This window comes from Pedobacter cryoconitis (assembly GCF_014207135.1).
In the GTDB taxonomy this organism is placed as follows: domain Bacteria; phylum Bacteroidota; class Bacteroidia; order Sphingobacteriales; family Sphingobacteriaceae; genus Pedobacter; species Pedobacter cryoconitis_D.
Genome location: NZ_JACHCC010000006.1, coordinates 155,062 through 270,404, shown reverse-complemented (window position 1 = coordinate 270,404; position 115,343 = coordinate 155,062). Strand labels below are relative to the sequence as shown.

The window sequence follows — 115,343 nt, the reverse complement described above, 5'->3', positions numbered from 1 at the left end:
TTCATGTTATATTTTCTTCTAAAATGCAAAGGTATTAAATAATTCCCTCATCTACCAGACTGCAAAACGCTGTGTTTGTAATAATGAGATGATCCAGTACGTTAAGATCGAGTAACATTCCTGCCTGAACCAGTTTTTGGGTGACTATAATATCTTCTTTGCTTGGCTGGCAATTACCCGAAGGATGGTTATGGGCAAGAATAATATAAGCCGCTTTCATTTCCATTGCCTTTCCAAAGATGATTTTGGGATCAACGACAGTACTGGCCTGCCCGCCCTTGCTGATCATATATTTGCAGATCAGGAGATTGGCCCTATTTAAAATCAGCATCCAGAATTCTTCATGATCCAGATCTGATAAAATGGGATGTAATAAGTCAAAGACGTCTCTTGATGAAGTAATCCGGGGCAATACTTCATGTGGACGGTCTTTTCTCCGCCGGCCAAGCTCAAGTGCAGCTACAATAGACAATGCCTTAGCTATTCCTATTCCTTTAAATGAAGTCAGATCGCTGACGGAAACTCTGCCAACCTTGTCCAGATCATGGTTATAGCTGGCCAGAATCCGCTGCCCCAGCACTACGGATGTTTCATTTTTACTGCCGGAACCAATCAGGATAGCAATGAGTTCTGCATCAGACAGATCTCTTCTGCCATTGAGTAATAGTTTTTCACGGGGACGGTCGAATGGGGAAAGGGATTTAATCCCTGGTTTTTGTTCATTTTTTAGCATAAACAAAAAAACGGGATAAGCCAAAGCCTATCCCGTTTACAATATTGTAAAGCTATATCTATTTTAAGCCATTAACAAATTTAGTCAGTTTTGACTTGTTGTTTGCAGCTTTGTTTTTGTGAATAACATTCTTTTTAGCCAAACGATCTAACATAGAAATTACTTTCGGCAATAACTCCTGACCTGATTTTTTATCTACAGAAGCACGTAATCTTTTAACAAAAGTACGAGTAGTTTTTGCCTGGTACCTGTTACGTAAACGTTTAGTTGCGTTTGCTCTTATTCTTTTTAAAGATGATTTATGATTTGCCATTTTCTAGTATAATAATATTTTTATATGTAAAGGTCTGGTGATATCACTCAAACCCTGTTTATCCTTTTTTTCGGACTGCAAATATAGAACTTATGTTTTTAATATGCAAAACGATATCATAAATATTTTAAATAATCTCGAATATATTCTAAATAATTTTAAGATTCTTAAATATTGATTCCCACCATTTTAGCCCGGAGATGCAATTATATGCAAAATGAACCGCTTCAGACGCATTTATGGTTTATTCTTTTTAGCCAGACTATTAATCCACTCCCTGATCAGTTTAACCCCTTCTTTATGGATAACTGTACGCGCAAGCTCGGGCATAGCTGTTCCCGGCTCGGCACTATTCATCCTGTAAAGCAGAATAGAATGCCCTGCATCTCCGGGAATAACATCATAATCCAGCCCCCCTGCCCCACCTCCGGCAGAAACAGGAGCTTTCGCCATACCCAGATGATCCGGATTAGTTTGTTCGTACTCCAGGAAAAGCCCTGTATTATAAGCATCCCCTCCCTTGGTATGGCAATGTGCACAATTCACATCCAGATAAGCTCTTGCCCTTTGGGTCAGACTATAATGTCTGGCATCTGTCCAGTCAGGAAGCCGTTCAACGGCACCAATAGCCGGCAGTCCTGTCAACACTCCTTTTTTAGCCCATAACACCAGCTGATTTTCTTTTTGCCCGGCGACAGTCAGGTTCAGGTTCCTTGCTTTAGGGCCGATAGGAATCAGGACATCATTTTTAATATGACATCTTTTACAGTCATTTGTATTGGGTACCTGATAATTGGTAAATACCTTCTGATTATCATTATCGAGTAGGGTAACCGGAATTTTAGCACCGGTTATATGCCTGACAGCATCTGTCTGCTCCTTATTCCACAGATAGTTCATCACTTTCCAGCTTTTCGTTACAGGGTCTCTGACCAGCAGCCTGGTTTCTATCAGCACATTTTCATGTGTAGTATTGACATAAGCAAAGTTCTTAATCAGAATAGTAGAATCCGGAAACCCCAGCGCCCCCTCAGTAGTATAGCTGATCTTAGCGCCTTTGGGCAATACAATAAACCGCTTCTTCACGGCATAATCAGTAAATAGTGGTGTATTCAATTCATAGCTCAAAACACCATCGCGAGGCTGAAGCTGACGAAGCGGACCTTTAAAGAAACCGTATCCGGATAACTTTTCTTTAAATTGAAACCCTTCCCCGCCGGATTTCTGTACTGCTTTACGCTGGCATCCCTGTTCACCTGCCAGAACCAGTAAGATTACAAAAAACAATAAACTACTGAAAATATAAGATTTACGCATTTGATAATATCTGATTAGATTTCTTTCTCAAACTATTTAACTGAAGATTTACAGTTATAAGCTCCGCCATTGGTATCAGGCTTCCAGTTGGCCGGGCTACTGATATGCAGAAAATCAGCATTCACAAACACATTATCACCATTCTGCCTGATACAGATAGAATCAGGATTTATGCCTGTGCCCTTTGTCAATATATTACTGGAAATCCCGTCATACATAATAAATGGTATCCTTTTATTTTTTCTGGTGGGCTCTAATTTGTTTAATTGCTGTTCAACTGCCACCAGTATCTTTCCGATCCGGTGGGCATAAGCCGGTTCAGGAAATGAAGGCCCCATTTTGATCGTATTATCATGGATACTGATGTTTTTAGAGATAGGGAAATAATTTGCGTTTATTTTCTCTCCGGCTTTAGCGTCCACAGCAAAACCGGAGGCAATAGTAATTGCTGAAGTATTATTATTGAGGATACGGTTATTATTAATTTCAATATCAGAAGCTGCCAGTATGATAATTCCTGAACCAGGGGAAGCATTTCCTACTCCCCAGGTAGTTCCAAAACTTCCCGATTTTGCGAAATTCCTGAAATTATTATCATGGATATAATTATTATAGGCTTTTACATGCCCACCTCTCTTGGACAGGTCTGGTAAATCAAAGACGAGGAACCCCGCTGTATTGTTATAAAATTCATTATCATAAACCTGTGCATGTGACGTGTTTTCAATTTCACAACCGGCCACATTTTTCGCGGCTTTACACATCCTTACGATAGCACTGTCGGTCTGACCAACATAAATCCCTGCATCGGATGAACCTTCTGTATAACAATTTTCGATTAATACATTTTTACACATAACCGGGTAAATTGCATAGCCCCCGCTTGTAGAGTCTGCTTTACTCCATACCGCATGAAGATTAGTAATTTTCACGTCCCGGCTTTTATTAATTTTAAGCAGGTCTCCTTTTGAATCCCGGATAGTCATCGCGTCAATCTTAAAATCTCTGACATCAGTTACTCTTATGCCCTCCCCCCCCTGGCTCTGTTGTGTAAAATCAAGTATAGTCCGGTCATGTCCTTCACCCTGTATCAAAATATGACTAACCTGGGCAATACTTAAATTATCAAATTTATAAAGCCCTTGTTTTAACAGAATACGTGTGCTATCCTTAATAGATAAAAAGGCCTCCACGATCTTAGCTTCTTCGCCCGGCTTAAAACTAAGGGTAACTTTGTATGGCTGTTCCGTATCAGATTTACTGGTACAGGAAAACTGCCAGATGGTGACCAGCAGCAAAAGGGATAATACTATCGGAAATAAAGGTTTCATATCAGCGGATTTTAATTGTATTTAATTATAAGACGTTATAGGCATAAGTGATGTAATACACTCCTCCGATATCCGGATTTGCAATTCCGGTAGAGTAGTACTTGTTGGTAATGTTTGTCGCACCCAGTTTGATGGAAGAATGAACCTTGACAAGTTTATAGCTTACCTGGGCATCAATCACCGCCGAGGATGGTACCTGTCCCTGGGCCAGTCCGCCGGTCACAACATAGAAGTACCCCGGTTTATAACGCAGTGTAGTCCCAAATGACCATAACTGTTTTTTACCGAAACCCGTGTTACCAAACTCCATATTTACATGATAGTGCGGAGTATTGAAATTGTTTACCTGACTATCATTTCTGTTTTTGAGAAAATCGGAGAAGTAATTGATCTTGGCCAGATAATTATGGGATAAATCAAAACTCACACTTGCTGCATAACCATAAGTATTTACAGTCTGACCTCCGTTAAAGGCAATATTGTACTGAACATAAGTGCTGTGATCCTTGAAAGCACTTACATCGTTGGTCCCTGGTGTATTAGCCACATTTGCATAACCGATGAAGTTCTTCCAGGTTGAGAAATAACCTAATACATCGAACAAAATCCTTTTTCCTATTAAAGCTGCATACCCCAGCTCAAAGGCATTGACAGACTGAGGTTTGATATCACTGTATTCAAATTTCTTCAATACCGATGCATCACCTGACTGCTGATAAGCAGTTACGCTTTCGAGTGTGTAAGGTGGATTTTTATCAAAATGATAAGTATCATTTAATAAAAAAGAAGACCCCCCTGAAGCATAGCTGTTGTACCCGTTCAGTGTATTCTGCAAAGCCTGGATATTGGAAGGAAAACTGTAAGCATTCTGATAAGAGAAACGGATAAAATTCTCTTTTGCCACCTCATAAACCACAGATGCCCTGGAAGTTACTTTAGGAGAAGAAAACAGGGTGTTTTTATCGTATCTGAAAGAAGTACTCAGGCTCAGCTTATCATCATCGAGCTTTTTAGCCAGCTGTACATAGGCACTGTACTCTTTCACGTTAATAGGTTTATCTTTATCCGGGAAGAGCGTGTTTTTACTATTTAAACTGTAGAGCCTCCAGTTGACCCCGGCAATCACACTCATAAATTTAACCAGGTCAGAAAAATTATATTGTCCTTCTGCATTGTATAATTTACTTCTGTCCAGAAACAGGGTGCCTCCTTCAGAAATCGGAGTATTGGTAATCTTGTCTTTCAAAGCATTAAACTGAGGGCTGCCCGGCAATACGCGCCCCTGATCAGCAAATGTCCTTGCAGCCAGGTTCGCATCATTCAGACTGGCCCCACCCGCAAGGGCAGTAACCAGCGCTGAAGTGTATTCAGGATACCAGCCGCCTGTTGCACCGTCATAACTTGTCTTCCATGCTTCATTGATGTACTGGGCAGTCGGTCCGGCTATAATTGTATGTCCTGAATTCTCCTGGGTAGTATACCCACGGACAAACCATCTGTTACTCTTCAGTTCGAGCCGGTATTGCCCAACTTTAAAATCTTTGAGTTGATATCGCGTATCATTTGTATAAACGACATTACCAGTGCCATAGGTACCAGAGGCAATTGCTTCCAGTTGCGGGTTGATCTTATACCTGATTTCGGCATTGAACTTAAACATCCTGGCTTTATTATCGAGATAGCCATATTCAGGATAACCTGTCCTTGCCACATAATTAGGTTTACCGAGCAACGGCTGTATAATCGGGGCCAATGCCGGGTTCGCCGCCAGTGCCCCCTGCAAAAATGGATTGATATCTGTAGACGTTGCACCACCATAATAATTCACCCCGTTATAATTGGGGTCTGTCAACCTTGTTCCCGGCCCATTTTTATTGGTAGAATCGGTCGCTACCCAGTCTTTAGCCTGAGTATACTGGGTATTGATTTTGAAAGCCAGCTTTTCATTTATCTTTTTCGCGTAACGGATAGTCCAGTCATAATAAGGTGATGGTCCTACCGGATCATTGCTCTGGCTATTTTTTATATGGTTAACCCCCTGGGTAACCAGAACACTCAATCCCTGATATTTAAATGGGTTTTTCCCGGACATAACCATTGTCCCGTTCAACCCTCTGGATCCATATAATGCTGAAGAAGCACCGGAGAGAATTTCAATATTATCTACATCCAGCTGTGTTAAGCTGATTGCCGAACCTAATGGAAAATTGAGGCCCGGGGCCTGGTTATCCATTCCATCTACAATCTGGGTGAAATTTGTATTCCCGCTGGTATTAAATCCTCTGGTCGAGATACTCGTAAAACCGATACCGGATACAGTCACATCCACTCCTTTCAGTCCCTGTATCATATCCATATAGTTGAGCTGGGGAGAACCAGTAATCTCTTTACTGTTAATCTGCTCGATCGTTACCGGGGATGACAATTTCTTTTGTACTACCCGGCTGGCCGACACGACAACTTCCTGTCCTAATATAGAAGCAGGATTGAGCAACAGCTCTACGGGAACCGCAAAACTTTCAACCACCACTTCTTTTGTCTCAAAACCGACGGAAGAGATAATCAGCGTAAGGGGAAGTTTCTTTTTGGTACTCAACTGGAACCTTCCGCGGTCATCAGAATAAGTCCCTTCTGTCGAATTCTTCACGTGGACAGAAACTGCATAAGCAGGCTCTTTGGTAACCTCATTTTTAAGCGTCCCTTTAATGACCTGCGCTTTTAAATTACTGGCAATAAATAGGGAGAACAGCAGAAAACATAGTAAGTTTTTTTTCATGCCCGGTTAGTTTAGGATTAGATTTGGTTCGGTGCAATATAGATTACAGCACCTCCAATATCCTAGCCTAAAGACTGTTTTGGGACGAAAGACCGCTATAATGGGGTGAATGGAAAAGCTGAAATCTGTTTTTGATAAGAAGCTGATACCGGGATTTGTAAATCCGGTAAAAGATCGAATTGCAACAGGTACCCTTTAGGCGTTTTCCTGGAGGAAGAAACATGTTTAACATTAATCGCATAGGAACGGTGAACTCTGACCAGCCCCGGATAGGTGCACTTTTCTTCAATTTTCTTGAGTGTAGTCCGGATCAGTTCTTTTCTGACTTCTCCACCCAGTAAATAATATACATCTACATAATTATCTTCTGATTTCAAAAACAGCAGATGATCAGGGTGCAAAATGAGAATCACTTTTCCTTTTTCATCTTCAATAGGAAAATTAGCCGTAACCAGCCTGGTATCTTTCATACGGGAAAGCAGCCGGGCAAGCTGATGTTTTTGCAGGGCAAACAAAATGAGTAAAGAAATAACATAGGGAATGATTGCAATCAGCAGGGTATATTTAAAGGTAAGCAGGTAATAATCTATCGTTAATGCCGGATGTTTATTTAATACCCAGTCAATCGCAAGCATTACCGCAGACAAAAGTATAATCTCACCGATCACCCATATCAGATACTGGATACAGCTGAGAGCCTCCAGGTGCAGCCATTTTCGTAAGCCAAATTGGGTAAACACCAGGGTTAAAGCACCAAAGAAAGAAAATACACTGATAATCTGCAGTAACGACAAATCAGTTAAATCATACCATTTATTGATGTTAAAAGGAATAAAAACATCCATAAAAAGCAAACTAAAAACCAGCGTAACCAGAATAAAGATACATTTATCACGAACAGTATTCAATAAGGTAAAATGGCTTTCCAGTACCGTTTTAAAGACAGAATTAGCAGTAAATGTCGTAATTACGGGCATGAGAATATTTGAAATTTGGCTATTCAATCTACTCATTTTTTAATGAATTTACAACCCCTCCTCTGAACTTATCACTCTTTTCGTATCTTGTATATCGCCTGCAATAATTATTTGATAAATAACACCTGATAAACAACGCCTCCGGACAATGACACAGACCATCAACACTGTTTTTGAAGCTCAGCAAAAAAACAAATACCTCCTCAGAATGAGCACGGCCACTGAACGTATCGATAAACTTCATTTATTGAAATCTACAATTGAAGAACACGAAGAGGAAATCTACGCTGCTTTACATCATGATCTGAGAAAAAGCAAATTTGAATCAGCGGTAACAGAACTGATCTTTACTTATAGCGAAATAGACTTTGCTATCAAAAATCTCAGAAGCTGGATGAAGCCCGGGTATGCAGGCAAAAGTATAGCCAGCCTAATGGCCAGAAACAGGATTCTCTATGAACCAAAAGGTGTCTGCCTGATTATCTCCCCCTGGAATTATCCGTTTCAGCTTCTGATGAGCCCCTTGGCTTCTGCGATTGCAGCTGGCAATTGTGTGATGGTAAAACCTTCAGAATTCAGCACTGCAACCAGCGTTGTGATCACCAAAATCATTGGTCAGGCCTTTAAAAAGAATGAGGTTGCCTGTTTTGAAGGGGATCAATCTGTTTCAGCTGCTCTCCTGGAACTTCCTTTTGATCATATTTTTTTCACGGGTAGTACTGCAGTAGGAAAAATAGTTATGGAAGCTGCCTCAAGGCACCTGACCTCGGTCACTCTTGAACTGGGTGGAAAATCTCCTGTATTGATTGAGGAATCTGCTGATCTGAAAAATGCGGCAACCAAGGTTGCCTGGGGCAAATTGGTTAACGCAGGGCAAACCTGCATTGCTCCGGATTATGTATTAATCCATCAGGACAAACTGGAAGAATTTATCAGGCACTATCAAGCTGCAGCACAACGGATGTTTATGACCGGGCAGGGAACAGCAGATTTATCTTCTTATGCCAAAATCATCAACCGGAAACATTATGACAGATTAAATAATTTAGTCGAAGATGCGGTAGCTCAGGGGGCCATCATCACCTGGGGTGAAAAGCCTGTTCCTGAAGAACAGACTATTTATCCGACTATACTCACCAATGTATCTTTTGATAGTAGAATAATGAAGGAAGAGATCTTCGGCCCTGTTCTGCCCATAATTCCTTATACAGATATCGAATCAGCTATTGGAATCATTAACGCCAAAAGCAAACCGCTGGCGCTGTATATTTTCAGCGGTAATCAGCAGCGTATCAAACATATCTTAAAAAGCACAAGTTCGGGAGGGGTTTGCATTAATGATGTGCTGATCCATATCTCTAATTCAAATCTGCCGTTCGGCGGCGTAAATGAAAGTGGCATAGGGAGTTGCCATGGGCTGTTTGGTTTCAAGACTTTCTCCCATGAAAGAGCTGTTGTCTTTCAGTCTTCTATGAATATGTCAGGAATAATCTATCCGCCTTATGACAAAAAAGGATGGGTTTTAAAAATGTTGGAGAAATTAATGTAAAAATTATCCTTTTAGGTTTAAAATGCTATTTTTGGCAAGCCTCATTTTATTGAGAACCGGCAAAGCCAGCTGAAATTTCAATGAAGAGCGATACACAAAATGAAAAAACGTATAGCAATTTTCGCCTCCGGTTCGGGTTCTAATGCCCAGAAAATAATGGAATTGTTCAAACACAGTTCTGAAGTAGAAATCGCACTGGTACTGACTAATAATCCCGATGCATACGTTTTACAACGGGCGGATAATTTCGAAATCCCTTCTCATATCTTTGACAGAAAAGAATTTTACCACACCAGCTCTATCATTGACCTGCTGAAAAATCTGGATATTGATCTGATTGTCCTTGCAGGTTTCTTATGGCTGATCCCTAAAAATCTGATTGCGGAATATCCAGGTCGTATAATCAATATACATCCGGCAATACTTCCTAAATTTGGCGGGAAGGGCATGTATGGCGATCACGTACATCAGGCAGTCCTGGCGGCAGGGGAAACAGAAGGTGGTATCACAATTCATTATGTAAATGAAAATTATGATGAAGGTGAATATATCTACCAGGCGAAATATAAAATTGATAAAGGTGACAATTTGGAAATGGTAAAATTCAAAGGACAACAGCTTGAACACCAGCACTATCCAAGGATTGTAGAAAGCATTTTGAAAAAGATAAAAAAATAAGATGTTTTTTATCTTTATACGCTAAAATTTATCAGTGAAAAATCATAATTTTGCGGCTCAAAAATCACACCCAATGAGTCAACAAATAAAGATCAAAAACGCTTTAATCTCAGTATATTACAAAGACGGTCTGGAACCTCTTGTCCGCTTGCTTTCACAGCAAGGTGTTCAGTTGTTTTCTACAGGTGGAACAGAACAGTTCATTAAAGACCTGAATTTACCTGTTACAGCTGTTGAAGATCTTACTGGTTATCCCTCAATTTTAGGTGGAAGGGTTAAAACTCTTCATCCGAAAGTTTTCGGTGGTATTTTAAACCGCAGAAACCTGAAGGAAGACAAAGCACAGATTGAAGAATATGAAATCCCTGAAATAGACCTGGTTATCGTTGATCTTTATCCATTTGAAGAGACGCTGAAAGCTGGTGGTTCTGAAGAGGAAATCATTGAAAAAATTGACATCGGCGGAATCTCCCTGATCAGGGCAGCAGCAAAAAACTTTAACGATGTGGTTATCCTTGCTTCAAAAGATGACTATGCCACTCTACAGCAACAACTGGAAGAACAAAACGGAGAAACTTCTCTGGCACAACGTAAAGCTTATGCTAAAAAAGCATTCCATACTTCTTCTCATTACGATACAGCAATTTTCAATTACTTCAATACAGAAGAACCACTTACTTTATTTAAACAAAGTATCAATTCTTCAAAAACTCTCCGTTACGGAGAAAATCCTCATCAGCAAGGTGTTTTTTATGGGGACCTGGACGAAATGTTCACCAAATTAAACGGGAAAGAACTTTCTTATAACAATCTTGTAGATGTTGATGCGGCGGTAAGCCTGATCGACGAATTTATTGAACCTACATTTGCGATTCTGAAACACACCAATGCCTGCGGTATTGCTTCGAGAGAAACGATTGCCCAGGCATGGGACGATGCACTGGCCTGTGATCCGGTTTCTGCCTTTGGTGGTGTACTGATTGCAAACCGTGAAATTGACCTGGCTACAGCTACTGAAATCAATAAGTTATTCTTTGAAGTGCTGATTGCCCCTTCTTATCATCCGGAGGCAATTGAATTGTTCAAAACAAAGAAAAACAGAGTAATCCTGCAGCGTAATCACCTTGAATTAAGTCCTAAACAATTCAAAACTTTATTAAACGGAGTTATTGAACAGGATAAAGATTTAATTATTGAAGGAACTGATCAGATGGTTACTGTAACTGAAAAATCTCCTTCAGCTGCCGAGCTAAAAGATCTTTTCTTTGCAAATAAAATTGTGAAACATACTAAATCGAACACAATTGTGTTTGTTAAGGACAACACTTTGCTGGCAAGCGGTGTCGGACAGACTTCAAGAGTGGATGCATTGAAGCAGGCTATTGTAAAAGCTGCTGCCTTTAATTTCAGTTTAATCGGATCGGTAATGGCATCGGATGCTTTCTTCCCTTTCCCTGACTGCGTCGAAATTGCTGCTGAAGCTGGTATTACAGCAGTACTTCAGCCAGGAGGTTCAATTAAAGATGCTGATTCCATTAACATGGCGAACGAAAAAGGTATCGCTATGGTAACCACTGGTATCAGACATTTTAAGCACTAATTTTTTAGCTGCGAATACAATAAAAAGACGTAGTTTTACATTTACTAGTATACAGAATTTTTAATACTTAACTTATCACCTATAAATGGGTTTATTTAACTGGTTCACACAAGAGGTTGCCATCGATTTAGGCACCGCCAACACCCTGATAATACACAATGATAAAGTGGTTGTTGATGAGCCTTCAATAGTTGCTTTTGACAGACAAACAAATAAAATTATCGCAATAGGCCGTCAGGCAATGCAGATGGAGGGTAAAACCCATGATAACATCCGTACAGTCAGACCGTTGAAAGATGGTGTAATAGCTGATTTCAATGCTGCTGAAGCTATGATTAAAGGGATGATCCGGATGCTGAACGGCGGAAAAGGATGGATGTTTCCTTCTTTAAGAATGGTTATCTGTATTCCTTCAGGAATTACTGAGGTGGAAAAACGTGCGGTAAGAGACTCGGCAGAAATTGCTGGGGCGAAAGAGGTTTACCTGATCCATGAGCCAATGGCAGCTGCCGTAGGTATCGGTATCGACGTAGAAGAACCGATGGGAAACATGATCATCGATATCGGTGGTGGTACAACTGAAATTGCTGTAATTGCACTTTCTGGTATAGTATGCGACCAGTCTATCCGTGTTGCGGGAGATAACTTTGATTCGGATATCGTAAATTATATCCGTCGTCAGCACAATATTATGATTGGTGACCGTACTGCGGAGAAAATCAAAATTGAAGTTGGCGCTGCTTTACCTGAATTAACAGATCCTCCTGCTGATTTTGCAGTACAGGGAAGAGACCTGATGACAGGTGTACCTAAGCAGATTACAGTTTCTTACACTGAAATTGCACACTGCCTGGATAAGTCTATTTCTAAAATTGAAGAGGCGATCCTGAAAGCTCTGGAGATTACACCACCAGAACTTTCTGCTGATATTTACCAGACTGGTATTTATCTTACAGGTGGCGGGGCTTTATTACGCGGACTGGATAAACGTGTAGCGGCTAAAACGAAACTTCCTGTACACGTTGCGGAAGATCCTTTACGTGCAGTTGTCCGTGGAACGGGGATTGCACTGAAGAATATCGGTGGCTATAAGTTTTTAATGCAATAAATTAATCATTACATACAGCATCATAAAATGTGAGCAAACCCAAATTGCTCACATTTTATCATTAAAAATGAGTTTGCTGTATCTCAATACAGAATGAAGAAATATGCGTAACCTTTGGATTTTCATTAACAGATACAACGCATTTTTCCTGTTTGTCATTTTTTTTACCATTGGCATCGTACTCACGGTTAAAAACAATGCTTATCAAAGGAGTGTGACTTTTAACTCTACCAATGAGGTTGTAGGCCATGCCTACGAAAAACTGAATGTATTTAAAAGATACATGAACCTCGGTTCGGTCAATGACAGTCTTGCACTGGAAAATGCTAAACTAAATACCGCCCTTTTAGCCATCAAAGGGATCGACAGTGCTAAAAAAACACTGATCAAAGACACGACTAACCACGTTCAGTATACTTATCTGGCTGCCCGGGTAATCAAAAACTCTATCACTTTAAGAAATAACATCATCACCATTAATAAGGGTGCTCTGGATGGTATACAAAGCGGAATGGCTGTAATTTCTGCCGGTAAAGGTGTCGTTGGCATTATCCGCGATGTATCTCCTCATCTGGCTACCATAGAATCTCTACTGAATAAGGATGCTAAAATCAGTGTAAGTATCAGTTCGACAAAAGCACTGGGTTCACTGGTTTGGGGAGACCGGAATTCGGACTATAGAAAAGCGTATATCAAGGATATACCCAATCATTTCAAAGTCAAACTGAAAGATACAGTAATTACCTCAGGTTTTGGCTCATTTCCTCCTGGAATCCCGGTAGGAAGGATCAGCAACAGAGGAATATCTACAGGGGATAATTTCCTGACTATCCAGATCGATCTTTTTAATGATTTCAGCACGTTACAATACGTATATGTGATCCAGGACAAACTTTCAGATGAACAAAAAGCACTAGAATCAAAATTGCCGAATGAACAGTAAAATCATATTAATCAATATCCTCAGGTGGTTCATTCTACTTTCTATACAGGTTCTCTTGTTAAGGAATCTGGCTTTTTATGATCTGGCTACTCCATTCACTTATATTTTATTTTTACTACTGCTTCCCTTCGGCACCCCTAACCTGATCTTATATCTAATCGCCTTTGGCACGGGTTTAACGCTGGATGCTTTCTATGATACATTGGGTGTACATACAGCAGCTTGTGTAATGCTGGTTTTTGTAAGAATCTTATTTATCTCAGTTACAGTAAGCCGCGATAATTTTGATGAACCTGAGCCTACATTGGGGAATATGGGTTTTAAATGGTTTGCTTTATATGCCTTGCTATGTACCTTTTCGCACCATCTCGTACTTTTCTTATTAGAAGCATTTAAATTAACAGAGCTGTCCTACACTTTGTTAAGATGCTTGCTTAGCGGTATCTTTACGCTATTCACCGTTATATTGATAGAATTTATCTTCTATAATAGAAAAATGCGCTAATGGAGAATCTTTTCAATAGAAAATATATTATACAGGGCTTGTTTATAGTCGTATCGCTGATCCTGATAGGCCAGCTTTTCTATATCCAGGTGGCCAGTGACCGCTACTTTTTATCGGCCAACAGTAATGTACTGCGTAAAAAATATACATTTCCGGCGCGTGGTGTAATCATTGACAGAAACAATAAGGTACTGGTACAGAATGAACCGGTATATGACCTGATGGTCACCCCTAACCTGGTCAAACCATTTGATACACTTGCTTTATGCAAAATCATTGGTATTGATATGGCCGGTTTTCATAAACGTTTTAATAAAGCCAGAAGCCAGTCGAGATACCAGCGCTCTGTATTCGAGAAACAATTATCGGTACAGACTTATGCTGCCTTACAGGAAAGACTCTCCCGGTTTATCGGTTTTGAAACTCAGAACCGAACGGTAAGACATTATCCTGATAGTGTGGCAGGTCAGTTTTTTGGTTATGTAAAAGAGGTTTCAGACAAAGATATAGAAGAGAGTAATGGATACTACCGCCCCGGGGATTACATCGGGAAATCGGGCGTGGAACGTCAGTATAATGACGTACTGCGTGGAGAGCGTGGCGTAGAAAACACCATCTATAACGCCAGGAACGTGCCTCAGGGCAGTTATCTGAATGGAAAATTTGATACGCTGGCCACCTCAGGGGAAACACTGGTTTCTTCACTGGATATTAACATTCAGAAATTAGGAGAACAGCTGCTGAAAAATAAAGTGGGAAGTATTGTAGCTATAGAACCCAGTACGGGAGAAGTGCTTGCTTTTGTCAGCAGTCCTTCTTATGATCCTAACCTGATGGTCGGAAGACAACAGGGGAATAATTACATGGATATTTTCCGTTCTCCCAACAGACCGTTTAACGTAAGGCCACTGTCGGGATATTACTCTCCGGGATCTTCCTTCAAACCTCTGGACGATCTTATCGCTTTACAGGAAGGTGTCATCGACCCCAATACGACCTTTAATTGCCCGGGTGGATACTGGGCAGGTAATCACTTTGTAAGTTGTGAACACGTTGACGGAAATATCTCCTTACGTAAAGGACTGGCCAGATCATGTAATACCTATGCCTGTTATGTCTTTCAGAAGCTGATGACCCAGAAGAAGTTCAAGAACAAGATTGAGGCGTATGATTCGTGGGAAGCCAAAGTACGAAAATTCGGACTGGGCTCTAAACTCGATCTGGATATGCCTTTTGAGCGGAAAGGAAGATTATTTACTTCGGAGGAATACACCAAAAGATTTGGCAAAAGCTGGGGTTATACGACTATAATTTCACTGGCAATCGGTCAGGGAGAGATGAGTGCCACCCCTTTACAAATGGCTAACATCATGGCAATTATTGCCAACCGGGGATACTATATCAAACCTCACCTGATCAAAGCTATCGGCGAAAAGAAAGCTGTCAAAAAAGAATATCTGGTTAAGAACTCAGTGGATATTGACCTCAGCCATTTTGAGCCTGTCATCGACGGGATGCAGGATGCAGTGAATGCACCATATGGTACAGCAAGGGCATCTGCGATTCCCAATATCCTGCTTTGCGGAAAAACAGGAACGGTACAGAATCCCCATGGGAAAAACCACTCGGTATTTATAGGCTTTGCTCCCCGTGATAATCCTAAAATCGCAATTGCTGTAATTGTTGAAAATGCAGGTTATGGTGGTGCCTATGCTGCGCCTATAGCAAGTTACATCACTGAACAATATTTAACAGGGAAGATCTCTGGCGGACGGCTTGCCCAGGCAGAAGCTATGAAAAAGCTTGTAGTTTTACCTGATGTTCCAAAACCTAAAATAAAATGGGCACCTAAAGGCACTGACAGTACTAAAATTCCAGTGACTCTACCTGCTTCACCCGAGAATAAAATAGTAAATACTAAAACAACACCTACTCCCTTAACCCAATGAGTACGCAACAAGGCAGCCGTTTCTTCTTCAATGTAGACTGGATCACTATTTTGATCTACACTCTGTTATGTACTATTGGTTTTATAAACATCTATGCCTCATTGTATAACCCGGATACCTCCGCACTTTTTGATTTTAGCAGCAGGTACGGTAAACAAATGATTTATGTCGTAGTAGCCCTGATGATGGGGTTTTCTATTCTATTGCTTGACGCTAAATTTTTCAGCATCTTCTCCCCCATAGTTTATGGTGGTACGATGCTCCTGTTGATGGTCGTACTCGTTGTTGGTCGTAGAGTTGCGGGTAACCAGGCCTGGATTCCGCTGGGAACCTTCCGTTTACAGCCCTCAGAGCTGGCTAAATTTGGTACTGCATTATTGCTGGCCAGATATGTAGGGACTTTCAATCCCAAGTTCAGGGATATTAAATCTATTGGAATTGCGGCATTGATCGTAGGTTTTCCATTATTTCTGATCATGCTTCAACCAGATACCGGATCCGCACTGGTATATATTGCCTTTATGTTCCCCATGTACCGCGAAGGTTTATCAGGTTATTTTCTGCTCATTTTCCTGGGTATGATTGTATTATTTATCGCAGACTTTCTGGTACCTGTTTATATCCTGATTCCTATCATTGCAGCGATAGGCGGATTCTTCATCTATCATAACAGAAGAAAACAGAAAATGATGTTTTCAATGATTATGGCAACTGTTATTGCAATAGCCTATTTATTTATAGTGAAGGTCGGTTATGAGAAAGTACTGGAACCCCATCAGCGTACGCGTATCGAAATCATGCTGGGCCTGAAAACTGATCCTAAGGGAGCCGGTTATAATGTAATCCAGTCAAAAATCGCTATTGGCGCAGGGCAGTTAACCGGAAGAGGCTTCCTGCAGGGAACACAAACAAAATACGGTTATGTTCCGGAACAAAGTACAGACTTTATCTTTTCTACCATTGGCGAGGAATGGGGATTCCTGGGTTGCTCAGTGGTCATCGGTCTGTATATTTTTTTACTGCTCAGGGTCATTAACCTGGCGGAGAGACAACGATCTTCCTTTTCCAGGGTTTATGGATATTGTGTGGCCAGTATTATCTTTTTCCACGTCTTTATTAATATAGGGATGACAATAGGTATCATCCCGGTAATCGGTATCCCCTTACCCTTTATCAGCTACGGGGGCTCTTCTTTGTGGAGTTTTACGGTACTGCTGTTTATCTTCCTTAAACTGGATTCAAACAGAATGGGCTTTATTTAACACTAAAGCGCTGGTTTAATAACTCATAAAACTGATCTGCCGTGTCCTGTTTTGCGGCCCAGTTATTCTTTTGTGCATAGTTCCGCTGTAAGAATTCATCAGCACTTTTAAAATCAGGCATTTTATTAACCAGGTCAATTGCTTCTGCATATGCCAGGTTATAACCATTGAAAAGGTCTTTAATATAACGCATTTTATCGTTCAGGCTAATGGCCTGTTTTAAGTCTTTGACCTGAACTCTGCTGCTTCCGGAATTAAGTGTACTTTGAGTTCCACCGGAAAGGATTTCATTGAGGGTTTTTGGTTTTGCCGCATCAATCTCAGCAGGCACCTCATTTTCTATAGCTACTTCCTCCTGTACCACCGCTTTTACCGGCGCAAACAGTTCTTCCTGAACCACTGATTTAGTTTCAGGGATATATTCTTCAACAGGTTGAGTTTCCAGCTTAACAGGTTCTGCTGCAGGAACCGGATCAGCAACTTCATGATGTATTTCATGAACAGGCTCATCTTCCACTAAAAAAGGTTCCGGACCAATCTCATCTTCTTCAGGCAATACAATCCCCAGGCTATCCTTTTCTCTCAGTTTCTGTTTCTGTGCAATAATCAGTTCTTCTTCTTTACTCAGTGGTCTGTCAAAAATCTCATCTACCGATTTCTCTTCAAACTCAAACTTATCTGAAGCTGGCTTCTCATTTAAAATAAACTCAAAAGTAGAATGTTCCTTATCCAGCTTAAACATCTCTTCATCAAGTTTGGGTTTGGCAGGAAGTATTTCATGCACATACAAATCATCCTCTGCCAGGACAGGTACGGGTGTTTCTTCGGTATGTTCCGGCAAAATGTGCTGGGTATGACCATTGTTTAGCTTCTGAATAATGTGGACATGATCAGATAAAAAGCTGGCATTTGCCAGGAAAAGTTCGAGCTCCAGTTCGTTGAGTTCACGAGGATTCTGAGCTAAATATTGATACTGATCATTCAACTCACTGAGTATCTGTCCTATCTTTTTAAATATATCCTCCTGGTTCATCATAGTAGTATAACGTAAAAATTGGTGGTTTATGTTGATAACTAAACACTCAAAAGTACTACAAAATTTCGATATTCGCCGGGCATTACACCCCAGAATACAGCATGTTATTTAGTGAACAAAATTACAGCAGAGGAGAATACGGCAGCATTGAAGTAATTTGCGGCTCCATGTTTTCAGGCAAAACAGAAGAACTGATCAGAAGATTGAAACGCGCAGAGATTGCGAGGTTAAAAGTAGAAATTTATAAACCTGCAACAGATACCCGTTATGACGAATCAGCAGTTGTTTCCCATAACTATAATTCTATTGAGGCGACTCCTGTAACGCACTCATCTGCTATCCTTTTACTGAAAGCCGATACACAGGTAGTTGGTATTGATGAAGCTCAGTTCTTCGATGATGAATTACCCGAAGTATGTAATAAACTGGCTAATAAAGGTGTCAGGGTTATCATTGCCGGTCTGGATATGGATTTCAGCGGAAAACCATTTGGTCCTGTCCCTGCGCTGATGGCTATAGCGGAACTGGTTACTAAAGTGAATGCTGTTTGCGTAAGATGCGGAAGTCCGGCGATGTATTCTTTCAGGAGGGTATCCAGCGAAGCTAAAATCCTGCTCGGAGAGAAAGAAAGTTACGAACCCAGGTGCAGAGCCTGTTTTCACGCAAAAGATTAAGGGAGCTGCTTAGAATTAGGTTCTATAAGATAAATATCCCCATCCTTAAAACTATACTGCTTAGTGACGGCGGCGCGCTGGTGAAGGAGTGCCATACTGATCTGATCGGTGTCATTAATTTCTCTGAACCAGATCAGGTACAGGTGTTTTTCTTTAAAGAGTTTCTCAATGTCATTTGGGTCAACCCAGTGCGGCAGTGAAGTAGTATGCGTATTTCCATTAAAATAAGTTGCCTCTGCTGCATTAGAATACAGCACATAGCCAGGCTTAAAAGCACTGTTGTGTTTCCTGAGGAATTCGGCCGTCGGAGAATTGCGCCACGAATCATCCGTGTATCCGGCTATCCCATAATCTCTCGCTTCCTGGTACATCCCATATACTTTTTTGATTTGACTAAACTGAAAAATCAGGATCACAGCACTAACTGTAATCAACGCTATTCTTTTGGATGAGCCACTTAACCGTACCAGATATCCTGGAACACGATAGGTTAAAGTGACCAGCAGCGGAATAAATAAAGGAGCGATAAATCTGTTATTGATCTGTTCAAAGCGGGAAAGCGTAGAAACACCTATGATAAACACCGTATAAACAATGAAAAATGCAGCAAAATAATTTTCCGTACTCAGATAGGCCTTTACTGACCAGATATGTTTGGTAAATAGCACGCAAACAACCAGAAAAATAAATATGGAAAGACCACAGACAAACACTTTAGCGTGATCCGGAACAGACAACCACCAGCAGATAACCTTTCCGTAATAATAAATATTATCACTTAAGCCAGTCGTCCCGGCTTCGCGGGGGCCTGTCAATGAGTCTGATATGAGCGTATTGCGAACCAGGTTCATCAGTAACAATGAAATGGAACAGCTTCCAAACAGGAACAGATGAACCATTTTTTTACGCCAGAGTAACGTACGGTCAAACAACAACAACATTAACCCGGTTGCCACAAAGGTAATTCCGGCATAACGTGTTATAAAAGCTATCGCAGCAATCATTGCACATAATAATAAACTGGAAACCGAACAGAGCAGAATATACCTTCTGAAGGTCAGGACAAATAAGACTGACAACAGAATAAACAATGTTTCGGACCATAACATTGAATAAACATCGAACAATGACGGACTCAATGCGATAAAAAACAATACAATTATTTTATAGAGCCTGTTACTATCTTTAAATGACCCGATCGCACAGCCACAACAAAAAATAAGACAGGCGAAGAGCAAACCATTGATATAAGGTCCTGCAGCAACCGGATCAATCTGCGAGACAAAAGATATTACCCCTAAAAATAGCGGATAAAAAACAGGGAAATCAACGAAGGACCTCAGATTGTAATCCAGTAACGCGCCATGACTGTTCATATTCCTGGCCGCACTCACGTACATAATAGAGTCCGGGGAGATCCCAACCCCTGAGTGCCTGGTGTAAATCAGTATCAGGACGAAGCCAATTATGGAAAAAATAAGGCTATCCATATTCCTGAAGGCCAATAAACCAGTGATGGTCTTATTCATTTAGATTTAAAAATCAAAGGTAATGTAACAAATATGTAATGTAACAAATATAATGAATGAACGGCATTAAGAGGTTTGTATTACATTAAAGTTTTTTTTGTACCTTAAGACAACAATATGTGGTAACATCTGTAATCTGGAAATAGAAAAGAATAAAATAAAAAACCACTGGTACATACTAAAACTTAAGGTTTTACCGTAATTAAAAACAGATTTAATTCGCAATATTATATTGTCATATTTCAATAATTTAACTCAAATACTATAAATCAGCCACATTTACACTTATATATGTAAATTATAAGAGGGAATATAAATTACTTAGTCGCAAAATGGAAGGAAAGGTAAAACTTGATCTTATTGAACAACATGTCATTGATTTCATCAGAAAACTAAGAGCTGATAAGAAATTGAGACAGGAAGATATTGCCTATATTATTGGTGTAAAAGCTTCTTTCATAGGTAATGTAGAGAATATAAGCAATCCGGCAAAATATAATTTAAAACATATTAATGTATTTGCCGACCATTTTGGCTTATCCCCAAAAGATTTTCTTCCACCTACGGCACTGATCGAAAAAAAGAATAAAAACACCTGATTTCTCAGGGGCTAGTTTATATTTTTCCTAAGTGCATTATACCATTCTGTATAAAATGTACGGTACACCAATATTCTTTTCTCCAGGTTAATTTCTTCCTTTAGCCTTTCATCGAGTAGATTCAGCTTCTCAGCATACCATTTATGGATTTCCAGATGAATAGGAATTTTATTCTTTTTAGCGGTGAGACTCAGTTTCATCATACCGAAAAGGGACATACAGGAGTTAGTTTCCACAAATTCAAGCAGATTTAATGCTCTCTCCCGGGCTAATGAAATTTTACTAACAAAATACTGTAGGATCTGGAATGGAGTTACTCCGTTCATTCTGCATAAAAGATTAAAATCAAACGTCAGTACCAGTGACCGGTATTCATCCAGCTGAAAACTTACCGGATAATTCACTATAGGAGCTATATTGGTCTCCCATTCTTTCATCAGCACAATACTTTCCTTCATTTTATCAATTGTAGAGAGATAAGGGTTATCATTCAGATCGCCCAGTAACAAGATATACTTCAGAGATATCCGCTGTACTTTTTTATCTGTCACAGCCTCTACGACAGCACCAGTTTCCTTTTTACAGTCGACTATAATACTTGTAGCCCATAAAGATACGGCCTCCATTTCACCGCCATTAAACGCATAAAAAGAAACCCTGTTAATGAAATATTGAAGCACCTCTTCATGTTTCAGGTTGCTGATTGTACAGGCCACCCTGAAATCTTCCGTAAGGGCTAATTGATCTCGTCCTTTCGAGTCCATAACATTTATTTTAATTTACTCACGGTTGTAACCAGGTCCGTAACTCAGGAACATCTTTGTGTATTTGTTGCATTAGACAGGTATTCCGGACAAACCTACCTTGCTAATTACTAATTCTATTCAATGCACTAAACCATTCCTGATAAAAAGCATCATAATTTTTCATCCTGTTTTCAAAATTATCTTCTTCATTTTGTTCATCATCCAGTTCCAGTAGCCGGAGTCCATATTTCTTATACATCTCCTGCTGGGGCAGTACCCGGTCTCTAACTGATTCATCATGACCAACCAGAAGTAACAGGAAAGCTGTACTGGGATCGGTTTTCACAAAATGATGAAAATTCGTGGCTCTTTCCCTGGCAAGAGAGACTTTATCAATGAAATACTGAAGAAGCTCCTCTATTCCACTGCCATTCATTCTGCAGATTAAATTAAAATCAAATGTCAGTTTAAGCAACTCTCCGTTAAATATCATTATTTCAGGTTCATAATCGGTAAAGGGAAGCATTTCCGAAGACCACTCATCCATGATTAAAATACTCTGGAAGGCCGCCGTACTCGAAAGAAACGGTTCATTCAGGTTCAGGGATGTCAGCTTTTTAATATACTTTAGGGAAATTTCCTGTATTTCAGGAATAGTTACCTGGATAATCTCTCCACCATATTCTTCCTTAAAATCTATACAAACTGTGGTTGCCCAAAGATAGGTTACATCAATTTTACCACCAATAAATGCATAAAATGAAACATGGTTAATAAAATATTGCAGCAATTCTATGGGCTTCAGATTATTGATTTTACAAGCAATAGTAAATTCCCGGGTATAATTGAGTTTAATTTGTCTTTTTGTCTCCATCTTATATTCTTCATTATGATTTAAACATAAAAACAGGTTTCTTTCTCTTGAAAAGATGAAACTTTATTCGGTCTGCAAAAACCTCAGAAATAGCCATATTCAGTTCAGTAAAGAACTTAGTCCTCTAAAATAATAGTTTTGATTAAAAACACAGAAACATAGGGTATATTTTTTCTAAATCAAAATAAATTTAACTCCGTAATTAATCCAAAGCACCCATTTAACAACACTGATACACAATAAATTGAGATTAAAACAAACAAATTAAATCTCTAAAAAAAAATTCTAAACAACGATTATAAGGTAAACAAATTAACTTTATTGAATGCACTGTACAAACATGGCTTCAATGGCTGCCTATAATAAAAAACAACTATAATCATGGAAAATCCGGCAGTTTCTAACTATAAATAAGTATAAAAAAAATATTTGATGAATTTTAAACAGGCTCTTACTGAATTAATTACTAACTTAAGGGCTTAGTTTCCTGATAAGATCTGATAATTACACAAACAGACGTTAATAAACTAAAATTACATAGCTAAATTTTATTGCCAGATATAAATTGAATGAAATACAACGGTCTCCCCGATAATTTGTTGGTAGATTTACTAAAAGCTAGTGATGAACTGGCATTTAAAGAGATTTACACCCGTTATTGGAAGGGGATTTACAAAGCCGCATATGCAAAAGTATATCACAAAGAGCTGGCAGAAGAAATAACCCAGAATTTATTTGTTGATCTCTGGAAAAGAAGGGAGACAATCGCCATAAACTCCCTGGATAATTATTTATTCGGAAGCCTGAAGTATAGTATCATTAATCATTATAAATCTCAACTGGTTAAAGAAAAATATCAAATCCATCTCGACAATCAGCAACCACCCGTTACTAATAATACTGATGATTTAGCTATCCTGAATGATCTGTCTAAAGCCTTTAATGAAGGGATCTCACTTCTTCCAAAAAAAACCGGGGAAGTATTCCGGTTAAGCCGTATTGATAACCGCTCTACGAAAGAAATTTCACAGGAATTGAATATATCGGAAAAGGCCGTTGAATACCATATTACGCAGTCTATAAAAAGTATGCGGTTCCACTTAAAAGAATACCTCTTTTTGCTTCTCTCTTTATTTTTCTTTCACTAAGAGCCTGTTTAATTTTAAAAATATACTGATTCGTTTTAGGGATAAAGCCGGTTAAACTTACATATAGTTTAAAGGCATAACCAGATGAAAAGAAAAGCCCTTCATTCCTTATTAGAGAGATATCTGCAGAATCAATGTTCTGCAGAGGAACTGATTGTGGTGGAGAGATTATATGCTATGCTGGATAAGGACGATCTTGAGGAGATCTATCCCAATGAGTTTCCGACGCTCGAGCAAAAATTATGGGATAGGATCAACCACGAAATCTATCTCACTGATGAAGATCAACCGGTGATCAATACACTAAAACCGACTAAACGCCTGTCATTAAAGATCTGGTTTACTGCCGCTGCCATTTCAGCAATTGCATTGTTTACAGGATATCTGTTCCTGACCAGCCATCAGAGCCCTCAGTTTCTGAAATTTCAGGCACAGGCTGGTATATTGGAAAAGAAAAATGAGACCGCCCTGCCACTTCAGCTGGACCTGGAAGATGGTAGTATAGTTGTGCTTCAACCTCATTCATCCCTATCCTACCCACAGCATTTCTGTGCTAAAATGCGCGAGGTATCACTACAGGGAGAGGCCTATTTTTTGATCAGTAAGAACCCGAAAAGACCATTTTTCGTTTATAACAAGAAGGTGATTACACGGGTAGTAGGGACCAGTTTTGTGATTAAAACCAATCTGGATTCGGATCAGACACAAGTAATTGTAAAAACCGGAAAAGTGGTTGTATCACTGAATGAAGACAGGCATTTAAATCTTAAACATTTATTTGCTAAAGAGAAGAAGGTCGTGCTTACGCCCAATCAAAAAACAACTTATTCGGCTGGTGCTGATGATTTCCAGACGACCCTGGTAGCAGATCCTGTTCCACTAATTCCGGTCTATACCCACACCGTGAAAAACATTTATTTATTTGATGACACCCCATTGTCAGCTGTACTGAACACACTACAGTCTGCCTATGGAATAGATATTATAATTGAAAACCAGGAACTCTATAATAACACATTTACCGGAGATATTTCCAAACAGAGTTTATACAAGAAGCTAGATCTGCTCTGTCATTCCCTAAAGGCACATTATGAAATATCAGGTACTAAAATAATTATTAAAACTAAACCCTGATTGCCTATGGCCTGACAAAATTACTAACCAAAAATCTTCAAAAAAAAGGCTGACAAGTTCCCCAACATTGTCAGCCAATAATCTCTGTACGAAATTTTCACATTAACGAACAAAAACTTCTAAAGGTATGAAAAAAAAGCGATTTGTTGCTTTAATCAAAACAGCAATGCGGATATCCATGACTCAAATCTTTCTTGGCATTTTATTTACATGCGCCTCATTCGCCAGGAATGCCAGTGGGCAGGAAATATTAAATAAAGAAATTTCTATCCATATAAACCACGGCCAGATTAAACAGATTCTGGCAGAAATACAAAGCCAGACCAACGTAAACTTTATCTATAGCTCGACTATGATTAAAGCACAGCGTAAAATAAGTATTAAAGTGGTCAATAAGCGCTTGGGACAGGTTCTGGATGAGGCTCTAAATCCTTTAAACATTTATTATAAAGTAGAGGATAATCAGATTTTGCTTTATGAAAAAGAGGTTCCGGGATTGAATCCTGCACAGACTTCAAAACAAGATCAGGTTACCCTGAAAGGTAAAGTAACTTCCGATAAAGGAGAACCATTACCAGGTGTGAGTGTAAGTATAAAAGGGACAAAAAACGGAACAACAACTGATTCAAATGGAAATTATGCAATTATTTCAACCAGCGCTGAATCAGTATTGATATTCTCCTATATCGGCTTCAGGACAAAAGAAGTTCCGGTAAATGGACGGACAGTAGTCAATGTCCAGTTAACTGAAGAACTCACTTCATTGGGAGAGGTAGTTGTCGTAGGCTACGGCACACAAAGAAAAAAAGACCTGACAAGTGCCGTTTCGGTAGTCAATGTCAGCGAGATGGTCAAACAACCGACAGCTTCGGTAAACAATCTTTTACAAGGTCAGGCTTCAGGTGTTACCGTTCTGGGATCGGGCCAGCCCGGAGAAGAGCCTCAGGTGAGGATCAGAGGTGTAAATACATTTGGAAACAATAATCCTTTGTATGTAGTTGATGGTATACCTACACAAAGCATTGCTGATCTTAATCCAAATGATGTAGAGACCATGCAGGTATTAAAAGATGCAGGCTCAGCTTCAATCTATGGTTCAAGGGCCGCCAATGGAGTGATTGTGATTACCACCAAAAAAGGCAAAGGTAAAGTAACTGTATCATATGATGCTTACTATGGGACACAACGTCCAAAAGGTGGTAATGTATGGAATGTACTAAACCCTCAGGAGATGGCAGACCTTAAACACCAGGCCATGGTCAATTCGGGAGCAACTGATTTCAGAGATTCTCTGTATGGAAATGGGCCGACCTATATACTGCCAGATTACATCCTGCCAGCAGGCGCAAAGGAAGGTGATCCAAGAGCCAATCCCGCGTTGTATAAACTAAAACCATTTTACACTTCTGCCAACGAATACAACAGTTTTTACAGAATTACAAAGGCCAATAAGCAGGGAACAGACTGGTATCATGAAATTTTCAAGCCTGCTGCAATTACCAGTCAGAACGTCGCCATCACAGGCGGATCGGATCAGGGTAATTATCTCTTCTCTGCCAATTATTTTAATCAGCAGGGAACATTGATAGATACCTATCTCAAAAGATATACAATTCGCTCAAACAGCCAGTTTAATGTAGGTAAACATGTAAGGGTAGGTGAAAATCTGGCTTATTCGATTACAAACAATCCTCAGATCGCTGGTTTAAGCGGAGACAACGCAATTGGTCATGCTTTCAGGGAACAACCTATCATCCCGGTAAAAGATATCAATGGGAATTATGCAGGATCTTACGGTGGTAACCTTGGAGATGCTTATAATCCGGTCGCCATGCTCGAGCGAACCAAGAACAACAAATCACAACAGAACCGCCTTTTTGGAAATGTATTTGCCGAAGCCGATCTGACTGACTTTCTGACTTTACGGACACAGTTTGGCGGTGAAAATTACTCGGGTGCTACACGGGCTTTTGTATATCCGATGTATGAGAATGCAGAGAACTCTACAATTAATTCTTATTCAGAATCTGCTTTAAGCGGTTATAATTATAGCTGGACAAATACATTATCATTTAATAAGGTTTTTGATAAACATCGTATTAAAGCATTGGTTGGAACGGAATACTATAAGGAATACACCAGTGTTTCGACAGGTTCGAACCAGGGTTATTTTTCTTTTGATCCAAACTATACCACACTGAGCACAGGTAGTGGTCCAATGAAAACAACAAGTGACCGGACGGCGAGTGCCTTATTCTCCCTGATTGGAAGAGTAGATTATAGTTATAATGATAAATATCTGCTGGGGGCGACCATCAGACGCGATGGTTCATCAAAATTTTTGGAACATGTCTACGGATGGTTTCCTGCAGTCAGTGCAGGATGGAGGCTTTCACAAGAAGATTTTCTACACCAGGTAAAATGGATTACTGATCTGAAAATCAGAGGTGGTTATGGAATCATGGGAAATCAGTTGAATGTAAGTGGCGGAAACTCATTCACTACTTTTGGAAGTGCTATAGGCACCTCTTATTACGCTATCGGTGGCGGGAATAGTATTGTATCTGGTTTTTATCAGAATCAAACGGGTAACCCTGGAGCAAAATGGGAGAAAAACATCAATTCAAATTTTGGTTTTGACGCCAGTCTGTTTGGTGGACATATAGATATTTCAGCCGATTATTATCGTAAGGATATCCGGGATCTTTTATATAATCCCGAGACCATCGGTACCGGCGGAGCATCAAAACCTCCTTTTGTGAATATCGCAAAGATGAAAAACAATGGCTTTGATCTCTCAGTCTCCGGTAATACACAGGTTAATACCAGCCTGAAACTGAATGCAACTGCTACAATCACAACCTACCACAATGAAATTCAAAAAATCTCTAACGGCGCAGATTATTATGATGTGGATTCCCGCCGTTTCGACGGAAGTAATATCATCCGCAATGCAGTCGGACATTCTATCAGTCAGTTTTTCGGCTATAAAGTAGATGGTTTCTGGAATTCACAGGCCGAAGTAGATGCTGCCAATAAAAAAGCACAGGCCGCTACAGGGGACCCGAATGCAGTTTACCAGACCGATATCGGTGTCGGGCGTTTCAAATATGCAGACGTCAACGGAGATGGCCGTGTCACAGCAGATGACCGTACGTTTTTAGGAAATGCGAACCCCAATTTCAGCTACGGGATAAATCTGGGTGCAACTTACAAGAACTGGGACTTCAGTGTATTCTTTTATGGCGTTCAGGGAAATTCTATCTGGAACCAGGTTAAATGGTGGACAGACTTTTCCCCTTCTTTTGGCGGGGCTAAAAGTAAAACAGCCTTATACGATTCATGGACTCCGCAGAATCATAATGCTAAGGCCCCTATTCAGGAAACAGCAAACTCATTCAGCACTAATGCTGTCCCAAATTCTTATTTCGTAGAAGATGGTTCTTATCTGAGATTAAAGAATGTTCAGATCGGCTACACATTTAACACCGTGAAATTGCAGAAAGCAGGAATAAGTAAGTTAAGGGTCTATTTATCGGGAGCCAATCTGTTTACCATCACTAAATATTCGGGTGCAGATCCTGAGATCGGGACTTCGAGCGAAACCGGAAAATCAACGGCTTACGGCGTAGATGATGGTTCCTACCCTAGTCAGCGGACTTTCTTATTAGGCTTAAACTTATCCTTTTAATCACCCCCGGGTTTAAAAATATTAAAGATGAAGAAATCTACATTTATTTTGTTAACTGTACTGGTCTTTACAGGGCAATTATTTTATTCATGTAAAAAAGCATTAGTCCAGCCTCCTTTAGGTTCTGTAACTGAAGAATTGGTGGCCAATAAAAATGGAGTAAATTCACTGCTGATAGGCGCGTATGCTGCACTATATGGAATGCAGGGTAATAATCAGGGGCTTGGTGGCGGAGATGCCTGGCAGGCTTCACCCAGTAACTGGGTTTTTGGTTCAATAGCGGGAGGTGACGCTTCAAAGGGTAGTAATGGTGGTGATCAGCCTGCTATTGATCCTATTGCTAATTTCTACTCTGACCCTAATAATGCTTTCTACAATGGAAAGTGGAAAGCATTGTATGAAGGTGTCTCCCGTACTAATAACGTATTGAAATTTTTAGCGAGAGCAACCGATATCAGTGCGGAAGAGGGAAAATCTATAGCTGGTCAGGCCAGGTTTCTAAGAGCACATTATTATTTTGAGCTCAAAAAACTATGGAATACAATCCCATGGATAGATGAGACTACTATTGATTTTAACCAGCCGAATAATACCGATCTATGGGATAAAATCAATAGTGACTTCAAATTTGCCTATGAAAACCTGCCAGCTACCCAGCCCGAAATCGGGAGAGCTAATAAATGGGCAGCAGGAGCTTATCTGGCAAAATCCTATTTATATCAGCATAAATACGCAGAGGCTAAAGCCCTGTTTGATGTGGTTATACCTTCGGGAGCAACCAGCAGCGGTAAAAAATATGATTTAAACGCTTCCTTTGAGGATAACTTTCTGCCAGGCAAAGAGAACAACCCTGAGGAAGTATTTACAATTCAAATGGCAGCCAATACTGACCCTTCAGGACCTTCAAGTGGCAATAACGGTGATATGCTCAACTTTCCATACGGAGGTAGCCCTTTTGGCTGTTGCGGATTTTTCCAGCCATCTATAGATCTGGTAAACCGCTTCAGAACCGATGAGGTAACAGGTTTGCCCTATCTGACCAATTACAATGATTTCGCTGTTAAAAATGACATGGGTATACCAGGAGGTTCTGATTTTACAGCAGATACCGGAACACTCGATCCCAGGATAGACTGGACAGCCGGAAGACGTGGCATCCCTTATCTGGACTGGGGAAATTATCCAGGCGCAGCATGGATCAGAGATCAGTCTTATGGTGGACCTTATGGACCAAAGAAAAATATATACTGGCAAAAAAATGCTGCCACAGATGCTGATATGACCTCATGGGCTCCAGGATCAGCAATCAATTACCTGGTGATCCGTTTTGCGGATGTATTGTTAATGGCTGCCGAATGTGAAGCGCAGATTGGAAGCCTGGCCACAGCGCAGTTATATGTAAACAGAGTAAGAGCCAGGGCCGCAAACAAAGACGGCTGGGTATATAAATACAAGGATGATTCTAAACCTATGGACGGATTCTCTGCTATTCCCGCTGCAAATTATAAGATCAGTGAATATCCTGCCGGAGATTTTGCAAATAAAGGCAAAGATTATGCACTAAGTGCTGTTTATTATGAGCGTAAAATAGAATTGGCTATGGAAGGTCACCGCTTTTTTGACCTCGTGCGCTGGGGGCTTGCGGAAAAAGAATTAAATGCTTATTTCAACTACCAGGGTAAATTAACGTCAGATGTGAGAAGAGGAAAATTCACTACCGGTAGAAATGAATACTATCCTATTCCTCAACGCCAGATTGACCTGAGTGTTTCTGGAGGAACGACAATACTGAAACAAAATCCTGGATATAATTAATCAAAAAATCAACAAGCAACCTCTTTTGTTAATATCTTTAAAAGAGGTTGCTAATCAACCTGATAAACCAAATCAAATATGAAACCACTCGCAGAGCGCTTTCTTTCCTTAGATGTATTTCGTGGCATGACTTTATGTTTCATGATCATTGTCAATACACCAGGAAGAGGAGCAAATCCTTTTGGCATGCTATTGCATGCATCGTGGCACGGATTTACCCCCACAGATCTGGTTTTCCCTTCTTTTCTTTTTGCAGTAGGGAATGCCATGAGCTTTTCTATGAAAAGATTTAGTCAGATGGATAATGCACAGGTACTCCTGAAAATATTTAAGCGTACTATTTTAATCTTCCTGATCGGTTATCTGATGTACTGGTTCCCTTTCTTTAAATATGACAAACAAGGCCATGCCTTTTTTGCGGTAATTGAGAACACGCGTATTATGGGTGTTTTACAAAGAATAGCGTTGTGTTTTTGTATTGCTTCGCTGATGATCCACTACTTATCAGGAAAAACGGTCATCTGGCTGAGCGTTCTTTTCCTGGTAGGCTACTGGATTATTTTACAGGTTTTTGGAGACGCAGGGGCTCAGTTTACCATGATGGGAAACATTGGTTCTTACATTGATAAATCTGTATTGGGTGAATCTCATTTATATCACGGAGATTTTTTCCATGGTAAACATGTTGCTTTTGATCCTGAAGGGATATTAAGCACAATCCCGGCAATAGTGAATGTGGTTATCGGCTATTTCGCCGGCAAATTTATTCAGGAAAAGGGAAAGGGATATGAGAGTATTGCAAGACTCTTTCTGGTCGGGAGCTTACTGGTTTTAATTGCCATATGCTGGAATACAGTATTCCCTGTGAACAAAAAATTGTGGACAAGTTCATTTGTTCTGTTAACCTGCGGACTAGATCTGATGATTATTGGCGCACTGTTATATATCATAGAGGTTAAACAGTCTACGCAATGGACAAAGTTTTTTGTAGTTTTCGGAAAAAATCCATTGTTCATTTACATTGTTTCGGAGGTTTTGCTGACCGCAGCGGATCTGATTAATCCAAAATTTCCCTTCACCAAATGGATCAATTTAAATTTTTTCCAGGTAGTAGCCCCAGGACCGGTAGGCTCCTTATTATTTGCCCTTTGCTTTATGCTGGTTTGCTGGCTGGTAGGTTATATCCTTGACAGACGCAAAATATACATCCGTGTATAATTCTTAATTCACAAGTTATCCACATAAAATGTGGATAACTTGTGAATTAAGAACATCCTGTTTTCTGGTTATCCTAAAGCCACGTTTTTCTCAAAAAACGCAACCAGTTATCTCTCATCAGGTTTTTCACATCCTGTTCCGTGTACCCTCTTTTGTGTAAAAGGGCAGGAATCTTTTGCAAGTCCGAAATGTTTTCCACATCGTAAGGGCACTGCTCTCTGCCAAATGCACCATCCAGATCTGAACCTATACCAATATGAAGGGTATTCCCTGCCAGCTGACAGATATGGTCTAAATGATCAATCATCACCTCCAGGTTACAGTTCGTACTTACCGGTGAAGATGTCCCGCGAACCCAGCCAGGAACCATCATCCAGGCATCTAATGCCAGTCCGATAACTGCTCCCCGCTCTATCAGTGCTTTAATTTGTTCATCGCTGTATTGCCTGTTATGGTTAACTAATGCCCTGCAATTATTATGTGAAGCCCAAACTGCTCCGTTAAAATGAGCTAAGGCTTCCCAGAAACTATCATCGCATAGATGTGTAGCATCCAGAATAATATTTAAGCGCTCCATTTCCCTCAGCAGTTCGTGCCCCCTGGGGCCCATCAAACCTGTAGCATCTGTTCCTTGCGCATACCGGCCCGGACCATAATGCGCAGGCCCTACAGCCCGTAATCCATAAGCATAAGCACGTTCCAGGTGTTCAATAGTAACGATAGAGTCCGCTCCTTCCAGACTTAAAATATAACCAACGGGTTTCTTCACATCTGGTAAATCACTTTCCCATAATAAAACATGTTTTTCCAGGCTTTCGCGATCATTGATCTGTATCATCTCACCAGCTTCTTCCATTGCTTTATACCAGGCCACCTGCCCCTGAGTCTGAGCCCAGGCCTGTTCAGGAGAATGCCATCCGGGTAAATTGTTTCCTGGAGCCACATAACGGGCAATCTGGGTAGCCACCACCAGACCGATTTTCCCTTTTCTCAGTTCGGGTAGGGAAACTACAGCCTTAGCTCTGTCTGGTTTATCTGTTAATCCTTGTTCTCTTTCGTTAATAGTTGAAACTGGCAGACGTAGATCACGATTCCATTCCAGCGCATTCATACTTAAATCAAGATGTGCATCTATGGTAAACATTGGCTCAAATTTAAATTGTAATTTTTCTTTCTCTTGAAATGATCTTCCATTGAGCGGTCACCTGATGCTGATCTACTATACTCGCGGATCCATAAAGTGCTACTGTAGGACAAATATGTACAGGTAAACCATACAGCACATCCCCTATCCTGAAACCGTGCCCTGCCTCCAGCTCCAGGACCAGATGTTCCTCGCTCTGGCTAATCATTTTGGCAAAAGGTGCATTTAAGAAATAGACTCTTTTCTGAAGTACATTTTCGGCAGCAACTGATTTATGTCCAAGATCAACAGTGATTTTTGTAGCATCTGTCAATGAAATTACACGCGTCAGTACAAGTGCCGCAGGCAGGTATTGCTGTTCTGCGAAAGCATCCTGATAACCTTTATCCCAAAAGATAAAGGTCCCAGGACTGCATTCCAGATCTTCCATTTCAGCATAAACTGGAAAAGTTGGTGTCCCTCCGGCTATAATCACAGGCTGGGGGAGCCCGTTTTCCACAATCTGTCTGGAGAGTTCCCGAACCGGGACCAGTACCGCGGCTGCTTTTTCTTTCCTGATGGAAAGATCAGCATCATGAATATGACCATCATAGACATGTAAACCCCGCATTTCAACACCTTTTTCAAGATCTGCCTGCAAATAGAGTTTTAAAGCATCTTCACCGGCAAGAATCCCTGTACGGTTCATTCCTCCATTAAGATCAAGAAAAAGCCCCACCTTTACGCCTGCTGACAATGCCGCAAGCGCAATCGCCTGTAACGAAAATGTATTATCTATGACACAGGAAAAAAAAGTCTCCGGATAGCTCCTAATCAACTGAATAAACCTGTCAATTTTAGGACCTACGGGCTGATAAGCAAGTAATACATCCGGCACTCCGCAAATACCAAGCATTTCGGCCTCAGCAATAGTGGCACATTTAAACTTAGTGATTCCGGCTTCCAGCAGTAGTCTGGTAATTTCAGCATTTTTATGGGTCTTCACATGTGGCCTTAACCTGCTGAGTGAACTAATACTTTTTGTCAGGATAGCTATATTCTCTGTTATTCTTTCCTTGTAAAATACCAGTGCGGGCGAATCAAGCTGTTCTACCTCATTGATCAGATACCATTCCTTATGAACCATACTATTCATGCAATTCAAATAAAGCTTCAATTTCTACCGGAATATTATCAGGAAGTGATCCGAAACCTACCGCACTACGCGTTCCAATTCCGTTTTCCTGTCCCCAAACCTGAGCAAAAAGCTCACTGCAACCGTTGATAATAAACGGGTGTTTTTCAAAATCAGAAGTACAATTAACCATCCCCAAAACTTTAATGACTCTTTTCACCCGGTTTAATGTCCCGAGATTAGCCTTTATAGTGGATAACATAGTTAAACCAACTTGTCTTGCTGCCAGTTTTCCCTGCTCCTGATCTAAATCTGCGCCGATACGACCAATAATTAAGCTTTTATCATCATTTACCGGACCATGACCTGACAGGTAAAGATATTTGCCATCGATTAAAAATGGCTTATAAACCCCAAGAGGTGTTGGAGCCGGGGGCAAGGTTAATCCTAGTTTTGCAAATTCTGCTTCTGCGCTTAAATGTTCCATTATATATTTTTCTTTAGATAATTTGATTTAGTAAAAGTACACCTATCAGGCCGACTGTACCCACAATGGATTCCATCAATGCCCATGATTTAAACGTATTTTTCAGACTGAGATTGAAATATTCTTTAAACATCCAGAATCCGGAGTCATTGACATGAGAGAACATTAGACTTCCTGCTCCGATAGCAAGCACCATTAAATTAGGATTGGTCCCAGTAGCCATCATTAATGGCTGTATAATACCTGCTGTGGTTAAGCCCGCTACAGTAGCCGAACCCACACAGAACCGGATGACAGCTGCAATCAGCCATCCCAAAAACAAAGGCTGCATATGCAGGTCCTTTAACATTTCCGCGATCTGCCCACTCACACCACTATCTACCAGTATCTGTTTCAGTGCACCGGAACCACCGATAATCAATAAGATGATAGCTACATCCTTAACGGCTTCTCCGTAGATATTCATAATATAAGACATCTTTTTACCCTGAAATATCCCCAGGGTCAGTGTCGCGGTAAAAAGGGCAATCAGCATGACCACATTAGGCTGCCCAACCAGAGCGACAACATCTTTCAAAGCGGGTATGTGATTTGCATATAAGGAAAATACTGTGGCCAGAACCAGTAATAAAACTGGCAGCAGTGCTGTAAAGAAACTATTAAATGTACCCGGTAGTTCATTGGTTGACTTTTCTACAGGAATAAAGGTTTGCAAAGGAGTCGAGGGGATGTTTTTTAAAGTCCTGGAGAAAAGAGGTCCGCCGATAACAATGGCAGGAATCGCTATGAGTAAACCATATAAAAGGGTAAGCCCCATATTCGCATTAAATTGTATAACCAAAGCCGAGGGCGAAGGATGTGGCGGAAGAAATCCATGAGTCACGGATAAGGCAGCCAACATGGGCAAACCAATATAAATTGCCGGCAGTTTGTATTTATAGACTATAGAGAAGATCAAAGGGATCATCAGTACAAAGCCAATTCCGTAAAAAAGAGGGATACCAATTAAGAAGCCAGTAACGACAACTCCCCACTGAATATATTTCTCGCCAAAGATGTTCATCATCACAGCGGCTATTTTTTGAGCTGCTCCACTGTCTGCTACCAGTTTCCCCAGCATCGCACCAACAGTAATGATAATGACAAGGGATCCCAGTATATCGCCCATCCCTTTTTCCATCGATCCGGCAATTTTATTCAGTGGAATACCAAGTGTTATACCGGCTACAATAGAAACAACAAGAAAGGCTAAAAAAGCATTGATCCGGAGCGCAGAAATCAATATAATAAGTAGCAGAATACATAACAGTACGATGATCAGGGTCATTGAGCTTTATTTATCGGATTAATATATAAAACTGCCATATACCCTCTTCCACAAAACTGACAATCACCGGCAGCTACTTTTTTTTTATAAGTTACAAAGTTTAAGGACAGCAGGAAAGAAAAACAACTAAATATCCGTTTTTCAGCTAAAATGATAAATTATCATCCTGACGAAGAAAAATTACGCTTATACAGCATTTTCAAGGTTGTCAGTACTGAAGTACCATAGAAAAATTAAGGCCTGCATTTTAGCAGGCCAGATGTATAAATATTTAGACGTTTTCCATACCGTATTGTTTTAATACATCGGCTGGCACCCCTGTCCATTTATTAGGAACATTTCCCACATATCCCAGGTCATCTATACCCATTTTGGTTGTAAAAAATCCTGAAGCAGTCAGATCCCTCATCAGACTAAAAAAAGCTGCCCCTTGCTGCATCCCGGGTTTAACTTTCTTAGGGTAGGCAATCTCTTCTACCATCTCAATCTGCTGCGACTGAGATGCCTCTTTAAAGGTTTTCTGGTAACGGTTTAAACACTGAATATCTAACCATTTTAATCCGCCGCGCATCGGAATCTGGTGCTCGGGTATATCTTTAACAATAAATTCTATAAAATCGGGCACTTTAGCATCCGATGCACTTCCCGACTTGGCATCTTTGGGAATGATGATATCTGCAAGAATGGTAATCGTAGCCATTTCATGGGCATCAAAAAACTTTGCTGCATTTAATGCTTTATCTCTTTCTACCTCAAATGCTTCCCTGCCCGGTTCGGCAGCACCTTTGCCTTCTGCTTTATCCCCGGCCGGAACTGCGCCTGGTTTACAAGCCTCCAGTAATACTGCTGAACTTATAGCCGTTAAGCCTATCGCTTTTAGTGATTCACGTCTGTTCATGTCTGTTATTTAGCTTAGATTCAGTTTTTTCTTTTGTGAAAGGATATATTCTGCAGTACGCATAGATAAAGCCAGAATAGTCCATGTTGCATTTTTATCTCCCTGCTGAACAAATGGGGCTGCATCTACAACAAATAGATTTTTACAGTCATGCGCCTGGCACCATTTATTTAAAGCTGATTTTTTCGGATCATCGCCCATTCTGACCGTACCTACTTCATGAATAATTTTGCCCGGAGCCTCTAATCCGTAATTATCTTCCGGACCATGTATTTTTGAAGTAACGATCGCCCCCATAGCATGCATCATCTCCTGGAAAGTTTCCTGCATGTGTTTAGCCTGTTTAACTTCTTCATTAGCCCATTTATAATTGAAACGAAGTACAGGAATTCCGTATTTATCCACAACTTTAGGATCTATCTCACAGTAATTAGATTCTCTGGCTATCGCTGTACCACGCCCGGCCATACCAACCTGTGTACCGAAAAAACGTCTGTAGTCATCTTTCAGTCCTGCGCCATATCCGCCAGCTTCTTTCATCTTCCCATCTTTTCCTGGAACGGCACCATTCATATTTTCAATACCTCCGCCAAAACCATAACCCGGCATATGTAAACCACCCCCGTATTCAATATGGTAACCACGTGGAAAATCAAGTTTCTTATTATCAAGCCACCATGGTGAATAAATATGCACACTACCTACACCATCCTCGTTATAACGTTTACGATCTAATAGCTGCGGCAGGAAACCACCTAAACTGGCACCGGTTGAATCATGCAGGTATTTACCTACGACATTGCTGTTATTGGCCAGTCCATTAGGATGAGCAGACGATTTTGAGTTGAGTAATAAACGGGCAGATTCACAGGCACTGGCTCCAAGGATCACTACTTTTCCTCTGACCTGATGTTCTTCAAGCGTAGTTTTATCTACATATGAAACACCCGTTGCCAGTCCGGCTTTATCGGTAAGGACTTCGCGTACCATTGCATTGGTGATGACGGTTAAATTTCCTGTTTTAACTGCCGGAATTACCAGACAGGAAGAAGAAGAAAAATCTCCATATACTTTACAACTCCTGCCGCATTGTCCGCAATAAAAACAAGGAGCACGATCTTTATTATTGGGCAAGGCTTCAGTTAATACCGATCCTCTGCCCGGAATTACTGTTACACCAATCTTTTTAGCCGCTTTTTTAATAAAAAGTTCGTTTAACCTCGGTTTAGGAGGAGCCATAAAAATTCCATCCGGTTCACTCTCGATTCCCTCAGCGGTACCATAAATCCCAATCAAGCGATCAACTTTATCGTAAAAGGGTTTGATTTCTTCGTAAGTAATAGGCCAGTTATCGGTTAACCCATCTTTACACTTAAAATCGTCCGGTCCCATTCTTAAAGATATACGACCCCAGTGATTTGTTCTTCCACCCAGCATCCTTGACCGGAACCAGGCAAATTCAGAGTTGTTTTTTTGTGTATAAGGCTCTCCGTCGAGTTCCCATCCACCATAAGCTGCATCAAAGTCTCCGAAAGGTCTGACAGTGCTGGCACCACGTCTTGGCGAATCCCATGGCCATTTTAACTGCTGTGCATCTAGACGTGGGTCGAAATAAGCACCTGCTTCTAGCATCAGTACTTTTTGACCTGCATTAGCCAGCACATAACCGGCCATGCCACCGCCCGCTCCGGATCCAACTATAATAGCATCATATTCAACATCTGACTGCTTAATTTGAAATTCGTTCATACTACCTTCTTTAATATTAAATGGTTTTAGCTCGTATTTGGTGTACGTAATTTAAGATTAAAATCTAAAATTCGGAATTTTTATCAAATAAGTTACTCATGTTATATCTGCTATTGAAGGGCTGTGAAAAACAAAGGATTTATGGCTGATCAGGAAATTAGTCTGAGGATAATTCAGCTAAAACGATGTGCATAGTATTCATTCCCCAATGTTCATAGTATTTATCATTTACTATCCGCACCACGTCAATCACCTGAATGGTTATTTTTTTTCCAGTGGCCGGGATCCCGATAAACGAGCCAAGATGTGTTCCTTCAATTGTTTTCCTCGTTGTAACCAGATCACCTTCTGCAATCTGTTCATGGATAATCACTTTCAGATCCGGGAAGGCGGGTCTCAGGATATTATTAAAAGTATGTATCATACCTTTGGGTCCGCTATCCATTCCTCCAGGAGCCGTTTGATTGATAAACTGGTCATCCATAAGCTCTTCAAAGCTCTCCAGATTACCTTGTTCAATAACTTCGAGATTGAAACGTTTTACAATCTCTTTATTTTTTTTAAGTTGGGATTCCATTTTCCTCCTATGTTTAAGTTTAAACAAAGTTAGGGCCATAGGTAAAAACGGATTAGGGCTGCAGGTCCATATATTAAGGCTTAACGTTCATATTCTGATCCTGATATTCTTTTGGGGTCACACCGTAATGCTGTTTAAAAGATTGAGTAAAACTGGAATGATTTTCATAACCCAATTTCTGATAGACAATACCAGGTCTTTCTTCAGGATGTCTTAACAATCCGGCAGCAAATTCCATTTTTTGTTGCAAAAGCCACTTCCTGGGTGAAGTTCCATAACTGTTTTTAAATCTCCTTTTAAATGTGGAAATACTGGAATTACATAAAAAAGCCAGCTCTTCAACAGTAATTGAATGATCGATATTACTTTCAACAGCCCTTCTTAACTGCATATCAGTATTGTCTTTGGAAAGTACCAGCAGAGAATGTAGTTTACCCGGATATTGTTTACATAAATAGAGAAGCAGTTCATCCAGCTTAAGTCTGTTGAACTCTTCTCCCAGCACTTTACCTGATTGCATAAGCAAACTCAGGGAACTGATATAGTTAACAATGAAAGGATCCTGTTTAAAAATCAGATAGGGTTTCTGTTCAATGTCCTTCTCTTTTTCCATTGAGGAATTGTACTTGATAAAAAAATCTGTCAGCAGGTCATTATCAAAATAGAGCAAAATACTACTGAATACATCCTGATTAGGCAGCATTTCAGAAGTCAGGCAGTTTCCTTTGGAAAGAATCAGAAACTCGCCTTCGTGAATAGTGACAGTTCCTTCCAGATAAGTAATTGTCTTTGTTCCGCTGATCAACAAATTGATCATATGCTGATGAAGAATAATCTTATTCTTAGTCGAATTCTGCCGGGCATGATAAGGTCTGATAATTACGGAACTGCTTCCCCTAATTATTCCCGGCGCTGGTTCACCTGGCAGGTTAATTATATTCAAGGTCATTTAATCACAGGATAATTTGACTAGCTTTAAAATATTTACTGAATAACATTAATATGAATAACGCAAAAAGATCATCTCGTTTTGTAATCATATCATTAATGCTGTTAATCTTATCGATGGTACTGACAGTCATTGAGATTAATGCAAGTTACAAAATTCAGGTAGCACCAGATACTATCTATACAGTAATCGCATATATGGTAAGAATTGCCCTCCCCGTTTCCTTCATATATGCATTGATGTCTGTTTCAGCTAAAAAGAGTAATACCGGTTCTATTTTATGTATTCTCTCGGGTCTGGGAACCCTGATGGTTATTTTAAATCTGATTAATTCGATCTATCAGGCCTGAACTGAACTATATCAAAATGCCGTGAAACAAAAAAGCTCCAGATTTCTCTGAAGCTTTTTGCAGTGGTGTGGGCCGGGATCGAACCGGCGACACAAGGATTTTCAATCCTTTGCTCTACCGACTGAGCTACCGCACCATCCTATAATTAACATGGTTTAAACCATGCCCCACCTCGGTAGGTGGGCTGCAAATGTAGTTTCTTTTTTTGAATTACAAAATTGATATGGGAGATTATTTTGAATAATCTCCCATATCTACTCAGGATCAACACTTAAGGGTTCCAGATTTTTTAGCTCTTCTGCTGTGAATAACCTGGAATGGATAATAAAACCTACATCCAGGGTAGATTCAAGCGAAAACCCCGCAGCCCTGCCTTCAATTGCATCAAGGGTTAACTGTGTGTGCTTCCAATATTCGAACTGATCACCCGCCATATAGAATTTACATCCTTCTATTTCACCCAGACAAACATCATGAGAGCCGATCAAAAAACCACCCAGCTCAAAACAATGTGGATAGGATCCTTCACAACAACCTCCACTCTGATGAAAGAGTAACTCTCCATATTCAGCTTTCAACTGATCGATTATACGAACAGCTTTTTCAGTAACTAAAATCCTTTTGGTGCTCATGTGTCTGCTATCTTAGAAGAAACCCAGTTTCTTTTTATCATAGGAAATAAGCATGTTCTTTACACTTCTGTAATGATCCAGCATTATTTTATGATTTTCCCTGCCAAAACCAGATTTTTTATATCCGCCAAATGGCGCATGCGCAGGATATGAATGGTATTGGTTTACCCAGACCCGACCAGCCTGAATAGCACGGGGTACCTGGTATAACTCATGTGCATCACGTGTCCATACACCTGCACCTAAACCATATAAAGTATCATTTGCGATTTCAATAGCCTCTTCAACTGTTTTAAATGTAGTTACACAGAGTACCGGGCCGAATATCTCTTCCTGAAAAATACGCATTTTGTTATGTCCCTTAAAAATCGTTGGTTCAATGTAATAACCACCTTCCAGTTCACCGGATAATTTATTGATTCCACCTCCTGTCAGTATCTCAGCCCCTTCTTCTTTTCCGATTTTAATGTAGGAAAGTATCTTCTGATATTGTTCATTGGAAGTCTGTGCCCCCATCATACTTTCCCGATCGAGCGGGTTCAGGGTTTTAATAGCCTTGGTACGTTCAATAACCCGGGAGATAAATCTACCATAAATACTTTCCTGTATTAACAGACGGGAAGGACAGGTACAGATCTCACCCTGATTCAGGGCAAACATCACAGCACCTTCTATTGCCTTATCAAAAAACTCATCATCTTGTTCGGCTACAGATTCAAAAAATATATTTGGCGATTTACCGCCTAATTCCATAGTAGACGGAATAATATTCTCTGCAGCATATTGCATAATCAGGCGGCCTGAAGTTGTGCTTCCCGTAAACGCGACTTTAGATATCCTTGAAGATGTAGCCAGTGGTTTACCAACTTCCAAACCGTAACCATTCACAATATTTAACACTCCCGGAGGCAGAATATCACCAATCAGTTCCATTAAGATAATAATAGAAACCGGCGTCTGCTCTGCTGGTTTCACAACAGTACAGCATCCCGCAGCCAGTGCCGGAGCTATTTTCCAGGTAGCCATTAAGAGTGGAAAGTTCCAGGGAATAATCTGTGCAACGACACCAATCGGTTCATGAAGTGCTATACTTACAGTGTTTTCATCATGTTCGGAGATTGTACCTTCATCACCGCGGATTACCCCCGCAAAATATCTGAAATGATCTACAACCAATGGCAGATCGGCTGCAAGTGTCTCTCTGATTGCCTTACCATTATCTATTGTTTCCACCGTAGCGAGATAGTCCAGATTGTCTTCTATTTTCTGCGCAACTTTTAAAAGGATATTGCTCCTGTAAGTAGGAGAGCTTTTGCTCCAGGTTTTAAATGCTTCATGGGCGGCATCCAATGCCAGTTCGACATCTTCTTTACTTGATCTTGCGGCTTTGGTGAATACCTTTCCATCTACCGGAGATATATTATCAAAATAAATACCCTTTACCGGCGGAACAAATTTTCCACCGATAAAATTATCGTAATGGGATTTAAATGCTGGTCTCTTCATGATGATCTTTTTTTTATAATTTGGTTAGTACAAACCTAACAGCTAATCCTGCTGTTGTATAGGAGAATTGTAGCAAGTAGTAGCATTATTGTTGCAGGATGAATAAACTATTTAAATAAGCACTAACCAAACCTGAGGTATGAGGCAGCATAAATTAAATCTTGTCGCATTGAGTAAGGATGCAAACCTGCATACCCTTGTCGAAAACAGAACAGCATATACGCTGGAACGATGTGAACTCAGTGTTTTCGAAACTTATGCTGAATCTTATAAAGTACCGCTGACATTTAACGATTTTGTCATCACCAGTATGCTGCGTGGAAAAAAAGTCATGCATCTTTCTGATAAAAAAGAATTTGATTACCTGCCTGGAGAAACGGTCATCGTCCCTCCTGCGCATACCATGAAAATAGATTTCCCCGAAGCTTCCGTAGAAAACCCCGCACAGTGTATTGCACTCGCCATTGATAACGATCAGATTAAACAAACTATCAATTATCTGAATGAATATTTCCCTAAAGCTACTGCTGATCAGTGGGCTTTGAACTATGACCAGTATCATTTTTACAATAATGAGGAAATAGCCTATTTAATCAATAAAATCATCAGGATCTGTGCCGAGGGCACTAAAGAAAAAGACGTACTGGCCGATCTGACCTTAAAGGAATTGCTGGTCAGGATTATGCAGACTCAGAACTTAAAATCAATTGGCACTACCGATAGTGGACATAATCCACTAGCTTACGTCATTGGTTATATTAAAGCCAATCTTAATGAAAAAATCAACATCAATAACCTGAGTAGCAAAGCCTGTATGAGTAAAGCCACTTTTTACCGGTTATTTAAACGCGAACTGGGAATCAGTCCGAACGATTTTATTCTGACAGAAAAAATAAACCTGGCCAAACAAATGCTGACCAAGCCAGGTTCAAAAATAGCAGCGGTCAGCTATGAGCTTGGTTTCAGTGATGCGAATTATTTTATAAGAGTATTTAAAAAGCTGGAAGGAATTACTCCTGGTAGTTACCAGCATAAATCTTTTTATCCATAATCCAGATTTTCTTTGGATGAAATGTTTTGGCTGAAATGTCCGGAAACAAAAAAGCTCCAGATTTCTCTGAAGCTTTTTGCAGTGGTGTGGGCCGGGATCGAACCGGCGACACAAGGATTTTCAATCCTTTGCTCTACCGACTGAGCTACCGCACCATCTTATTTAAATATGTTTAACACATATTCCCCTCGGTTGGGAGTGCAAATGTAGTTTCTTTTTTTGAATTGCAAAACTTTTTTTTGAAAAATTTAAAAAAGGCCCCAGATTTATTTAAAACCGCTCTAAATTTAAAATAATTATGCTTGCATAGTATTTTTTTACTGCTAAATATTTTAACTTAGCGTTACTGTAAAAGATTGACCAAATAATGATTTCACAAATTCTATTTATCGCTATTACATTAGCGGCGATTGCACTCTTCAGTTTCAACCTGAAAAAGGTGATCCGCAATATTAAGATTGGCAGACCGGCAGACCGCTCTGACCAGCCTTCAAAACGAATGATGACCATGATCAGGGTTGCCTTGGGGCAGAGTAAGATGGTAGTCCGTCCTATCCCTGCTGCACTGCACTTTATAGTGTATGTGGGTTTTGTAATCATTAACATCGAGGTACTCGAAATTATGATTGACGGCGTATTTGGTACACACCGCATTTTCGGCGGATTAGGTAGTGTCTATAACTTTCTGATTGGGTCATTTGAATTCCTTGCCCTTGGTGTGTGGCTTTCCTGTGCCATTTTCCTGATCAGAAGAAACATATTAAAACTCAAGAGATTTACAAGTCCTGAACTAAAAGGATGGCCTAAGTCTGATGCTAATTATATCCTCTTCACTGAAATACTGCTGATGACAGCTTTTTTGCTGATGAATGCGGCTGATGCCAAATTACAAGCTTTAGGTGCACATCATTATATCACTGCAGGTGCTTTTCCGGTGAGTCAGTTCTTACAGAATTTATTACCAGGTACCGAAAGTAGTCTGATCATGATAGAGAGAAGCTGCTGGTGGTTTCACATCGTAGGTATCCTTTGCTTTCTGAACTACCTGCCCTACTCTAAACATTTCCATATTCTGTTTGCCTTTCCAAATACTTATTTTTCAAACCTGGAGCCTAAAGGTGAATTCAGCAATATGCAAAGTGTTACCAATGAGGTCAAAGCGATGCTTGATCCTTCCTTCACTCCACCAGAAGCTGCTGCAGGAAGATTTGGTGCCAAAGATGTTAATGATTTATCATGGGTAAATCTCATGAATGCCTATACCTGCACCGAATGCGGACGGTGTACTTCAGTTTGTCCGGCTAATATTACCGGGAAACTGCTTTCTCCACGTAAAATCATGATGGATACCCGTGACCGTATGGAAGAGGTTGGTAAAAACCTTGACAAAGGTGGGGCTGGTTTTGATGATGGCAAATCCCTGATTGATGATTATATCACCAGAGAGGAAATATGGGCGTGTACAAGTTGTAATGCATGTGTTGAGGCCTGTCCGATCAATATCGATCCGCTGGCGATAATTACAGATCTGAGAAGGTATGCTGTAATGGAAGAATCACAGGCACCATCCAGTATCAACGCCATGTTAGGGAACATTGAGAATAACGGTGCACCGTGGAAATACTCTCCGGCCGACCGGTTGAACTGGGCTAAAGAAAACTAAATTTTAATCTATTACTCAAGCTGAATAATGAGCGCGAAACTAAATATAGAAGTGCCTACAATGGCAGAAATGATAGCCAGGGGCGAAGAACCTGAGATCTTATTCTGGGTAGGCTGTGCAGGGAGTTACGATGAACGTGCACAAAAAACAACACGCGATATTTGCAAGATACTTCACCATGTGGGTATCAAATATGCGGTACTGGGAACAGAAGAAAGCTGTACAGGTGACCCTGCAAAACGCGCCGGAAATGAATTTCTGTTTCAGATGCAGGCCATGACCAACATCGAGGTACTCAACGGATATAATATTAAAAAAATCGTAACCGGCTGTCCACATTGTTTTAATACTATTAAAAACGAATACCCTGGGCTTGGTGGTACTTACGAAGTTATTCACCATACACAATTGATCCAGGATCTGATTAACGACGGTAAACTGAAAGCCGAAGGAGGCGAAAGCTTCAAAGGCAAAAAAATCACTTATCATGATCCGTGCTATTTAGGTCGTGGCAATGGTATATATGAGGCTCCGAGAAAAGCCCTGGAAGTTCTGGATGCTCAGCTGGTCGAAATGAAACGCTGTAAATCTAATGGCCTTTGCTGTGGTGCCGGTGGTGCGCAGATGTTCAAGGAACCAGAAAAAGGGAATAAGGACATCAACATAGAAAGAATCGAAGAAGCTCTGGAAACAAATCCTAATATTGTAGCAGCCGGCTGTCCTTTCTGTATGACCATGCTGAGTGACGGTATTAAAATGAAAGATCAGAACCAAAACGTTGAAGTATTGGATATTGCAGAAATTACAGCAAGAGCAAATGGGTTGTAACCCCCTTTTTATTACGTCTTTAAATTCAGGCAGTAACGGCAACTGTTATTACGTTGGTAATGCACAGGACGCCGTACTGATTGATGCGGGAATATCATGCAGGGAAACAGAGAAAAGAATGCTTCGCCTGGGCCTATCAATGGGAAAGGTGAAAGCTATTTTCATCTCCCACGAACACGGTGATCATATCCGCGGACTGACAGTAATGGCTAAAAAGTACCGTATCCCGGTTTATATTACTCCGGCTACACTGGATAACAGCAAGCTGGATTTGCCTTTGGATTTAGTCAATCCTTTTACCAGTCATCAGATTGTACAGATTGGTTCCATGCATATCACCTGTTTCCCTAAAATACATGATGCTGCAGAACCGCATAGTTTTATGGTTACCTGCGGAGCTATCAAAATTGGTGTTTTTACAGATCTGGGTATAGTGTGTGAACAACTTACACACCATTTTCAGCAATGTGATGCCGCATTCCTGGAAGCTAACTATGATGAGGAACTTTTACACAATGGTAATTACCCCTATTACCTTAAAAAAAGAATCAGCGATGGATTTGGTCACCTGAGTAATAAACAGGCTTTAGAATTATTTATAAGCTCGCGTCCGCCCAGATTAACCCATCTGTTGCTATCCCATCTGTCAAAAGACAATAATAACCCGGCACTGGTTGAAAACCTGTTTAAGCAGCATGCTCAGGATACGATGATTATTGTGGCTTCGCGTGAGATGGAAACACCGGTATTTACTATTGATGGAGCTTCTCACTCATCCGCTGAAATTTCTCAGCCAGATCATTCAGCTCTTCAGGCTCGATGTTCTTAAGTGGGATAACCATAAAAGTGGACATACTATCCACATCCTCTCCTTTACTGTCATTATAGGTCTGTACAATGACATCATCCCCTTTAGTCCGTAAAATGAGTGTTCCGGTCTGCGTCGTACCCGCATAATCTATCTCTTTATATTTAAGCAGATTAAAGGAGAAGTATTCAATTTTACCACTGTTTAAAAAACACTTATAACGACAGAACCCAGTGTTAGTAACATGTAATTCATACTTCTTAATACTTTTACCTGACACCTCAGCGTTGTAATGATTATAAAGCTTTTGCTGTACATATACAGCCTCTTCCTCTGTTGGACCATACGATGAAAAAGATAGAAAAACAGCACATAACAGGGTAAATGAGCATATTTTTAAGGAGATTGTAAACTTTTTCATCTCTTTAGATATTTAAGAATGTCAATTTAAATAAAATGCTAAATTTGTGATATGAGTTTTTCTCCACAATCAAAGGTTTGGATCTACCAAAGTGATCGCGAATTCACTGACCAGGAGGTGAGTGCAATTCAGCAGCAGCTGGACGGTTTTACCGCACAATGGAAAGCCCATGGCCACCAGTTACAGGCAAAAGCAGAAATCAGGTATAATTATTTTATTATTTTCACTGTAGACGAAGCTACTGCGGGTGCAACAGGCTGTTCTATTGATACCTCAGTACGCGTAATTAAAGGTATCGAAAGTGAATATGGTATAGACCTGTTTAACCGTTTCAATATGGCCTATAAAGTTGACGGCAAAGTGAATGTCGTTAATAAAGAAGATTTTGAAACCCTGATCAGCATCAAAAACATCAACCACGACTCTATTGTATTTAACAATATGGTACAGACACTGGAAGATTTCGAGACAAAATGGGAAGTTCCTTTTAAGGAAAGCTGGCATAAAAAAGTTTTCGCGGACTTACTTTAATCCGCGAAAATCTATATTAACTTGTCTCTTACTTGAATTTTAAAGGACCCAGGTTCCTTATATTTTTCATGATCAGGTACTGCCTGTGTCTGATGTATAAAGTAGGATGTTCAGGTGTCCATCGTAACGGATTAGGAAAACAGGCTACAATCAATGCAGCTTCAGATCTGTTCAGATTCCTGCACGACTTCCCATAATAGCTTTGTGCAGCGGCTTCAGCTCCATAGATACCATCTCCCATTTCTATGACATTGAGATATACTTCAAGTATCCGCTGTTTACTCCATATCATTTCAATCAGGACCGTAAAATAAGCTTCAAACCCTTTACGTACCCATGACCTGCCCGGCCAGAGGAATACATTCTTGGCTGTCTGCTGCGAAATCGTACTCCCCCCTTTAACTTTAGTACTGTCTTCTTTGTTGGCACTGTATGCTTTTCCGATAGCTTTCATATCAAAACCCCAGTGATGCACAAACTTCTGATCCTCCCCAGCTACAGCAGCTCTCTTGATCTGGTCAGACATCTCGCTGAACTTAACCCATTCTTTATCCGTTTTAAAGGTTTTACCATCCGATTTACGTTCGATATTACGCATAATCATCAATAAGGTAAAAGGCGGGTTAATAAACCTATAGGCTACTACCCAGAGGATGGTAGTCAGAAAAAACCATAATATACATTTACCTATGAGTATCGGAAAGTTTCTGAAGTCGAATTTCTTTGATTTACTGGTTTTGCCACGTTTTCTAGCCATCGCCCAAAGTTAATAAAATTACAGATCCGGCATCTATCCTGGATATATTTTAAGCGGGTTCTAAACATTTCAGCCTGCTCATTTGTTTTTTCCTAAAAGAATACAATATGGAAGCGAATAATGTAAAGAGAATACACGATTTCGGTCAGAGTATCTGGCTTGACTTTATTGACCGTGAAATTATTAAATCTGGGAAACTTAAGAATCTGATAGAAATAGATGGCGTAAGGGGCCTTACCTCAAATCCTGCAATTTTTGAAAAGGCAATCAGCAGCAGTGCCGACTATGATGCAGATATTGCCGGATTAGCAAAAAGCGCGCTGAGTAACGAAGATATTTTTTACCACCTGGCTATTAAAGATATCCAGCAGGCGGCAGATTTATTACTGCCTGTATATAATGAAGAACCAAAAGGTGCTGATGGTTATGCAAGTCTGGAAGTATCACCATTATTGGCGATGGATACAGCAGGCACTATTAAACAGGCCCTCCATCTTTGGAAAGAGGTCAACCGTAAAAACGTAATGATTAAAATTCCGGGTACACAACCTGGTCTGGCGGCCATCAAAAAAACTATCTCCGAAGGGTTAAACATTAATGTAACCTTATTGTTCGGGTTGGAACGTTACAGAAAAGTAACAGATGCCTATATTGAAGGCCTGGAAGAACGCGCAGCAAGAGGCGAAAGCATCAAAGACATTGCTTCAGTAGCCAGTTTCTTTTTAAGCCGTATAGATGTACTGATTGACCCTATACTGGAAGAAAGACATTTAGGTGAACTGAAAGGCGAAGTAGCTATTGCTTCAGCAAAAAAAGCATACGAGATTTACAAAGAAGTCTTCACCGGTCCGAGATGGGAAAAACTGGCTGCTCTTGGTGCCAGGCCGCAGCGTTTACTATGGGCCAGTACAAGCAGTAAAAACCCCGCATTTAAAGACACTAAATATGTAGAAGCACTGATCGGCCCTGATACAGTAGATACCATCCCTATAGAAACTCTCGAGGCTTACCGTGATCATGGTGATCCCGAAAACAGGCTGGAAATAGATCTCGAAGGTGCCTCATCCGTATTAGCACAGTTACGTCATGAAGACATTGACCTGGCAAAACTTACCCAGCAACTGGAAGATGAAGGCATAGAGAAATTCAACGCGCCCTATGAGAAATTATTAAATGCAATAGAAAAGCAAAAACAATTAGCTTAATAACTAGATTTGCTGATAATAAAAAAACAAGCATGAAGTTTACAGCATCAAGACTATCAGAAGGAAACAAGGTTTTTCCTACAGAAATCTATTTAGAAGAGAACAGTATTGAAATAAAAGCGCCGGGTTTATTTAGCGGAGACTCTAAATATCTGAATTATGAAGACATTTCGTCGATTGAAGTTGATTCACCGATGATAGGTTTTGCTACGCTTCGCCTGTTTATGAACGGGAACAAAATAGAGGTTCATGGTTTCTCTAAAAAGGATATCAAAGAGATCAGAAGAGTGATTGATGAAAACAGAACTAAAAGAAGGAGAATCTAAATACCTTCCTTTTGAAGCATAAAAAAAGCGTCCTGATAAAATCAGAACGCTTTTTTTTATATCGTTTAAGATGAGATTACTCAGCTACAACTGCGAAAGGAACTTTAACTTTCACTTCTTTGTGTAAGTTTAAGTTAGCAACATAGTCACCAACAAATTTAGGTTCAGTTTCGAAAGTGATACGGCGACGGTCAACATCAAAACCTTGTTGTTTTAATGCATCAGCAATCATAATAGTGTTTACTGCACCAAAGATTTTACCAGTTTCACCAGCTTTAGCACCGATACTCAATTTAACATCAGTTAAACGAGCTGCGATATCTTCAGCATCTTTCTTAATTTTATCTTGTTTAAACGCTGCTTGTTTCAAATTCTCTGCTAATACTTTTTTAGCAGATGGAGTAGCTAAAGCACCGAATCCTTGTGGGATAAGGTAGTTACGTCCGTAACCTGGCTTTACGTTTACAATATCATCTTTCTCTCCAAGAGATTTGATGTCCTGTTTTAATATAATTTCCATGTTCAGCTCTTATTTTAATTGGTCAGCAACGAAAGGTAACAAACCAATGTGGCGAGAACGTTTAACCGCTTGAGCCACTTTACGTTGAAATTTCAATGAAGTACCGGTTAAGCGGCGAGGTAAAATTTTACCTTGATCATTGATGAATTTTAACAAAAAGTTTGCGTCTTTATAATCAATATATTTAATACCATTCTTTTTGAAACGGCAATATTTTTTTCTGTTATCGTCCACTTTTGGAGCAGTAACATATTGTATTTGATCTTTAGCCATTATGCTGCAGCCTCCTCTTTCTTAGGTTTTTTGTTAAAAGCACCACTGCGTTTCTTCTCATTATAAGCAACCGCGTGACGGTCTAATCTAATGGTAAGGAAACGAAGAACACGCTCATCGCGTTTTAGTTCTAATTCCAATTTGTTAATTAATTCACCTGAAGATTTGTACTCTGTAAGGTGGAAAAATCCGCTTGCTTTTTTTTCAATCGGATACGCTAATTTTCTCAAACCCCAATTGTCCTCTTGAACAATTTCGGCACCGCTGTCAGTGATGATTTTGCTGAATTTCGCTAATGCTTCTTTCGCAACTTCTTCTGACAACAACGGGGTTAGAACGATAACAGTTTCGTACTGATTCATTGTTATGATTATTTTATGTTAAATCCTGTGTTAAACAGGGCTGCAAACTTAGGAATATTTTTCGACAATTCAAAACATTTACTACTTGCCAAACAGGTAATTAACTCCGATCTTATATCTCTGTATGTTAACGCTGAAAGTCTGATAATTTGAAATAGCTGAAGAAAAAGTATAACCAGCCAAAATTTCGATCTTTTTATGAAGAACAATTCCAGCAGTTAAAGGGAGTGAAAAATTCAATTTTTCCAGCTCTGTTTTATTCTCTTCAACTGAGGTTTCCTGTCTGAAAAAACTTTTATCAATTTCCTTGTTGGTTGTATATCCTGAAAGATTCAGCCCAACACCTCCGCCTAAAAACACTTTCAAATGATCTCTGTTGTATATATTATAGATCATTTGCGGTATCATTGAGACTGTCACCTGATTAAACTGATGGGTAGCTGACTCGCCATATTTTCCTTCCGTGATAGTCGAAACTTCATTTCTACTGGTTGACAGAGATAACTCCAGTCTGTAAATAAGTTTCCTTATCGCCGGGTTAGCAAATGCATCAATACCAACACTAAGGTAAGGGGTGTAAGAGGATTTATTATGCGCGTCAGGGCTTGCGAAGTTATGCGTTCCTTTATAATATCCTTTATTGGCATTCATACCAATACCGACAAAAAATCTTGTTGAATTATATTTGGATTTAGCTACTTTTTGCTCATTGATCCTGGCAGCAATCTTAATCAGAGAAGGTTCATCATATCCCAGAAATGCTAATTTATTTCTGTCAGTTTCTGTACCCACTTCAAATTTATTCATGACTAGTGATAATTGTCTCCGAAACTCGATATCTTCCATCATCATGTTGTCATTTGCAGCTTTTAAATATATCCCGCTAACCAATTCGTAAGGTGTAGCACTGTCCTTCTCTAATAAATAGAACCTCTTCTTAATTTTGTCGGTATAAGAAAACAAGGTAATATTTTTACCCGCCTGCAACACTTTCAGAAATACATCCCTTTTTTCAATGGTTTTATCCGGCCCAACAGAAAGATTTGCGAGATCCATTTTGCTCATACTCACTTCTACGTCAAAACGCTGATAAGCTTCCATTTCATTAATGGAAAAGGCCGAACAGTTAGCCGTATTGAAAGTCTGTGTCTGACTTTCCAAAGCAGTTTTAAATGTAATTGATACAGGATTTTTCGTCTGTTCAACAAAATCAATATAACCCGCAATGGTATCTTTGTTATTGGTTACCACATAACCTTTTTGAAAATTGGATTGAGCAAAACAAAATACAGGGATTCCCGATAGTAATAGCAGTAGAGAACGTTTCATTTTATTTAAATAGTTAAGGTATAAATATTTGTAATTAAATTTAAAGAGCGGCAAAGGTAATTTTATTCCCAATTAAAATGGGCAAATTATTTTTACACCAATATTTCTTCCCATCCCCTGTATTCCTCTATATCCATTGGGTGACTGTTCATAACTTTCAAAATATTTAAGCCTGCTCAGGTTTGACTGATAAACTTCATTAAACAGATTATTAATCTGTAACTGAAATTGCAGTGCATGCGTTTTTGAATACTTAACCGATGTTCCTGCAGCTACATTAAAAAGCAAATAGGCTTTAGCCGGTGTTTCTGTGTCATTCAATGCCAGGTAACGGTTTTGTGCTGCATTAAACTCAGATTCCACTTTAAAATTCAGGGTTGAAAATAATTTAGAACGGAGTTTAATATCCTGGTTAATACTGCTTAGCCACCTGACAGGGGGGATAAGCGGCAAATATTCACCTTCTGTTTTCTTATCTTTAAATAAAGGTTTTCTATTATATCCATAAATCAACGAGAAGGAGTTATCAAATGAAAACCCCTTAATAGAAGCCGGATGAAGGTTAAAAGTAGATTCTACACCATAAAGCTGAGCCGTAGCTTGCTGATATTGATAAGTCTTATCTCCCTGTGGGCTGATACTCGGATTTCCACCCACATCTAATAATTGAGTCAGATAAATATAATTCTGAATATTATTATTAAACAAGCTGAATGACATGGACAAATCTCTAAATGTAACTTCAGCTCCTATATCTTCCTGAAAAGAAAATTCAGGTTTAAAATTCCGGTTTCCCAGATAAATAATATGTGCACCCGGATCTAGACCATTTGAAGCAAATTCAGTAATACTCGGTGCACGGTAACCTCTGGCAATATTAGCTTTCAGACTCACCTGATCACTCAGCTGATAAGTAGTCCCCAGGCTTAAAGAAACGCCTCCGAAAGACTTATTAAAAGAGGCGAACTGCAGATAAGCATTCGGGTCTTGCGCTAAAGAAACCTGTCTGCTGAATCCGGTCAGCGGATTGTTTGCCGTATAAAAATCATTTGCTTTCAAATTGCGTAAATCATACCTGACTCCTCCACCGATTGTCCAGTTTTCATATTTCCATTTCGCAAAGACATAAGCTCCTGCGTCAAAAAGATTATAATCGGGGATAGGAAAATCTGTCGCATTCTTATTCAGGTTATTCTGATACATCCCATTAATACCAAAGGTAAGCTCAGTATTTAAGATCCTGGGCGCATTATACTTTAATCCATAATTTACCGTATTTAATCTCACATACATACCAGCCTGATCAGGTAGCGTAGGATGATTGTATTCTCTGCGGATATTTTGCTGAAAAGCAAGCAGGACATCTATATCTCCTTTACCAATCTCATAATGATTATTACTATAGACCCTGTAATGCTGGATATGCTGATGTAAAGGGCTCATCCGATAAGAATTTAGCTCAGCATCTGGAACTATCGGACGGTTTTTAATATCATCCTGATCTCCTTCGTAAATCTGTTTGGTAAACTTCCGGGTCAGAGAATCCCTGCTACCATCTGGAATACCCTGTATATTATCATAAAGCGTTAAGTTGAAAGTAGAGTTTCCCTTGTGCGTACTGTACCGAACCGTACCCGACGCATTGGTTTCACGAAATCCCGTATTGTAAACCCTGCCATCTACAGCATTGCTATAGTTTTTCGCAATACGATAGGAGCCCCGCAAAGCAAAAGACCAACGGTCCTTCGCATAAAATAAACCCAGACCATTTCCAATTAGCCCATTATTACGCTGATATTCGGAGAGGATTTTGCCATGCAATTGTCCATCCGTAACCGTTGGCATGGAAGACATCAGACTCACCACTCCTGCCAGTGCATCACTCCCATACATTAAACTGGATGGTCCTTTAATTACTTCTGACCGTTCAATATTATAGGCATCAACCTCTATTCCATGTTCATCCCCCCATTGCTGCCCCTCCTGGCGGATCCCGTCATATAAAGTGAGTACCCTGTTGTATCCTAAGCCCCTGATAAATGGTTTGGAGATATTAGGCCCTGTTTTCACTGCATTCAGTCCCGGAACGTTTCTGACCAGTACATCTATAATGTTACTCTCAGAGGATTGCTCTATTTTCTTTTTAGAAACGCTGACAATAGGTACAGGATTCTCCCTCGAAAGCGTTGCCCTGGAAACACCTGTAACCACCACTTCATTCAGTGCATCTTCTTTGGTTTCCAGTAAAACTTCGTAAAACAGTCTGGTAGCATCAATGCATACTGTATCAGGTTTATAGCCCAGATAAGAAATCAATAACTTCCCATTTCTTTGCTGTTGTGGGATAGCCAACGTAAATTTTCCATGTTTATTTGCAATCGCTGTTCGTTTTGAATCCAGTAGCCTTACACTGCTTCCCCCAATAACCTGTTGTGTATTTATATCTCTGACCAATCCTGATATTGGTTGGTCCTGTGCCTGAGTGCTGACAGCAAAGAATAGCAGTAAAACAACTACTGATTGCTTAAAAATTAGTCTTTGTATGATCATATTGTATTTTTAGTTTGTGCAAACTTAATAAATTAGATTAATCTAATTATAATAATTACCTAATACTAACAAAATGATAACAGTCTAACCTTATTCTATGAAGGGATTCATTTTATTTTATGCAGAATCCCTCATGCTCCACAAATTTTTTCTAATTTCGCATTGAAATGGAAAATTTTATTGTCTCGGCCCGTAAGTATCGTCCAGCAACGTTTGAAACTGTTGTCGGACAAAACCACATTACCGGAACTTTAAAAAATGCAATTAAAAATAACCAGCTTGCCCAGGCCTTCCTTTTTTGTGGCCCGAGAGGTGTTGGTAAAACGACTTGCGCTAGGATCCTTGCCAAGACAATCAACTGTACCAATCTGACTCCTGAAACAGAAGCTTGTGGTACATGTGAATCATGCATTTCTTTTCAAACAGGTCATTCCTTCAATTTTCATGAGCTGGATGCTGCATCAAATAACTCTGTAGATGATATCCGCAGCCTGATTGAACAGGTTCGTATCCCGCCACAGGCTGGTAAATACAAGATTTATATTATAGATGAGGTACACATGCTTTCTGCAAATGCCTTTAATGCATTTTTGAAAACACTGGAAGAGCCACCTTCTTATGCCATCTTTATATTGGCAACAACAGAAAAACATAAAATCCTGCCTACTATCCTTTCCCGCTGTCAGATTTTTGATTTTAACAGAATTCAGGTAGATGATATTTCTGGTCACCTGAATAAGATTGCCATTCGTGAGCAGATTACTGTGGAAGCCGATGGTTTACATATCATTGCCCAGAAAGCGGATGGTGGATTGCGCGATGCACTTTCCATGTTTGATCAGATAGTTAGTTATACAAATAAAAACCTGACTTATAAATCTGTTATTGATAATCTGAATATTCTGGATTATGATTACTATTTCAAGTTGACCCAATATTTGAATACCGCTGATGTAAGTCAGGCCCTGATCCTGTTTGATGAAATTCTGAACAATGGTTTTGATGGCAACAACTTTATCAACGGACTGGCAAGTCATTTACGGAATTTATTAGTCAGCAAAGACCCTCAGACAGTCAGACTACTTGAAGTCAGTGAGAATATCAAACAAAAATATATCACCCAGAGCCAGCAGGTACAGGTATCCTTTATCCTGACTGCACTCAATTTAGCCAATCAATGTGATCTTACTTATAAAAACAGTAAGAATCAACGATTACAGGTAGAGCTGGCGCTCATTAAGATGTGCCATATACCATCGGTTCTGCAACTCGCACAGCTTCCTTCTACACCAGCAACTGACATAGATCAGACTAAAAAAAAAACTGATGTAAAAACCGCTCCTGCAGTAAATATGGAAAGGCCTGAGCCTCTGCCATCTCCTGTAGAAAACCCGGTTAAAACCATAGAAACGGCCCCAAAGCCCGTTTCATCTGCCCCACCTGTTATTCCGCCTGATACCGCCCGCGTTGCTGTAACACCAAATCTGAACTCTGTTAATAAGATTGCACTCAAACCGAATCCTGCCGGGAGCATGACCGGAGGAACATTAATTCCTTCTCTGAATGCACTGACAAATGCAGCGGGAGCTATAGATAGTGATGAGCCCAAATTTGTATTTGGGGAAGATAAAGAACCTTTCACTTATGAACAGTTAATGGTTCTCTGGAAAGAGTATGTACAGAAAGTTAAAGAGGAAAATAAAATCAACTTCTATACTATTCTGACGACCAATGATCCTGAATTAACCAAACCAGATCAGATTACAGTTTCTATCACCAATCTTGCTCAGGAAAGCATCCTGCAAAATGAACTGGTTGAATTCCTGAATTTTCTGAGAACAAGACTAAAGAACTTTAGCGTAGGTATTGTCACCAAAAAAGTCGAAAATAAAATTGAAAACCGGTTGTACACCAGCATTGAAAAATACCATTATCTTTTAGAGAAGAACCCTAAACTGGAAGAAATGCGTAAAAGGCTCAATCTTGACCTCTTACCTTAATTTAGGCTCGTCATTTACCGGATAGCCTTCTTCATCCAGATCAGGACGGTCATCTTCAGCTGTTCTGGCTAAAAACTCGTCTTCGGGATCCACTTCTACTATATTTCCATGATCAATATGCATGGCCTGGTTTTCCAGTTCAGCCTTTCTTTTCTCTGCCCAGCTGGCATATTCATCACCGATATAAGGATTAGCCTCGTCATAAGCTGAATTTTCATCACCCCCATTCGCAGCCGTAGTATCATAAGGAAGCGGATGATCATATTCCTTATCAGACCCTTTTACATCAAGCTCATAACTGTTTTTATCTTTATCAAAAGATAAGTCGTTAAAATCTTTTGTCTCTCCAAGGTCAGAATTGTGCAGTTTATCCCCAGATCCTGTACCGCTACCAGTGTTATTTGTATCCGTGCCCATAGCTCAATGTTTTATGTCAGTATAACGTTACTTAATCTTTATTTGTTTTTGTAATTTACGCCAAAATGAGGCGATAAACTCAAAATTTATATCTTTGTTTTTTTAATAAGTAAAAATTGAAACCATAATATGTCTGTACAAAAAATTAAAGTAGACCAGCCAGTTGTAGAGTTAGATGGTGATGAGATGACCCGTATCATCTGGAAATTCATTAAGGATAAACTGATTTTACCTTACCTTGATCTTGATATTAAATATTATGATCTTGGTGTAGAATACCGTGATGAGACTAATGACCAGGTAACAATAGATGCTGCTGAAGCCATTAAAAAATATGGTGTAGGTATCAAATGTGCAACCATTACTCCTGATGAGGACCGCGTAAAAGAATTTAATTTAAAACAAATGTGGAAATCACCAAATGGAACTATCCGTAATATCCTGGATGGAACTGTTTTCCGTGAGCCAATTGTAATGAGCAATGTTCCACGTTTAGTACCAAACTGGACTGCCCCTATCTGTATCGGCCGTCATGCTTTTGGTGACCAGTACCGTGCTACTGATTTAGTAACTAAAGGTAAAGGTAAACTGACACTGACATTCACACCAGAAGATGGTGGAGAAATTCAGTCGTTTGACGTGTATAATTTTAAAGGTGATGGTGTAGCTCTAGCTATGTATAACACAGATGAAAGTATCCGTGGTTTTGCACACGCTTGTTTCAACCAGGCATTAATCAAGAAATGGCCTTTATATCTGTCTACAAAAAATACTATCCTTAAAAAATATGATGGTCGTTTCAAAGATATCTTCCAGGAGATCTATGAGAATGATTTCTTAGCTAAATTCAAAGAAGCAGGCATTACTTACGAGCACCGTCTGATCGATGACATGGTAGCTTCTGCATTGAAATGGAATGGTAATTTTGTATGGGCTTGTAAAAACTACGATGGAGACGTTCAGTCTGATACAGTAGCTCAGGGATTTGGTTCACTGGGATTAATGACTTCAGTACTGGTTACTCCAGATGGAAAAACAATGGAAGCTGAGGCTGCACATGGTACAGTGACCCGTCACTACCGTGATCACCAGGCTGGAAAACCAACATCTACCAACCCGATTGCTTCGATCTTTGCATGGACCAGAGGATTGGAATTCCGTGGTGTTTTAGATAATAACCAGGCACTGATCAACTTCTGCCATGCTTTAGAGCAGGTTTGTATTGAAACTGTTGAAAGCGGAAAAATGACTAAAGATTTAGCTGTTTGTATCCATGGCAATAAAGTAGAACACGGTAAACATTACCTGTATACTGAAGAATTCTTAGCAGCGATTGACGAAAACTTACAGTCGAAATTAGCTTAATAGATTTTTTATAATAGAAGCCCTGTTCTTAACGGACAGGGCTTTTTTGTTATCCAGGCATACCGTCATGTAAATAGTTTCCTACACATTAAAAATATATTTTTCTCCAAACCTCCTTTTAACTAACTTGTTATACCAAAAATTGAACTATTGATTATGAAAAAATTCCTCCTTCTCCTCAGCGCTGTACCTATTATGCTATCCTGTAATTCTCAGACAAAAACTGCTTCCTCCAAAGTTGACAGTTCTGGTACAGATAACACTTTAAACTTACCTGCTCCGGATACCAAGGCTTCAAAAACCAATTTCAGTAAAGTTATAGGTTGGCCCGAAGGTAAAACACCAGTTGCACCGGCGGGATTTACCGTCACTAAATTCGCAGGGAATATCAAGAGTCCAAGAAACATTTATATTGCACCCAATGGAGATATACTGGTCGTGCTTTCCAATTCTGAACGTAATACCAAAGAAAAGATAGCCAACGCACTAAGTGGTAAAGATAAAGCCGAAGTAGGTGGTTCAAGCGCGAATACAATACTCCTGTTCAGAGATACCAATCAGGATGGCAAATTCGATTTACAATCCACCTTTCTCTCCGGCCTTGATCAGCCCTATGGTGTATTAATTATTGGCAATTCATTTTATGTAGCCAACACAGATGGCCTGTATGTATATCCTTATCAAACAGGCGATACTAAGATTACTGGTAAAGGCAAAAAAATTGTGGACTTACCGGCAGGTGGATATAATAACCACTGGACCAGGAACCTGATCACCAATGCAGATCACTCTAAAATCTATATTACCGTTGGATCTGGTAGCAATGTTGGGGAAAATGGCATGGAGCACGAAGTACGCCGTGCAAATATTCTGGAGGTTAACCCCGATGGAACAGGAGAAAAAATATATGCTTCTGGCCTCAGAAACCCGGTAGGTATGGCCTGGGCACCAGGAACCGGTGTATTATGGACCGCAGTAAACGAACGTGACGGGCTGGGAGATAACCTGGTTCCCGATTATATCACCAGTGTAAAACCAGGTGCCTTCTATGGCTGGCCTTATTCTTATTTTGGCCAGAATGAAGATCCCAGACTGAAAGATCAGCATCCGGAATTAGTCAAATCCGCTATCGTTCCCGATCTGGCTGTTGGTTCACATACAGCTTCCCTTGGCCTGGCTTTCTATACGGCCGGTAAATTCCCTGAAAGATATCAGAATGGAGCTTTCATTGGTCAGCATGGTTCCTGGAACAGATCAGAACTTGCCGGTTATAAAGTGGCTTTCGTTCCTTTTAAAAATGGGAAGCCTTCTGGAAAACTGGAAGATTTCTTAACAGGTTTCATTGCCGATGCAGCTAAAAGCGAGGTTTACGGACGTCCGGTAGGTGTAGCCATTGCCCGTGATGGTGCCCTGTTAGTAGCCGATGATGTGAGCAGTACAATCTGGAGAGTGGCAGCTAAATAGATGAAGTTAACTTTAGCGCTTGTCTTGTTTGCTTTTATTTTACCGGCTTTTAGCCAGACCAGACAGGACACTACAAAATTAGAAGAGGTTATTATACGTCCATATTTCACCCCACAGCCCTTGTTGAGAACAACAGGGGCTGTGGGCATTATCGACCCGGTTACTATAGCGCTGCAATCCGGCAGTTCATTTGTTCCTGCCTTCAATACGGTATCAGGGGTAAGGATGGAAGAGCGTTCACCAGGAAGCTACAGATTATCTATACGGGGAAGCCTGTTACGATCACCTTTTGGAATCAGAAATATTAAACTCTATTTCGACGGGTTCCCAATTACAGATGCAAGTGGCAATACTTATCTCAATGCCATTGATCTGTCCGGGGTCAGGAATATTGAAGTCTTAAAAGGCCCGCAAAGTAGTATTTATGGTGCAAATTCAGGTGGAGTAGTACTGATTAACCCCAGTGTTCCGGCAAATGACAAACCCAGCCTGACCTTCAATCTCACAGGCGGTTCCTTCGGTCTGTTTCAGGAAAACCTGAACCTCGGAAACAAATGGAAAAAATACATGGTTAATATCACCCAGTCTTATCAGAAGAGTAATGGTTATCGTAATCATAGTGCGATGGACCGGAAGTATTTTCAGTTAAACCAGAAATGGGATTATTCATCCGTTGCCAGTCTCTCTTCCTTATTATTTTATAGTGATTTACATTATGAAACCCCCGGAGGATTGACAGCAACTGAATACGGGCAAACCCCTGAAGTTTCAAGACCTGCGGCCGGCAATGTCAAAAGTGCCGAAGAACAAAAAGCAGGGATATACAGCAAAACATTTTTTGCTGGTGTAACTAACAACTGGCAATTCAGTCCGCACTTCAAACATATATTTTCTGTTTTCACTTCCAATACCGATTTCAAAAATCCGTTCCTCACCAATTATGAACACCGGAAAGAATTAACATTCGGTGTCAGAACTTATGTGGAGTATGTGGAAAACCTAAAATGGCTCGTCTGGCGATTCAATTTAGGATTGGAAGCCTCTAAAACAGCCTCCAGCATCGTTAATACAGATAATAATTATGGAAATCCTGCTGCATTACAGGCTTCAGATCGTATAAAATCAGCAACTAATTTTAGTTTTGCACATTTAAATGTGGATATCTTTCAGAGATTAAACTTAGAGTTATCCACCAGTGCGAACCTTTATCAATACAATTATGAACATCTCGGTCCCATTCCCGGGCCTAAAAAAAATAAGGGTTTTGATTTACAACTAATGCCCAGAATTGCGCTCTCTTATCTGGCCCTTAACAATCTTTCTTTACGCGCATCCCTGAGCAAAGGATACTCTCCTCCTACCATAGCAGAAGTCAGGGCATCAGACAATATAATCAATACCTCTTTACAACCAGAGCGTGGATGGAACTATGAAACAGGTGTCAGATACCAGACAGAAAGCAGGAGATTCGTACTCGACCTGACTGGTTTTTATTATCATCTGGAAAATGCGATTGTCAGAAGGTTAAATGATAACAATACTGAGTATTTCATTAACGCAGGCGGAACAAAACAGTGGGGACTGGAAGCTTCCTTGTCAGCCTGGCTCATCCCTCCAAACAGTTCAGCGACTATCCGGGGTTTAGCGCTGAAAAATGCATATACATTAAGTCATTTTAAATTTGCGCATTACACCAGTGGCAGCTCAGACTTCTCAGGTAAAGATTTAACCGGTGTTCCCAAAAATGTAGTAGTCACCTCCATTGACTTACGGTTGCCGAAAGGGCTTTATATTTTCCTTCAACATAACTACACCTCTGAAACTCCCCTGACAGATGCCAATACAGTTTACGCTAAGGCTTACCATCTTGTCCAGGGCAAAATCGGATGGAGTGCAATAAAGATTGCCAATTTCCCTGTAGAAATCTTTGCGGGTGTTGATAACCTGCTTAATCAACGCTACAGTCTCGGTAATGATCTTAATGCCGCTGGAGGCAGATACTTCAATGCTGCAGCAACCAGAAATTACTATGGCGGTCTTAATTTTCGCATTTAATAACATAACCACCTGGGCAGACAACAAAGATCTCCCGGGTGGCTATATCTAAAATGGGTCGCTCACAACTCATATTTATCTATAATCTCCAGCTCATTGATTACAATCTCTGTTGTATATCTCTGATCCCCGTTTCTATCGGTATAACTCTGCGCACTCAATTTTCCTTCAATACGTAACGCCGTACCTTTCTTCACCGTCTCCTCTACCAGTTCTACTTTGTGATTCCAGAAAATCAGGTTGAACCACTGCGTCTGATCTATCGCCTCGCCCAAACTATTTTTATAGAACTCATGTACACCAAGACTTAACCTGGCCATTTTTTTCCCTGTGCCGAAGGCTATAACAACCGGATCCGTACCTGCGTAACCTGTTAAACGCACACTATTTTTTACTCTATCCATATTTTCATAATTAATTACCAACAGCAATACTGCAAAGGCAAATATGAAAATAGAACAACCACCAATCGTTTATTAACCGTTTATAACCGGTTATTTCTGAAAAATGTTTTCCGGATATTTTAACCACAAATCAGGAAGAACGAATTAATTTAACCCGATGAAACCATCATAAGCATACCGCTTACAAACAGCAATAAATATGCTTATGATAGCTTCATCACCGTTAAAAACAATATATATACCGATGAAATATTGCCTGGACTGTGGAGATGCGGTAAATGGACGTGCAGATAAAAAGTTCTGCGGTGACCATTGTCGCTGCAACTATAATAATTCAATTAATAAAACCCGCAACGATAGTGTGAAACAAATCAATCGCATACTTAGAAAAAATGCTGGTATTCTTGAAAACCTGAGCCGTCAGGGCGTCGAGATAACTACTATTCCTACACTCAGGGCCATTGGATTTGACTTTACTTTCTTTACACACCGCCTGAGTGACCCGGCAGGAAAAGTCTGCACCTTTTGCTATGACTATGGCTATATTGAGCTGGAAAAGGAGAAATTGAGTATACGAAGGGCTCCGGAAGGCAAATCCTGAAATTGGAATGACACGTTCTTGCCATTTAATTGTCCATTATCATTTAGGTTTAGTACATTGGTCTATCAATCACTAGACCTAACCTTAATGAGTTTTTTAACCGCTGAATGGAGAAAATTAGCTATCGCTAACTATGCCGTCAATCAAGATCTATTACTTCCGTATTTGCCTGCAGGTACAGAGCTGGACATTTGGAATGACACCTGTTATGTAAGTTTAATCGGCTTTCTTTTCAAAAACACAAAATTACTGGGGTTCAGTATCCCCTTTCATGCTAATTTTGAAGAAGTGAACCTTCGCTTCTATGTAAAATACAAAGATGGTGATACGACTAAACGTGGTGTAGTCTTTATTAAAGAAATCGTACCTAAATTTGCACTTTCGGTAGTTGCCAATACAGTTTACCACGAGAATTACGAAACTATGCCAATGACCCACCGCTGGTCAGAGACAGAAGAGGAACGCGAAGTGGAATATAGCTGGAGAAGTAAAAATGAATGGCAGGTCTTTAGCGTAACGGCAAACAAGGCGCTATCAGAAATTTTACCTGACAGCGAAGCTGATTTTATTACAGGACATTACTGGGGCTATACCAGATGCAGCGATTCGAAGACAAACGAATATGAAGTTAAACATCCCAAATGGGCACAATATAAAGTGAGAGACTTTAAAATAGCCGTAGATTTTGCACACACCTACGGTCCGGAGTTTGAATTTCTGAATCATCAGCAACCAGTATCAGTGATGCTCGCAGAAGGTTCAGATATCTCTGTCGAAGGCAAAAAAGGAATTCAGGGTTAAAAACCCTTTTAAATATTTATGATAGCTACAAATAATCTTCAGTCGTTGCCCGGCAACAAAACATTACAATCCGCCTGCAAAGCTATGGCTGTGCTAGATGCTATACTTTGTCAGGATTGGGTATACCGGTATTATTCTTACAACAGCCAGTGGAGCGAAGGAGAAGAGTTTTTTGAAATGCGTAACGGAGAGGGGGATCAGTTATTAGCCCTTTTCAGGGATGAAGGAGCAGTGATTAACGGATATTTTTCAGAAGCAGAACAGGGAGAGAAAGATAAATTAACAGATCAGCTTCCTGAGGTATTTCATGAGTTTATTTTTGGAGAACCGGTAAATTCGGCCGGAACAACCTTCTGTATATGGCAATTAAATAGTACCCCATGGGCAACAGGAATTCCGGCAGCTCATGACGATCATTCCGAAGAGCTGCTTAGTCCTTTGGACGGAGAACCTGCAACTTATGTTAAATGGGCTTCTGACTATTTCAAAGGAAGCTATAAAGAAAGTGGAATTCCTTTAGAAACAGTAGCCCGGATTTTTGCACAGGAACCGCTGACAAAGGAAATGGTTTTATCCATAGTTGATAACCTGGAAGACTGGGATCTGTTAACAGAAGACTTGATAGAAATTTCATATCCGTATCATATAAATCTGTAAATCAGGCAATCGGCGTGAAGAATATTATCTTTGCGCCCAATGAAGATCCTGAAATTAATCACCAATACAAAAACAAGTCTGATCACACTCTGCCTGGGTGGCATTAGCCTGGGAATGACAGAGTTTATGATGATGGGCGTATTACCAGATGTAGCCAGAACACTTAAAATCAACATCCCTGCAGCTGGAAACCTGATTTCAATTTATGCATTAGGTGTAATTATCGGCGCCCCGATCATGGTCGGTATACTGGGTAAATATCCTCCTAAAAAAGTACTGATCGGACTGATGATTATGGTTGCCGCCGGTAATATATTATTCAGTCTTGCTCCTACCTATGGGCTACTCCTTGCTGCAAGGTTCCTGGTTGGTTTACCACACGGTGCTTTTTTTGGTATCGGAGCTGTAGTAGCCAGCAGACTTGCTGACCCTGGCAGTGAGGCTAAATCGGTTTCAGTAATGTTTGCCGGTCTAACGATCGCTAATATTATTGGTGTTCCGCTGGGTACATTTATCGGCCATAACTTAAGCTGGAGACTCTCATTTGTCGTCGTTTCGGTCATTGCCCTGATTACTGCAGCAAGTATCAAACGCTGGTTACCGGTCTTAGCTTCGCAATCGGAAACTAAGTTTTCTGACAGCCTTAAAGTTTTTAAAAAACCCGAACTCTGGATCATTATAGGAATCTCTGCCATTGGCACCGGAGGTCTGTTTGCCTGGATCAGTTATATCGCCCCACTGATGACCGAAGTAGCACATTTTGGCAGTAATATGATTACACCTATTATGGTTGTTGCAGGTCTGGGCATGGCCGTAGGAAATTTCATCGGTGGCCGTCTGGCAGATAAATTCTCTCCGCTTAAAACAACCCGTTATTTATTACTGTCCATGATTATTACACTGATCCTGGTTGCCTTGCTGAGTCATTTTAAAGTAGCTGCAATCCTGCTGACCTTTGTCACTGGTGCATTAGCCTTTGCCGTCATTGCACCGATGCAGATGCTGATGATTGGTGCTGCTAAAGGTGCGGAAATGCTGGCTTCTTCAGCTATGCAGGCCAGTGCTAACACAGGAAATGCATTAGGAGCTTTTCTGGGAGGCCTGCCAATACTCGCCTATGGTTTTACATCACCAGAATATGTAGGCGCAGCATTGGCCTTCGGAGGGTTTTTACTATGTCTTCTGCTCACCTGGAAATTCAGTACCAAACCTAAAATGAAAACTGCTATTGCTTAGCAGTTTTCATCGTTATCTCTTCCGGTTTTCCTCTTTTAAAATACATAATAACCAGACCGGTCAGAATGAAAGGAATACTCAGTAGCTGTCCCATATTCAGGAGCAGCCCTGCTTCGAAAGCTGACTGATCTTCTTTGATAAATTCAATACCTATTCTGAAACAGAAAATCAGGAAGATGACCATTCCAAAATAAAATCCTGAAGATTTCGGATACTTCCTCATCATCAGATAAACTGCCACAAAAATTAAAAGGTAAGCAATGGCCTCATACAACTGAGCAGGATGACGGGGTATATTATCATCTTTCAGAAAAACAAATGCCCAGCTCACATCAGTAGGTTTTCCAATAATTTCTGAATTCATCAGGTTTCCCAGACGGATAAAAGTACCCGCCAGCGGTACAACCAAAGCAATCTGATCTAACAGGAACCATAGTTTCAATTTGAATTTTCTGCTGAATAAGATCAAACTCAGCATAATACCTATCCCTCCTCCATGACTTGCCAGTCCCTGGAAACCTGTAATACGAAAATGCGGGCTAAAAGTAACAGGCAGGATAATTTCAAGGGGGTGATGAGAGTAATAATCAAAATCGTAAAAAAGACAATGACCTAAACGTGCACCGATCAGCGTTCCCAACACCACATAAATGGTCAGCGAATCCATCAGCGCGACATCAATGCCATATTTGATAAATTGTTTTTTGACTACGATATAACTGGAAACGAAAGCAAGCAGAAAGAACATAGAATAATACCTCAGGGCAAAAAAACCCAAATCTATCAACGAATCACCCGGGTTCCATATAATTGTAGCTATACTCATATCTGTCTGCTTAAAATGTTAGTATCCGCAAATATAGATCATATCTGCACATATGCAATAACGTTGCAGGATTGATGTTAAGCTGAGGATCATTATTAACCATCAGAATTGACAATTTGTAAAGCAAAACCAGTATAAGAATAGTGCTTTGGTTCGGACTTTGTTCGGACTTGGTTCGAAGATCGTTCGAAGATCCTTCGAACGGAACTGAAGAAAGTATGGATAATCTTCGAGCTGTTTACCTGCCAGATCAAACTCTGACTCAGAGACCTTCCGACTGACTTAGTACTCTTCTAATCTCACGAAACACCATAAAAAAAGAGGGTACCTTTTGGGCACCCTCTTTTTCAAATTTATAAGATTAAGATTAATCGTTCTGCGGACCGATATTTTTGTTCGCGTTCAACTCATCTCTTGGGATAAACCATTGCCATCTTACATCACCTGCCGGAACCACCATTACTCCCGTAACCGGAGCCGAAGGAAAATTCGTCGCTAAATTCCTGTCCAATCCAAGATTTAAACGTTTCAGGTCTAACCATCTCACGCCTTCACCCCAAAGTTCAGTTCTTCTGTTGGTGATTACTTCAGTAACTAAATCTTGTCCCATATTGACAGATTTAACAGCGCCTGGATCTCTTTTTGATACAAAAGCAAATAATGCACTCTGTCCATTTGCATTATCACCTGATGAAGCATAGGCCTCGGCAAGAATCAAATACATTTCAGCAGATCTCATTAAAGGCACATCACCTAAACTACTTCCAGCAGTCAGTTTAACAGAGAATTTTCTACTCATATAAGGCTGCCTTGCAAATGATGTAGTAGGTAAGGGGAAGTTTGTTGCCGTTGGAGCTGGTTCCCACATTTTCTTACGTACATCAGTTGCCGAAATCTGATTATATAATGCTGCGTTTATTCTTTTAGGATTTCCTCTCATGAAAGAAGTATTTGCATTATAAGCAATCTGAGCATAATATGATCCGAAAGTATCATCCTGATCTACTGTTGGCATAGAAGCCCACATGTATTCAGCTAATCCGGCATTATTGAATCCTGTTTGATATTCAGCAGGCGTCATTAATGTGAATCCACCATTATCTACTATATCTTTTGCAAATTTAATAGCATTAGGGTAGTCCTGCATAGTCAGAGCCACTCTGGCTTTCATTCCTTTGGTTACCCAGATACTCACGTGACTTTTATTGTACACACTAGTGATATTTAACGCTATTGCATCATCCAGATCTTTATTAATCGCTGCATAAACGTCCTCAACTGTTGCTCTTGGTTTGTTGGTATCTTTAGTAGAAAGCATTAACGGAACGCCTGGCTGTACATTAGGTTTTGCAGCTGCGTTATAACGTTTTGCAAATAACTGAACCAACCAGTAATGCGCATATGCTCTAAGCGTAAGCGCTTCTGCTTTGATTCTCTTTTTATCCGCATCCGGACCTGTAGCTGCATCCACGTTTTCGATGATCATGTTGGCATTCGCAATCATCCTGTAATAAGTACGATACCCATATACTAATATCTGATTGGTCTCATTTCTTGTAGTACTATAGGAAGCTTCTGAAGAAAACCAGTTAGTTGAAGAGATATGAAGGTCATCTCCCATGAAATCCTGGAGCAGCATAATTCCGCCTACACCCGGTTTATTTTGGGCATTACTGCTAATCTCAGTTGTTCTTTGATACATATAACGATAAATACCATTTAAAGCTACATCTGTATTTGCCGTAGTCGTGAATATCGCTGAATTATCAACTGCATCAGTCGGGTTGGTATTCAAGTAATCCTTTTTGCATGATGAAAGGCCTAAAGCCATAACACCAGCAAATAATAATATATTTTTATTTTTCATAATTAATCTCCTTTTACAATGATACATTCAGACCTACACTGATCATTCTGCTTGGAACGTATGTGGTACTATTTGTACCATCAAATGATTCCGATGGATTCATCCCTTTTCTTTTTGAAATCAGACCAAGATTCTCGCCAGAAACAAAAACTCTTACATTCGACACGTCCATTTTACTTAACCACATTTTTGGCAGTTTGTAAGACAAGCTTGCATTACGAAGACTCACATAAGATGCGTCAATCAACCATCTGCTCGATGCAGCATTCAGAATAGGGTTTCTTGCGATATCCAATCTTGGAACATCTGTAATTGTATTTGTAGGAGTCCATGCATTTAAAGCATCAACATGTAATGCGCTACCATAAGCAGTACTCATTAAACCAGCATACTGACTGTCATAGAATTTACCACCAATCTGATAAGTAATCAGGAAGGAAAGAGAGAAATTCTTGTAATCAAAAGTATTGGTAATTGATCCCATCAGATCTGGAATTGCTGAACCAGAATAATCGAATTTAGCATAGTTATTGTTAACAGTATAAACCTGACCATTGACAGTTCTTAATTCTCTTGTCTCACCATCCTGTGGTACGTATAATGACGAACCATCAGTAGGGTCAACACCTCTCCACTGGCGCAAATAGAAATTATAAAGATCTTTACCAACTTCTCTGCGTTTATTTCCTGACATAATAACAGGCGTTTCTGGAGGCATTTTGGTGATTTTATTTCTCAGCATAGTCCAATTGGTCATTACATTCCATCTGAATGCTTTACCTCTGATCGCATCTCCACCCAGTTGTAACTCAATACCCTGGTTATTCATATTACCAATATTTTGAGTAATTTTCGAAACAGGATCAGATAGAGGTTGAGGAACATCAAATAATAGATTAGTTGAGCCCCTTCTGAATAAGTCTATTCCTCCGTACAATCTGTTTTTGAAAAGTGAGAATGATGTACCTATATTAATTGTCGTATTTTGCTCCCATTTTACATTAGGAGTTGCGGCTGATAATAATAACACACCAGCTTGGTCACCATTGTTCCATCCAAGATCATATAATGCCTGATACTTGTAATATGCAGGGTCACCGTTATCCTTAAGTAAACCATCATTACCAACTACACCATAAGAAGCTTTCAGTCTTAATTCATCAATCCAGCTTACCTTACTCAGGAATTTTTCTTTCGAAAGTATCCATGAAGCACCAAATGAATAGAATGTCCCCCATCTTGACTGCGGTGATAACCTTGAGGTACCATCACTTCTCAGGGAACCATCTAAGTAATACTTATTATCATAATTATAAGAGACACGGCTTAAATAAGATTCAAGTTTATAGTTCTCTATATAACCATTAACATCAGTCGGAGTTACAAAGTTTGGAAATTCTATATTACCGTCCAGAATCTGGTTATTTTTACTTCCGCCAGCTGTTCTGATCTGTAAAGCATAATTCTCATGTCCTGCTAAAACATTAATGTTATTCAGACCCCATGACTTATCATAAGTCAACAATTCATTAATTGTAGAACTTTGCGTGAAACCAGTAGACTTAGAAGCTGACCCTTTACTCGAAACACCATCACCAACAATCCTGTTATAGTAAGTATTTGCGATTCTGTCAATAATATCCACACTTGCGGTTGTTTTGAAAGTAAAATCCTTCAGGAATTTAATCTCAGCGTAAGTTCTTGCATTTAAAGCATTCCTTCTGTTATCGTTAGTGTTCAATAAAGTTTCATAAACCACGTTTCTTCCGGCGTTTGCGCCGATAGGACGGTTAACTGCTCCTGGATGACCACCATAATCATAGTATTGTTCACCAGTTGATGTCAACACCGGGTTACCCTGGGCATCAAATGCATGTACAGGATAGATTGGTCCTATTGATCTCGAAAAGTTAAAAACGTTGCTATAAGCAGCAGCACTACCTGAACCTGCATCTGTTGCAAGATTTGCCTTAGAAATCGATCCGGCTAAATTTGCTCCTACTTTCAACCATGGTTTAACCTGTGAATTAACATTTAAACGCCCGTTAATCCTGTCATAATCAGACTTTTGGATATACCCCTGATCTTTCAGGTAACCCAATGAGAAGTAGTAATCAGATTTACCAGTATTTCCGCCCATACTGGTATTGAAATCGCTTCTTTTTCCAACCCTGCTTAACGGTTTTACCCAATCAAAATCATTATATAATAAGGATGCATTAGGATTTAATTTTCCATCCAGACCAACGATTTTATCATTTGGAACATTGAATGGGTTATAGATTAATTGTGACTGAATTTCTGCCGAAGCTTTTGCAGCAGCAGCTGCAGGCGTAAGTCCTGTACCACTTGCAGGATAGATCAGACTGTTAGCCATTGCCTGCCACATTAGCGGATAGTATTCCTGCGCATTAACTCTGTCATATTCAGGAATACCTCTTTGAGAAATTCCCTGACTCAGATTAACGTTTAATACATCTGTACCAACTTTACCTTTTTTGGTTGTAATAATAATTACACCATTTCCAGCTCTTGAACCATACAATGCAGTTGAAGAAGCTTCCTTTAGTAAGGAAATACTTTCAATATCATTTGCATTGATATCAGCTAAAGCTCCATCGTAAACAGCTCCATCCACCACATACAGAGGTGCGTTAGCTGCTGACATAGAACCAAAACCACGGATCCTTACTGACGATCCTGTTCCTGGCTGACCATTACCTGCGTTCACAGAAATACCTGGCGCAACACCAGCTAAAGCATTAGATACGTTGGTAATTACCCTGTTGTCAAGGTCTTTTGAGCTTAATGTCGCTACCGAACCTGTAATCGCTGCTTTTTTGGAAGTACCATAAGCGACAACCACAACTTCACCAAGTTGTTTAGAGTCAGAAACTAATTGTACACTAATAATATTAGAAGTACCAATTGCTTTTGTCAGGATAGCATACCCGATAGAAGTGAACTGTAATTCTTTTGCATTTTCAGGAACCTTAAAAGTGAACTTACCGTCTGACGCAGTACTTGTTCCGATATTTGTTCCTTTTACTTTTACCGAAACACCAGGCAGAGGCAGGCCATCGTCTTTTGCGGTAACTGTACCAGTGATAGTTCGTTGTTGGGCCATTGCAGAAACTGCAAAAAGCATGAACAAGAACAAACTTTGTAGAAGTTTTCTCATGTAGTTTATTTTAGTAGTTAGGTTAAATAATAAAAGTCCAAGATATTCGTTCGAAAACGTTTTTGCAAACAAAATTTAACATTAATTAACATTATTCTTACAAAACAGTCAAAATACGTCAGTTGATGTAACCACTTAAATACCTAATTATAAGTATATTACAATTTAAAAATCCAATTTTAATGAAGATTTAATCTCACATGAAAAACCAATCAAAAATGCCTCGGTACAAATGCCCGATGACCAGAAATTGAACTCAAATTAATTCTATCTTTGTAATAGCCAGCCATTATTGGCCCTTCCAATTCTTTATGGTTAATCAGGACAACACTTCTTTTTTTCGTAAACAATTCACAGTTTTACTGGTTCTCCTTTTTAGCCAGATGAACTATGCATAGCAAATAGTTAAGAAAACGGCCATACTAATCGGCATATTTTTAATTTCAATTGAATAAAACATATTAAATACGCGTCAAATAAATTAAATTTCTAAACAATTAATACTGATATATCCGACAAAAACTTCCATTATATCCAAAGAAGCACGCCACAAACCACTGACGTTAAGGCTACTTACTGGTTCCGGATAGAAATCAAACAAAATAGCAAGGCTGATAAAAAAACCTGCTTGATTTTATTGACCAGACTATCGATCACGTCCCCGGTATCTTTGAACTCCTGTTTACCAGAGAATTGTTATTTGTAAAGGTTAAGGCCCCCAGGTTAAAGAAATTAATTCTATATACTATAACTTTGCTATTTACATAGAAATCTGACACAAAATCCAGGTTACTAATTTTTAATATAATTAACATTGTCCTCCCGGAGCTAGTATAAATACAACCTCCATTATTTAAGCCCATACTCATTAATTTACTTTACATGTATTTAAGAAGAAACCTCTCTGTCCTCCTATTGCTCCTTACAGGAGGATTAACCAATGCCCAGACCAGCAACACTGCTAAAGTAGAAAGTATGCTAAAAAAGATGACCCTCGAAGAAAAAGTTGGTCAGATGGCTCAGATTACACTGGATGTCATCGGAAAGGGTAAAGATCGCTTTACCAGTGATGAGCCATTTTCTCTGGATGAGAAAGCAATGCAAAAAGCACTCGTTCAATACAAACTGGGATCTGTTTTAAACACCTCAAACAACAGAGCAAGAACTCCGCAGGTATGGTACGATATCATTACTAAAATTCAGCAGTCTGCCATGAAAGGCACTAAAAATGGCATACCCGTTTTATACGGTATTGATGCTATTCACGGTGAAACGTACACTGCCGGAGCGACCATGTTTCCGCAGCAGATTGGTCAGGCAGCAACCTTTAACAGAAGCCTGGTTCATAAAGGGGCAGAAATTACTGCTTACGAAACCCGTGCAAGTTCTATTCCATGGGCGTTTTCGCCACTGTTAGACCTTGGTGCTGACCCCCGTTTTCCACGTCAGTGGGAAAGTTTCGGAGAAGACCCTTACCTGGTTACCCAGATGGGTATACAGGCTGTAAAAGGATTACAGGGTGATAACAATGATGTAGATAATCCAAGTCATGTTGCTGCATCCATCAAACACTTCCTGGGTTATCAGGTCCCAGTGTCGGGAAAAGACAGAACTCCTGCCTTTATTTCAGACCAGGCCCTGAGAGAATATCACCTGCCTTCGTTTCAAGCTGCCATTGCAGCCGGTGCCAAAACCATTATGATTAACTCTGGTATTATTAACGGAGTTCCGGTTCATGCCAATTATAATCTGCTGACTAAATTATTAAAAGAAGAATTAGGTTTTAAAGGTCTGGCAGTAACCGATTGGGGAGATATTGAGAACCTTTACCAGAGAGATCATGTAGCTAAAGACAACAAAGACGCTGTAAGAATTGCCATTAATGCAGGGATAGACATGTCAATGGTTGCCTATAATTACGAGGCTTTTTGTGATGACCTGATCGCTTTAGTCAAAGAAGGTAAAGTTAAAGAAAGCCGTATTGATGATGCAGTAAGAAGAATCCTCCTGGTCAAATATGAGCTGAACCTTTTTAATAAACCAACGACCAATCCTAAAGATTATCCTAAGTTTGGCAGTAAGGAATTTGAGCAGGCTTCTTATCAGGCCGCTGCCGAATCCATTACTTTACTAAAAAATACAGATCAGGTATTACCATTGAATAAACCTGTAAAAATCCTGGTTACAGGTCCTAATGCAAATTCAATGAGAACATTGAACGGAGCCTGGACTTATTCGTGGCAGGGAGAAAAAGTAGAGGAATTCGCTGCAAAATATCATACTTTCCTGAAAGCTATTGAACTTAAAACCGGCAAACAAAACGTGACTTATGTACCAGGGGTAAGTTATAAAATGGATGGCAAATATTTCGAAGAATATGCAGATCAGCTGGATGCCGCAATCGCCGCAGCTAAAAATGCTGATGTCGTGGTGCTTTGTTTAGGAGAGAATTCTTATACAGAATCTCCTGGTAATCTAAGCGATCTTTACTTATCCGACTTACAGACTGAGCTTGCCCAAAAGCTGGCAGCAACAGGAAAAAAAATTATACTGGTACTGAATGAAGGCCGTCCAAGAATAATTTCCAAATTTGAGCATAAAATGAGTGCAGTTCTTCAGTCTTATTTGCCGGGTAATTTTGGTGGTGACGCGATAGCTGATATACTTTTTGGTACCGTTAACCCTTCGGGAAGATTACCTTACACTTACCCACAATTCCCCAACGCATTATTTACTTATTATCATAAACCTTCAGAATCCCGCTCTACAACCGAAGGTGTGTACAACTATGATTCGGATTATAACCCTCAGTATATTTTTGGACAAGGTCTGAGTTACACCACATTTAAATACAGTCCGCTCAAACTGAGCACAAGTACCCTGAAAAAAGATGAGATTTTAACAGTTTCAGTAGAGGTAACCAATACAGGTACACTTGATGGTAAAGAGAGTGTCTTGTTATATACTTCGGACCTGGTAGCTACCTTAATCAGTCCCGATGTGAAACGCCTGAGAGCTTTTGATAAAATAGAGATAAAGACAGGTGAAACCAAAACTGTAATCTTCAAAATTACTGCTGATGATTTAGGTTTCATCAACCCAGAAGGTAAAAAAGTAACTGAAGACGGAGATTTCACACTTCAGATAGCTGATCAGAAAATCAACTTCACCTACAATCAGTAAAATAACTTATTTGCTCCAGCAGCAAGGTCGATTGGATCTGCTGCTGGAGCAAATAAGTTAAATTATGCCATTAAATGATTCTTTGCCCCGGCTCTTGTGTTAAAGAAACCATATCCTTATTTTTAACCAGCATAACCTTCTAAAATATATCCAGATGAAACGAATCATTTTATTATTCGCCATGTTTACAGGATTTTTCGTAGCATGTAAACCGAATAAGACTCAGGAACAAAAAGCCGACAACCCAGCAAAAGAGTCCGGAACAGACGCAACCAAAGCAAAAACCTGCTACAGTTATATTAAAGATAAAGATACCGTATCCCTCTCGCTCGTTACCGCAGGAACTGTTGTGGCCGGTGACCTGAATTACAATTTTTATGAAAAGGACAAAAACGCAGGGACTATCTCAGGAATAATCAAGGGAGATACTATTATTGCAGATTACTCCTTTCAATCTGAAGGAAGTACTTCTTACAGACAGGTTGCATTCGTTAAAAAAGGTGATCAGCTGCTGGAAGGTTACGGTCCTACCCAGGAAAGTGATGGCAGGAGAGTGTTTACAAATTTAGCAGGGCTTAAATTTGGAGATATTACCCTATCCAAAATAGCTTGTAAGTAGAAACGTTCCGAAACCCTAAAAGGCTTCGAAACGTTCCCAGAATCCGTCAACAGGAAGTTTGGCAAAGATATTTACCGGTTCCTTTTTGACAGGATGAATAAATTGCAGTCTTCTGGCATGAAGACAGATGCTTCCTTTACGGCTTCCTCTTGGATAACCATATTTGTTATCTCCTACAATCGGACAGCCCATAGTAGAGAGCTGTACTCTGATCTGATGAGAACGGCCTGTTAAAGGATCAACCTCGATCAGGTAATACCCACCCAGTTCACCAAGCAGCCGGTAACTTAACTCGGCACGCTGACTACCCGGTACCTCAGTATTATGGGCCGTCACTACATTTGTCTTTGGATTTTTCACCAGCCAGTGTATCAGCGTACCCGAAGGTTTTACCGGACGGTTACGTACAACCGCCCAGTAAGTTTTCTTAACCTCCCTGTTTTTAAAGAGGGCATTCATCCTTTCCAGTGCCTTACTTGTTTTGGCAAATAAGATCACTCCGCTTACCGGACGGTCAAGACGATGAACCACACCTAAAAATGCGCTGTTCGGTTTATTATATTTTGCAGCGATATACCTTTTCACCATGTCCTCCAATGGCTCATCACGGGTTTCATCGACCTGGACAATATCACCTGCCCGTTTGCAGATTGCAATCAGGTGGTTATCTTCGAAAAGTACATCTTTATCAGTTACCGCCATTTTTAGTATTGCTCCTTCTCATTTGGAAAGTCATTCGCTTTCACATCTTTAATATATGCTTTTGCAGCATCTAAAATTCCATCATATAAATTAATATACTGACGTAAGAACCGTGGTTTAAAACCTTTGGTCAGACCGATCATATCGTTTACAACTAAAACCTGTCCGTCGCAATGCGGTCCTGCCCCTATCCCGATAACCGGAATATGTAAGCTTTCAGATACTTCTTTAGCCAGTGCGGCCGGAATTTTTTCCAGTACAACTGCAAAACAGCCCGCATCCTGTAAAGCCTGAGCATCAACTTTCAGTTTTTCTGCTTCTGCTTCACCTTTGGCCCTTACTGTATAAGTTCCGAATTTATAAATAGACTGAGGGGTTAATCCCAGATGGCCCATGACAGGGATACCCGCCGTGATAATCCGCTGGATAGAATCTACAACCTCAGTTCCGCCTTCCAGCTTTACGCCATGTGCACCCGATTCTTTCATAATTCTGATGGCAGAGCTTAAAGCCTCTTTCGAATTTCCCTGGTAAGAACCAAATGGAAGATCCACTACGACAAAAGCACGGGTAGCGCCTCTTACAACGCCTTGTGCATGATAAATCATCTGATCCAATGTAATCGGCAAAGTAGTTTCATGGCCCGCCATTACATTTGAAGCTGAATCACCAACCAGTAAAACATCCAGTCCTGCATCATCCAGGACAGTGGCCATGGAATAATCATAAGCAGTTAACATCGATATTTTTTCACCACTCTGTTTCATCTCTTGCAGAATGTGGGTTGTAATACGCTTTACTTCTTTGTGTATAGACATATATTTATGCTTTAAGCGAGCAAAATTAGGGTATTCATTTGAGAAAACCGGCCTTAATTCATTATATACAGTATAACTAGCGTAACATTTTAATCCTGATAAAAAAAATATGGATTTAACTGGACAAAAACCTATCTTTGTATCCCGAAATGAACGGGTTAAACAACAGCACATTTGTTAATCACTATAGCGACATCAAAATCGCAAATCTTCGTTCATTAATCCCTTTTTTAAACTTTATTTCTCATTTTAATTACAATGACTAACTACACCAAGTTACCTGCGATCCTGTTATTGGCAGACGGTACTGTTTACCACGGTAAAGCTGCCGGAAAGATTGGTACAACAACAGGAGAGATTTGTTTCAACACAGGAATGACGGGTTATCAGGAAATTTTCACTGATCCTTCTTATTTCGGACAGATCATGGTCACTACGAATGCCCATATTGGTAATTACGGCATTCACAAAGAAGAAATCGAATCTGATTCGATTAAGATTGCAGGTTTGGTTTGCAAGAATTATAACATTGGTTATAGCCGCAAGGAAGCCAGTGAATCCATACAGGATTATTTCCAGGATGAAAACATCGTGGGTATTTCTGATATCGATACCCGTGCTTTAGTGAGAAAAATCAGGGATCAGGGAGCTATGAATGCGATCATTTCTTCTGAAATCACAGATGTGGAAGAACTGAAAGCTAAACTGGCACAGGTTCCTTCTATGGATGGTCTGGAATTATCATCGCAGGTTTCTACCAAAGAACCTTATTTCTATGGCTCTCCTGAGGCAACCTACAAAGTTGCAGCGCTGGATTTCGGGATCAAGAAAAACACTTTGCGTAATTTCGATAACAGAGATCTGTATGTTCAGGTTTTCCCTGCGAAAACAACTTTCGAGGAAATGGACAAATGGGGTGCTGATGCTTACTTTGTTTCCAATGGCCCTGGCGATCCTTCAGCGATGCCTTATGCGATTGAAACAGTAAAACATATCCTGGCTTCAGATAAACCACTTTTTGGTATCTGTTTAGGTCACCAGTTATTAGCCCAGGCTAACGGGATCGGAACAATGAAAATGTTCAACGGTCACAGGGGATTAAACCACCCGGTAAAAAATATTATTAGAAACCACTGCGAAGTAACTTCTCAGAACCACGGTTTTGGTGTTATTCCAGATGAAGTCAGAAAATCTGACAAAGTGGAAATCACCCATATCAACTTAAATGATCAGTCTATCGAAGGAATTCGTGTGAAAGGCAAAAAAGCATTCTCGGTACAGTATCACCCGGAATCTTCTCCTGGCCCACATGATTCACGTTACCTGTTCGATGACTTTGTGAGCCTGATCAAAGGTGAACTAGCCTGGTAAGAAACATTCGCCGGCAACAACCATCATTTTACCGACATTTTAAGAAAGGATTGAGTCACATCAATCCTTTTTACATTAAACCTTGTTACATTTATCTCATGGATAAAACGAATACCATTATCAGTGTCCGTAATCTGGTCAAAAACTACGCTGACTTCGAAGCAGTTAAAGGGATTAGTTTCGATGTCTACGAAAACGAGATTTTCGGACTGCTGGGCCCCAATGGCGCAGGTAAAACAACAACTTTAGAAATTATCGAAACCCTCCGGGACAAAACTTCGGGAGAAATCACCGTCAACGGTTTTTCTGTAGATAAAGATTCAAACGAAATCAAAAGAATTATTGGGGTACAGCTACAGGCTGCAGGTTATTACCCGAACCTGAACCTGGTCGAACTCATGGAACTTTTTGCGGGTCTGTATGGCGTAGCTATCAAACCTATGGAGATGCTCGAAAAAGTCAATCTTCAGGATAAAGCCAAAGCGAAATACAAAGCACTTTCGGGTGGACAAAAACAACGCTTTTCTATAGCAACTACTCTGCTGAATTCTCCAAAAATTATTTTCCTGGATGAGCCGACTACAGGACTGGACCCTCAGGCCCGCCGTAATCTCTGGGACCTCATTGTGGATATCAGGAACAACGGAACTACTGTAGTACTGACAACCCATTACATGGACGAAGCAGAACAATTATGTGACCGTGTCGCTTTTGTCGAAAGCGGAAAAATTATCGCACTGGATACCCCGGATAACCTGATCGATCAGTTACTGGGTCGTGGATTCGAGCGGAAAAAAGAAGTTAAAAAAGCCAATCTCGAAGATGTATTTATCAATCTTACCGGCCAAGCCTGGCGTGAAGATTAAATGAGCTCAAAAATGAACAAACCATACAATCATACCAAAGCGACGCTGGCCCTGGCCAAAGCCAGTTTCAGGTCTATTACCCGCAGCCCTTCGGCTGTAGTTTTCACACTGGCCTTCCCGCTGATCTTTATCCTTGTATTCGGCTTCCTTGGTGGCGGCGGCGTAAAACTCGATCTGGCGGTTTCACCAGCATCTGATTTACATAATCCCGTGATCATTGCACTGGAACATATACCAGTAATTAATTTAATCAAAGACAAAAGCACTACAGATATCCAGCAGCGACTGGAAAAAGGCAGTATAGCCGGTGTCATAGAAGTACACCAGAACAAGGCTGAAGGCCCCGCTTTCTTAGCTGATGTCAAGTATACCTCGGCTGCAATGGATAAAGGAAACATCCTTAAATCTATCCTGAACAACCTGATGTACACACTGAATACCAAAGATTTAAAACCATCTGTTGCAGAACTGAAAGAAAGTACTGTTCATGGCAGAACTTACCGGACTATAGATTTTATCCTGCCAGGACAGCTTGGCTTCTCCCTGCTCAGTACTGGTGTTTTCGGAACAGCATTTGTCTTTTTCAGCTTAAGACAAACACTTGTCATCAAACGTTTTTTTGCCACTCCGGTGAAAAGATCAAGTATTATCCTGGGTGAAGGTCTTGCCCGTATAGGATTTGCCCTGATCGGCGCCTTATTTATTATCCTCATTGGTCACTTCCTGTTCCATTTCACACTCATTCACGGGGTCGCGACAGTGCTGAATATGCTTGTGCTTTCCACCATCGGTGTAATTGTTTTTATGGGCTTTGGCTTTGTGGTTTCCGGTATCGCCAAAAGCGAAAGTACTATTCCGCCAATCTCAAATATTATCACCCTTCCACAATTTTTATTATCTGGTACGTTCTTCTCTATAGAGAACTTCCCGTCATGGCTTCAGCCGATCAGCAGGGCTTTGCCGCTGACTTATCTGAATGATGCGATGAGACAGGTCGCTTTTGAAGGTGCCGGTCTCTGGGATGTGAAACAACAAATCCTGATCATGGTGATCTGGGGCATAGGAATATACGCAGTAGCGGTGAAGGTATTCAAGTGGGAATAAAATTAATAGGACAATCCTCCTTATTTTTGAATTTTATTTTAACTTTGATCATCACCTAGTAATTGTATTATTTACACTAAGGAGATAAAAACACTTAAAACAACTAAAATGAGTTTAATTATTGATGTTCATGCAAGGCAAATCCTCGATTCAAGAGGTAACCCTACTGTTGAAGTAGAAGTAATCACTGAAAATGGCCAGATGGGCCGTGCGGCTGTACCATCAGGTGCAAGTACTGGTAAACATGAGGCTGTTGAACTAAGAGACGGAGATAAGAACGTTTACATGGGCAAAGGTGTATTAAAGGCCGTTGAAAATGTTAACCAGAAAATAGCTAAAGAACTTCAGGGTATAGACGTTTTTGAGCAAAACCTGATTGACAAGGCAATGATCGACCTTGATGGTTCAGAAAATAAAGGAAACTTAGGTGCTAATGCAATATTAGGTGTTTCTTTAGCGGTAGCTAAAGCAGCAGCGGCAGAAAGCAGACAACCATTATACCGTTATATCGGTGGTGTAAATGCAAACACTTTACCGGTTCCGATGATGAACATCTTAAATGGTGGTGCACATGCGGATAATAAAATTGATTTCCAGGAATTCATGATTATGCCATTAGGTGCGGGTAGCTTCTCTGAAGCACTGCAAATGGGAACTCAGGTATTTCACCATCTGAAAGATGTATTAAAGAAAAAAGGTTATTCAACTAACGTAGGTGATGAAGGTGGTTTTGCACCGAACATCGGTTCAAATGTGGAAGCGATCGAAACTGTTTTAACAGCGATCGAAACTGCTGGTTTCAAACCTGGTAAAGATATCTGGATCGCAATGGACGCTGCTGCATCAGAAATGTACGATTCAAAAACCAAAACTTACAATTTCCACAAATCATCAGGAGAGAAATTAACTTCTGACGAAATGGTTAAATATTGGGTTGACTGGGCTAACAAATATCCAATCATCTCTATCGAGGATGGTTTGGATGAAGATGACTGGGCTGCATGGGAATCATTAACTTTAGCTATTGGTAACAAAGTACAGTTAGTAGGTGATGATTTGTTTGTAACTAACGTAAAACGTTTACAACAAGGAATTGATAAAAGCATCGCAAACTCAATCCTGGTTAAAGTAAACCAGATTGGTACGCTGACTGAAACTATCAATGCAGTAACCTTGGCACAGACTAATGGTTATACATCGGTAATGAGTCATCGTTCGGGCGAAACTGAAGATACTACTATCGCTGATTTAGCTGTAGCATTAAACTGTGGTCAGATTAAAACTGGTTCAGCTTCACGTTCAGACAGGATAGCAAAATACAACCAGTTATTACGTATCGAAGAAGAACTAGGTTCTGCGGCACGTTTCATTGGTAAAGACTTCAAATTCTTGAAAAAATAGGTAGGACTATCCTGTTTATTGAGTATAAAAAAAGCATAGCCGGAAACGGTTATGCTTTTTTTTATGGATTAAGGTTTTAGCTTATTTTTTCAATTTAAGTTCATCTATTTCCTTTTGCTGTTTTTCGTTGTTTTTTTCCAGAGCAATCAGATGTAAAGTCAGCTCCTCAATTTTTTCAAGCAGTTTCGCATTTAAATCTCCCAATGAAACTCCATTGGCTGCTACTTCTTCTGCTGTTGGCATACCTGGCAAATGACCATTTTTGTTTATGTAATTTTCAACCTCATGTAAGCTTGGTAGCTCATACTTTTTAGAAAAGACATAATCCGGCCAATTTCTAACTTCAACTTTGATTTCGCCCGCACTAATTTTACCGTTCACAGAGAGTCTTTCAGTAGGGTTTATAGTGCCGATACCCACATTACCACTCATCAGCGTCAGTTCATTCTGATATCCACTGCTATAAGAACTTAAGATTAACCTAGACCGCGAATTTGTTCCCTGAGCATAATCCAAATAACTGCTTATTTTGGGTCCGGGACTATTGTTATCAAAAGACGAAAAGGAGACAGAAGCTCCTCCTCCAATAGCATTAGTCATATTCCTTAGGTAAATATTCCCTACTACATCGAGTTTTTCTTTTGGCTCTATCACCCCAATTCCCACATTGCCGTTCATTAAGGTGAGCTCATTATTAAATCCTCTGCTATAAGAACTCAAGATTAATCTGGCTTGTGAATCAGTTCCTGAAGCAAAATCAAGATAACTGCTTATCTTAGGTCCAGTATCATTACTATCAAAAGATGAAAAAGATACGGAAGCACCAGCACCAGTTGCATTTCGTATATTCCGTAAGAAAATATTACCAGCCACATCTAGTTTTTCTTTGGGGCTATCTGTTCCTAAACCGACATTGCCATTTGGACTATAATTAACAGTTTGAGCCATTATAGTTAGCGGCATAAACAGCCCCATTGCAATTAAGTATTTCTTTTTCATGAGATAAGATTTTGTTTTTTCAAACAAAATAAATCATTAATTATTATTGATTGTCCAATTTCTGTAATTGAACTGTAGTTAGATTAAAACTGGTTCAGCTGCACATTTTATTGGTAAAGACTTAAAATTCTTGAAAAACAGGTAGCAAATCCTACTTTTTTTATGGATTAAGCTCCGTTCCTACGCACCTTATCTTATGAATTTTGTTCATATCAATAGGAATATGATTCGCATTTAGGCTATCCATTAATGCCTGATAAGTTTTATACTTTGTTTTATCAATCTCACCTTTTGAATTATTTGTGATGATAAACAGATCAATAAAATTTCTGCTTCCCTCATTGATATTACAAATATTTACCCTTTGTATTCCGCTGATCGTTTCGACCTTATCATTTTTCAAATAAAATGGCTGATAGGTTCCTTTCTGTACCACTTCGCCTTTATTCCCGAAAGTCTTCCAGCGTCCGACAGGAACACCATTCTTCAGATTAACTTCATTTAAGATTTGTCCGGTCTCAGATTTTGAAATAGCAATCCCAGTAAAAGACAAAGGGTTCTTTTTATAATAATATTTATTGTTTACGATCCTCATATCGTCAATCATGGGCCGCTCATTTCCACAACCAACCACAAATAATAGGAGAACCATCAGGTATTTGTTTGAGTTCATCTGCTGCTTTATTGTCCTCAATAAGATAAGATAATGTACGCATAGTTACAATTACATGCCCGATTAATTAATCAGCCGCTGCCAGCTCCAATCCTCATCACAAAAAACTACCTTATTCTTTTCTATAAATAATTTCTATCTTTGTTTGTATGAAGAGATTACTGGAAATCTTTCGGAACAAATACTTTCTTTCTGCCGCAGCATTCGTGGTGTGGATGATGTTCTTTGATAAGAACGATATGCTCTCTCAATATGAGTATCGCACAGAAGTACATAAACTTCAGGAAGAAAAAGATTTTTACGAGAAACAGACTGCCCAGGTCAAGAAAGATCTCAACGAACTCAATACCAATCTGAATACTGCAGAAAAGTTTGCCAGAGAAAAATACTTCATGAAGAAAGACAATGAAGATGTTTTTGTCATTATCAAAGCAGCTCCTAAAAACTAATACCCAAACTTAGGTAAGGCCAGCTTGTAACGCACTACTATGATACGCAATGCGAATATAAAACCGATCACCAGTACTTTCGCGATATCTGTTTTCAGGTTAAAATACAACAAGGTAAAATAAAGGATCCCACCCAGGATACAGGCAGTTGCATAAATTTCCTTTTTGAAAATCAGAGGAATCGTGTTCAGTAAGGTATCCCTGATCACTCCGCCAAAACAACCTGTTATTGTACCCAGGGCAATACAGATTCCCGGGCTCAACCCAAATGCAATCCCTTTCTGAATCCCCAGTATAGTAAACAATCCAAGCCCCATCGAGTCAAACAGAAAAAGCGTAACAGTGAACCTCTTTCTATGTCTCTTCAATACTATAGTCAGCAAAGAAGTGACCAGGATCAGCAGACAGTAGTTCACATCTCTCATCCATTTAACCGGTGTATCCCCTAAAAGCAGATCACGTACAGTACCACCGCCAATAGAAGTCACAAATGCGATAATCAATACCCCAAAAGGATCAAGACGCCGCTGTATAGCCGCAAATGACCCTGAAATCGCAAAAGCGATCGTACCTAATATTTCTATAACCTGAGAGGTAGTAAATTCCATAAATCTTTGTTAGAGAGCTGCATTCCTTTTACGCACAAACCATTCTGTACTGAGTAATATCATAATCAGCACAAACAGGACTTTTAAGTTAATCAATTCTTCGTATTTACGATCTTCATAACTCAAAGTTTTTAGCTGGTCACCTTTATAAAGTTCGTCCTGAAGTTTAGCCAGCTGACCGGGAAGATACATTTTGCCACCAGTCTGGTTAGCCAGTTCATATAACAGATGATGATTGGCCAGGGTTTGCTGAAACTCAGCTGTCAGTGCGTTCACAAAAAAAGAACCTCTGGCCTCATGATGCTGATTGCCCAGAGCTGTCTTAGCGATATAACTATAATTACCAGGAGGTAATACCCCTGCATCGAGCTGATAGGAAGATTCAAACTTTGAGAAAGTAAAATTATAGGATTTACCTTTTTCATCTTTAAGCTGTAAAGTAACATCCGGCGTATTTACAGGCAGGTAACTATCATTGTATAAAGCAGCATTTAACAAAACCCGGTCATTCTCCTCAAAGTTATTTTTTACTGGCTGCACTTTGAATTTCCGCTTATCATCCTTAACCGAAAGATATTGTACAATTTTACCTATCAGTTCATTAAATACAGGGTTTCCCTGATTTTCACGGGCTTCAGCTAATTTCCATTTCCAAAGTCCTTCCCCGATAAGATAACAGGTTTTACGTCCGTTGTCATTCATAAAGAACAACTGCGGATTATTGGTCTTTAATTTACCATTCCGCTGATCAAGCACCACCTGCTGATTCCCAACAATCTTAAACTGAGCGGAAGGTGCCTGTAAAGGATCAAAATTTTCGATTATTTTACGGGAGTGCTGGTCCAGTTCAAAGACAGACAGATTTTTATCAATATCACTGTACTGATATTGCAAAGGGCCATTGCCAAAAGCACTGACCTGCTGCTGAACCTGGTTAAACCTGTTCAGGTTACTTTGTGCCCCGACAATATACCAGAGTGAAGTTTTTCCTGTTTTCAACTTTGCAAAAAGTCCAGCTGCATCAAACTGATTATCTGGTAACTGATAAAGGATAATCAATCCATATTTGCTCAGATCAGCCTTCAATAGCTCTTCATTCAGCAATACAGCAACTTCATGGTGTTTATTCAGTCCGATGGCCTGTTTTAATGCCGCAATATCCGGATGAGGCCCCCCGGCAGCAATTAATATCTTCTGCCTTTCATCTATGACCTCAACCAGTGTCTGAAAAGTATTATTTACTGTGGATACTTCCATAGGCACCGGAGTTACCGAAACGGTATATTTGTGCTGACCTACCCTGGATGCTTTTAAGTTAACCTGGACATTTTTGGTAAACTGATCTGAGTTTATTTTAACCTGCTCTTCAAACACATTTTTACCGTCTTCCAGAACTGTCAGTTTTGATTGTGTCCCTTTACACTGATCGGCCTGAACCTGTACCTCCATCCTGAAATCATTATCCAGATAAACCAGATCATTGACATTCACAGCGGTGATCAGTAAATCTTTTTTAGGGATAGTATCTCCTAAGGCAATGGTATAAACCGGTGCCTTTAAAGCCAGCAGATCCTGAGCAGGGTTGCCTCCCCTGTTAAAAATACCGTCAGTTGCCAGAATGACTGCTCCGACATTCCTGTTCATCAGTTCATCGTTCAGTTGTCTGGCTAAAAGACCAGCATTACTCAACTTGCCTTTATAGCTAAAATCAAGACCTTTGGACACCTTATCACTAAAACTATAGGTTCTGACATCATACTTCCGGGAAAGTCCGGCACAAAGCTGCTGAAGAGCTTCGCGATATTTCAGGCTATCAAATCCTGCGGGCCTGAAAGCACCGGCAGAAACAGAGTTATCCTGAGCAATTACTATAATTGGTTTTTCCAAGGTATAACTTACTTGTCTGATCAATGGTGAAAACAGCAGCCATAAGATCAAAGTAACAACAGATGCTCTTAAAACTGCCAGTCCGGTTCTTACCGGACGCGTTAAAGCAGAGCTCTTGCCATAGAGCAACCACGCAAAGCCTAAACCTGCTGCGATGCAGCCAGTCAATGCAAGGAAGGTATAAAAATTAAAGGTATCACTCATGGGTCAGGGTAAAGATGCTGATTTTATAGCAAATTTTAAACCTGAAAAGATACTGATGAAGGGAGCTGATAACAGAATCAGGAGTAAAGGAAAGATAACCTTTACTCACTGAATTCCTGCAAAACGCACCCGTTTAACCTTTCAGCAGATTATGATAATGCGTATTTCAAACAAAAGAAATCCTCGTTCAGATACATATCATTAAGATATAATATGTAATCATAAGAATCTCCCAGAGACTGATCAAACAACAAAGCCCGCCCTTTCAGATAGGACAGATAATAATCCAGCCAGCTGCTATAATTTTCCTTAACCAGGGAATATAAACGCTCCAGATAGCCAAAAGCCTCTGCCTCGGTTAGCCAGCTTACATTGTAGGCATACCGGACAATTAAACCAGCCCTTTCAATATCCCACGAAGCAATATTAGTCAGTGCATCAAAACCCGGACGGGTAAATACAATTTGTCTTGCATTAAAAGCCTTTTTACAAGTCCTTCCAATTGAATCGAATAAGTATCCGTCAATCAGTAAATCGTTAACGATAAGATCCTGAACAGCGTGTTTTTTGAGCAGCACATCACGGATAAGCTCCTCGTTATTCTTTAGTGAAGGAAGCAATAATAACTCTTCCAGTAAATCTTTAGTAGAATCTCTGTCATCAATCCCCCAGGCATTTTCCAATAGCGTAGTCAGCTCCTTAGACGGCCAGCGGGACAGCAAAGTAAGTGAGTCCCTGAATTGATTGGTTTCGATTAATAAGGCTCCAATACACAATAAAGGTTCCCGGTCAGCTGTTACTTTGTGTGCTAAATAGAAACTATCCAGAATGGGTTTAGATTTGAATAATCCGAACATGTAAATATATTTTTTAGAATGATGAATTGTTATTTCGCAAACTTGGCTTCAAAATCAGCAGAAGCTTTATTCAATCCATTAGCCGTTTCTTCAAGGGTCTTATTGATATTATCCAGCAGTACTGTTTCAGAACTGGCAGCTGAAACAGCATCACTTTTCTGGTTTGATCTTAACTCAATCAAACTTTTATAATCCTGCGTTACAATTTTCTTATACGCATTCAATCCATTGACAACTGCTTTCTGGAAATCAGTGTTTCCTTTGAAATCCCCGGCTTTATTGGCTGCTTCAATATTTTTAGTTAAGTCAGCTTCCCAGCCTTTTCTTACCTCTTCAGCCTTTTTATAATCCTTAGTATTCATGGCCTGGTTCATCGCATTGATATGTTGTTCATTGCTGTTAACCAATTCCATTAATTTATTATTATATGTTGCCGGGTCACCACTTCCTCCGCAACTGCTGATTAGTAATATTAAAAAGGTAAGTGTAAAAAAAGATGCAATTAATTTTGTAGGTTTCATGTCTCGTTTGTTTTAATTTGTTTTGAAATAAAGAAACAAAGATGCTTGTCATTTCTGGTTTTGTTTAATTTACAGCGACTACATAACGACTACATACCAAAAAAAATAATGTTAACCCTTCCTATCTTTAGTACTAAAATGAAAAAATTGATCAGACTACTGCCGCTGCTTTACCTGATGTTTCATACCACAACTATTTTCTCCCAGCATATGATAACCGATTCTCTTCAGTCTGTATTAAAGCGGTCAACTGGTTCTGCTGAACGAAAAGCTATCGCGATGGCTGAACTTGCCTATGCTACTGTTGAACAAAATCTGGATAGTGCTATAAAAACCGGCAACAGGGCTATTCAATACAGCAAGCAGAAAAGCACAGAAAATGGCAGAGCATTCTCGTACGCTACTATGACCTATCTTTTCGTCCGGAACAATCAGGTCCAACAGGCAACCACTTATCAGGACAGTGCAATGATGGCTGCCACCAGAGCTTCCGATCAAAAAATCATTGCCTTTGTTCAGATGAGAAAAGGCTGGCTGGACATGATCAAAGGTGATCACGAGAAAGCTATAGCCAGCCTGCTCAAAGCAAAAAACCTGCTTGAAAAATTGAATGACCCAAAATCTAGCAGCTATAAAAGCATGCTAAACCGTTACATTGCTAATATTTACGCTTATGGGAAAGATAACCACAAACAAAAAGAATATGCCAGAGAATCTTTACTGATGGCAAAAAAAAGTGGCTTCCCTGATGATTTACAAATGGCTTACACCACTATCGGACAGAATTTTCTGTCCAGCTTTGAACGTGATACCAGTAACCGTGCTCTGCTTGATTCCAGCCTGCATTATAACCAAATGGCCCTGCAGCTCTATAAGCAGGCAAAAGAAAGGATCCTTCTGCCCAGCAATACAGCAACGACAGCACTAAATACGGCAAACGTATATTTTATGTATTATCCAGCCAGCTATAAAGCCAATGTTCATCAGTATATCAATATAGCCCTTCAGATTGCCAGAAAAACAAATGACAGAGAAGTAATTGCCAGTTGTTATGGTATGTTAAGTGAGTATTCACTAAAAGAAAACAATTATGAAGAGGCAGAGAAATATTTGAAAACCGGGTTATCTGAGATAGAAGGAGATGCCTCCACAGGTAATATAACACGATCAAGACTCATGCAGGCGATGGCCAATGTTGCAGAAAAAAGCGGGAATAGTGTGAAGGCTCTTGACTATTACAAGAAATACATGGACTACTCCAGGAAGGTCTTTGACACCCAGAAATTAACCATTACCCAACAACTGGAAGAACAGTACCATGCGAAAAAAAAGGAAGACGAAATTACAAGATTAACTGAGTGGTCGATGGTTAACAGAAAGCTAAACTGGCTTTACTTCGTTTTAGGAACTTCTATCATCATTGCACTGAGTTTATTGTTCATTTCCTACCGGTATAAATTAAAGGCATCCCTATTGAACCAAACACTACTTCAGGAAAGAAAGAAATGGCTGGAAAAGGAGTTGCTAACGGGCACACTGCAAATCCAGGAAAAAAATGAGATCTTACAATCTCTGCGACAAAAGTCTCTTTCTCCTACAGATACAGTGACCACTAAACAGATTGACCGGATCATCGACCAGAACCTGCGGATGGATAAAAAACTCGAAACTCATCAGCGGTCTATTGCCAGTATCCACCCGGATTTCTTTTCGGCCCTGCAAAACCGGGCAAATAATTCGCTGACCCCACTGGATATCAAGTACTGCTCTTATATTCTTATCGGATTGGATAATAAGGAAATTGCTGTCCGTTTAAACATTGAGCCCAAAAGTATCAGAATGGCCAGGTACCGGATTAAAAAGAAACTGGGTTTAGACAAAGATGAAAACCTTTTCCAGGTAATCACTTCTTTTGACAGGCCTTAGGGGAAATCCCGTCACGGCCTATAGACGATTGGTAAATACCCCACCTTTTCCTAAGACAAAGGTGGGGTAATCAAAGGAGTATCTACAACATACCGCCGCAAACAGACAAGACCTGTCCGGTTACATAGGCACTCATATCTGAAGCCAGGAATACACAAACATTGGCAACATCTTCTGGTTCACCTGCACGTTTCAAAGGAATACCTTCTTCCCAGCCTTTGACAACTTTAGGATCCAGTACATCGGTCATTTCTGTACGGATAAATCCTGGAGCAACCACATTGGTACGGATATTTCTCGATCCCAGTTCTTTCGCAACGGATTTAGAGAAACCGATAATACCTGCTTTAGAAGCTGCATAATTTGCCTGACCGGCATTTCCCTGAACACCTACAACAGAACTCAGGTTAATGAAAGATCCTTTACGGTTTTTCATCATCACCTTTGAAGCTGCCTTAGTTACGTTAAATACCGATTTCAGGTTCACATTGATTACGTCATCCCAATTTTCTTCACTCATACGCATTAACAGACCGTCTTTAGTGATTCCGGCATTGTTAACAACGATATCTATAGTACCAAATTCAGCAACGATATCACTAATTAGTTTTTCTGCTTCATCAAATTTAGAGGCGTCAGAACGGTAACCCTTGATCTTAGTTCCAAAAGATTGTAACTCCTGTTCCAGAGCCTCTCCTTTTTCTACTGAAGACAGATAAGTGAAAGCAACATTCGCACCCTGTTCTGCAAATTTCTCCGCTATCTTGCGGCCTATTCCTTTTGAAGCACCAGTAACTAATGCTGTTTTTCCTTCTAATAGTTTCATTTAGTTGTAGTATATTTTTAATAATGGTTAGTTCGAATATTAAATTGCTGGTTCCTGCTGACTTAAACAATGAAAACTACCCAGTCCCCAGATAATATCAGTAGAATCTATTCCAACCACTTTCCGGTCTGGAAAAGCTGTCCTGATAATATCCAATGCAATTTCATCATTGACGTCTCTGAACGTAGGTACAATCACCGCAGCATTCGCTATATAAAAATTAGCATACGAAGCTGGCAGGCGGGTATCTTCATGGATAACCGGCGAAGGCATCGGCAGCTGAATAATATTCAATGCCTCTCCATTCAGCAAACGCATGGCTTTCAGCTCTTCCAGGTTTTCCTTTAAAAGAATATAGTTTTCATCCAGCGGATTTGACTCCACTACAGTTAATACCGTATTTGCATTTACAAAACGGGTAATATCATCAATATGACCATCTGTATCATCTCCTACTATTCCATCTCCAACCCATAATACCTGTTCTGCACCATAACACTCTTTCAGATATTCTTCAATCTGTGCCTGGTTAAGATGTGGGTTCCTGTTTTTATTTAAAAGACAAGCTCTGGAGGTTAAAATTGTACCAGCACCGTTAAACTCTACAGATCCGCCTTCCATCACAATTCCCGGGTTAAATACAGGGAGACCGAAGTGATCAGCAATACGTGTAGGAATAACATCATCCAGCTCATAAGGAGGATATTTTCCGCCCCATGCATTATATCCCCAGTCGATGACAACCTTCTTTTGTTCAGTCTGAGCATTCAATAGAAAAGCAGGTCCGTGATCCCGGCACCAGGCATCATTACTGGGATTAAAATAGAATTCGATCTGTGTTAAGTCCGCACCCGCTTCTTCCAGTTTTTTAAGTGCAAAAGCTTTAGTCTGCTCGTCATTCACATTGATTCTTACTTTCTCACCCTGAGCTACAACTTTAATGAACTCGCAGTAAGGTGCATAGATGGAATCAATCTTGCCCGGCCAGGAAGCTTCTTTATGCGGCCAGGTTAACCAGGTAGCTTCATGTTTTGCCCACTCTGCTGGAAAGCTATATCCGGCTTTCTTCGGAGAATTATCAAATAGACTCGTCATCTATATATCTTTTGGTAATTTGTGAATAACTATCAATTCTTCTGTCACGTAAAAAAGGCCAGTGTGTCCTGTAGCTGTCCGATTTAGACAGGTCAAGTTCAACTACTTTCAATTCTTCCTGATCATGTGAAGCCTGGTATAAAAGTGATCCGAAAGGATTGGATACAAATGACCCTCCCCAGAAAGATACCCCGGCTTCTTCACCTACACGGTTTATGCTGACAACAGGTACACCATTCGCAATAGAGTGCGAACGCTGAATAGTCTGCCATGCATTATATTGTTCTTTATTGGTTTCCTCATCCTGTGTAGTAGCCCATCCTATAGCCGTCGGGTAGACCAGGAAATCAGCACCCATCAGCGCTGTTAACCTCGCAGCTTCCGGATACCACTGATCCCAGCAAATCAGGACACCAATCTTAGCATATTTAGTCTTGAATACTTTATAGCCCAGGTCACCTGGAGTAAAATAGAATTTCTCATAAAAGCCAGGATCATCAGGGATGTGCATCTTACGGTATTTACCCAAATAAGTACCATCGGCATCCAGAACAGCAGTAGTATTATGATATAATCCTTCAGCTCTTTTTTCAAAAAGAGAGGCCACGATCACTACATTTAATTCTTTCGCAACGGCTGACAATACATCAGTTGACGGGCCGGGAATAGTTTCTGCAAGTTTGAAGTTTTCGTAATCTTCAACATCACAGAAATATAACGAGGTAAAAAGCTCTTGCAGGCAAACCACCTGGGCACCCTGAGCCGCAATTTCACGGATCTTTACAATCGCCTTATCTAAATTTTCTTGTTTGTTACTGGTACAGCTCATCTGCACCAATCCAACTTGTACTTTAGCCATTCTTTGAATTTTTGTGGTTACAAAGTTAGCAGAAAAAATTTTCTATGGGCCTGTTTAAAATTTATCGGCTAAGATTGTTCCCCTTCAAGGGCCAGATCAGAATTTTATTATAGCGGTTTTAAGCTATCCCGGTATTCCTGTTGCAGTTCAAACAGGCATTTAGCACACAGACAACTGTCATAATGCTCGCTGATATACTGAACTTCATTCAGATCAAGATATACCGCACTGCACTGACATTTGGTGTAGGAGTTAGCCTTGCACTCAATCGGTACACCGCAACGTTCACATGGTATAATTTCGTGTTTAGCCATTCAGAGCAAAGGGTATTATACAACAAAAGTACGGTAAATTGAATTACCGTACTTTATGTATTGAATTTTATGAGATTCAGTTTATCCTGAGCAGCTGATACAGCCTTCTTCCATAGAACAAACAGGGCCGTCAGTGATCTCTTCCACTACCTGTTCAATATGTTCCGGAATTACTGGTTCCATGTTTTTACCTGCCTGATTCTCTACAGTGAATTTCACCGCCTGAGAAGCTGCTTGTGTACGCAAGTAATACATACCTGTTTTCAGTCCTTTCTTCCATGCGTAGAAGTGCATTGAAGTCAGTTTAGAAGTATTCGGTGCATTGATAAACAAGTTAAGGGATTGCGACTGGCAGATATAGGCACCACGATCGGCAGCCATATCAATGATACTACGCATTTTAATTTCCCAAACTGTTTTATACAATTCTTTGATATAATCTGGTATTTCAGCAATGTCCTGGATAGAACCGTTCGCTAAAATGATCCTGTCTTTCATAGCTGGTGTCCATAAACCTAAAGCAACTAAATCTTTCAGTAAATGTTTGTTCACCACGATGAATTCACCACTCAATACACGTCTGGTATAGATGTTTGAAGTATAAGGTTCGAAACACTCATTATTACCCAGGATCTGTGAAGTTGAAGCGGTAGGCATAGGTGCAACCAGTAAAGAGTTACGTACACCATCTTTAACTACTTTAGCACGTAAAGTTTCCCAGTCCCAACGGTTACTTGCTGGTTTCACATTCCAAAGATCAAACTGGAATTTACCCTCAGACAGTGGAGAACCTTTAAACGTTTCATAAGCACCATCTTTCAACGCAAGATCATGCGAAGCAGTCATTGCAGCAAAATAGATAGTTTCAAAGATATCTTTATTCAGTTCTTTTGCACCTTCACTTTCGAAAGGTAAACGCATCAGGATAAATGCATCAGCTAAACCTTGTACACCTAAACCAACAGGTCTGTGACGCATATTGGAATATCTTGCTTCTTCGATAGGGTAATAGTTATAATCGATTACCTTATTCAGGTTTAAGGTAGCCTGATAAGTTACATCATATAATTTCTGGTGATCAAATTCTCCGTTTACCACAAATCTTGGCAGAGCCAAAGAGGCTAAGTTACATACAGCAACTTCGTCTTTAGAGCTATATTCCATGATTTCTGTACACAGATTAGAACTTTTGATTGTTCCCAGGTTCTGCTGATTTGATTTACCATTTGCAGCATCTTTGTATAACAGATAAGGTGTTCCGGTTTCAATTTGTGAATCCAGGATGGCGAACCATAATTCCTGCGCTTTAATCGTTTTGCGGGCACGGCCTTCTTTCTCATAACGCTCGTACAAAGCATTAAATTCAGCACCAAAGCAATCTGCCAGTCCAGGTGCTTCATCCGGACTGAATAAGCTCCATTCGCCATTCTCTTCCACACGCTGCATGAACAGATCGCAAATCCAAAGGGCATAAAACAGATCACGCGCACGCATTTCTTCTTTACCATGGTTTTTACGCAAATCAAGGAAAGCGAAAACATCAGCATGCCAAGGCTCTAAATAGATAGCGAATGCTCCTTTACGCTTGCCTCCACCCTGATCTACATAACGCGCTGTATCGTTGAATACTTTTAGCATAGGCACGATACCGTTACTGGTACCATTGGTTCCGCTGATATAAGCGCCTGTAGCCCTTACATTGTGGATGCTCAATCCAATTCCACCAGCACTCTGTGAGATCTTAGCAGTTTGTTTCAAAGTATCATAGATACCTTCAATACTATCATCCTGCATGGTTAGCAGAAAGCACGAAGACATTTGAGGTTTAGGTGTTCCTGCATTAAACAGGGTTGGCGTACCATGCGTAAACCAGCGCTCACTCATCAGGTTATAGGTAGCAATTACGCTATCGATATCACCTTTATGGATACCTACAGCCACACGCATATATAAATGCTGCGGGCGTTCAACGATTTCACCGTTTACTTTTAAAAGGTAAGATTTTTCTAAAGTTTTAAATCCAAAATAGTCAAAACCGAAATCTCTGTCATAGATAATCGTGCTGTCTAAAATATCAGCATTTTCCTGTATTACCTGCCAAACATCTTCTGCAATTAAAGAAGCGGACTTTTCAGTTTTAGGATCTACATAGTTATACAGCATTTCCATCGTTTTAGAGAACGATTTAATGGTATTCTTATGTAGGTTAGAGACAGCTATTCTTGAAGCTAACAAGGCGTAATCAGGATGCTTTGTGGTTAAAGAGGCGGCAGTTTCAGCAGCAAGGTTATCTAATTCTGATGTAGTAACACCATCATATAACCCTTCAATTACCTTCTTGGCCACATCTATGGGATCTACCAATTCAGCATTAAAGCCATAACACAACTTTTCGATGCGGGCAGTGATCTTATCAAACCGCACCGCTTCTTTGCGACCATCTCTTTTTTCTACAAACATATTTTCTTAGGTTTTATATTGCTTATTCAGTGTTGTTCAAGGCAACGCCCAACATCGGCAACAGTTTATATTCTTTTATTAAAAATCATCATCCAGAGAGAAAGCCGAGGCTTTATCTTCAGAAGATGTTAACACGCCACTTTTCTGGTAATCCCCAACACGTTTTTCAAAGAAATTGGTTTTTCCCTGCAATGAAATCATCTCCATGAAGTCAAACGGATTAGTAGCGTTATATATTTTATCATATCCTAATTCACTTGACCATCTGTCCGCGACAAATTCAATATACTGGGACATTAATTTCGCATTCATACCGATCAGGGCAACCGGCAGTGCATCTGTAACAAATTCTTTCTCAATTTCAACGGCATCTTTGATAATACCATGAACAACTTCCTGAGAAAGCTTATTCTGCAGCATTTTATAAAGCAGGCACGCAAATTCACAATGCATACCTTCATCTCTTGAGATCAGCTCATTGCTAAAGGTCAGACCTGGCATCAGTCCGCGTTTCTTCAACCAGAAAATAGAACAGAAACTTCCGCTGAAGAAGATACCTTCTACTGCTGCAAAAGCAACCAGACGTTCTGCAAAATTTCCACCGTCAATCCAGCGCAAAGCCCATTCAGCCTTTCTTTTTACACAAGGTACTGTGTCAATAGCATGGAATAACCTGTCTTTCTCAACTTCATCCTTAATATAAGTATCAATTAATAATGCATAAGTTTCCGAATGGATATTCTCCATCATAATCTGGAAACCATAAAAGCAACGTGCTTCAGGTAACTGAACCTCACTCATAAAATTTACGGCAAGATTCTCATTAACGATACCATCGCTGGCTGAGAAAAATGCCAGGATGTGAGAAATAAAGTGGCGTTCGCCATCATTGAGGTTATCCCAGTGTTTCTGATCATCAGACAAATCTATCTCTTCTGCTGTCCAAAAACTAGCTTCACTCTTTTTGTACATTTCCCAGATTGCCGGATATTTAATTGGCAAAAGGACAAAGCGATCCTTGTTCTCTTTCAGTAATACTTCTTCTTCCATGGGTATATTATAAGGGTATAAACGATGTCTTTAGTTTAAATTCTTCTGTAATGCCGCTTTAACAGGCTTTTCCAATAAATCGAAAGATTTTAATCAAAATCTGGCTGAATATTTAACCATAAAATATTAAATACTAAACCTTTACCTAACAAACTATTGATAATATTGTCAGAATTTTTACTAAAACAAATATAAAACTTGATGCTTTCAAACGTTAGCAATAGTTGTTAACAAGCGGCACGTTTTATCCACACTGTGGGATAAAAATTACAGTTAATTTACTTTGTAAAGTTGTTATTGATTTCTGCTGTTGTCAAAGGAATCAGGAAAAACTGTTAATAACATTTGCGATCCTGACTATCTTAAGCTGATATTCAGGACTTAAGAAGAATGACTATAAGTAAGTTTTACTTTAGACTGTCCTTTTCTAAAAAATCCGAGCTCTTTGGCTGCTCTTTCAGAAACATCGATGATATATCTCCTGGTATAAGGACCTCTGTCGTTGATTTCCACATCGACCGATTTTCCATTAGCCAGATTGGTAACTGTAACTATAGTACCGAAAGGAAGTGTACGGTGAGCTGCTGTTAATTTCTTGCCCCGGTATCTTGTTCCACTGGTGGTTCTTCTGCCTTCAAATCTCCTATGATAATAGGTAGCAAGCCCGGTTTTGATCAGTGCCGAACTATCCGACACCATGGTATTTGCACTGTCTAACCTCAGAGTATCCTGCTGTGCATCAACCTGCAAAAACAAGAACATACTCCATAAAAGCAAACAATATTTCATATTTAATTTTGTTGGTGAACTTTCAAAGGTAAGTAAAAAAACCCCATAGTCCCAAACTATAAATGCCCAACGAACTGATCATCGGGCATTTATGAAAAATAAAAACGCTGTTTATCTGGCTTTAAACAGCTATAAGGCTATTTATCAGGAACAAAATTCATTGAAATTGAGTTTACACAATTACGTGTGTTTTTTGCTGTAAAACCTTCGCCAAAGAATACATGTCCCAGGTGAGCTTTACAGTTTGCACAGACAATTTCAGTTCTTGAACCATCTGCATCAGGAATCCTGATTACAGCACCCTTAATCTCATCATCAAAACTCGGCCATCCGCAGGAAGATTCAAATTTTGATTCTGAACGGTAAAGCGGAGCATTACAACGTTTACAGGTATAAGTACCTTTCGCCGTATTTTTCAATAAAGTTCCTGTACCAGGGTATTCTGTGCCTTTATGCACAATTACATCTTCTTCTTCTGTGGTTAATTTATTCCATCCCATTTTGCTGGTCGTTTTTGAAGGTGATTCTTTATCTGTGTTCTGCGCGCAGGCCATCAGGCTGCATATACAAACCAGCCCTGCTACTAATATTGATTTACTAATGATCGTTTTCATGTATTTATATACGCTTAACGCTAAGCTACAGTTTTTAGCACGGTTAAAATTTAAGCTGACAAATACATGATAAAAAAAAAGAGGTCCGCTTTTACACGAACCTCTTTTATATTGATTTAAGAGCCTGTTTAAAATTCATCTGCTCATTTGTTTATGCTTCTTTTTTGCTACAACATCGTCTTATTCATTTCTTGTAGGAAGGCTACCAGAAATAAATAATCCTTGTTTCGCTTAAAAATAAGCTATAAACAATTTGAGTATCTAAATTTAAACCGGCTCTAAGAAGGATTATTTCTTTAATAACTCAGCCATAGCTTCACCGATTTCAGCAGGACTTTCTACTACACGGATTCCGCATTCTGCCATAATTTTCATTTTAGCAGCAGCAGTATCATCAGCACCACCTACAATAGCACCAGCATGACCCATTCTACGTCCCGCAGGAGCAGTCTGACCAGCGATAAATCCTACAACAGGTTTAGTACCGTGTGCTTTGATCCACAATGCAGCCTCAGCTTCCATACCACCACCTATTTCACCGATCATGATGATACCTTCAGTTTCAGGATCATTCATTAACAGCTCAACAGCTTCTTTAGTTGTAGTTCCGATGATAGGATCTCCACCAATACCGATAGCAGTAGTAATACCTAAACCAGCTTTCACAACCTGATCAACTGCTTCATAAGTCAAAGTTCCTGATTTAGAAACTACACCTACTGTACCTTTTTTGAAGATAAAACCTGGCATGATACCAACTTTAGCCTCATCAGCAGTAATAACACCCGGGCAGTTAGGACCAATTAAACGGCAGTCTCTTCCGGCAATATATTCTTTAACCTGAATCATATCCTTTGTAGGGATACCTTCGGTAATACATACAATAACTTTAATCCCAGCTTCAGCAGCTTCCATAATAGCATCTGCAGCAAATGCAGGTGGAACAAAGATGATAGATACATTAGCGCCAGCCTGATCAACCGCATCTTTAACCGTATTAAAAACCGGTCTGTCTAAATGAGTTTGTCCGCCTTTACCAGGAGTAACCCCGCCAACTACGTCAGTTCCGTATTCTATCATTTGCGAAGCATGGTAAGTACCTTCATTTCCGGTAAAACCTTGTACAATTACTTTTGAATCTTTATTTACTAAAACACTCATGTATCTATAATTTTTTATGCAAATCTAAGATTATTGAATGGAATGACAAATGCATTTCCAATTATAATGAAAAGAATATCCCCGAAGGACGAACATTACCCAGGGATGATAGTCCCGATGTCCTTTATTTAGCGATTCCTACAGAGTTGAACTGTAAATCGTACAATCTCTTATAATAACCATCCAGTTTCAGTAATTCCTGGTGATTACCGATTTCCTTGATTTCTCCTTTATCGAGTACGATGATCTGATCGGCTTTCTGTATGGTTGACAGCCTGTGTGCAATGACAATGGAGGTACGGCCTTTCATCAGTTTATCGATTGCGGTCTGGATCAGCATTTCGGTCTCCGTATCTACGGATGAAGTCGCTTCATCAAGTACTAGAATAGAAGGATTGTAAACCAGGGCCCGGATAAAGGAGATCAGCTGTGCCTGTCCGGCGGAGAGCGTAGCCCCGCGCTCCATTACATTATACTGATAACCGCCCGGAAGTCTTTCAATAAAATCATGTGCACCTACTTTTATAGCGGCATCGACAACCTCCTCCATCGTAATAGCCGGATTGTTCAAAGTGATATTATTAAAAATAGTATCCGAAAACAGGAAGACATCCTGTAATACAGTAGCAATATGATGTCTTAAATAGTTCAGTTCATAATCATCGATACTGACGCCATCTACTTTAATTTCTCCTTTCTGGATCGCATAGAAGCGATTCAGGATATTGATGGTAGAAGATTTTCCTGCGCCGGTTGCCCCCACCATCGCGACTGTCTGACCAGCCTTCACTTCAAAAGAGATATTCTTCAGTACATAATTTTCATCATTATAAGCAAACCAGACTTTATCAAAGGTTATATTTCCAGCCATTTTAGCCGGTTGATAAGTTCCTTTATTGACAGTCAGCTCATCAGTATCGAGAACTCTGAATACGCGTTCTGCTCCAACCATACCCATCTGAAGGGTATTAAATTTATCAGCAAGCTCACGGATAGGCCTGAACAGCATCCCGATATAAAGAAGAAATTCCGTAATTGTGCCCGGCGTCACATTCAAGGGTTTGGCCAGAATACTTTTAGCTCCGTACCAGACCAATAGTCCCATGGACATGGCAGAGATAATTTCGACCACAGGAAAGAAAATAGAGTAATACCAGTTAGAACGGATATTCGCATCGCGGTAACGGGCATTAATCTTTTTGAATTTACGGTATTCCTGATCCTCTCTGGCAAAATACTGGATAATTGAAATCCCGGTAATATGTTCCTGCAGATAGGTATTCAAATTGGATACTTCGGTCCTGATTTCCTGAAAAGCTGATTTGATAGATTTCTGGAAAACTGAGGTCGCCATAATTAATAATGGCATCGGCAGCAGAACGACAAGAGTTAATCCCCAATCCGTATAAAACATCACTACGATAATGGCAATCACCTGTAAAATGTCTCCGATGATCACAATCAGCCCCTCCGAGAATATATCTGATATCGTTTCCAGATCAGACACTGTACGGGTGATCAGCTGACCAATAGGTGTTTTATCAAAATACTGTAGTCTGAGTCTGGTAATATGGTTAAACACGTTAATCCTCAGGTCGCGGATAGCTGACTGCCCCAGTGTATTGGTTAATAAGGTATGGCTATACTGAATCCCGCTCTGGACAACCAGTAAGACCAGCATCACAACCGTCATCATCAGTAAACCGCTATACTGCCCCTTAAGGATATAATTATCCAGTGTATACTTAATCAGCAGAGGTCTTACGGGTGCTACAATAGCCAGCAGTATAGTTAAAATGACTGACCAGATAAATATACTGCGGTAAGGTTTCACATATTGAAAAACCCTTTTCAATAAGCTTACATTAAACGCATCACCTGTAATTTTTGACATAATTAATTCACAAAAGGATAAATAATATTCACGAGGTAAAGACCGCAGGCAGGTACTGACTGTCCGGCGTTACTCCGGTTTTTACTCTCTATAATTTCTTTCAGCTGGGCCAAGCCGATTTCTTTTCTCCCGATGAGGATTAAAGTTCCGACAATTGCTCTCACCATATTTCGCAGAAACCGGTCAGCAGAGATAGTAAATATAAGTCCCCCTTCTGTCTCCCGGAAATATGCCTGGGTAATTTTACAATTGTTTGTCGCAGTAGAAGTATTCGATTTGCTGAAACTGGTAAAGTCCGTATAGGTTAATAATTGTGCAGCGGCTTCATTCATCGCCCCGATATCCAGCTTTGCTTTATATAACCAGGACCGGTTTAATTTGAATGGGTCTTTATGAAAATGGAAATGGTATTCATAAGACCTGGCCGTTGCATCAAAACGTGCATGTGCAGTATCAGCAACCTTAAAAATTCTCTTGACTGCAATAGGATAAGGTAAGAGCGCATTCACTCCACCCACAGCATTGATCGCGGCAGCTTCGGTTACATCCTGCAAATCCATATGCGCAAAAAACTGACTGGCATGAACGCCGGCATCTGTTCTGCCGCAGCCCAGCGATTCGACCGGTTGTCTGAAAAAAACAGACAGGGCCTTATCCAGTTCCTGCTGAACAGTTACCGCGTTTGGCTGTGTCTGCCATCCATGATAAGCTGTGCCGTCATAGGCTAATTCTATAAAAAAACGTTGTGTATTCAATTGACTGCAAAAATACTTTTTTCCGCTTTAGATTCAGCCGTTTAATGTCTTTTAATATATTTGTTGAAAATTATTAAATTGATATGATACAAAGGGTTCAATCCGTATGGTTGTTTTTAGCATCTCTTACGCTGTTTTTTCTGCTAATCTTACCTATATTAACTAAACAGAGCAACACAGGTGATTTCTGGTTCCAGGTAGGCGGTTTTTATCAGCGGACAAATAATATAGCACACCGGATAGAATCTTATACAGCACTTTTTGGGGGTACCATCCTAGTCGGACTGATTTGCCTTGGAAATATATTCACTTTCAGAAACAGGACCCTGCAAAAACGTATCGTACTGCTTACTATAGTCTTAATCCTTGCCTTAGCAGGCTGGATAGCAAGTTATGCCCTTAAAATCCCAGGTGGGATTGATGGGGCAACGTTCAATATAGGCGCCTATCTTCCCATACTTTCAGTTCTTTTTTGTGCGCTGGCACACAGAGGTATCCGTAAAGATGAGCAACTAATCCGCTCGGCTGACAGGCTCAGATAATCGTATTATATTATTATTTGGTTATGTACCAAACAAATACCGAAAAATAAGCGTACCTTTGCGGCTTAATAAATAAAGTTAAAATGATAAACCCATTTAAATTATTGGGGATAAGTGATGACGTTGTTAATGCCGTAAAGGATTTAGGTTTCGAAAATCCAACACCTATTCAGGAGCAAGCTATTCCTGTGCTGTTAGAGGGCAATAACGATTTTGTTGGTTTGGCCCAAACAGGAACAGGAAAAACAGCAGCATTTGGTTTGCCGCTAATTGAACTGATTGACTTCAAATTGAATAAGCCTCAGGCTTTAATTCTATGCCCTACCCGGGAGCTTTGCTTGCAGATTGCCAGCGACATCAAAAATTACTCAAAAAACATCTCTGGTGCGAGTGTTGTTGCCGTTTACGGTGGCGCGAACATTGTGCAGCAGTTGCGTGAAATTAGAAACGGTGTACAAGTCGTTGTGGCTACACCGGGCCGTATGTTAGATATTATTGGCCGTAAGGCTATAGATTTCAGTAGTGTGAAATATGTAGTTTTAGACGAGGCTGATGAAATGCTTAACATGGGTTTCCAGGAAGACATTAATGATATCTTGTCTACTACACCTGACGATAAAAAAACATGGTTGTTTTCAGCTACTATGCCTCCTGAGGTTAGAAGAATAGCTAAAAACTACATGGACAACCCTACTGAGTTGACCATGGGTACCAAAAATACCGGTAACGTAAATATTGAGCATGAGTATTACATGGTACGTGCAAGAGATAAATACGCTGCTTTAAAACGTATTGTAGATTTCAACCCTGAAATTTTCGCAGTAGTTTTCTGTAAAACCAAAATGGATACGCAGGATGTTGCTGAGAATCTGATCAAGGATGGTTACAATGCTGATGCTTTGCATGGTGATTTATCACAACAACAACGTGATAAAGTTATGCAGCGTTTCCGTGACCGTAACATGCAGTTATTAATTGCTACAGATGTTGCAGCACGTGGTATTGATGTAAATAACGTAACACACGTTATCAACTATTCATTACCTGATGAGATTGAAAGTTATACACACAGAAGTGGTCGTACAGGAAGAGCTGGTAAAACTGGTATTTCTATCTGTATCATCAATGCTAAAGAAACTGGAAAAATCCGTCAGATTGAAAGAATCATCGGTAAACAATTTACTAAAGCAGAATTACCTACAGGATTTGATGTTTGTGAAAAACAACTGTTCTCACTGGTTCACAAAGTTCACAATGTTGAAGTAAATGAAGCACAGATTGAGCAATACATCCCTAGAATCATGGATGAATTTGCTGAATTAAGCAAAGAAGAAGTAATCAAACGTTTTGCATCTTTAGAGTTTAACCGCTTTTTAGAGTATTACAAAAATGCACCTGATTTAAATGCAGCAGCAAACGACGAACGTGGTGATCGCGCTGACCGTGGTGCAAGAGGTGCAAGAAACAGTGATTATACCCGTTTATTTATCAACGTAGGTTCGGTAGATGAATTTACAAGAGGTGACTTATTATCTTTTGTATGTAACAACGGTAAAATCAGTGGTAAAAACATTGGTAAAATTGACCTTAAAGGTGTTTATTCATTCTTTGAAGTTGAAAATGCTATTGTTGATTCATTATTCAGCAACTTCAAAGACATCCAGTTCAATAACCGTAGTGTTAGAATTGAAAAATCTGGTGATGCACCAGAAGGTGGCGAAAGAAGATCTGGTGGTGGTGAAAGAAGAGGTGGCTATGGTGGCGGCGAACGCAAAAGCTACGGCGGCGGCGGTGGCGGCGAGAGAAAAAGCTATGGTGGTGGTGAACGCAAAAGCTATGGCGGTGGCGACAGAAGAAATTCTGGCGGTAGCGGCAGACGTGAAGGCGGAAGCAGCACTGGTGGTGGATTCAGAGATTTCTCTGGTAAACCTCGTGAAGGCGGAAGCGGAACAGGCGAAAGAAGACGCAGATCTTAATCATCCTAAACATAATATAACAATGAGCAGCCCGGTTTACCGGGCTGCTTTTTTTTGATCTTAATAGCCTAAGCCTTTGTCATTCCCCCTTGGGTCTGCTCCAGTCTCTAACTCTCCGTTTGGCTTAACTAGAATAGCATCAACACGGCCCATTGGCTCGCGTGGTGTGATCTTATAACCTTTAGATTCCAGTTTAGCTCTTGTCGTATCGTCAATAGCTCCCTTTTCTACAAAGACCTCATCCGGTAGCCACTGGTGGTGGAACCTTGGGGCAGCAACCGCCGCCTGCATATCCTGCCCGAATGCCAGTACATTCAGAATGGTCTGAAATACCGAGGTAATAATAGTCGATCCACCCGGCGTACCTACAACCATTCTCAGGTTTCCGTTTTCTTCAATAATAGTCGGGGTCATTGAACTTAACATTCTCTTTCCGGGAACAATCGAATTTGCCTCTCCACCAACCAGACCGTACATATTTGGGGTACCAGGTTTTACAGAGAAATCATCCATCTCATTATTCATAATAAATCCGCCGCCATCTACAACAACCAGTGAACCATAAGAACCATTTAAAGTTGTTGTCGCAGACACCGCATTTCCTTCGCTATCTACAATCGAATAGTGTGTAGTCTGCTCACTCTCATATAAAGGCAAGGTACCAGGCTTAACCTCGCTGCTTGGCGTAGCCTTAGCGAAGCTGATTCCATCAGTCCTTGACTTGATGTAATCATTATTCAGTAAAGCCGCCTGAGGCACTTTAAAGAAGTCCGGATCGCCCAGGTAACTGGCACGGTCAGCATAAGCCCTGCGCTCTACCTCAACCATCAGCTGAACTGTAGAATCTTTTTGAAAACCCCATTTGTTTAATGGATAATCTCCGACCTGTTTCAACATCGTAATCAATGCAATACCTCCACTTGATGGTGGGGGCATAGAAATTACAGTGTAGTTTTTGTATTTACCGGATACTGTTTTTCTCCATACAGCATGATAATTTTTCAAATCGGCAGCAGTAATCACACCAAGGGTCTGTTTCATGGAATTCACAATTGCCGTAGCCACGGTCCCCTCGTAGAAACCTTTTCTTCCATTATCGCGGATCAGTTTTAAAGTTTTGGCCAATTCAGGCTGCTTCAATAAATCACCTTCCTTCCACAAATCATTCTTCACAAAAGCTATAGCTTTCTTGTTATACTTTAAAAACCGTTCTTTATGACTGTTAAGCTCTGAAGCCTGCTGAGCAGTAACAGGGAATCCTCTTTCTGCCAGTTCAATAGCCGGCTCAATATCTCTTTTCCAACTCAGTTTGCCGTATTTAGTGTGTGCCTTAACCATTCCATCTACGGTACCAGGAACCCCTGATGCCAAAGCACCGTACAGGCTTTTATCTGTAATTGCATTCCCTTTTGCATCCAGGTACATATCTCTGGAGGCTTTTTCCGGAGCCTTTTCTCTGTAATCCAGCGCATCGGATTGTCCTGTTTTACTCCTGTATACCAGGAAGCCGCCACCACCGATGTTTCCGGCATTGGGATAAACAACGGCTAAGGCAAATTGAACTGCTACAGCCGCGTCAACAGCATTCCCACCCTTTTTAATAATAGCCACTCCCACTTTAGAAGCTTCTGGATGTGCAGTAACTACCGCAGCATGTTTAAATTGATTTGACTCCTGCCCGGTTGCTGAAAAGGAAACAAGGAGCTCCAGGCAAAATGCCCCGAACAGCAAACCTGAAAATGTTTTTTTTGATCTCATGGTATAAAAAATTATAAAAAAAATTTCCTGCCGGAGGATGTACTCAGCGGCAGGAAAACGCATTAAATTTAAAGAATTATATCGGTATTGAAACTTGTTTTTAACTGACGAAGTTCTGACAGGTGTTTAAAGGGTTAGTGATAATCTTGTGAACACATATCTGCCCAGGAACCCAAATTGCGGTGCCTGATTAGGATATAATATCCCTGAAGTACCCTGCGAACCCAATAATAATTCCTGTGGATACACATCAAATAAGTTATTTGCGCCTATAGTCAGTTTAAGGTTTTTAGTCAGGTTATAACCTGCACCGATATCAGTGATCACCCTGCCTGCCAGTACCTGCTCATTGGCTGCTACGTTAGTCGGCTGCGAGACCTGCCCAAAGTATACATTACGCAGGAAAGCATTCCATTTACCAATACTGTAGTCAAAAGTAATATTGGATTTAACTCGTGGCGTTACTTTTTCGATCAGGATACGACTGGCATTATCCAGGTAAGTACTTTCTTTTCCTGCTAATAATGCAGAAGCATGAATCGGCCCGACAATAGATGTTTTAGAGAAAGTAGTCGCCCAGTCTGTTCTCAGGTTACCTGTTCCCAGGCGTGTATTGTAAGATAAAACGATGTCCAGCCCTTTAGTTTCTGTATTGACTGCATTTGCAAAGAACCTTGCAGTAGTTGCATTGGCTAAACGCAGCAGGTTATAAATCTCCTGGTCCTGCGGCGAAGCAGTCGGAGAATTATTCCCGGTAAATTGTCCCGTGTAGATTACTCTGTCGTTAATTCTGATGAAATAACCGTCAACTGTGATCTTCAGTTTACCCAGATTAGAGGTAAAACCTGCACTTAAACTTTTCGAAGTCTCTTGTTTCAGTTTTGGGATACCCAATAATTGCGCAATACGGCTGTCATTGGCAAAGGTACCTGACTCTACAATATTCCCGTCTACATAAACCGAGGAAGTAGAGCTAAAAAATTGCTGGTGAAGAGAAGGCGCTCTGAACCCTGTACTTGCCGCAGCACGCAACAGGAATTTGTCAGAAAATTTGTACCTGGCTGCCAGTTTACCATTCAGCGTAGAACCGAAATCTGAATAATTCTCAAACCGGGCTGCCGCATCCAACAGAAACTTTTTGGTAAAATTCAGCTCCACATCGCCATAGGCCGCAACCGAATTACGGGATTCATTGGTCAGGTTAGCAGGACTGATCCCCGGAAATCCTTGTGCCCCTCCTGCATAAGCCACACCATTAGCTGCGAAACGGGTAGAAATATTACCATTCGGATCCGGAACTAAAATAGGCTTACCAGTGCCATCTACACCTACCTGAAGCGCATTTCCATAGTTTCTCCAGGAAGCTTCTTCTCCCGGTTTGATCTTATAATTTTCATATCTGTTTTCAAAACCAAACGCAACATTGATCCCTTGTAATGGGTTTTCAAAATAACGGGAGAAATCAAGGTTGGTTGTATTCTGTGCAAACTCGTATCCCCCAGACTCAAATGAAGTCGGCGAAGCAGTCAGCATGGAGGCATTCAGTGAATGCTCTGTTTTAAAATCAATCACATTCCGGCCATAGGTATTACTAAAATCTGCTTTCCATTCGCCCAGTTTACCTCTGATTCCGGTAGCAATTGACTGATCCAGACTGGCAGTAACAATTTCGGGCAGGAAACCATTCGGATAGATCACTGCATTATTCTGATTGAGCTGACGGGGAGTACGATAAAAAGCAGTAGAAGTCCCGTTGCGATAGTTCACCCCACCAAAAGCATAAATCTCTGCATCCTGTGCAACAGGGATTACGGAGTTAAAAAACAAAGCACCTCCTCTGTTTCTGGACTGACCGATATTAGGCACAAAATCAGATCTTGTCTGTCCTCTTCTCGCTAGTTCGGCATCTGTAATATCCACCCCTGTTGGATTGGGGTAAAGTGAAGGATTATTATAATCGGAATAAATGGCACCGCGGTAGGGGGTAGTACGGGAAGCAAAATCTCTGTAATCAAATGAACCGGCAAGATTTAGGAAACCACCTTTATCACTCAGTTTCACACCATAATTCACATTGGCCTGAACTGTCTGCCCGTCCAGTCCGTCAGAGTGTTTACCGGTATATCCCCCATCCGAAATATTCGCCGTCAGCTTGTTGACATCGTCATTCAATATAATATTGATCACCCCGGCGATAGCATCCGAACCGTATTGTGCCGCCGCACCATCTCTCAGGATCTCTACTCTTTTAATGGCTGAAGTAGGAATGGCATTCATGTCTGTTCCTACAGACCCTTTTCCCAGACTACCGTTGATATTAACCAGTGCTGTTGTATGTCTTCTTTTTCCATTAATCAACACTAATACCTGATCAGGTCCCAACCCTCTTAAAGAAGCCGGATCGATATGATCTGTACCATCGGTTAAACTCATCACATTGGAAGTAAAGGAAGGAGCGACAAAATTCAGGATCTGGTTTAATGATACCTGCGGAATGTTCTGTGTGATTTTCTTAATATCCACTACATCGACCGGAACCGGGGTATCCAGATTAGATCTCGGGGCACTTCTCGAGCCAATCACAACTATATTTTCCAGATCATTGCTATTGGGCAATAAAAAGAAATCGAGATCTTTAGTCTCATTTTCAGCTATAGTAATTTTCTTCTGCTGGGTTTGATAACCGATATAGGAAACCACTATGGTATAAGTACCGGCCTTTGCCAGTTTGAGCTGATATTTACCGGTAGAATTTGTACCGGCTTTCTGTGCATTACCAATCACAGCAACAGTTGCACCAATAATTGTCTGCGAAGTATCGCTGACTGTGCCACGTATAGTCTGTGCCTGCGTAGTTAAGGCAAGAGTTGTAAAAACAAGAATTATCGGGTAGAGTTTAAATTTCATATGCGTTGGTTTAGGTTTTAATGATAATAGTATCAGATCTTTCAAAGATATCTTTATTCGGATAAAAAACTACCGATTTAGTATACTTTAACAGCAAGATTATTCAATTTAACAATTAGTTTACGAAATCACGAGCAAAAAAAATCCGGATCAGCTGATCCGGATTGAATAATACTATTGTTTAGCTACGCGCTGACTATTTCTTTACTGGTTTATTTCTGATCTGAGAAGCTTTAAGATAAACCTTAGCTCCTTTTTTGTTGATATAGTACTTACGGTTTTTACTATTGATGTAAACATCAGAACCATCCGGAGCTATTTTATTCGCATAAGTTTTATCACCTACTTTTGAAACTCCTTTTACCGCAACCTCGGCTGTTTTATTACCTACCGCCGAAGCCGTACTTCCAATCTTTTCACCGATTGTTTTCTTTTTTTCCTGTGCTTGCGTAGACAGAGAGATTGTACCCGCTAATGCCAGGGTTAGTAACCCCGCTAGATATTTCTTGTTCATGTTACAGATTGTTTTTTAGGTTATAAATGAATAACAACTCATCTCTCTTCATTTAAGCTGAATTGCTAAAGCGTTAACACCTGAATAACAATCTGATATTTATATTGTTTTAAGCCCGATTAAATTTGTATAATTAATTTAACTTTTCGGTAAGGAGTGCCATTTCGATCTGTGGAGAATGACGCTCATAAAGTATAGCGTACACTGCACGGCAGATCGGCATATCCACTTTATATTGCTTATTGACCACATGCATACAATTTGCAGCATAATATCCCTCGGCGATCATATTCATCTCCAACTGCGCAGATTTAACCGTATACCCTTTACCAATCATATTACCAAAAGTCCGGTTCCGGCTAAACTGGGAATAGGCAGTCACCAACAAATCACCCAGATAAGCTGATTCTTTAATATCACGGTCTATAGGATGTACAGCCTCAACAAACCGGTTAATCTCCCGTATAGCATTTGAAATCAGTACGGCCTGGAAATTATCGCCATAACCTATACCATGACAGATACCACTGGCCACAGCATAGATATTTTTCAGTACCGCAGCATATTCAGTTCCAAAGATATCATCCGAAATATTCGTTTTGATGTATCTTGTATTCAATAGTTTCGAGAAATTACCAGCCGTTTCCAGATTGATCGAAGCTATGGTCAGGTAAGATAATTTTTCAAGGGCCACTTCTTCAGCATGACAGGGACCACTGATAACCAGGATATCTTCGAGCGGAACTCCAAACTTTTCATGTATGAATTCACCGATAATCTTGTTTTCATCAGGCACTATCCCCTTGATTGCAGAAACAATCTTTTTACCTGCCAGCATTTCGGGCGTAACCCCACGCAGGGTTTCCTTTAAAAAAGCAGCTGGAACATTGAGGATAACATAATCTGCCTGCCTGATAATTTCTGTAATATCATTCGAAATATGAGCCTCAGGAATTCTCAGCTCCACCGAACTCAGGTATTTAGGATTATGCTTGTATTTTTTAAGGTGTTCAATTGAAGTAGTATCACGCAGCCACCAAAAAATCTCTTTCTGGCTGAGATTATCTGAAAGCATTTTTATGACAGCAGTTGCCCAACTACCGCCACCAATCATCGCAACTTTTGGTATCATCATATATAAATAAAAAATCCCGGCTTAATGTTTTAAACCGGGACAAATTACTTATTTTATTGCAAACAGCTCTTTTTACTTTTTACCTGATTTCGCAGCAGGCTGATCCTTAACTTCTTGCTCTACTTTCATTCCATCCTTTAATTTGTTCTGAACAGTAGAGTAAGGACCACTTACGATTTCAGTTCCTTCTTTCAGACCACCTTTAATCTGGATATATTTATCATCCTGGATACCTGTAGTAACCTCTACTTTTTTTACTTTACCATCGGCATAAGTATAAACATATTGCTTAACTGCTTTATCAGTCAGTTTGCTCTTCTGTTTATCCTTACCTGCATCTCCGCCGTCACCATTGTCATCCGATGATTTATCATCTTTAGCAGCATCTTTAGCAGCACCTTTTACGAATACCGCCATAATTGGCACCGATAAACTTTTTACTGTAGAACTTTGAATATCAACAGTTGCAGAAAGTCCAGGTCTGAATGGAGAAGGAAGATCTTTTGCTCCGCCTTTAACACCACTGTATGAATCTGCAGATATACGAACTTTAACCACAAAGTTAGTCACCTGGTCAACTGTAGTTGTCGCTACACCTACATCTTTCGATGAGCTGGCGATCTCTGTCACCACACCCGAAAATTTCTTATCCTCAAAAGCATCTACCTGGATCAGGGCCTTGTCACCCACATTGACACGGTTGATATCATTTTCATTCACATCAACGTTAACCTCCATAGAGTTCAGGTTAGAGATCCTCATGATTTCTGTACCTGCAAACTGGGCAGTTCCCAGAATCCTGTCTCCCAGTTCTACTGACAATTTAGAGATTACCCCGTCAACTGGTGAAAAAACAGTAGCCTTAGCCAGGTTTGCGCTTGCTTCCTGTACACTGGCCCCCATCTGGGCAAGATTAAATTTCGCGGCAATCAATGATTGTTTTGCACCATCAAGATTGGTTTTACCTGTTACATAAGCTGCTTTCGCGGCATCATACTCTGACACAGAAATCACTTTCTTTTTGAACAGTTCCACATTACGTTTATAAATAGCTTCCTGATTTATAAAATTTGCCTGTTGCTGTTTTAACTGCTCCTCGGCATTTCCAACAGATGCTTTCTGAGAACTATAAGAAGCACTTGCCCGGTCATATCCCGACTTTAATACATCTGGTCTCACTTTAAATAAAAGCTGACCTTTTTTTACGATATCACCTTCTTTAACATTTAATTCAACCACCTCTCCTGACACCTCAGAACTCAGCTTAACTTCCGTTTCTGGTTTAATTTTACCACTGGCAGTAACCGTTTCCACGATATTCCTGGTGATCACCTTTTCTATAGTGACCTTCTCGGCTTTCTCGCCGCCAATCAGCCCTGTCATTGCACCAATTACCAATAAGACGACCAGCGCTCCTACAGTGATGAGTATGTGTTTTAGTTTCATTTCTTTCTTTTTTATTTGTTTGGGGATACGTGCTTAAAAGGTAATTTGCTTGCCTAAATAATAATCAATGACTTTGGATTTGAATAGTAAATCATATTTTGACTGGATATAATCAACTTCAGCTTTATTTCTGTTTGTCCTGGAAGTATTATAATCCAGTGAGTTAACCAAACCTACATTGTAACGTTGCTCAATCACATTGAAAGCATCTTTTTGTGCATTAAAAGTATTCTCATTAGATTTATACCTGCTGTCCGCAGCTCTCAGATCTGCCACTGCCTGAGCTATAACCTTATTTAAGTTGTTCTTAGCCAGCTGCTCGCTCACCTTACTGGTTTCATAAGATATTTTTGCTCTTTTTACATTTGACCGAACCTGAAGACCGTTAAAAATCGGGATCTGAACAGTAAATCCGACATTCTGATAAAAGTTATTACTTATCTGGTCACTGAAGTGCATATTTGGAAACGAAACGCCCTTTGTAGCCATCAGGTAAGAGTATCTCGACCCTAATCCTCCACCAAAAGTAACTTTAGGATAATAAGCTCCTTTAGCTACTAATACAGCTTTTTCAGCAGCCTGTCTGTTCAGTTGCGCCAGTTTAATATCCGGGAAGAACGATAAAGAAGTATTATACACATCGTTAGCATCATAATTTTTTTGTGCCTGCGCAATATCCTGAATGGTTGGCTTAACCACGACATAACTATTATCATCTGCACGCATCTCCATTAACTGAGAAAGTGTCAGATAAGAAATAGTCAGCTGATTCTGTGCATTTGTCACATTAAGTTCAGCGGTAGCTGTCTGTGCCTTTGCCTGTGAAATATCTGCCAGTGTTTTATTTCCTGCTTCTAATAATGTCTGCTCGCGTCTCTGGGTTTCCTGAGCCACCAATAACTGTTCCTTTGAAGCTTTCAGCAGATCTGTGTTAAATACAACCTGAAAGTAAGCAGTCACAACCTGTAAAATCAGGTCATTTTTCATCTTATCCAGGTTACTGTTTCCAGCTTCCAGTAAAATTTTGTTCTGGCGGATCTGGTTGATTTTAGAAAACCCGACAAATACATCCACCTGAGCATTTAAACTACCGTCTCCGGAATAGAAATTCTGAGTTACCAGTGTATTCGTCGCCGCGTTCAAACTGCGACCATAGTTTAAACTGTTATCGATGGTACCATTCAGACTTGGATAAAGGGCTGCCTTTGATTGCTCCAGGTTAACTGCTGCAGTAGATACATTAAGCGATGACTGCTTGATATTCAAGTTATTCTGCAGCATCCGGTCAATTGCATCCTGAATGGTTAATGATTCCTGAGCCTTCAGGTTTCCAGATAAACCTACCGTGACCAAACTAAAAGTTATGGCGAAGGTTAATTTTGACATCAGGCTATTGCTAGTAAAAATTTTCATACAATTTAATATACATTTAAGATAAACAACTCATCAATTTTCAACACAACCATTTGTTATTTCTTACATTTGGACATGTATCTGGTTAAATCCCCCCTTTTATTAAAATGGTATTACCCATCTTTAATCTGGAACAAAAGCCGGTCTGCCAAAGCTATTTATTTAACCTTTGACGACGGACCTATACCTGTTGTTACAGAGTTTGTTTTAAATACTTTAAAAACCTTTGGCTGCAAGGCTACTTTCTTCTGTATCGGCGACAATATAAACAAACATGCTGAAATTTTTGAACAAGTTAAAAACGATGGACACGCCATCGGAAATCACACCTACAACCACTTAAAAGGCTGGAAAACTGATGATAACACTTATATTCAAAATTTTCAAACTTGCCAGGAACTGACCAATACGAATCTTTTTCGCCCCCCTTACGGAAGAATAAAGAAATCTCAGATTAAAAAACTGAAGAAAATTAACCCAGAACTTAACATTATCATGTGGGATGTCCTGAGCGGGGATTTCGATCTTCAGCTTTCTCCCGAAAAATGCTATGAAAACGTGATCAGAAATACCAGAAATGGTTCAGTTATAGTATTTCATGATAGTCTCAAAGCTTTTGACAGACTAAAATTCGTCTTACCGGCTGCCTTAAAATTTTTAACCGCTCAAGGTTACGAGTTTCATACGCTATAATTTATGCTGACCTGTACGAAGTTCAGGCCAAACTCAAAAAAGACGGATAAAAGCGCTTCATGGCCAGTTTAAAGACCAGCGTGCAAAAACGTTGTTCGTAAATGGACGATACCGTTCAGTAACGGACAGTTCCGTGATAACATGACAACATTGATAATTCCAGGAGGCTTATCCGGGTCCGGCAAACCATTTTATTTAGAACATGTATAAATAATATAATGAACTCATATATGGCCTTCTCACCCTGTTTTTTTTTTGTAAATTCGCTACAAATAATTTTTTATTATATTACCTTTTAACACATATTATCAATGGCTTTTGATATAGAAATGATCAAAAAGGTGTATGCAAACTTTGGTCCCCGAGTTGAGGCGGCCCGTAAATTAGTAGGCAGACCTTTAACACTCTCAGAAAAAATCTTATATACCCACCTTTGGGAAGAAAATACCAATACCGCTTTTGTAAGGGGTACGGACTATGTAGATTTTGCTCCTGACCGTGTAGCAATGCAGGATGCAACAGCCCAGATGGCCTTGTTGCAGTTTATGCAGGCTGGCAGACCGAAAGTTGCTGTACCATCAACGGTACACTGTGATCACCTGATCACTGCAAAACTAGGTGCAGAACAAGATCTTCCTGCTGCTAATACAGAAAGTAAAGAAGTATTTGATTTCCTGGCTTCAGTATCAAACAAATATGGTATTGGCTTCTGGAAACCAGGTGCAGGTATTATCCACCAGGTTGTTTTAGAAAACTATGCATTTCCAGGCGGAATGATGATCGGTACTGACTCTCATACAGTGAATGCTGGTGGTTTAGGTATGGTTGCTATCGGTGTTGGTGGTGCAGATGCCTGCGATGTCATGGCAGGATTACCATGGGAGCTTAAATTCCCTAAATTAATCGGTGTAAAATTAACCGGCAAATTAAGCGGATGGGCTTCACCTAAAGACGTGATTTTAAAAGTAGCTGGTATCCTGACTGTAAAAGGTGGTACCGGAGCTATCGTTGAATATTTTGGCGAAGGCGCAACAAATATGAGCTGTACCGGTAAAGGAACCATATGTAATATGGGTGCTGAAATTGGTGCAACGACTTCAACTTTTGGTTATGATGAGAGCATGGAGCGTTATCTGCGTGCAACCGGCAGAGCAGAAGTTGCTGATGCAGCCAACGCAATTAAAGAACATTTAACTGGTGATGCTGATGTTTACGCAG

At 40.1% G+C, this 115,343-nt stretch carries 101 protein-coding genes and 2 tRNA genes (2 of these 103 only partly in view); 43 read left to right on the top strand and 60 right to left on the bottom strand.

Features of this window, described 5'->3' with window-relative positions:
- The 7 genes from pheT to HDF25_RS12925 form a co-directional block, all read right to left on the bottom strand.
- On the bottom strand, window positions 1–5 hold the 5' end (the start) of the coding sequence (gene pheT, locus HDF25_RS12955) for a phenylalanine--tRNA ligase subunit beta (protein ID WP_184625323.1). It extends 2,395 nt beyond the left edge of the window; only the first 5 of its 2,400 coding nucleotides appear in the window; it begins with the start codon at window positions 3–5; its stop codon lies off the left edge, out of view.
- A gap of 29 nt (window positions 6–34) precedes the next feature.
- A complete protein-coding gene (gene radC / locus HDF25_RS12950) occupies window positions 35–733 on the bottom strand; it encodes a RadC family protein (RefSeq protein ID WP_184625321.1) in 699 nt (232 codons plus the stop codon).
- 58 nt (window positions 734–791) lie between these two features.
- The gene (gene rpsT / locus HDF25_RS12945; protein WP_041878275.1) at window positions 792–1,046 is read right to left on the bottom strand and encodes a 30S ribosomal protein S20; all 255 of its coding nucleotides are present in this window, start codon (window positions 1,044–1,046) and stop codon (window positions 792–794) included.
- 237 nt (window positions 1,047–1,283) lie between these two features.
- On the bottom strand, window positions 1,284–2,363 hold the full coding sequence (locus HDF25_RS12940; protein ID WP_184625319.1) for an SO2930 family diheme c-type cytochrome: 1,080 nt from the start codon (window positions 2,361–2,363) through the stop codon (window positions 1,284–1,286).
- Between the two features lie 32 nt (window positions 2,364–2,395).
- Window positions 2,396–3,694, bottom strand: coding sequence for a parallel beta-helix domain-containing protein (locus HDF25_RS12935; protein WP_184625317.1), 1,299 nt, complete (start codon window positions 3,692–3,694; stop codon window positions 2,396–2,398).
- 25 nt (window positions 3,695–3,719) lie between these two features.
- Window positions 3,720–6,470: a TonB-dependent receptor gene (locus tag HDF25_RS12930; protein WP_184625314.1), complete on the bottom strand. Its 2,751-nt coding sequence runs from the start codon at window positions 6,468–6,470 to the stop codon at window positions 3,720–3,722.
- 95 nt (window positions 6,471–6,565) lie between these two features.
- Window positions 6,566–7,447, bottom strand: coding sequence for a LytTR family DNA-binding domain-containing protein (locus tag HDF25_RS12925; protein WP_184625312.1), 882 nt, complete (start codon window positions 7,445–7,447; stop codon window positions 6,566–6,568).
- A gap of 148 nt (window positions 7,448–7,595) precedes the next feature.
- On the opposite strand from HDF25_RS12925, the gene HDF25_RS12920 reads away from it, so the two are divergent.
- The 8 genes from HDF25_RS12920 (at window position 7,596) to rodA (ending at window position 17,041) form a co-directional block, all read left to right on the top strand.
- The gene (locus tag HDF25_RS12920; protein ID WP_184625310.1) at window positions 7,596–8,996 is read left to right on the top strand and encodes an aldehyde dehydrogenase family protein; all 1,401 of its coding nucleotides are present in this window, start codon (window positions 7,596–7,598) and stop codon (window positions 8,994–8,996) included.
- 99 nt (window positions 8,997–9,095) lie between these two features.
- On the top strand, window positions 9,096–9,674 hold the full coding sequence (gene purN, locus HDF25_RS12915; protein ID WP_184625308.1) for a phosphoribosylglycinamide formyltransferase: 579 nt from the start codon (window positions 9,096–9,098) through the stop codon (window positions 9,672–9,674).
- A 73-nt stretch (window positions 9,675–9,747) separates the two neighbouring features.
- The gene (purH, locus tag HDF25_RS12910; protein WP_184625306.1) at window positions 9,748–11,274 is read left to right on the top strand and encodes a bifunctional phosphoribosylaminoimidazolecarboxamide formyltransferase/IMP cyclohydrolase; all 1,527 of its coding nucleotides are present in this window, start codon (window positions 9,748–9,750) and stop codon (window positions 11,272–11,274) included.
- Window positions 11,275–11,359: 85 nt separating this feature from the next.
- On the top strand, window positions 11,360–12,382 hold the full coding sequence (locus tag HDF25_RS12905; RefSeq protein WP_008246482.1) for a rod shape-determining protein: 1,023 nt from the start codon (window positions 11,360–11,362) through the stop codon (window positions 12,380–12,382).
- Window positions 12,383–12,485: 103 nt separating this feature from the next.
- Entirely contained in the window at window positions 12,486–13,325 is an 840-nt protein-coding gene (gene mreC, locus HDF25_RS12900; RefSeq protein WP_184625304.1) for a rod shape-determining protein MreC, read from the top strand.
- Complete coding sequence (locus tag HDF25_RS12895) at window positions 13,315–13,830, top strand: rod shape-determining protein MreD (protein ID WP_184625302.1); 516 nt, start codon at window positions 13,315–13,317, stop codon at window positions 13,828–13,830. Before mreC ends, HDF25_RS12895 begins: the two co-directional genes overlap by 11 nt.
- Complete coding sequence (mrdA, locus tag HDF25_RS12890; protein ID WP_184625300.1) at window positions 13,830–15,779, top strand: penicillin-binding protein 2; 1,950 nt, start codon at window positions 13,830–13,832, stop codon at window positions 15,777–15,779. The genes HDF25_RS12895 and mrdA overlap by 1 nt, the downstream gene beginning before the upstream one ends.
- Entirely contained in the window at window positions 15,776–17,041 is a 1,266-nt protein-coding gene (gene rodA, locus HDF25_RS12885; RefSeq protein WP_184625298.1) for a rod shape-determining protein RodA, read from the top strand. The genes mrdA and rodA overlap by 4 nt, the downstream gene beginning before the upstream one ends.
- Here the strand turns inward: rodA and HDF25_RS12880 are convergent.
- Window positions 17,034–18,077, bottom strand: a complete 1,044-nt coding sequence (locus HDF25_RS12880; RefSeq protein WP_184625296.1) for a hypothetical protein — start codon at window positions 18,075–18,077, stop codon at window positions 17,034–17,036. The two genes, rodA and HDF25_RS12880, sit on opposite strands and share 8 nt — an antisense overlap.
- A gap of 101 nt (window positions 18,078–18,178) precedes the next feature.
- Between HDF25_RS12880 and HDF25_RS12875 the strand changes: the two genes are divergently transcribed.
- Window positions 18,179–18,751: a thymidine kinase gene (locus HDF25_RS12875; protein ID WP_184625294.1), complete on the top strand. Its 573-nt coding sequence runs from the start codon at window positions 18,179–18,181 to the stop codon at window positions 18,749–18,751.
- Here HDF25_RS12875 and HDF25_RS12870 read toward each other — a convergent pair.
- Entirely contained in the window at window positions 18,748–20,280 is a 1,533-nt protein-coding gene (locus HDF25_RS12870; RefSeq protein WP_184625292.1) for a hypothetical protein, read from the bottom strand. The genes HDF25_RS12875 and HDF25_RS12870 overlap by 4 nt on opposite strands.
- A gap of 332 nt (window positions 20,281–20,612) precedes the next feature.
- Here HDF25_RS12870 and HDF25_RS12865 point away from each other — a divergent pair, with 332 nt between their 5' ends.
- A complete protein-coding gene (locus HDF25_RS12865; RefSeq protein ID WP_184625289.1) occupies window positions 20,613–20,879 on the top strand; it encodes a helix-turn-helix domain-containing protein in 267 nt (88 codons plus the stop codon).
- 11 nt (window positions 20,880–20,890) lie between these two features.
- On the opposite strand, the gene HDF25_RS12860 is transcribed toward HDF25_RS12865, so the two are convergent.
- Together HDF25_RS12860 and HDF25_RS12855 are read right to left on the bottom strand one after the other, a co-directional pair.
- Window positions 20,891–21,643 (bottom strand): hypothetical protein, encoded by a 753-nt coding sequence (locus tag HDF25_RS12860; protein WP_184625287.1) that lies wholly within the window; start codon window positions 21,641–21,643, stop codon window positions 20,891–20,893.
- A 103-nt stretch (window positions 21,644–21,746) separates the two neighbouring features.
- Window positions 21,747–22,499 (bottom strand): hypothetical protein, encoded by a 753-nt coding sequence (locus tag HDF25_RS12855; protein ID WP_184625285.1) that lies wholly within the window; start codon window positions 22,497–22,499, stop codon window positions 21,747–21,749.
- Between the two features lie 569 nt (window positions 22,500–23,068).
- On the opposite strand from HDF25_RS12855, the gene HDF25_RS12850 reads away from it, so the two are divergent.
- From HDF25_RS12850 to HDF25_RS12830, 5 genes are all read left to right on the top strand, one after another.
- Window positions 23,069–23,647: an RNA polymerase sigma factor gene (locus HDF25_RS12850; protein WP_184625283.1), complete on the top strand. Its 579-nt coding sequence runs from the start codon at window positions 23,069–23,071 to the stop codon at window positions 23,645–23,647.
- Window positions 23,648–23,731: 84 nt separating this feature from the next.
- A complete protein-coding gene (locus HDF25_RS12845; protein WP_184625281.1) occupies window positions 23,732–24,781 on the top strand; it encodes a FecR family protein in 1,050 nt (349 codons plus the stop codon).
- Window positions 24,782–24,908: 127 nt separating this feature from the next.
- Window positions 24,909–28,472, top strand: a complete 3,564-nt coding sequence (locus HDF25_RS12840) for a TonB-dependent receptor (RefSeq protein WP_184625279.1) — start codon at window positions 24,909–24,911, stop codon at window positions 28,470–28,472.
- A gap of 27 nt (window positions 28,473–28,499) precedes the next feature.
- Window positions 28,500–30,287 (top strand): RagB/SusD family nutrient uptake outer membrane protein, encoded by a 1,788-nt coding sequence (locus tag HDF25_RS12835; RefSeq protein WP_184625277.1) that lies wholly within the window; start codon window positions 28,500–28,502, stop codon window positions 30,285–30,287.
- A gap of 78 nt (window positions 30,288–30,365) precedes the next feature.
- Window positions 30,366–31,505 carry an acyltransferase family protein gene (locus tag HDF25_RS12830; RefSeq protein WP_184625275.1) on the top strand — a complete coding sequence of 380 codons (1,140 nt, stop codon included), beginning with the start codon at window positions 30,366–30,368 and terminating at the stop codon, window positions 31,503–31,505.
- 73 nt (window positions 31,506–31,578) lie between these two features.
- Here the strand turns inward: HDF25_RS12830 and HDF25_RS12825 are convergent, their stop codons facing one another.
- The 8 genes from HDF25_RS12825 to HDF25_RS12790 form a co-directional block, all read right to left on the bottom strand.
- On the bottom strand, window positions 31,579–32,649 hold the full coding sequence (locus HDF25_RS12825) for a dipeptidase (protein WP_184625273.1): 1,071 nt from the start codon (window positions 32,647–32,649) through the stop codon (window positions 31,579–31,581).
- Between the two features lie 10 nt (window positions 32,650–32,659).
- On the bottom strand, window positions 32,660–33,784 hold the full coding sequence (locus HDF25_RS12820) for a D-TA family PLP-dependent enzyme (RefSeq protein WP_260409369.1): 1,125 nt from the start codon (window positions 33,782–33,784) through the stop codon (window positions 32,660–32,662).
- Complete coding sequence (locus HDF25_RS12815) at window positions 33,777–34,250, bottom strand: RidA family protein (RefSeq protein WP_184625271.1); 474 nt, start codon at window positions 34,248–34,250, stop codon at window positions 33,777–33,779. Before HDF25_RS12815 ends, HDF25_RS12820 begins: the two co-directional genes overlap by 8 nt.
- Window positions 34,251–34,263: 13 nt before the next feature.
- A complete protein-coding gene (locus tag HDF25_RS12810; protein ID WP_184625269.1) occupies window positions 34,264–35,577 on the bottom strand; it encodes a gluconate:H+ symporter in 1,314 nt (437 codons plus the stop codon).
- Window positions 35,578–35,848: 271 nt separating this feature from the next.
- Window positions 35,849–36,475 (bottom strand): gluconate 2-dehydrogenase subunit 3 family protein, encoded by a 627-nt coding sequence (locus tag HDF25_RS12805; protein WP_184625267.1) that lies wholly within the window; start codon window positions 36,473–36,475, stop codon window positions 35,849–35,851.
- A gap of 9 nt (window positions 36,476–36,484) precedes the next feature.
- Window positions 36,485–38,224 (bottom strand): GMC family oxidoreductase, encoded by a 1,740-nt coding sequence (locus HDF25_RS12800; protein WP_184625265.1) that lies wholly within the window; start codon window positions 38,222–38,224, stop codon window positions 36,485–36,487.
- Between the two features lie 157 nt (window positions 38,225–38,381).
- Complete coding sequence (locus HDF25_RS12795) at window positions 38,382–38,801, bottom strand: ester cyclase (RefSeq protein WP_184625263.1); 420 nt, start codon at window positions 38,799–38,801, stop codon at window positions 38,382–38,384.
- 73 nt (window positions 38,802–38,874) lie between these two features.
- Entirely contained in the window at window positions 38,875–39,750 is an 876-nt protein-coding gene (locus tag HDF25_RS12790; RefSeq protein WP_184625261.1) for a helix-turn-helix domain-containing protein, read from the bottom strand.
- A gap of 98 nt (window positions 39,751–39,848) precedes the next feature.
- Between HDF25_RS12790 and HDF25_RS12785 the strand changes: the two genes are divergently transcribed.
- Window positions 39,849–40,100: a hypothetical protein gene (locus tag HDF25_RS12785; protein WP_184625258.1), complete on the top strand. Its 252-nt coding sequence runs from the start codon at window positions 39,849–39,851 to the stop codon at window positions 40,098–40,100.
- A gap of 63 nt (window positions 40,101–40,163) precedes the next feature.
- Here the strand turns inward: HDF25_RS12785 and HDF25_RS12780 are convergent.
- From HDF25_RS12780 to HDF25_RS12770, 3 genes are all read right to left on the bottom strand, one after another.
- A tRNA-Phe gene (locus tag HDF25_RS12780) sits at window positions 40,164–40,236 on the bottom strand.
- A 118-nt stretch (window positions 40,237–40,354) separates the two neighbouring features.
- Window positions 40,355–40,732, bottom strand: coding sequence for a DUF779 domain-containing protein (locus HDF25_RS12775; RefSeq protein WP_184625256.1), 378 nt, complete (start codon window positions 40,730–40,732; stop codon window positions 40,355–40,357).
- A 12-nt stretch (window positions 40,733–40,744) separates the two neighbouring features.
- Complete coding sequence (locus HDF25_RS12770; protein WP_184625254.1) at window positions 40,745–42,238, bottom strand: aldehyde dehydrogenase family protein; 1,494 nt, start codon at window positions 42,236–42,238, stop codon at window positions 40,745–40,747.
- Window positions 42,239–42,377: 139 nt separating this feature from the next.
- Here HDF25_RS12770 and HDF25_RS12765 point away from each other — a divergent pair, with 139 nt between their 5' ends.
- Window positions 42,378–43,289, top strand: coding sequence for an AraC family transcriptional regulator (locus tag HDF25_RS12765; RefSeq protein WP_184625252.1), 912 nt, complete (start codon window positions 42,378–42,380; stop codon window positions 43,287–43,289).
- 82 nt (window positions 43,290–43,371) lie between these two features.
- Here HDF25_RS12765 and HDF25_RS12760 read toward each other — a convergent pair.
- Window positions 43,372–43,444 (bottom strand) — tRNA-Phe (locus tag HDF25_RS12760).
- Window positions 43,445–43,656: 212 nt separating this feature from the next.
- Here HDF25_RS12760 and HDF25_RS12755 point away from each other — a divergent pair.
- From HDF25_RS12755 to HDF25_RS12745, 3 genes are read left to right on the top strand one after another with little or no spacing between them, the layout of a single operon-like run.
- Window positions 43,657–44,952: a 4Fe-4S dicluster domain-containing protein gene (locus tag HDF25_RS12755; RefSeq protein WP_184625250.1), complete on the top strand. Its 1,296-nt coding sequence runs from the start codon at window positions 43,657–43,659 to the stop codon at window positions 44,950–44,952.
- A 27-nt stretch (window positions 44,953–44,979) separates the two neighbouring features.
- The gene (locus tag HDF25_RS12750) at window positions 44,980–45,780 is read left to right on the top strand and encodes a (Fe-S)-binding protein (RefSeq protein WP_184625248.1); all 801 of its coding nucleotides are present in this window, start codon (window positions 44,980–44,982) and stop codon (window positions 45,778–45,780) included.
- Window positions 45,731–46,609, top strand: a complete 879-nt coding sequence (locus tag HDF25_RS12745) for an MBL fold metallo-hydrolase (RefSeq protein ID WP_260409368.1) — start codon at window positions 45,731–45,733, stop codon at window positions 46,607–46,609. The genes HDF25_RS12750 and HDF25_RS12745 overlap by 50 nt, the downstream gene beginning before the upstream one ends.
- Here the strand turns inward: HDF25_RS12745 and HDF25_RS12740 are convergent.
- Window positions 46,533–47,009 (bottom strand): hypothetical protein, encoded by a 477-nt coding sequence (locus tag HDF25_RS12740; RefSeq protein WP_184625246.1) that lies wholly within the window; start codon window positions 47,007–47,009, stop codon window positions 46,533–46,535. The genes HDF25_RS12745 and HDF25_RS12740 overlap by 77 nt on opposite strands.
- Window positions 47,010–47,060: 51 nt before the next feature.
- On the opposite strand from HDF25_RS12740, the gene HDF25_RS12735 reads away from it, so the two are divergent.
- Window positions 47,061–47,540, top strand: coding sequence for an ABC transporter ATPase (locus HDF25_RS12735; RefSeq protein WP_184625244.1), 480 nt, complete (start codon window positions 47,061–47,063; stop codon window positions 47,538–47,540).
- Between the two features lie 28 nt (window positions 47,541–47,568).
- Here the strand turns inward: HDF25_RS12735 and mtgA are convergent, their stop codons facing one another.
- Window positions 47,569–48,297 (bottom strand): monofunctional biosynthetic peptidoglycan transglycosylase, encoded by a 729-nt coding sequence (gene mtgA / locus HDF25_RS12730; protein WP_184625242.1) that lies wholly within the window; start codon window positions 48,295–48,297, stop codon window positions 47,569–47,571.
- Between the two features lie 107 nt (window positions 48,298–48,404).
- Here mtgA and tal point away from each other — a divergent pair, with 107 nt between their 5' ends.
- Window positions 48,405–49,502: a transaldolase gene (gene tal / locus HDF25_RS12725; RefSeq protein ID WP_184625240.1), complete on the top strand. Its 1,098-nt coding sequence runs from the start codon at window positions 48,405–48,407 to the stop codon at window positions 49,500–49,502.
- A gap of 32 nt (window positions 49,503–49,534) precedes the next feature.
- Complete coding sequence (locus HDF25_RS12720) at window positions 49,535–49,828, top strand: hypothetical protein (protein ID WP_184625238.1); 294 nt, start codon at window positions 49,535–49,537, stop codon at window positions 49,826–49,828.
- A 76-nt stretch (window positions 49,829–49,904) separates the two neighbouring features.
- On the opposite strand, the gene rplI is transcribed toward HDF25_RS12720, so the two are convergent.
- The 5 genes from rplI to HDF25_RS12695 form a co-directional block, all read right to left on the bottom strand.
- Entirely contained in the window at window positions 49,905–50,348 is a 444-nt protein-coding gene (gene rplI, locus HDF25_RS12715; protein ID WP_184625236.1) for a 50S ribosomal protein L9, read from the bottom strand.
- Between the two features lie 9 nt (window positions 50,349–50,357).
- The gene (rpsR, locus tag HDF25_RS12710) at window positions 50,358–50,621 is read right to left on the bottom strand and encodes a 30S ribosomal protein S18 (RefSeq protein ID WP_008244392.1); all 264 of its coding nucleotides are present in this window, start codon (window positions 50,619–50,621) and stop codon (window positions 50,358–50,360) included.
- Window positions 50,621–50,983 carry a 30S ribosomal protein S6 gene (gene rpsF, locus HDF25_RS12705; RefSeq protein WP_037444035.1) on the bottom strand — a complete coding sequence of 121 codons (363 nt, stop codon included), beginning with the start codon at window positions 50,981–50,983 and terminating at the stop codon, window positions 50,621–50,623. Before rpsF ends, rpsR begins: the two co-directional genes overlap by 1 nt.
- Window positions 50,984–51,064: 81 nt before the next feature.
- On the bottom strand, window positions 51,065–52,312 hold the full coding sequence (locus tag HDF25_RS12700; RefSeq protein ID WP_184625234.1) for a hypothetical protein: 1,248 nt from the start codon (window positions 52,310–52,312) through the stop codon (window positions 51,065–51,067).
- A 72-nt stretch (window positions 52,313–52,384) separates the two neighbouring features.
- Window positions 52,385–54,862 (bottom strand): TonB-dependent receptor, encoded by a 2,478-nt coding sequence (locus HDF25_RS12695; protein WP_184625232.1) that lies wholly within the window; start codon window positions 54,860–54,862, stop codon window positions 52,385–52,387.
- 167 nt (window positions 54,863–55,029) lie between these two features.
- Here HDF25_RS12695 and HDF25_RS12690 point away from each other — a divergent pair, with 167 nt between their 5' ends.
- Window positions 55,030–56,862 (top strand): DNA polymerase III subunit gamma/tau, encoded by a 1,833-nt coding sequence (locus tag HDF25_RS12690; protein ID WP_184625230.1) that lies wholly within the window; start codon window positions 55,030–55,032, stop codon window positions 56,860–56,862.
- On the opposite strand, the gene HDF25_RS12685 is transcribed toward HDF25_RS12690, so the two are convergent.
- Window positions 56,854–57,279, bottom strand: coding sequence for a hypothetical protein (locus tag HDF25_RS12685; protein ID WP_184625228.1), 426 nt, complete (start codon window positions 57,277–57,279; stop codon window positions 56,854–56,856). The genes HDF25_RS12690 and HDF25_RS12685 overlap by 9 nt on opposite strands.
- A 129-nt stretch (window positions 57,280–57,408) precedes the next feature.
- Between HDF25_RS12685 and HDF25_RS12680 the strand changes: the two genes are divergently transcribed.
- The 3 genes from HDF25_RS12680 (at window position 57,409) to HDF25_RS12670 (ending at window position 62,163) form a co-directional block, all read left to right on the top strand.
- On the top strand, window positions 57,409–58,644 hold the full coding sequence (locus HDF25_RS12680) for an isocitrate dehydrogenase (NADP(+)) (protein WP_184625226.1): 1,236 nt from the start codon (window positions 57,409–57,411) through the stop codon (window positions 58,642–58,644).
- Between the two features lie 156 nt (window positions 58,645–58,800).
- Window positions 58,801–60,108 carry a PQQ-dependent sugar dehydrogenase gene (locus HDF25_RS12675; RefSeq protein ID WP_184625224.1) on the top strand — a complete coding sequence of 436 codons (1,308 nt, stop codon included), beginning with the start codon at window positions 58,801–58,803 and terminating at the stop codon, window positions 60,106–60,108.
- Window positions 60,109–62,163, top strand: a complete 2,055-nt coding sequence (locus tag HDF25_RS12670; RefSeq protein ID WP_184625222.1) for a TonB-dependent receptor — start codon at window positions 60,109–60,111, stop codon at window positions 62,161–62,163. It begins immediately after the preceding gene.
- Between the two features lie 62 nt (window positions 62,164–62,225).
- Here the strand turns inward: HDF25_RS12670 and HDF25_RS12665 are convergent, their stop codons facing one another.
- Window positions 62,226–62,567, bottom strand: coding sequence for a single-stranded DNA-binding protein (locus HDF25_RS12665; RefSeq protein ID WP_184625220.1), 342 nt, complete (start codon window positions 62,565–62,567; stop codon window positions 62,226–62,228).
- Window positions 62,568–62,811: 244 nt separating this feature from the next.
- Between HDF25_RS12665 and HDF25_RS12660 the strand changes: the two genes are divergently transcribed.
- From HDF25_RS12660 to HDF25_RS12645, 4 genes are all read left to right on the top strand, one after another.
- Complete coding sequence (locus HDF25_RS12660; protein ID WP_184625218.1) at window positions 62,812–63,168, top strand: hypothetical protein; 357 nt, start codon at window positions 62,812–62,814, stop codon at window positions 63,166–63,168.
- Between the two features lie 87 nt (window positions 63,169–63,255).
- A complete protein-coding gene (locus HDF25_RS12655) occupies window positions 63,256–63,969 on the top strand; it encodes a YqjF family protein (protein WP_184625216.1) in 714 nt (237 codons plus the stop codon).
- 18 nt (window positions 63,970–63,987) lie between these two features.
- Entirely contained in the window at window positions 63,988–64,626 is a 639-nt protein-coding gene (locus HDF25_RS12650) for a hypothetical protein (protein ID WP_184625214.1), read from the top strand.
- A 39-nt stretch (window positions 64,627–64,665) separates the two neighbouring features.
- Window positions 64,666–65,862, top strand: coding sequence for an MFS transporter (locus HDF25_RS12645; RefSeq protein WP_184625212.1), 1,197 nt, complete (start codon window positions 64,666–64,668; stop codon window positions 65,860–65,862).
- Here HDF25_RS12645 and lgt read toward each other — a convergent pair.
- The 3 genes from lgt to HDF25_RS12630 form a co-directional block, all read right to left on the bottom strand.
- Entirely contained in the window at window positions 65,852–66,688 is an 837-nt protein-coding gene (gene lgt / locus HDF25_RS12640) for a prolipoprotein diacylglyceryl transferase (RefSeq protein ID WP_184625210.1), read from the bottom strand. The two genes, HDF25_RS12645 and lgt, sit on opposite strands and share 11 nt — an antisense overlap.
- 367 nt (window positions 66,689–67,055) lie before the next feature.
- Window positions 67,056–68,555 (bottom strand): RagB/SusD family nutrient uptake outer membrane protein, encoded by a 1,500-nt coding sequence (locus HDF25_RS12635; RefSeq protein WP_184625208.1) that lies wholly within the window; start codon window positions 68,553–68,555, stop codon window positions 67,056–67,058.
- Between the two features lie 13 nt (window positions 68,556–68,568).
- Entirely contained in the window at window positions 68,569–71,736 is a 3,168-nt protein-coding gene (locus HDF25_RS12630; RefSeq protein ID WP_184625206.1) for a SusC/RagA family TonB-linked outer membrane protein, read from the bottom strand.
- Window positions 71,737–72,618: 882 nt separating this feature from the next.
- On the opposite strand from HDF25_RS12630, the gene HDF25_RS12625 reads away from it, so the two are divergent.
- Window positions 72,619–74,919 (top strand): glycoside hydrolase family 3 N-terminal domain-containing protein, encoded by a 2,301-nt coding sequence (locus HDF25_RS12625; protein WP_184625204.1) that lies wholly within the window; start codon window positions 72,619–72,621, stop codon window positions 74,917–74,919.
- 154 nt (window positions 74,920–75,073) lie between these two features.
- Window positions 75,074–75,538, top strand: coding sequence for a hypothetical protein (locus tag HDF25_RS12620; protein WP_184625202.1), 465 nt, complete (start codon window positions 75,074–75,076; stop codon window positions 75,536–75,538).
- A gap of 15 nt (window positions 75,539–75,553) precedes the next feature.
- On the opposite strand, the gene HDF25_RS12615 is transcribed toward HDF25_RS12620, so the two are convergent.
- Together HDF25_RS12615 and panB are read right to left on the bottom strand one after the other, a co-directional pair.
- The gene (locus HDF25_RS12615) at window positions 75,554–76,240 is read right to left on the bottom strand and encodes an RluA family pseudouridine synthase (RefSeq protein ID WP_184625200.1); all 687 of its coding nucleotides are present in this window, start codon (window positions 76,238–76,240) and stop codon (window positions 75,554–75,556) included.
- A 2-nt stretch (window positions 76,241–76,242) separates the two neighbouring features.
- Window positions 76,243–77,058, bottom strand: a complete 816-nt coding sequence (panB, locus tag HDF25_RS12610; RefSeq protein ID WP_184625198.1) for a 3-methyl-2-oxobutanoate hydroxymethyltransferase — start codon at window positions 77,056–77,058, stop codon at window positions 76,243–76,245.
- Window positions 77,059–77,316: 258 nt separating this feature from the next.
- Here panB and carA point away from each other — a divergent pair, with 258 nt between their 5' ends.
- From carA to eno, 4 genes are all read left to right on the top strand, one after another.
- Window positions 77,317–78,429: a glutamine-hydrolyzing carbamoyl-phosphate synthase small subunit gene (gene carA, locus HDF25_RS12605; protein ID WP_184625195.1), complete on the top strand. Its 1,113-nt coding sequence runs from the start codon at window positions 77,317–77,319 to the stop codon at window positions 78,427–78,429.
- A gap of 98 nt (window positions 78,430–78,527) precedes the next feature.
- Entirely contained in the window at window positions 78,528–79,295 is a 768-nt protein-coding gene (locus tag HDF25_RS12600; RefSeq protein ID WP_184625193.1) for an ABC transporter ATP-binding protein, read from the top strand.
- A gap of 12 nt (window positions 79,296–79,307) precedes the next feature.
- A complete protein-coding gene (locus HDF25_RS12595) occupies window positions 79,308–80,399 on the top strand; it encodes an ABC transporter permease (protein WP_184625191.1) in 1,092 nt (363 codons plus the stop codon).
- A gap of 108 nt (window positions 80,400–80,507) precedes the next feature.
- Entirely contained in the window at window positions 80,508–81,800 is a 1,293-nt protein-coding gene (eno, locus tag HDF25_RS12590; protein WP_184625189.1) for a phosphopyruvate hydratase, read from the top strand.
- Between the two features lie 81 nt (window positions 81,801–81,881).
- On the opposite strand, the gene HDF25_RS12585 is transcribed toward eno, so the two are convergent.
- Together HDF25_RS12585 and HDF25_RS12580 are read right to left on the bottom strand one after the other, a co-directional pair.
- On the bottom strand, window positions 81,882–82,799 hold the full coding sequence (locus tag HDF25_RS12585) for a hypothetical protein (protein ID WP_184625187.1): 918 nt from the start codon (window positions 82,797–82,799) through the stop codon (window positions 81,882–81,884).
- A 160-nt stretch (window positions 82,800–82,959) separates the two neighbouring features.
- On the bottom strand, window positions 82,960–83,472 hold the full coding sequence (locus HDF25_RS12580; protein WP_184625186.1) for a hypothetical protein: 513 nt from the start codon (window positions 83,470–83,472) through the stop codon (window positions 82,960–82,962).
- Between the two features lie 149 nt (window positions 83,473–83,621).
- On the opposite strand from HDF25_RS12580, the gene HDF25_RS12575 reads away from it, so the two are divergent.
- Window positions 83,622–83,921: an FtsB family cell division protein gene (locus HDF25_RS12575; protein WP_184625184.1), complete on the top strand. Its 300-nt coding sequence runs from the start codon at window positions 83,622–83,624 to the stop codon at window positions 83,919–83,921.
- Here HDF25_RS12575 and HDF25_RS12570 read toward each other — a convergent pair.
- From HDF25_RS12570 to HDF25_RS12555, 4 genes are all read right to left on the bottom strand, one after another.
- Window positions 83,918–84,529 (bottom strand): trimeric intracellular cation channel family protein, encoded by a 612-nt coding sequence (locus HDF25_RS12570; RefSeq protein WP_184625182.1) that lies wholly within the window; start codon window positions 84,527–84,529, stop codon window positions 83,918–83,920. The genes HDF25_RS12575 and HDF25_RS12570 overlap by 4 nt on opposite strands.
- 9 nt (window positions 84,530–84,538) lie before the next feature.
- Entirely contained in the window at window positions 84,539–86,620 is a 2,082-nt protein-coding gene (locus tag HDF25_RS12565) for a hypothetical protein (protein WP_184625180.1), read from the bottom strand.
- A gap of 149 nt (window positions 86,621–86,769) precedes the next feature.
- Complete coding sequence (locus HDF25_RS12560; protein ID WP_184625178.1) at window positions 86,770–87,477, bottom strand: DUF1266 domain-containing protein; 708 nt, start codon at window positions 87,475–87,477, stop codon at window positions 86,770–86,772.
- 29 nt (window positions 87,478–87,506) lie between these two features.
- A complete protein-coding gene (locus HDF25_RS12555; RefSeq protein WP_184625176.1) occupies window positions 87,507–87,998 on the bottom strand; it encodes a hypothetical protein in 492 nt (163 codons plus the stop codon).
- Between the two features lie 147 nt (window positions 87,999–88,145).
- On the opposite strand from HDF25_RS12555, the gene HDF25_RS12550 reads away from it, so the two are divergent.
- Window positions 88,146–89,924, top strand: a complete 1,779-nt coding sequence (locus tag HDF25_RS12550; RefSeq protein ID WP_221450899.1) for a helix-turn-helix transcriptional regulator — start codon at window positions 88,146–88,148, stop codon at window positions 89,922–89,924.
- A gap of 82 nt (window positions 89,925–90,006) precedes the next feature.
- On the opposite strand, the gene fabG is transcribed toward HDF25_RS12550, so the two are convergent.
- The 11 genes from fabG to truA all read right to left on the bottom strand — a co-directional run bounded on the left by fabG (window position 90,007) and on the right by truA (window position 101,741).
- The gene (fabG, locus tag HDF25_RS12545) at window positions 90,007–90,750 is read right to left on the bottom strand and encodes a 3-oxoacyl-[acyl-carrier-protein] reductase (protein WP_183881299.1); all 744 of its coding nucleotides are present in this window, start codon (window positions 90,748–90,750) and stop codon (window positions 90,007–90,009) included.
- 39 nt (window positions 90,751–90,789) lie between these two features.
- Complete coding sequence (locus HDF25_RS12540; RefSeq protein WP_184625172.1) at window positions 90,790–91,845, bottom strand: agmatine/peptidylarginine deiminase; 1,056 nt, start codon at window positions 91,843–91,845, stop codon at window positions 90,790–90,792.
- Window positions 91,829–92,704, bottom strand: a complete 876-nt coding sequence (locus HDF25_RS12535; RefSeq protein WP_184625170.1) for a carbon-nitrogen hydrolase — start codon at window positions 92,702–92,704, stop codon at window positions 91,829–91,831. Before HDF25_RS12535 ends, HDF25_RS12540 begins: the two co-directional genes overlap by 17 nt.
- Window positions 92,705–92,811: 107 nt before the next feature.
- A complete protein-coding gene (locus HDF25_RS12530; RefSeq protein WP_184625168.1) occupies window positions 92,812–93,018 on the bottom strand; it encodes a cysteine-rich CWC family protein in 207 nt (68 codons plus the stop codon).
- 81 nt (window positions 93,019–93,099) lie between these two features.
- Complete coding sequence (locus HDF25_RS12525; RefSeq protein ID WP_184625166.1) at window positions 93,100–95,478, bottom strand: ribonucleoside-diphosphate reductase subunit alpha; 2,379 nt, start codon at window positions 95,476–95,478, stop codon at window positions 93,100–93,102.
- 78 nt (window positions 95,479–95,556) lie between these two features.
- Entirely contained in the window at window positions 95,557–96,528 is a 972-nt protein-coding gene (locus tag HDF25_RS12520; protein ID WP_221450898.1) for a ribonucleoside-diphosphate reductase small subunit, read from the bottom strand.
- Between the two features lie 381 nt (window positions 96,529–96,909).
- Window positions 96,910–97,317 (bottom strand): septal ring lytic transglycosylase RlpA family protein, encoded by a 408-nt coding sequence (locus HDF25_RS12515; protein ID WP_184625162.1) that lies wholly within the window; start codon window positions 97,315–97,317, stop codon window positions 96,910–96,912.
- A 137-nt stretch (window positions 97,318–97,454) separates the two neighbouring features.
- Window positions 97,455–97,931, bottom strand: a complete 477-nt coding sequence (locus HDF25_RS12510) for a methionine-R-sulfoxide reductase (RefSeq protein ID WP_184625160.1) — start codon at window positions 97,929–97,931, stop codon at window positions 97,455–97,457.
- 288 nt (window positions 97,932–98,219) lie between these two features.
- The gene (gene sucD / locus HDF25_RS12505) at window positions 98,220–99,092 is read right to left on the bottom strand and encodes a succinate--CoA ligase subunit alpha (RefSeq protein ID WP_184625158.1); all 873 of its coding nucleotides are present in this window, start codon (window positions 99,090–99,092) and stop codon (window positions 98,220–98,222) included.
- A 124-nt stretch (window positions 99,093–99,216) separates the two neighbouring features.
- On the bottom strand, window positions 99,217–100,986 hold the full coding sequence (locus HDF25_RS12500; protein WP_184625156.1) for an ABC transporter ATP-binding protein: 1,770 nt from the start codon (window positions 100,984–100,986) through the stop codon (window positions 99,217–99,219).
- 2 nt (window positions 100,987–100,988) lie between these two features.
- A complete protein-coding gene (truA, locus tag HDF25_RS12495) occupies window positions 100,989–101,741 on the bottom strand; it encodes a tRNA pseudouridine(38-40) synthase TruA (RefSeq protein WP_184625154.1) in 753 nt (250 codons plus the stop codon).
- Window positions 101,742–101,824: 83 nt separating this feature from the next.
- On the opposite strand from truA, the gene HDF25_RS12490 reads away from it, so the two are divergent.
- Complete coding sequence (locus tag HDF25_RS12490) at window positions 101,825–102,283, top strand: DUF4293 domain-containing protein (protein WP_184625152.1); 459 nt, start codon at window positions 101,825–101,827, stop codon at window positions 102,281–102,283.
- An 83-nt stretch (window positions 102,284–102,366) separates the two neighbouring features.
- Window positions 102,367–104,259: a DEAD/DEAH box helicase gene (locus tag HDF25_RS12485; protein ID WP_184625150.1), complete on the top strand. Its 1,893-nt coding sequence runs from the start codon at window positions 102,367–102,369 to the stop codon at window positions 104,257–104,259.
- Between the two features lie 60 nt (window positions 104,260–104,319).
- Here HDF25_RS12485 and ggt read toward each other — a convergent pair whose 3' ends face one another.
- The 6 genes from ggt to HDF25_RS12455 form a co-directional block, all read right to left on the bottom strand.
- Window positions 104,320–106,017, bottom strand: a complete 1,698-nt coding sequence (ggt, locus tag HDF25_RS12480) for a gamma-glutamyltransferase (protein WP_184625148.1) — start codon at window positions 106,015–106,017, stop codon at window positions 104,320–104,322.
- Between the two features lie 126 nt (window positions 106,018–106,143).
- Window positions 106,144–108,924, bottom strand: a complete 2,781-nt coding sequence (locus HDF25_RS12475; protein WP_184625146.1) for a TonB-dependent receptor — start codon at window positions 108,922–108,924, stop codon at window positions 106,144–106,146.
- A 196-nt stretch (window positions 108,925–109,120) separates the two neighbouring features.
- Window positions 109,121–109,438 carry a hypothetical protein gene (locus HDF25_RS12470; protein WP_184625144.1) on the bottom strand — a complete coding sequence of 106 codons (318 nt, stop codon included), beginning with the start codon at window positions 109,436–109,438 and terminating at the stop codon, window positions 109,121–109,123.
- Window positions 109,439–109,571: 133 nt separating this feature from the next.
- Window positions 109,572–110,573, bottom strand: coding sequence for an NAD(P)H-dependent glycerol-3-phosphate dehydrogenase (locus tag HDF25_RS12465; protein WP_184625142.1), 1,002 nt, complete (start codon window positions 110,571–110,573; stop codon window positions 109,572–109,574).
- A gap of 72 nt (window positions 110,574–110,645) precedes the next feature.
- Window positions 110,646–112,019, bottom strand: a complete 1,374-nt coding sequence (locus HDF25_RS12460) for an efflux RND transporter periplasmic adaptor subunit (RefSeq protein WP_184625140.1) — start codon at window positions 112,017–112,019, stop codon at window positions 110,646–110,648.
- Window positions 112,020–112,052: 33 nt separating this feature from the next.
- Entirely contained in the window at window positions 112,053–113,432 is a 1,380-nt protein-coding gene (locus HDF25_RS12455) for a TolC family protein (protein WP_184625138.1), read from the bottom strand.
- Between the two features lie 75 nt (window positions 113,433–113,507).
- On the opposite strand from HDF25_RS12455, the gene HDF25_RS12450 reads away from it, so the two are divergent.
- Window positions 113,508–114,125, top strand: coding sequence for a polysaccharide deacetylase family protein (locus HDF25_RS12450; protein WP_184625136.1), 618 nt, complete (start codon window positions 113,508–113,510; stop codon window positions 114,123–114,125).
- 311 nt (window positions 114,126–114,436) lie between these two features.
- Window positions 114,437–115,343, top strand: the 5' end (the start) of a protein-coding gene (locus tag HDF25_RS12445) for an aconitate hydratase (RefSeq protein ID WP_184625134.1). It continues 1,361 nt past the right edge of the window; only the first 907 of its 2,268 coding nucleotides appear in the window; it begins with the start codon at window positions 114,437–114,439; its stop codon lies off the right edge, out of view.

Coding starts and splice junctions, on each gene's coding strand:
- radC (WP_184625321.1), bottom strand. CDS start 733: ATGCTAAAAAATGAACAAAAACCAGGGATTAAATCCCTTTCCCCATTC.
- rpsT (WP_041878275.1), bottom strand. CDS start 1,046: ATGGCAAATCATAAATCATCTTTAAAAAGAATAAGAGCAAACGCAACT.
- HDF25_RS12940 (WP_184625319.1), bottom strand. CDS start 2,363: ATGCGTAAATCTTATATTTTCAGTAGTTTATTGTTTTTTGTAATCTTA.
- HDF25_RS12935 (WP_184625317.1), bottom strand. CDS start 3,694: ATGAAACCTTTATTTCCGATAGTATTATCCCTTTTGCTGCTGGTCACC.
- HDF25_RS12930 (WP_184625314.1), bottom strand. CDS start 6,470: ATGAAAAAAAACTTACTATGTTTTCTGCTGTTCTCCCTATTTATTGCC.
- HDF25_RS12925 (WP_184625312.1), bottom strand. CDS start 7,447: ATGCCCGTAATTACGACATTTACTGCTAATTCTGTCTTTAAAACGGTA.
- HDF25_RS12920 (WP_184625310.1), top strand. CDS start 7,596: ATGACACAGACCATCAACACTGTTTTTGAAGCTCAGCAAAAAAACAAA.
- purN (WP_184625308.1), top strand. CDS start 9,096: ATGAAAAAACGTATAGCAATTTTCGCCTCCGGTTCGGGTTCTAATGCC.
- purH (WP_184625306.1), top strand. CDS start 9,748: ATGAGTCAACAAATAAAGATCAAAAACGCTTTAATCTCAGTATATTAC.
- HDF25_RS12905 (WP_008246482.1), top strand. CDS start 11,360: ATGGGTTTATTTAACTGGTTCACACAAGAGGTTGCCATCGATTTAGGC.
- mreC (WP_184625304.1), top strand. CDS start 12,486: ATGCGTAACCTTTGGATTTTCATTAACAGATACAACGCATTTTTCCTG.
- HDF25_RS12895 (WP_184625302.1), top strand. CDS start 13,315: ATGAACAGTAAAATCATATTAATCAATATCCTCAGGTGGTTCATTCTA.
- mrdA (WP_184625300.1), top strand. CDS start 13,830: ATGGAGAATCTTTTCAATAGAAAATATATTATACAGGGCTTGTTTATA.
- rodA (WP_184625298.1), top strand. CDS start 15,776: ATGAGTACGCAACAAGGCAGCCGTTTCTTCTTCAATGTAGACTGGATC.
- HDF25_RS12880 (WP_184625296.1), bottom strand. CDS start 18,077: ATGATGAACCAGGAGGATATATTTAAAAAGATAGGACAGATACTCAGT.
- HDF25_RS12875 (WP_184625294.1), top strand. CDS start 18,179: ATGTTATTTAGTGAACAAAATTACAGCAGAGGAGAATACGGCAGCATT.
- HDF25_RS12870 (WP_184625292.1), bottom strand. CDS start 20,280: ATGAATAAGACCATCACTGGTTTATTGGCCTTCAGGAATATGGATAGC.
- HDF25_RS12865 (WP_184625289.1), top strand. CDS start 20,613: ATGGAAGGAAAGGTAAAACTTGATCTTATTGAACAACATGTCATTGAT.
- HDF25_RS12860 (WP_184625287.1), bottom strand. CDS start 21,643: ATGGACTCGAAAGGACGAGATCAATTAGCCCTTACGGAAGATTTCAGG.
- HDF25_RS12855 (WP_184625285.1), bottom strand. CDS start 22,499: ATGGAGACAAAAAGACAAATTAAACTCAATTATACCCGGGAATTTACT.
- HDF25_RS12850 (WP_184625283.1), top strand. CDS start 23,069: ATGAAATACAACGGTCTCCCCGATAATTTGTTGGTAGATTTACTAAAA.
- HDF25_RS12845 (WP_184625281.1), top strand. CDS start 23,732: ATGAAAAGAAAAGCCCTTCATTCCTTATTAGAGAGATATCTGCAGAAT.
- HDF25_RS12840 (WP_184625279.1), top strand. CDS start 24,909: ATGAAAAAAAAGCGATTTGTTGCTTTAATCAAAACAGCAATGCGGATA.
- HDF25_RS12835 (WP_184625277.1), top strand. CDS start 28,500: ATGAAGAAATCTACATTTATTTTGTTAACTGTACTGGTCTTTACAGGG.
- HDF25_RS12830 (WP_184625275.1), top strand. CDS start 30,366: ATGAAACCACTCGCAGAGCGCTTTCTTTCCTTAGATGTATTTCGTGGC.
- HDF25_RS12825 (WP_184625273.1), bottom strand. CDS start 32,649: ATGTTTACCATAGATGCACATCTTGATTTAAGTATGAATGCGCTGGAA.
- HDF25_RS12820 (WP_260409369.1), bottom strand. CDS start 33,784: ATGAATAGTATGGTTCATAAGGAATGGTATCTGATCAATGAGGTAGAA.
- HDF25_RS12815 (WP_184625271.1), bottom strand. CDS start 34,250: ATGGAACATTTAAGCGCAGAAGCAGAATTTGCAAAACTAGGATTAACC.
- HDF25_RS12810 (WP_184625269.1), bottom strand. CDS start 35,577: ATGACCCTGATCATCGTACTGTTATGTATTCTGCTACTTATTATATTG.
- HDF25_RS12805 (WP_184625267.1), bottom strand. CDS start 36,475: ATGAACAGACGTGAATCACTAAAAGCGATAGGCTTAACGGCTATAAGT.
- HDF25_RS12800 (WP_184625265.1), bottom strand. CDS start 38,224: ATGAACGAATTTCAAATTAAGCAGTCAGATGTTGAATATGATGCTATT.
- HDF25_RS12795 (WP_184625263.1), bottom strand. CDS start 38,801: ATGGAATCCCAACTTAAAAAAAATAAAGAGATTGTAAAACGTTTCAAT.
- HDF25_RS12790 (WP_184625261.1), bottom strand. CDS start 39,750: ATGACCTTGAATATAATTAACCTGCCAGGTGAACCAGCGCCGGGAATA.
- HDF25_RS12785 (WP_184625258.1), top strand. CDS start 39,849: ATGCTGTTAATCTTATCGATGGTACTGACAGTCATTGAGATTAATGCA.
- HDF25_RS12775 (WP_184625256.1), bottom strand. CDS start 40,732: ATGAGCACCAAAAGGATTTTAGTTACTGAAAAAGCTGTTCGTATAATC.
- HDF25_RS12770 (WP_184625254.1), bottom strand. CDS start 42,238: ATGAAGAGACCAGCATTTAAATCCCATTACGATAATTTTATCGGTGGA.
- HDF25_RS12765 (WP_184625252.1), top strand. CDS start 42,378: ATGAGGCAGCATAAATTAAATCTTGTCGCATTGAGTAAGGATGCAAAC.
- HDF25_RS12755 (WP_184625250.1), top strand. CDS start 43,657: ATGATTTCACAAATTCTATTTATCGCTATTACATTAGCGGCGATTGCA.
- HDF25_RS12750 (WP_184625248.1), top strand. CDS start 44,980: ATGAGCGCGAAACTAAATATAGAAGTGCCTACAATGGCAGAAATGATA.
- HDF25_RS12740 (WP_184625246.1), bottom strand. CDS start 47,009: ATGAAAAAGTTTACAATCTCCTTAAAAATATGCTCATTTACCCTGTTA.
- HDF25_RS12735 (WP_184625244.1), top strand. CDS start 47,061: ATGAGTTTTTCTCCACAATCAAAGGTTTGGATCTACCAAAGTGATCGC.
- mtgA (WP_184625242.1), bottom strand. CDS start 48,297: ATGGCTAGAAAACGTGGCAAAACCAGTAAATCAAAGAAATTCGACTTC.
- tal (WP_184625240.1), top strand. CDS start 48,405: ATGGAAGCGAATAATGTAAAGAGAATACACGATTTCGGTCAGAGTATC.
- HDF25_RS12720 (WP_184625238.1), top strand. CDS start 49,535: ATGAAGTTTACAGCATCAAGACTATCAGAAGGAAACAAGGTTTTTCCT.
- rplI (WP_184625236.1), bottom strand. CDS start 50,348: ATGGAAATTATATTAAAACAGGACATCAAATCTCTTGGAGAGAAAGAT.
- rpsR (WP_008244392.1), bottom strand. CDS start 50,621: ATGGCTAAAGATCAAATACAATATGTTACTGCTCCAAAAGTGGACGAT.
- rpsF (WP_037444035.1), bottom strand. CDS start 50,983: ATGAATCAGTACGAAACTGTTATCGTTCTAACCCCGTTGTTGTCAGAA.
- HDF25_RS12700 (WP_184625234.1), bottom strand. CDS start 52,312: ATGAAACGTTCTCTACTGCTATTACTATCGGGAATCCCTGTATTTTGT.
- HDF25_RS12695 (WP_184625232.1), bottom strand. CDS start 54,862: ATGATCATACAAAGACTAATTTTTAAGCAATCAGTAGTTGTTTTACTG.
- HDF25_RS12690 (WP_184625230.1), top strand. CDS start 55,030: ATGGAAAATTTTATTGTCTCGGCCCGTAAGTATCGTCCAGCAACGTTT.
- HDF25_RS12685 (WP_184625228.1), bottom strand. CDS start 57,279: ATGGGCACGGATACAAATAACACTGGTAGCGGTACAGGATCTGGGGAT.
- HDF25_RS12680 (WP_184625226.1), top strand. CDS start 57,409: ATGTCTGTACAAAAAATTAAAGTAGACCAGCCAGTTGTAGAGTTAGAT.
- HDF25_RS12675 (WP_184625224.1), top strand. CDS start 58,801: ATGAAAAAATTCCTCCTTCTCCTCAGCGCTGTACCTATTATGCTATCC.
- HDF25_RS12670 (WP_184625222.1), top strand. CDS start 60,109: ATGAAGTTAACTTTAGCGCTTGTCTTGTTTGCTTTTATTTTACCGGCT.
- HDF25_RS12665 (WP_184625220.1), bottom strand. CDS start 62,567: ATGGATAGAGTAAAAAATAGTGTGCGTTTAACAGGTTACGCAGGTACG.
- HDF25_RS12660 (WP_184625218.1), top strand. CDS start 62,812: ATGAAATATTGCCTGGACTGTGGAGATGCGGTAAATGGACGTGCAGAT.
- HDF25_RS12655 (WP_184625216.1), top strand. CDS start 63,256: ATGAGTTTTTTAACCGCTGAATGGAGAAAATTAGCTATCGCTAACTAT.
- HDF25_RS12650 (WP_184625214.1), top strand. CDS start 63,988: ATGATAGCTACAAATAATCTTCAGTCGTTGCCCGGCAACAAAACATTA.
- HDF25_RS12645 (WP_184625212.1), top strand. CDS start 64,666: ATGAAGATCCTGAAATTAATCACCAATACAAAAACAAGTCTGATCACA.
- lgt (WP_184625210.1), bottom strand. CDS start 66,688: ATGAGTATAGCTACAATTATATGGAACCCGGGTGATTCGTTGATAGAT.
- HDF25_RS12635 (WP_184625208.1), bottom strand. CDS start 68,555: ATGAAAAATAAAAATATATTATTATTTGCTGGTGTTATGGCTTTAGGC.
- HDF25_RS12630 (WP_184625206.1), bottom strand. CDS start 71,736: ATGAGAAAACTTCTACAAAGTTTGTTCTTGTTCATGCTTTTTGCAGTT.
- HDF25_RS12625 (WP_184625204.1), top strand. CDS start 72,619: ATGTATTTAAGAAGAAACCTCTCTGTCCTCCTATTGCTCCTTACAGGA.
- HDF25_RS12620 (WP_184625202.1), top strand. CDS start 75,074: ATGAAACGAATCATTTTATTATTCGCCATGTTTACAGGATTTTTCGTA.
- HDF25_RS12615 (WP_184625200.1), bottom strand. CDS start 76,240: ATGGCGGTAACTGATAAAGATGTACTTTTCGAAGATAACCACCTGATT.
- panB (WP_184625198.1), bottom strand. CDS start 77,058: ATGTCTATACACAAAGAAGTAAAGCGTATTACAACCCACATTCTGCAA.
- carA (WP_184625195.1), top strand. CDS start 77,317: ATGACTAACTACACCAAGTTACCTGCGATCCTGTTATTGGCAGACGGT.
- HDF25_RS12600 (WP_184625193.1), top strand. CDS start 78,528: ATGGATAAAACGAATACCATTATCAGTGTCCGTAATCTGGTCAAAAAC.
- HDF25_RS12595 (WP_184625191.1), top strand. CDS start 79,308: ATGAACAAACCATACAATCATACCAAAGCGACGCTGGCCCTGGCCAAA.
- eno (WP_184625189.1), top strand. CDS start 80,508: ATGAGTTTAATTATTGATGTTCATGCAAGGCAAATCCTCGATTCAAGA.
- HDF25_RS12585 (WP_184625187.1), bottom strand. CDS start 82,799: ATGAAAAAGAAATACTTAATTGCAATGGGGCTGTTTATGCCGCTAACT.
- HDF25_RS12580 (WP_184625186.1), bottom strand. CDS start 83,472: ATGAACTCAAACAAATACCTGATGGTTCTCCTATTATTTGTGGTTGGT.
- HDF25_RS12575 (WP_184625184.1), top strand. CDS start 83,622: ATGAAGAGATTACTGGAAATCTTTCGGAACAAATACTTTCTTTCTGCC.
- HDF25_RS12570 (WP_184625182.1), bottom strand. CDS start 84,529: ATGGAATTTACTACCTCTCAGGTTATAGAAATATTAGGTACGATCGCT.
- HDF25_RS12565 (WP_184625180.1), bottom strand. CDS start 86,620: ATGAGTGATACCTTTAATTTTTATACCTTCCTTGCATTGACTGGCTGC.
- HDF25_RS12560 (WP_184625178.1), bottom strand. CDS start 87,477: ATGTTCGGATTATTCAAATCTAAACCCATTCTGGATAGTTTCTATTTA.
- HDF25_RS12555 (WP_184625176.1), bottom strand. CDS start 87,998: ATGAAACCTACAAAATTAATTGCATCTTTTTTTACACTTACCTTTTTA.
- fabG (WP_183881299.1), bottom strand. CDS start 90,750: ATGAAACTATTAGAAGGAAAAACAGCATTAGTTACTGGTGCTTCAAAA.
- HDF25_RS12540 (WP_184625172.1), bottom strand. CDS start 91,845: ATGACGAGTCTATTTGATAATTCTCCGAAGAAAGCCGGATATAGCTTT.
- HDF25_RS12535 (WP_184625170.1), bottom strand. CDS start 92,704: ATGGCTAAAGTACAAGTTGGATTGGTGCAGATGAGCTGTACCAGTAAC.
- HDF25_RS12530 (WP_184625168.1), bottom strand. CDS start 93,018: ATGGCTAAACACGAAATTATACCATGTGAACGTTGCGGTGTACCGATT.
- HDF25_RS12525 (WP_184625166.1), bottom strand. CDS start 95,478: ATGTTTGTAGAAAAAAGAGATGGTCGCAAAGAAGCGGTGCGGTTTGAT.
- HDF25_RS12520 (WP_221450898.1), bottom strand. CDS start 96,528: ATGGAAGAAGAAGTATTACTGAAAGAGAACAAGGATCGCTTTGTCCTT.
- HDF25_RS12515 (WP_184625162.1), bottom strand. CDS start 97,317: ATGAAATATTGTTTGCTTTTATGGAGTATGTTCTTGTTTTTGCAGGTT.
- HDF25_RS12510 (WP_184625160.1), bottom strand. CDS start 97,931: ATGAAAACGATCATTAGTAAATCAATATTAGTAGCAGGGCTGGTTTGT.
- sucD (WP_184625158.1), bottom strand. CDS start 99,092: ATGAGTGTTTTAGTAAATAAAGATTCAAAAGTAATTGTACAAGGTTTT.
- HDF25_RS12500 (WP_184625156.1), bottom strand. CDS start 100,986: ATGTCAAAAATTACAGGTGATGCGTTTAATGTAAGCTTATTGAAAAGG.
- HDF25_RS12490 (WP_184625152.1), top strand. CDS start 101,825: ATGATACAAAGGGTTCAATCCGTATGGTTGTTTTTAGCATCTCTTACG.
- HDF25_RS12485 (WP_184625150.1), top strand. CDS start 102,367: ATGATAAACCCATTTAAATTATTGGGGATAAGTGATGACGTTGTTAAT.
- ggt (WP_184625148.1), bottom strand. CDS start 106,017: ATGAGATCAAAAAAAACATTTTCAGGTTTGCTGTTCGGGGCATTTTGC.
- HDF25_RS12475 (WP_184625146.1), bottom strand. CDS start 108,924: ATGAAATTTAAACTCTACCCGATAATTCTTGTTTTTACAACTCTTGCC.
- HDF25_RS12470 (WP_184625144.1), bottom strand. CDS start 109,438: ATGAACAAGAAATATCTAGCGGGGTTACTAACCCTGGCATTAGCGGGT.
- HDF25_RS12465 (WP_184625142.1), bottom strand. CDS start 110,573: ATGATGATACCAAAAGTTGCGATGATTGGTGGCGGTAGTTGGGCAACT.
- HDF25_RS12460 (WP_184625140.1), bottom strand. CDS start 112,019: ATGAAACTAAAACACATACTCATCACTGTAGGAGCGCTGGTCGTCTTA.
- HDF25_RS12455 (WP_184625138.1), bottom strand. CDS start 113,432: ATGAAAATTTTTACTAGCAATAGCCTGATGTCAAAATTAACCTTCGCC.
- HDF25_RS12450 (WP_184625136.1), top strand. CDS start 113,508: ATGTATCTGGTTAAATCCCCCCTTTTATTAAAATGGTATTACCCATCT.